This is a genomic window from Affinundibacterium nitidum (genome assembly GCF_014284155.1).
GTDB classification, from domain to species: Bacteria; Pseudomonadota; Gammaproteobacteria; order Burkholderiales; family Burkholderiaceae_D; genus Undibacterium; species Undibacterium nitidum.
Genome location: NZ_JACOFZ010000001.1, coordinates 1,396,303 through 1,511,645 on the forward strand (window position 1 = coordinate 1,396,303; position 115,343 = coordinate 1,511,645).

Consider the following 115,343-nt stretch of genomic DNA (forward strand, 5'->3'; position numbering starts at 1 on the left):
TACTGCTTTTTGTCGCCGCGCAGCATCACAGTGTAGGTCGCCATCACGTCAGGACGATCGGGGAAGTAAGTAATTTTGCGGAAGCCTTCTGCTTCGCACTGGGTGAAGAAATTACCATTCGACACGTACAAACCCGACATCGTCGTGTTCTTATCAGCAGCGATACTCGTTTCAATCTCGAGCGTGATGTCGTCCGGCACATTGCTGATGACTAAACGTTCTTTGGTCAGCGTATAGGCTGATTTCTTCAAGTTAACACCGTTGATTCGCAATTGATGCAACTTGAGATCTTCGCCAAATAAGACCAAATCTTTTTCACTACTATCGTGGTTGCGACGCATCTTGATGCGTGTTGCCACATGGGTGCGTTTGGGGTCGAGATCAAATCCCATTTCAACCGTGTCCACCCAAAATCCTGGGGCAACATAATCTTTACGATAAATAGTAGTGCTTACATCTTGATTGGTATTTCGCATGCGGTTCACTTCAGAAAAGAAATCTACGTTCTAAGCCCTATTGGCCCAAACCAAGCTCTCGAACATTGGGTAGACGGGAAAAGCGCTATTTTACCAAGTGCGGCAAGGGATTAGACTGAATTCCTCGCACAAGCTACAGCACTAAAACTACATTAGCATTTTAACATGCGCTTTAACGCACAAAACATGTTCGTCCTTAAGTGGTATCTTGCTTGGGAGAGCGTTACAAACTTTCACAGACTTTTCGTGATCTTTGTGACATGATACAGTCGCTCTTTGAAGTATTTCGCTCAAGTTTGTTAGCAACACCGGAGAAACACCATGAAACCCTTAATCAACGTCGGTCTGATGTCTGGCTTAGTTCTGGCAATGAGTCTGCTGACTGGGTGCGCAAGCACTTACTCAAGCCATGTCACTACAGTCAATCAGTTACCCACTAATTTTGCTGAAAAAACTTATCAAATTGATCTCGCCAAAGAACAAGCGGAAACACCTGAATTTATTCATGCTGCCGAAGATGTAAGAGTGCGCCTAGCTGAGCTGGGTTTCAATGAAGTCAAACAAGACGCCGCTCCGTCACTCAAAATTGCACTCGGCCTCAATACTCGTCCTAGCGACACAGAAATCATCTCTCCATATGGCAGCATGCGTTTTGTCATGACCCCTTATGGCACGATCATTCCAGTAAGCGGATTCATGACAACACGTTTGTATTCGCCCTACCTGCGTATGCCCTATCGTCGCTTTTATTCGCGTTGGTATGATCCATTCTATTCGCCGTTTTATTTTGGTCGGCATGTAGATCCATTTTATTCACCTTATGCAGTACGCCAGTACTACACACATGAACTCAACTTAGCGATTGTTGAAGCGAGCAGCAATAAACCCATCTATCAGGTGAGCGCACGGGCGGAGAAGTCGGACCCAGAAATCGACCAACAAATTCCTTTTTTAGTTGAGAGTGCATTGCGCAATTTCCCAGCAAAGACCGGAAAAGAATGGGTGGTATTGAAACTAGAAAAATAGCCTTGATGCCAAACGAATGCATCTAAAGAAAACGGCTCCTGTATCACTACAGCAGCCGTTTTTCTTTATGTAAATATGTAAAGGTGAAAGACTAGCTTGCTAATTCACGAAGTGCAAAAGTCATTGCACGATCAACCAACGAGTTTGCGACCACCGTCGTCACATCTCCATTGCGGCAACGACGCACCAACTCTTCTCCAGAAATCGAGAATGCGCCAGCACCTTGGCGATTAGTGAAAATAAAACTCGTACGTTTAGGGCTGATCCAAGCCAATTTATACCGTGAAACTTGGTCTAATTCATCTGTGAAGTCTAACCACATGCCGATATCTAGCTCATCGACGTGCTTACTGGCTTCATCATCGAGATGGGCTTGTTTATCGTGCACAAAGCGATCTAAACGACGATTACTCGCACGTTGTGCAATATTCACAGCGATTTCTAATTGACGGCGTGGCGATAATTCCAGCGGCGCCCTCGCCATCGCAGCATGACGTTCCGCTAGCTTAGAAAAGAATAAAACGCGTTCAGGTTCATCCCAACGAATCGCATTCAACCATGCATTTAACAAGGTCAGCATGGCTGGCAGTTTCGCAATTAATTCTTTACGCTCATCGGCGCTGTTTTTCGGCTTCAAACTCCAGATCAAATCATCCATAGTCTTCAGCGCATTTTCTAAGGCGTGTGGTTTCTCATCTTTCACACTATGTGCGATGGTCAGGATTCGTATCCATTGCTCTTGCAAGAAACTTTCTAAGAAACCTGCGACCTCACCTGTTTCGACACGAATTGCCACATCATGCTCGGCAAATTCACGAGAAATCCGCATTTTTTCTTCGGTCAGCGCGGTTTGCACGGGCTGGCTAATCGCTTCCTGTGCACGTTGCTCTTCCTCTTTCAGGAAATTTTCAAGGTCAGTCACCACATTCGAAAACAAATCGATTTGTTGATCAAATTCGGATTGCACCCGCTCGATCACATCACCAATTTTCTCCAATAACGGATCTCTTTCAGCGTCCAATACTAGACCCGAACTGCCGAGAATATCCATCAAAGTTCGCGCAGGATGCGAGTCGCGCAAGAAAAAATCGATATCACTTAAAGCCACACGCAAAATTGGTATTTGCAATTGTGCGATTAAGCGTTTGATGTCGTCTCGCAAAGTTTGATCAGCCAGAATGTAATCAAAGATACGTGCCAACAATTCGATCGAATTTCTCTCAATTACGCTTAAACGTAAAGCAGATGCGGTTTTCAACAATTTACGTAAATTCGACTTATACGGAAATTCCTCAAGTTCTTCCTTCGAGAAATTTTTCTGCATCTCGACCAAGTCTTCGAAGAATTGGCGATCAACCGTTTCTTTATCGAGTTCATCTAATTGATTTTGTGCTTCAATCGTGCTGTCTAAAGCTGCGCGCTCTTCGTTCAAATCCATCATCGAAACTGGCGCATCTTCCAAGGAAATCGGCGCCAACTCGACATCACCAGAAAATACCTTTTTCAACTTCGCTTGCATTAAAGGATTTTGCGCGATCGGCGTCGCCGCTGGCAAAAAGGAATGCAAACCATGTGTACCTTCCATGGCATCGTCACCATCTGGACGTATCCCTTTCGACATCAGCTCTTGATTAATCTCTTCTAAAATCGGTGTCAGTTGGATGAAGATCTGTGGCTGTAGCAAACGCAAAACGACAAGATGAGAATCAGGGTTGGGATCAAGCTCTTGCCAAGCCTTGTACACAGAATTGATGAACAGTTCTGGTCGGAATGGGTTCTGTGACACGTCGATAGGCATGCGGTTTAAGATCCGCCCAATCAAGGTGTTTAACATCACCAAAGGCTCTGCACTCGTCACTTCCAGTGTTTGACTAGCATGGCGAAGCAGGATTTTTTCTTCCATCTGCTCATAGGTTTGCGCCGTATTATCTAAGTACAGATCTTCTTTTTTGGCACGCTTACGAGTATTAAAAATACTCACTTCTTTACTTAGAACTGCCGTGATATGCCCCGCAACCAATCGATAAAACGCGGTGTTATTGCGCTTCAACAGCAAATGCGCGTCAAGACTCGTTTTTGCGTCCTCGGGGCGTACAGCCTGATCAGATAGGCGAAATAGCTCATCCGCCAAACGATTCGCGAATGCCTCTAATTGCGACGAAGCTAAATTCGCCGCCAAAGGAACTAAGTTCTGTAATAACAATAAACGCGAAGCATTCGACGAAGCAGCCTTACGTCCGGCATCACTAGTGGCATGCCCGGAAGACTTCTTCGCGGTGATAGTCTCAGGAGATGGGTGTGGGATTGTATCCATGTTTTGTGCCAATGTGATGCGTTACGGTGTGTAATAAGCTTCGGTCGCAAAGGTAATCACAACGATCAAAGCAACCGCTGAAATTAACACCAACAACAACCGACCGAACCGAGGGCTATCATCTCGTGGCTTGGTGGGCACCGCATCATCAATCTTGTTCTCCGCCATATGAAACTTTCTCGTATCCTCAGGATATCTCGTTGTGTTTAGGTAAATTATTCTCGACACACTCTCACGGGCTCTTCGCGAAAGACGCTCTAGTAACGAATAAAAAACTTAGTATAAGTGCTTTTCGCAGAGATAGGCAGCAATCCTAGCCCAGCGGCACAACAATTGCCCGTAGATTGCTCGATTAGCCAACAAAAATTATCTAAAAGTTATCCAAGCATTGCAATTTTTCTGTGCTAAAACAAGGAAAGAGACAACACCACTTCGAAAAAAAATGGGAATTGTCTTCGGTACTCGTTTTACTTTCTCCCCAACAGATACATACCAGCGATCACTAAGCCTGCCCCCATCATTTGCCAACTACTGACTTGTTCTTGCAAGAAAATGGTCCCCAGCGCCAGGGTCGATACCGGACCGATCATCCCAGCCTGAGAAGCCACGGCAGCACCAACGCGTTTGACTGCAAACATCGTCAAAAAGACCGGAAACACAGTACAGAATATCGCGTTAATTACAGACAAACCCAGTACTGGCAAGGGTTGTTGAAAGGTCTCGATTGGGCGCAAAATAAGAAATTGCCCTATGCAGGCCACGCTTGAAATACACATGGCGTAAGACACTAAACGCAATGAACCCAAACGAGCCACCATTTCGCCCGATTGAATCAAGTAAGTCGCATAAGCAATCGCCGAGCCTAATACCAGCCCCGCGCCCAATACCACTTGTTTGCCGTTGAAACTGAGGTCATGCATAAATACCAGCACAATGCCAAGATAAGCGACAAGCAGAGAAATCCATTGCGCCTTGCGAATGGGGCGTTTGAACCACACGGCGTGAATAAACAACACAAAGGATGGCGTCAAGAACAGAATCAAACGTTCCAACCCAGCAGAAATGTATTGCAGCCCGAGGAAATCAAGAAAACTCGATAAGTAATAACCCACCAATCCTAGGAACAAAATCCGCCAGCGGTCACTAGAAGATAGCGCTAGATTTTTACGAGACTGCCACCAAGCAATTGCCGCAAAAATAGGCAAGGAAAACATCATCCGAAACGCAATCAAGGTCACCGCATCAACGGGGTAGCGATAGATGAGTTTGGCGACAATCGCTTTCGTCGAAAACAAGATCGCCCCCGCGATTGCTAGTCCGAGACCGATCCAATGATGGCGATGAGGTGACTGCTCTGATACAGTAGAGTCCACGTGTACTTCCGATGCTAAGTGGTGAAGAGATGAGGGCTGAAGCGACCCCACTTTATAGCATTTTTCGCACATCCTCGCAGAAATTGGTCTGAAGTTCAGACCAAATCTTGTGATCGGCACTGAAAAAATCTATGCTCAGGTTTCCGCTCATTCAATCTTAACTTCTTATGACATCAGCACCCGCATTTCAGATTCGTCACGCTCAGTTAGAAGATGCGCCGGGCATTCGACAACTCTATCAAGCAGTCGCGCGCATTGAAGGCGGAATCGCCCGTGTAGAAAATGAAATTAATGAAGAATATGTTCAACATAACCTCAGCTCGGGCTTGAGCAAGGGTGTCTGCCTGGTTGCTGTGCAAGGCCAGGACATCATCGCTGAAGTGCACGCTTACCCACCTTTTCCACGAGTATTCGCCCATGTGTTATCGGACCTCACCATCGCGGTGCACCCAGATTTTCAAGGGGTCGGTGTTGGTCGTGCGATCTTCACCCAACTTTTGACAACCGTACGTGAGCAACAGCCGCATATCTTCCGTGTCGAGCTCATCGCCCGCGAGTCAAACCAGAAAGCAATTCGCTTCTATCAGAGTCTCGGGTTTGAAATTGAAGGCGCAATGAAAGGAAGAATTCGACGCCCCGACGGCAATTTCGAGGCAGATATTCCTATGGCATGGCTACGCACATAAACACATTCACAGCACTTCCAAGAATGGCGCAGAAGGCATAAAAATCGAACCTTATTTCTTAACTGGTGCGGGCGCAAACAAAGTGCGAAACGCTCTCAAGGCGGCAGGATGATAAATTGTTGCATGCGTCTCGGAGGGATATTTTTCATATGTCCACTTTAAGCCTTCAGGTTTGGCTTGTTCGAGCACATCGGCGAAATGCTGAATTACCTTCTCCATGCCTTTTTGGCCGCTGCTCGCGAAATATAAATTCTTTACGAGCTTAGGATTGGCTTTCAATTTAGCGGCAAAGTCCGCCGTCAGTTTCTCATCATTCCACCACAAACTAGGGTCAAGTGCGATATAGGTTTGAAATGCATCGGGCGATTGAACTAGCGTTTCTAAGGTGAACAAACCCGCCAGAGATTCACCAATTAATACGCGTTCCGGGGTAGTACGATAGCGTTGTTCAATTTGGGGGAGCATTTCATTGACGAGGAATTGCCGAAATTGTGCTGCCCCCCCTGCGTTTGGCAAATCACGCTTGTCGAGCGCATTATCACTTGGGCTTGTCAGATCACGACGACGAACGGTGTTTTCAATGCCGACCAAAATAAAGGGACGCATGGTTCCGTTAGCAATCGAAATCTGTATCAAACCCGAGATATGCAAGAAATCCTCTGCCATCCCACCGTCTAACATCACCATGAGCGGAAAAGAGGACGACTTATCAATGGTATAGACTTCGGGAAGATACACATTAATTCGCCGCGTCTCCCCCAGATTTTTTGACGCCAGCTCTATGCTCTCTCCCATCACCAACGGTTTCACCAGCAATTGTGCTCGCGCCTCTCCCAAGAAGCAGAGCACCATGCAGAGTGGCAGAAAAAAACGTATTAAGACCATATTAATTTCATCCTAAATGGGAGCCAAACGACCTAGCGTTTTTTCATAATGGAGCCCAACACACCGCGAATTATTTCACGACCAACTTGAGAACCAATTGTACGAACCGCTGATTTGACTAGCGTCTCTGCGACATTATCTCGACGGCGAATACCCGATCCACCAAATAAATTGCCAAACATGCCGCCCAGAGCATCGCCGATACCGCCACCAGATTGTGCAGGTTGTTGTTGCTGATTTTGCTGCGGATTTTGTGTCTGATTTTGCGAAGCAGGTTGACGCGAATTTGCGCTTGGCTGAGAGCTATTTCCCCAAGCTTGACCATCGTCAGCTGGCACAGGATGTGAACTCGCTGACGATGCAACGCGCCCTTTGAGTTTTTCGTAGGCCGATTCACGATCAACGGCTTTTTCGTAGACACCTGCCACGATCGAGGCCTTCATGATCTCAGCACGTTCTTGAGCATCAATGGCACCAATCTGCGAAGTCGGCGGCACGATGAACGCCCGCTGCACGATGTTGGGACGACCTTTTTCGTCAAGGAAGGAAATCAAAGCTTCGCCAACACCCAATTCACCGATCACTGCAGCGGTGTCTAACTCAGGATTAGGGCGGAAAGTTTCTGCCGCTGCTTGCACCGCTTTTTGGTCACGCGGCGTATAAGCACGCAGCGCATGTTGCACGCGATTGCCGAGTTGTCCCAAAACCGTATCTGGAATATCCAATGGGTTTTGTGTCACGAAATACACGCCCACACCTTTGGAGCGAATCAAGCGTACAACCTGCTCAATTTTTTGCAACAAAACCTTCGGCGCCTCATCAAACAGCAAGTGGGCTTCGTCAAAGAAGAACACCATCTTTGGTTGTTCAACGTCGCCCACTTCAGGTAGGTTTTCATACAACTCAGATAGCATCCACAACAAAAAGGTCGAATACAAGCGTGGCGATTGCAATAAATGGTCGGCTGCCAAAATATTGACGAAACCACGGCCATCGGTATCGGTTTGCATCATGTCATCGAGGTTAAGCATAGGTTCGCCAAAGAATTCATCAGCGCCCTGCTCTGCAACGGCAAGCAACGCACGCTGAATCGCGCCAATGCTGGCTGCAGAAATATTGCCGTACTCGGTTTGAAACTCAGAAGCGTTGTCGCCCAAATGTTGCAACATGGCACGTAAATCTTTGATATCGAGCAGCAACAGTCCATTATCGTCAGCGATCTTAAATGCCAATTGCAAGACGCCTTCTTGGGTTTCATTCAAGTTCAACATGCGGCCCAATAACACGGGGCCCAAATCGGAAATGGTGGCACGTACTGGATGCCCCTGCTTGCCGAACACGTCCCAGAAAGTGACCGGGCAGGCACGCCACTTCACTTGATCAATGCCGAGCTGCTCACAACGTTGTTGTAATTTGCTCGTCATTTGCCCCGCTTTTGCCATACCTGAAAGATCACCTTTAACGTCAGCCATGAACACGGGCACGCCAATATCGGAGAAAGATTGGGCCAAGACTTGTAAAGTCACCGACTTACCAGTGCCCGTCGCTCCCGTAATGCAGCCGTGTCGATTTGCCCAATCGGACAAAAGGTGCCAATCCAAAATTTGTTGGTTGCCTTGTTTATTGTTGAGGCTCTTTGCAACTAATAGCGGTTTTGACATCGTGCGCACCCAAAAAGAAAGAAGAATTAGTCGAAGATTCATCGTCATAGACGCAAACAAAGTTCACAAAACCAACGTTATTCAGCGTCATTTGCTGACCTTAAGCACCTTTTCCACTTGATTCAGGGAGAAGTTGGGGCGGTTTTGGACTGTTGCTCTATGGTAGAATAGCGGTCTTCATTATAAAACTAATCCTTTGCAAAGTTTCCATCGCGACATGAAATAGTGGTCAGCGGCAGCAGAAAAATCCGCAAGGATGCCTATTTGAGAGAGAAAGATCATGGCAGGACATAGTAAATGGGCCAATATCAAACACAAAAAAGCAGCCACTGATGCAAAACGCGGCAAAATCTGGACACGCTTGATCAAAGAGATCACGGTCGCAGCGCGCATGGGCGGTGAAGACATTGCCTCCAATCCACGTTTGCGCTTAGCCGTGGATAAAGCGGCTGACGCGAATATGCCAAAAGAAAACGTCACCCGCGCTATTCAACGTGGTGCTGGCACATTAGAAGGCGCGAACTATGAAGAAGTTCGCTATGAAGGTTATGGTATCGGTGGCGCCGCCATTATTGTTGACTGTATGACAGACAACCGCGTGCGCACTGTGGCGGAAGTTCGCCATGCTTTCAATAAGCACGGCGGGAATATGGGAACAGAAGGTTCCGTGGCATTTTTGTTCACCCACTGTGGTCAAATGTTTTTCGCACCGGGCACCAATGAAGATGCGTTGATGGAAGTAGCGTTGGAAGCGGGTGCAGATGACGTCATCACAGACGATGAAGGCGGCATTGAAGTGACTTGCCCACCGCATGATTTGTCAGCGATTAAAGATGCGTTAGAAAAAGCGGGCTTCAAACCAGAAGTTGCGGAAGTGGTGATGAAACCACAAACTGAAACCGAGTTCACTGGTGAAGACGCGATCAAGATGCAAAAGATTATTGATGCATTAGAAAATTTGGATGATGTGCAAGAGGTTTTCACTAACGCCATCATTTTAGAATGAGCATAAATCCAATTCTACGGCGCATCGCTTCGCCGCGCGTCCTCGCAATACTCTAGTATTGCTGCGGGGCGCGGCTCTCGCTGCATTCGTATAATCGAATTTCTGCATCATTCTAGATTTCGTGGTGCGATAAGATTCAAATTTGTAGCAAATATCAGTTCAACTCATATATTCAGAGTAAAAAATGAAAATTCTCGTGGTCGGCTCCGGTGGTCGTGAACATGCATTGGCATGGAAATTAGCGCAATCAGAACGTGTACAAATGGTGTTTGTAGCACCAGGTAATGGCGGCACGGAATTGGATAAGAATCTGAAGAATATCAATATTACCGATCCGCATGCCCTGGCTGATTTCGCGGCACAGGAAAGCATCGGTATTACCGTGGTCGGCCCTGAAGTGCCTTTGGCGGCCGGTATTGTGAATATTTTCCGTGATCGTGGCTTGAAGATCTTTGGACCAACGAAAGAAGCGGCGCAACTCGAAAGCTCAAAAGATTTCGCTAAAGCTTTCATGCATCGCCACCATATTCCGACAGCGGAATATCAAACTTTTTCTGATCTCCAAGCCGCGCACGATTACCTCAATCAAAAAGGCGCGCCTATCGTGATTAAGGCCGATGGTCTGGCTGCTGGAAAAGGCGTGGTGGTCGCGATGACGGCAGAGGAAGCCCATGCTGCGGTTGACATGATGTTGTCTGACAATAAGCTTGGCGATGCTGGTGCGCGCGTAGTTATCGAAGAGTTTTTGGCAGGTGAAGAAGCGAGTTTCATCGTCATGGTCGATGGTAAAAATGTCTTGCCTCTCGCAACAAGCCAAGATCACAAACGTTTGCTCGACAATGATCAAGGCCCCAATACGGGTGGTATGGGTGCTTACTCCCCAGCACCTATCGTGACACCACAATTGCATGCGCGTGTGATGCGCGAAATCATTCAACCTACGGTACAAGGCATGGCGAAAGATGGTATCGTCTTCACTGGTTTCTTGTATGCTGGTTTGATGATTGACGACCAAGGCAATCCAAAGACACTGGAATTTAATTGCCGTATGGGCGACCCAGAAACGCAACCGATTATGTCGCGTTTGAAAACAGATTTAGTCACGGTGATGGAACATGCCGTCAATGGCACGCTTGACACTATCGAACTCGAATGGGATAGACGCACAGCAATGGGCGTTGTGATGGCAGCGGCTGGTTATCCAGATGCTCCAGAAAAAGGGGCTGAAATTAGTGGCATCCCTGCGGAAAGTGCTGATTGCATTACCTTCCATGCGGGTACCGCTTTAAATGGTGGCAAATTGAACGTCACCGGTGGTCGCGTATTGTGCGTCGTTGGCTTGGGCGATTCCGTCAAAACAGCGCAGAAACACGCTTATGACGTCGTTGAAAAAATCCAATTCAAAGGCGCGCAATACCGCAAAGATATCGGCTGGCGCGCACTGAACAGAAAACACTAGTTTTACCGAACTCCTCAAACGCCAATTTATTTTTAGTATTCACATCTATGACTGACGCCGCATCTGTAAAAGACTATCTGCTAGGCCTACAAGCTTCTATCGTTGCGGCGATGGAAGAAGTGGATGGCTGCAGCTTTATTACCGATAGCTGGGATCGTCCCGAAGGTGGTGGTGGTATCTCGCGTGTGATCGAAGAAGGCAATGTATTCGAACGTGGTGGTGTGAATTTCTCGCACGTGATGGGTAATAATTTACCGCCTTCCGCTGCAGCAAGTCGCCCAGAATTGGCCGGCCGTCGTTGGGAAGCCATGGGTGTTTCGTTGGTACTGCATCCACGTAATCCGTATGCGCCAACAGTACACATGAACGTCCGTTTCTTCACAACGTATGCGGAAGGCCAAGAGCCAGTATGGTGGTTTGGCGGCGGCATGGATTTAACGCCATATTATGGTTTCGAAGAAGACGCCAAACACTTCCACCAAACCTGCAAAGATGCGCTGGTAGGCTTTGGTACAGACTTGCATCCGCGTTTCAAAAAATGGTGTGATGAGTATTTCTATTTAAAGCATCGCAAAGAAGCGCGCGGTGTTGGAGGCATTTTCTTCGACGATTTCAACGAGCAACCATTTGATCAAAGTTTTTCCATGACGAAAAGCGTCGGCGATGCCTTCGTCAAAGCTTATCGCCCTATCTTAGAGCGTCGTAAAGACCATGCGTATAGCGAACGTGAACGTGATTTCCAAGCCTATCGTCGCGGTCGTTATGTCGAGTTTAATTTGGTATTTGATCGTGGCACGCACTTCGGTTTGCAGTCTGGTGGCCGTACCGAATCAATCTTGATGTCGATGCCCCCTATCGTCAAATGGCGCTATAACTGGACGCCAGAAGCGGATAGCGCCGAAGCGCGTTTATGGACAGACTTTTTAGTACACAAGGAATGGGTATAGAAACCGCCAAGCCACAAAAAGTACAACACGCTGTACTGGTGTTTGGCGGTAGTTTTGATCCTGTGCATCAAGGCCATATGGCCATGGTGCAGCACATGGTAGAACGCTTGCAGATAGACGAAGTACGTTTAATCCCCGCGGGCCAACCATGGCAAAAAGCGCGCTTGAAAGCCAGCGCAGAACAAAGAACAAGGATGTTGCAGTTAGCTTTTGAAGACACATTAACTGTGCCTTTCTGCATCGACCAACAAGAAATCGAACGTGCCGCTGCACAAGTGCCAAGCTACACAATCGAGACCTTGAAAAATTTGCGATCTCAATTGGGTAATGCGGTCGCTCTCAATTTGCTCATTGGTGCTGACCAATTTCACAATTTCGCAACGTGGAAAGACTGGCAGCAGATTTTTAACTTAGCAAACATCGTGGTGGCGGCAAGACCAGGCTACAACTTGCAACCCGACGAATTACCCAGCGAATTTGCCGCGCTTTGGCAGCAAGCAAATGGCACTATTGAAGACCTCAAGCAATGCTCTTTTGGCAAAACCTGGCTAGAAACTGATCTGGCTTGGGATATTTCTGCAACACGAATTCGCGACGAATTGCAGCAACAAGGGCAAACCAGGGAAACCACCTCGCTTATTCCACGCAAGGTGTTAGACTACCTTCAAAGCGAGCGGATTTACAATTAGCGTCAACCTCATAGCAACCAGAAAACGAATTAACGTAAGATAGTCTTCAAACTCACGATGAAGCTAGCACCAAGAATTCAAAATTTAGATAGATAGGGCATTATGGATATCAAAAAACTGCAAACTTTAGTCTTCGACGCATTGGAAGACGTGAAAGGTCAAGACATTCAAGTCTTTGACACGACCGAAATCACTAGCTTGTTTGACCGCGTTTGCGTGGTCTCTGGTACCTCCAATCGTCAAACCAAAGCGCTGGCCGCTTCGGTGCGCGATAAGGTCAAAGAAAACGGCGGCGAGATCGTCGGCATGGAAGGTGAAGGCACCGGTGAATGGGTACTGGTCGACTTGGGCGACATGGTCGTTCACATCATGCAACCAGCGATTCGCGCTTACTACCGTTTGGAAGAACTATGGGGCGGCAAAGAAGTCAAAATGGGCGCGGCTAAACGCACTTCCAAAATGACAGCAGGCCCGATGGATGAAGAAAAACCAAAACGCTCCCGCTCCAAAGCAGCACCAGTCGAAGTCACGCCAGATATGATGGCGATTCAAACGACCTTGGAAGACGAGAAAAAACCAGCACGCAAACCACGCGTCAGCAAAGTCGCGGCAGAATTAGCTGGCGAAAAACCAGCCCGTAAAACTGCAGCTAAGCCACGTGCGACAGCAGCAACACCGAAGATCCCTTCCGGTGGTCGCGTCAAAGTAGCGGCAACCAAGACAGCAACGGCTTCTGCCAAAGAAGCTGCAGTGAAGAAGGCGACTACACGTCGCAAGACAGCGGAATAGGCTGGTCGGTTGTGGATTTGTGAAAGAGGAAGCCTGTTGGCTTCCTTTTTTTATGGGTGTTTGATTTGATAAGAGTTTCGACTTGATTCGCGCCCAAGGTTCACTAGCATTCGCTGGCCGGGTGTGGCCCGGCGGCCACTCACTTTCTTTGCTTCGCCAAAGAAAGTAAGCAAAGAAAGGAAGTGGCTGTCGGCCCCCCCCCGACCTACAGACAGACGTGCCACTCCCAGCCAACAAAATATGAGATTCCCACCTAGACAAGAAATAACAAACACTGCAAGCACAAACCACCACAAAGTATAATCACACCCAACACAGTAACCTCCCCCACCATCATGCAACTCATCATCGCCGCCGTTGGCCACAAAATGCCGTCTTGGATTGAAACTGGTTTTCAGGAATATGCCAAGCGCATGCCGCCTGAGATTCGGATTCATTTGAAGGAAATCAAGCCGATTGAACGTTCGGGAAGTAAAACCGCTGAAACCGTGATGGCGCTCGAGAAAGAAAAGATTGAAGCAGTAATTCCTAAGAATGCTCGGATTATCGCTTTAGACGAACGTGGCAAAGACCTAACATCGGTCGGTTTAGCAAAGCAGCTAACCGATTGGCAACAAGATGGGCGGGATGTCGTGTTTGTGATTGGTGGTGCCGACGGATTAGATGCAGAATTCAAGGCAAAAGCCGATGGCTTGATCCGTATTTCGAGTTTAACTTTGCCACATGGCATGGTGCGTGTATTATTAGCAGAACAACTTTATCGCGCTTGGTCAATTACCCAGAATCATCCTTACCACCGGGTCTAATTGTAGCCTTCTTATAGCCCTCGCCACGCTCGATTTCTTTTCTGTGTCTTCGAACGTGGGGTGATGCCATGCAGCTGTTCCGTTCTGTCTTTTTATCCGCTTGTCTCGGACTCGCCTTATTGTCTTTTTCCACGTCACCTGCCCGCGCGCAAGAAGCGCAGGTCGACGAAAAGCATGATCTCAGCATGCGCGCCATGATACGCCTCGTGCATGAGAAGCCCGCGCAATTTAACAAACTTTGGGCAGAACGACGTCGTCTCCAAGAACGTACTCTCTCTCCCAAGCTTGCTCCCAATCTGCGTGATGACGAACGCAAAGCAGGGTTGCAGAATGTGCAATGGCAATGGGCTGCAGGCTTAATCAACTACCCTTACTTTCATCAACGCGAGACTGGCGGAGTGGTTGCCGCCAATTGGAAGCCCAAGCGGGATGCGATTAAGTCCATCCAGTTCAATGATGAAGCAGATATAGAACAAAGCAATTTCCAGCTCTTAATTCAAGCATGGCTGCACGACGAAGCGGGCAGATTAGTCAAACAAGATCCAGAACTGCAGCGTGGCGACAACCGCTGGTTGCGCGCCAACTTTAGTGCACTCGACAAGGCCATTACCAGCAACAAAGCGAAGGCCCATTTCAAGAGCAGGTTGTTGGCAGAACATATCGATGACAATGGCCCTAAGAATGTCTTGCCGCAGATTTTGAGTGCAGAGAAAAATGGAGTGTCATCGGAACAGATCGCGAAGTTCCGCGCCGCCTACGAACAAGAGACGCAAGCGCCAAAAGACCACGTCGCCTACACATACCAAACTGTTGATGGCGTAGATCTGCAGTTGCACGTCTTCCCCGCCAAAGCTGACACCAAAGATGCCCCAGTGTTCATTTGGTTTCATGGAGGCTCATGGAGTACGGGGCATTGGAGTTATTGTCCTGTGGTCTGTCGCACCCTGCAAAACCGTGGATTTGTCGTGGTACAAGTGGAATACCGCACCTCACAACGTTTTGACGGCACGCCACTGAATGCCCTCGCCGATGCCGAGCACGCCATCGACTGGACGATCGCCCACAGCCAAGAGCTTGGGATCAATCCAAAAAAGCTGATGGTCGGCGGCTTCTCGAGTGGCGGGGCGCTAGCCTCGCAAATGGCCGTACTCAATCATACGAAAGTAAGCGCTGCGGCCTACATGTCTGGTGGTTTTAATCCGTCTAGAGATACGTGGTACAACAGCGTGGTGGGCCCACTGCGCGATACCAAACAACTATCCCCACTTCTGATGGTCAACCGCAGCAGTCCGCCACAAATCCTATTTCATGCCAAAGATGATGAAATGTGCGCTTATCAAGATGCGCAAAGCCTTGCTTCCAAATTGACGGCACTTGAGATACCGAATCGTTTAGTCAGTTTCGAACAAGGTGGGCATTTCTTTGTTTTTAAAAACCCGGCAGACCGCCAACGTATTTCCAGCGAACTTTTGAGTTTTGTTGAACAGCTCAAATGGTAACAGCCGTCCGTCGTTTTCCTTTGCCACATGGCATGGTGCGTGTATTATTAGGGGAACAACTCTATCGCGCTTGGTCGATCACGCAAAACCACCCTTATCATAGGGTTTAAGGAACGTGTCCCGCCAAGCTCAGCATCAGGATTTTGGCCATGGGCTACCAACAGAAAATTTATCTTGCTTCGAAGAGCCCACGCCGGCGTGAACTCTTGCGTCAAGTCGGTATCGACTTTGAAGTCTTGCTCTTGCGTGATTCAGCACCGCGCGGCCCCGATGTAACCGAAATCGTGTTGCCGGGCGAACTGCCTGATGTCTATGTGGCGCGTGTCACCCAAGAAAAAGCCGTCGCCGCTTGGAACGCCATGTTGGCACGGCATCTACCGCCTCGACCGGTGTTGGCGGCGGATACGACCGTTGTCATCAACCAGAAAATTCTTGGCAAACCCGCCGACCGCGACGCTGCCATCGCCATGCTGAGCCAATTGGCTGGCAGCACACATCAAGTATTGACCAGCATCGCAGTCAAATATCAGCATCAATTACTTCAATGTACTCAACGCTCAGAAGTGACGTTCGCGCCCCTGAGCGACGCACAGATCACTGCCTATTGCGATACTGCCGAGCCCTACGATAAAGCAGGCGGCTACGGCATCCAAGGCATGGCAGCGCGATTTATCGAACATATCAGCGGCAGTTATTCAGGCATCATGGGGCTTCCCTTGTTTGAGACCTGCGAATTACTGCAAAGCTTCAAGAATTCTTAAATACTCGAATCGACCATCATGAGCGACAATCTCTTAATCAATATCACGCCGCAAGAAACGCGCGTCGCCCTAATTTTTCAGGGCGCCGTGCAAGAATTGCACATCGAACGTACGCTATCGCGCGGCTTAGTCGGCAATATTTATCTCGGCAAGGTGGTGCGCGTGCTGCCTGGCATGCAATCAGCCTTCATCGATATCGGCTTAGAACGCGCTGCGTTTTTGCATGTCGCTGATATTTGGGATGCTCGCCCACAAGGGCACGAAGGCAATCCCAATAACGTGCCACTAACACCGATCGAAAAGCTTTTGTACGACGGACAATCGGTCACGGTACAAGTGGTGAAAGACCCAATCGGCACCAAAGGTGCGCGCCTGTCGACACAAATTTCAATCGCTGGGCGCATGCTGGTGTACTTGCCACAAGATTCGCACATAGGCATTTCGCAACGTATCGAAAACGAAGAAGAGCGCGAAGCTTTACGCACGAAAGTGCAAGGCATGATGCTGGAAGGTGAAAAAGGCGGCTTCATCGTCCGCACCATGGCCGAAGACGCTTCGGAAGAAGACCTACGTACCGATATTGAATATTTACGCCGCACATGGTCAACGATTACCAAACTCGCCAAAACCAAACCACCCTGCAGCCTTTTGCACCAAGATTTAAATCTGGCACAGCGTGTCTTACGTGATTTCGTCAACGAAGAAACCGATACCATCCAAATCGATTCGCGCGAAAATTACAACATGCTGCAGGACTTTGCACGCACTTACACTCCGTCGGTGCTGCCGAAACTACAGCACTACACGGGCGAGCGTCCACTGTTTGATTTGTACGGCGTAGAAGAAGAAATCGAACGTGCACTCGGCCGTCGCGTCAATCTCAAATCGGGCGGTTACCTCATCATCGATCAAACTGAAGCGATGACCACCATCGACGTCAACACCGGCAGCTTTGTCGCTGGTCGCAATTTTGATGACACGATTTTCAAAACCAATTTGGAAGCGGCAATTGCGATTGCCCGCCAACTGCGTTTACGTAATTTAGGCGGCATCATTATTCTTGACTTGATTGACATGGAAAGTCAGGAGCACAAAGATGCTGTGCTCGCCGAACTCAACAAAGCGCTATCACGCGATCGCACCAAGCTCTCTGTTTCGACCTTCTCTGCCTTGGGTTTAGTTGAGGTCACCCGCAAACGCACACGCGAATCGCTCGCCCACGTACTATGCGAACCCTGCCCTGCATGCAGCGGCAAAGGCCAAGTCAAAACCGCTCGCACTGTCTGCTACGAAATTTTGCGCGAACTCTTACGCGAAGCGAAGCAATTCAACCCACGCGAATTCCGCATCATGGCTTCACAAGTCGTGGTGGATATGTTTTTGGAAGAAGAGTCACAACACTTGGCGATGTTGGGTGACTTCATTGGAAAGCCGATTTCACTGCAAGTGGAAAATGTGTTTCATCAGGAGCAGTACGATATTATTTTGATGTGATTCACTAGACTTGTGAAACGAGTGAATCATATATCGCAGGCGCACACAAATGACTAACCAAGATTGGAAGAAGTTTCTACAAACCTCACGTGAAGTTTTGGGGAAAGGTTCATGTCACCCTTATTCGAGCGAATCTTGGTGTGCATTTACAACATTTAGCAGCCTGATCCATGGCGTACATTACTTTACTCTAGGGCTACCTGATATTGAGGACTGTCTTGAAAGCCGCACTATAGACGGTGGAGTGTGGGCGCAATCAATTGAGTATGATGACCTAGCACACATCATCATTCCAGAAACGTTCTATTGGGAGCGGACGGTGCAGGGATTTGAAAGCGGATATAAGACGCAGAACATCAAACTCCTCTCTGAAGAACTACTCAGACAAGGAATCGAACATCGTTTGACCGATCTCGTTCTCGAAATCAAAGTCTATTGAACCGCATTCCTCGATGAATCACAAACGATACGAAATATGGCTGCTGACTCATCCAAGAGGTGGCCTAAATCCTCGGATATGGAGAGAAAATAGAGAATCTTGTGATGCTCAGACCCCCTTTCAGCATGCGATTGGAATCCGCTATAAGCGACAAGGTGCTTTTCTATACCCGCAAACCAGGATCGAATTTCTCACATTTGGTAGAGGTGGTGTACCGAAAAAGACATCAGAACTTTTCACAGATATTTTCCATAAAGGCAGACACTCAAGAAATCTTACTCGATACCGCCATGGAACTAGTCAAATGCTAGGAGGAGCAACAGGATATGCGATATTTTGCTCTCGAAAGCTGAAGAAGCGATCAGTAAGCAAGGTTGGTGCTGTTTATTCCGGTTCAATTTGGGTACACAAAAAGTATGATTTTTGAGTCAAGAAATGAAACGATCAAATTCAGAAAGTCATTGATGAAAGCAAAATAAGTTGAACGCATCGTTCATAAAAAACTTGAAAAGCTAAAGCTTGTTTTTACCCGCAACTTTTCTGATTGGAGTGTTCCCTATTTTGAAATATTCTCGCCTTGTACTGAAGTAGGGTATCTTCGGATCGCGTTTACCTTCAAAGAGACAATTTTATATAGCAAAATTTCGACGAGTCATATCACTGATTTTGAACTTAGGCGTTCAAGTAAGAGGCGTAAGTACAGCAATTTAGAGAGTAAGAAGTCTGTGGCAAAAACCACGGCAAAACGGGTTAGAAAAATCGTTAATGGCTTAATTTATATGTCCCAAAATTTTGATGAAAATGAGAACTGCCTGAGTAGTGGAAGCGGACCTATTGAACACTCGTACTCGAGAAATCCTCAGAAAACAGAAGAGATGTCACGTATTCATGGCGTTCCTATCACTACGAAAGAGTGGAATTGGTTTTGCAAGCTGTAGGTGCGAATAGCAAAGCGTAATCGTACGAATAGAGATTACAAAGCCGCTTCGACGCCACAAGAAATTAGGGCGGAGAATAATTCCAACTCCTCGACCTAAGACTTCAAATACATTACGATTCAAAATTTCCTTTCGGACGATTACGCAGCGCCAATCGCACCTAGGCGGACGCCATAAACATAACAATGAAATGGTATCACTTCCCAATTGCACCGCCACCGCGAACGAATGGCAAAGCTTCAAACCCTCACGACTAAAGCCACTACAAGAATTTCTAAACGCCCGCACCAGCAGCAATGCTTCGGCAGTACTGCGTAGCGACGACGTTTGGGCGACGCGTTTACAGAATTATTTGGCGTCAGAGCATGTATGGAGCTTCTTTGCGATGGTCGATGGTAAAACCTGTGGTTTCTTTTAATGCAAAGTTCTGAATAACAAGGACGCTATTGTTGTACGATGGTGACTATACGGGAGCAACAAGACTGCCTCAAAGACACCCCAAAAAATTGAATCTAGCGGTAAATGATCAACTAACATACGAACGTCGCTTTTGTGAGGATCGTTTTTTACCTTAATTCTAAAGTAATCGGAACCATATCTGACTCGTGTAAATCACAGGCTCCCCCTTTCATTTGTCAGTGGCACCAAGTTCTCCCGCAACACGAGCTGCTCAATCAACCACAATAGCGTTAAAATGACCCGATATTAACGATGCCAATGTCACTTGTATAATGCCCTCTGCAGCCGCAGTTACCATTAGCAAAAGAGATCAGCAATTTACCAAAGCCGACCACCATGATTTTTAACTGGTTCAAGAAAAAACAAGACAACCCAGCTGCAGATACGCAAGCAACGCATCCGGACCGTGTGGAAGATCTGATTAAACAAGGCAATGTTTGTTTAGATCAAAACCAGTTGGAAGCAGCGGCCGCCAGGTACCAAGAGGCGCTCGCATTAGTGCCAGAACATCGGAATGCTCTACTCAATTTGGGTTTTGCTTTACAGAGTTTACAACGTCTGGATGAGGCACAAGCAGTCTTGGACAAACGGGCAAAGTTGGCGCCGCCATCGGCTGATGCGCATTACATGCTAGCGGGCATCGCACTGATGAAGCAGGCCCCGCAGCAAGCCGCACTCGAATGTGAGTCCGCGCTGAAGGTCAATCCAGCATTTGAAGCAGCCGTTCTCATGTTGGTTGATCTGCTGGCACGACAAGGTAAATTTGCTGAGGCACAATCGCATCTAACAGATTTTTGTTCACATATTAGCACTTCGCCGCAGGCGTATTTTCTACTTGCTCAATTACTCATCCAGCAAAAACAATTAGCTTCTGCCCTACAGGCTCTAAAGACCGTGCAGCAATTGCAGCCTGATTTTCCAGAACTGCGATTGAGAATGGCTCATATCTACGAGCAGCTCGGCCAAGCGGAACAAGCTCTGAAACTCTACCAAGAAATGCTTACGTTAAGCGATGGCAATCAGGAAGTTGCTCTTGGAAAAATTGCGCAATTTCATCTCGACGCAAAACATCTGGTTGAAGCCCGAACTTATTTTCAGCGCCTCGTTCAACATAATCCTCGCGCCATAGAGGCACTCAACAATCTTGGTACGATAGAACGAAGTTTAGGTGCGAATATGAGTGCACAGCGCTACTTCGAGCAAGCTTTGCAAATCAATCCAAGTAATCCAAGTATTTTGTGCAATTTAGCTTTATGCATACATGACCTAGGCCGCAGTAATGAAGCGATCGAACAACTAAAACGAGCCGTTGCGTTAGAGCCAACTCAAAGCGCGCTTCATTTTAATCTCGCGAATATTTATTCCGACGATCGCCAGTTTCACCTCGCCAATCAACATTACATTACGGCGCTGGAACTTTCGCCAAATTATGCTGAAGCGCATTCCAATTATGGCTTTTGCCTTCGTCAACAAGGAAAGTCGAACGAAGCAATTGCCCACTATAAACAGGCTTTTGATTTGCGTCCAGACCTTGTGGTTGCGCTCAGCAATGCGATCTTCGTATTGAGCTACCACCACGACTTCACCCCAGCCGACTATATCGAGCATGCACGTGCTTACGACAAAGCCATCTGCCAAAATATTACGCCATTTAAAGAATGGTCATGTGCACCACAAGGCAAACTACGCCTAGGATTTGTATCAGGAGACCTGAGAAATCATCCGGTCTGCTATTTCCTAGAAAACATTATGAAGTCTCTTGATAACACGCAGTTTGAACTGGTGGCTTACTCCACCGTTCCAGTGTGTGACGAGGGCACTGAGCGATTAAAGAAAATTTTTCATCTATGGCGCACTATCAGCGACTTGAATGACGACCAGGCCGCACAGCAAATTCATCAAGATGGCGTACATATCTTGTTCGATCTAGCGGGATACACTGCACATAATCGCTTACCGCTCTTCGCTCGTAAGCCTGCGCCGGTCCAAGTTACGTGGCTTGGATATTTTGCATCAACTGGCATGTCGAGCATGGACTATTTGATTGCCGACCCGCACACGCTGCCACCAGACCAAGAGCAGTATTTTTCGGAAAAAATCTGGCGCTTACCAGAAACTCGTCTGTGTTTTTCAGCGCCCCAATCGGACGTTGCAGTCGATGCCCTCCCGGCTTTGAGAAACGGCTTTATTCGTTTCGCCAGCTTTAACCAACTCGTGAAAATGAATGATCACGTTGTTGATCTGTGGTGCGAGGTTTTGCGCGCGGTTCCCAATAGCCGCTTATTGCTCAAATCAGCACCATTCGCGGAACAAGAAGTGCAGGCGGAAACGCTAATCCATTTCACAAGCCGCGGCATCCCCCCAGAGCGTATCGAGTTTGAAGGCCCTTCGTCGCGCGATGACTATTTCCGCGCCTACAATCAAGTCGATATTTGCCTCGATCCGTTCCCTTACACGGGTGGCACTACGACGATGGAAAGCCTATGGATGGGCGTCCCTGTCATCACTTTGTCTGGCGAGCACTTTTTAGCGCGACAAGGCCAGGGTCTTTTAATCAATAGTGGTCTCGCATCTTGGGTGGCGAAAGACAAGTCTGAGTACATCGCTCTGGCGAAATTCCATAGCGAGCACTTGGAAGAACTCGCTGAATTACGCGCGCAGCTCCGTCAGCAAGTACTGAATTCACCCGTTTGTGATTCACCACGCTTTGCTAAATTTTTCAGCGAAGCCTTACAAAGTATGTGGCAGACTCATCTACAAAAGCACAAGCTATAGTTCTCATTCGATACGACTAAATTCGGCTTCGCGCCTTCAAACGGCGAAGCGAAAGCCTCGGGTTTTATCTAAAAGACCCACAATTTCTTTATTTTCACATGTAAAAGACATGTAAAAAAATAGATGTACGGTGTCAAGTTTCGTTTTGATTGGCGCCGTTCGAAACATCGAACAAACTCCCGTCAAGCTGAGCTAGTACCGTGACTTCACCGATTCAAGAACCAAGCCACACCACAACAAAGAAGTCCCAACAATGCCTGTAAAAATTTTCTGGCATGCTCCTTGCTGTTCCCAATCTTATAAAAAGATTCAGCCTTTTTGTACTTCGCCAACGCGTAAAGGGCTAGTCAAGTTCATATGAATTCAGGGGAGCTAGTACCATGCCACTTCGTGGATTTAGACAGGTCAAACGATGTACCGTAAAGAATGCGAGTCGGATGTTCATAAGCGCCCTTTCACACATCAGCGCTTCGATAACGGCAATGCCATCACCAATGCGAGCTCGCACCCTCGCTAGCATCAACACATTTTTGACGCTGTTTTTCTGTACCGCAGTGCCCGCTTACGCCGAGATTTATCGTTGCACAAGCCATGAAGGTAAAATGATTTCAGCCGATCGCGTGCCTGCAGAGTGCCGCGGTAAATTAATCCGCGTTTTTTCTGACTCAGGAAGCTTTAAGTCCGAAATCATGCCTCCATTGAGTGCTGCTGAAAAACAAAAGAAAGCACAGGAAGTGGAATCACAACAGCAACAAAAAATGGTCGCTGAGGAGTTTCTGCGCGAAGAGCGTTTCCTGACTGCCCATTTCCGTAGTGAATCAGATATCACACAAGCGCAAAAAAAGGCACTTGAACTCGTTGAAGCCAAAAAGAAGATGGTTTTGGAGCAGCTCGATCTCCTCGCCAATATTGTCTATGAATTGAGAATAGAGATTAGTAATGCAAAGCAGCTGGACAAAAATTCGAAATCATTTCAACAGCTATATCAATCAAGGCTCGACGAGTTGACGCGTTCTATCAAAAAAAGCCAAGATCAATTAGCGACTTACGAAACTGAAATCGATAGAATTAACCGTGAATACGACCAAACGCTACAACGTTATCGGGTTGTGGTTGTGAGCAGACGTCGCTAGTGCTATCGTGTATTAAGTCAAGCACATGCACTCATCATAATTCCCGTTAATGACATCACTCACTATCCGCGCTATCACCGCCCATGACTGGAAAGTCTATAAAGCATTGCGCCTGCAATCACTACAAGATACGCCAGACGCCTTCGGCAGTACCTATGCTGAGGAGCTTGTGCGTAGTGACGAGGTATGGGCGACGCGTATTCAGAATGCTTTAGCGTCGCAGAGAGCACAGATATTCTTTGCGCTTGTCGACGATCAAGCATGTGGTTTGGTCTGGTGCAAGCTATTAGATGATGCAGAGGCGACTGTCGCCTTGTATCAAATGTGGGTAGCACCGCAAGCACGTCGGTGTGGTGCTGGGTCCGCTTTGATTGAAGCGACGATCGATTGGGCGTTGAGTAAGGCTGCGCGGCGTTTGCTACTGGAAGTGACCAGTACCGAAACCGCCGCGATACGGCTATATCAAGAACACGGTTTTATCGCAACTGGCGAACTAATCCCCTTGCGTGAGAATAGCGATTTGCTGATGCAGCCTATGGTGCGCCTCATTGCGCCCTGACCAAATCGCACTGACAAATAATTGCGCTAAGTAGCGACGAAGTAACGTCTGGCCTGTTCCACCGATTGCGAATCATCCATCACATCGCCTGGCCGATTACCATAGCCGATCAAACTACCCTGCCATTCCATTTGCATATACCCTGCGGTGTGACGTAGGCTTTCCACTAAGCCGTGCGCGTAGCTTTGGTCTTGATCTGCGGTCACGGTGATATTCCAAAACCGACGGCCCTGCATCTGTTCGCGAAATTGCAAGCCTGGTACACGCATCCAACCTGACCAGTGATCGAGATAGTGTTTGGCTAATGTCGGTAAGCTATACCAATACAACGGCGTGACGAAGACCAAATCGGTCGCACTTAGGGTGAGTTCGAGTAAATCTTTGGCTGCGCCTTCGGGTGCTGCATAACTGCCATCGCCTTCGTGTCTGATGTCTGTAAATGCGGGCATTGCATAATCCTGCAGACGTATCCAGCTTTGCTTGGTGTCTTTGGGTAAATAAGAAGCGGCGTGTCGGGCGAGTTGTTCGCTATTGCCATTGGCGCGTGTGCTGGCCAATAGAAAAACAAAATGGCGTGGATTTGAGTTGTCGCTTCGCATGATATTTTGAATTATGTAATGAAGATTAGTTTGTCTGAACAAGCTCTGAATAAACAGCAGTCTAGAGAGTGCCCGCTCGGCTGACAAATGATGATTTTTGCGGTTCAGATTAGTTCTGCTAAACTGAAGTCATGCGTAAAACTCCCCATCTTCGTTCCGCTCCCTTTGCTGCCTTGCGCGCCTTTGAGGCCGCCGCACGTCTCGGTAGTTTTAAACATGCGGCACTGGAGCTATCCGTCACGCCAGCCGCGATTAGCCACCAGATCAGTTCATTGGAAGATTATTTGGGCGTTCCACTATTCATACGCTCTAATCGTTTAGTGCAATTAAGCGACGCGGGACGTGACTTATCGCAGCAAGTATCTGCTGCTTTCACACAACTACAAGACGCCTTGGTGAAAGCCAGTAGCTCAACCTTGGACCACAATGTATTAGTCGTCAGCGCCGCACCTTCGATTGCAGCGAAATGGCTAGTGCCACGTTTGAGTCGCTTTCATGCGCGGCATCCCGATATCGATTTGCGTTTATCGTCTGAAAACCAAACTCATGACTTGATTAAAGACGCGAGCATCGATGTGGTACTGCGCTATGGCAAAGGCGGCTACAACACGGATAACGGTTTGCATGTTGAAAAACTATGGGAAGAAACTTACTTATTTCCAGTTTATGGGCTTAAGACGTTTGCTGCCAAGCGAACGCCATTACAAAAACCGAGCGACTTACTTTCGCATACACTGCTGCGCCTACCACTGCCGCCAGATCGACAAACAGCGGAAGTCGGTGAACGCTGGCAAGCTTGGTTGCAGCAGTTAGCACTTGACGAAGCAATCAGTCAGGCCGATCAAAAAGCACTACAAGAACACGCGAGCAAAGGGCCGTTTTATAGCCATGAACATCTCGCCATCGATACCGCAAAGTCTGGGCATGGAATATGTCTGGCGCTCGATGTCTTGGTGATTGAAGATCTCTTTGCCCATCATCTGATTCGCCCGATTAGTTTGAGTAGTCGCGACCCATTTTCGCATTGGATGATCTATCGACAGCAAGATGCGCAAAGTCACAAGCTCATGGCCTTCGCCAATTGGATACGTGATGAAGCGGCTAGCTCCTCAAAAGCCTTAGCAAACTGTCGTAGCGCATGATGTCTATGCTCAAACACTTCTTGAAGCCCGAACTGATACTTAGCGCATATCAGGAGACATGGCCGCAAGCCTTCGACTCAGCCAAGCAAGAACTACAGAACTTGTTCATCACTCCTGATTTTCAAATTGAGCATATAGGTAGCACTGCCATCCAGGGGCTGAGTGCCAAGCCCGTGATTGACATCTTGCTCGGTGCATCAAGCTTAAGCGATATCGAAACGAACATTACCGCGCTTGAAAATAGCGCTTATACCTATGTCGCCAAATATGAAGTCGACATACCGCAGCGCCGCTACTTCGTGAAGGCCGCGCAGACAGAATTGTCGGGTACTCCCTTTCGACTGCATGTACACGGTGTGGTGATTGGCTCTCAGCTATGGCGAGAGCATCTATTTTTTAGAGATCAACTGCGCACGCAAGCGGCTATACGCGAGGAATACCAAGCCTTGAAACTGCGTTTAGCGACTGAATTTGCCCATGACAAAGCGGCTTATACCGAAGCGAAAGCGCCCTTTATCCTCAGAATTTTGGGGCAAATGCCAGCATCCAACTAGATTTATCATCGAAAAAACTAGCCAGATTGACCATTTTCTCAATAAACCAATTTACTACTTGATTCCATATTTCGATAAATATAGAATTATCGAAATTTGAAAATTAAAGGGAACACTTGCCCATGGAAACCAAATCCGCCATCACTGCCCTCGCCGCCCTTGCGCAGGAATCCCGTCTGGCAATTTTTCGCTTACTGGTTGCCGTCGGGCCTGAAGGCTTAGCCGCGAGCAAAATTGCGGAGCAACTGGAAGTGCCTTCATCGTCTCTATCTTTCCATCTCAAAGAGTTATCGCATGCTGGTTTGATCGTAGCTCAACAAGATGGTCGCTTCATTATTTACTCCGCCAACTTTGAGGCTATGAACGAGCTCATCGCTTTTTTGACGGAAAGCTGCTGCGCTGGCGAACCATGTGCGCCGACACTCAGTAAATCACTCAACAAGTCGCTCAACTGCAAACCTAAAGCTGCCAAGTCTGCCGCATAAACCGTTCTCTCATTTCACTTTTTCATCATTTTATGTCTACTCACATCACCTTATTTAAACGCTTAGTGGCCGAGTTTCTCGGTACGGCGTTCTTGCTCGCAGTCGTCGTCGGTTCCGGCATCATGGCGCAGAATCTCTCTGCCGGTAACACAGCAGTCGCGTTGCTTGCGAATACGATTGCAACTGGTGCGGGTTTAGTTGCTTTGATTTTGATGTTCGGACCCATCTCGGGCGCGCACTTCAATCCTGCTGTCACCTTCATGGATTTTTGGCAGAAGAGTCTGCCTGCAAAATGGGTCTTGCCATATGTGTTAGCACAAATTCTCGGTGCATTTGCTGGCGTTGCTGCCGCTCATGCGATGTTTGATCTACCGACGTTTTTCGCCTCTACCCATGTCCGCACTGGTGCATCTCAGTGGTGGAGTGAATTTGTGGCGACCTTTGGTTTGATCGCCGTCATCATCAGTACCTCGCGCTCACGCCCAGCGACTACACCTTTCGCGGTGGCAGCTTATATCACAGCGGCCTATTGGTTTACTTCTTCAACATCTTTCGCCAACCCTGCTGTGACATTAGCGCGCGCGGCGAGCGATACGTTTGCTGGAATTCGTCCCACGGATACAGCGGGTTTCATCGCCGCACAACTGTTGGCTGCGGGCTCAGCAACTTGGCTCTTTAACTGGCTCTACCCACAATCGAATGTACAACAAGAGGCTTAATTCATCATGAACGTTCTATTTCTCTGCACAGGCAATTCTTGCCGTTCTATCTTAGGCGAAGCCACGTTTAATCACTTAGCTCCTGCCGGTTGGCGCGCGATGAGTGCCGGTAGCAAACCTACTGGTCAAGTCCATCCACGTTCGCTTGCACTGTTAGCACGCGAAGGTATTTCGACAGAAGGCTATTTCAGCAAATCTTGGGATAATTTACCGGCAACACCCGATATTGTGATCACCGTTTGCGCCAGCGCTGCAGGCGAGACTTGCCCTGCCTATCTTGGCCCTGTCTTGCGCACACATTGGGGAGTGGAAGACCCAGCGCATGCCACCGGTACTGATGAAGAAATCGACGCCGCGTTTATGCAGGCGTATCGCATTCTCCGTGCGCGAATCGAAGCCTTCTTGGCGCTTGATCTCGCAACATTGCAACAAGATCGTATTGCCCTAAAACAGGAAATGGATAGCATCTCTGATGTTATGGCATAAAAACAAAGACGACGTAAACCTGAGCTAGCGCAATGACGAAGCACTAGAACATGCTTTAATCGCCAGTGGTGGTGTGATCGAATCGCTGCATCAACTAACGGTTTATGGCCAATCAAGGAGCCGCTTGTGATTTTTTTAGACTCATTGCCAGCGTTCGTATTCTTTACCGGCAAAGGCGGCGTCGGCAAGACCTCCTTGGCCTGCGCAACGGCGATACGACTTGCGGATCAACAAAAGCGAGTTTTATTGGTGAGTACTGACCCTGCTTCCAACGTCGGGCAGGTTTTTGGCATCCACATTGGCAATCACATTACTGCGGTAACCGCAGTTCCTCATTTGTCCGCCCTCGAAATTGATCCGCAAGCAGCAGCACAACAATATCGCGACCGCATTGTCGAACCTGCTCGCGGCGTTCTCGACGATACGGTTGTCAATGCCATGGAAGAGCAGCTTTCTGGTGCTTGCACCACAGAGATTGCAGCCTTTGATGAATTCACTGCTTTGCTGACTGACACCACAATCACTTCGCAATTCGACCATATTATTTTTGATACCGCACCCACCGGTCACACCATACGCATGTTGCAACTACCTGGCGCATGGTCGAGCTTTCTCGACGAAGGCAAAGGCGACGCTTCTTGCCTTGGCCCATTGGCCGGTCTAGGAAAACAGAAAGAACAGTATCATGCTGCCGTCGCTGCCTTGGCCGATCCACTCAAGACACGAATGATCTTAGTCGCCCGTGCGCAAACGACAGCGCTACGCGAAGCCGCCCGCACCCATGAAGAATTAAGCGCGATTGGCTTTCGGTCGCAATACTTAGTCATCAACGGTGTGATGCCGGCTGCGGAGACCATGCACGATGAATTGGCCCTCGCCCTGTATCATCGTGAGCAATTGGCATTACAGAAAATGTCTGCTGTCCTTAGCACGCTGCCTAAGGATCAACTTCAGCTCTTGGGTTTTGATTTGGTTGGACTACCGGCACTGCGTGCTTTACTTGGTGCAGTACAAATGCCCGAGGACGGCCAGCAAGAAAACAAAAGTAACACCCATGCGGGCAACGCTCATATCACTGACTTCGTCGACCATTTACCGCAGGCACCCGAGCTTGAAAGCTTAATCAATGAAATCGAACGTGACGGACATGGGCTAGTCATGACGATGGGCAAAGGCGGCGTCGGCAAAACCACGATCGCCGCAGCGGTTGCAGTCGAACTGGCACGTCGCGGCCACCCTGTCCATCTCACTACCTCAGACCCCGCGGCACATGTACTGGCGGCAATCGATGGCGAAATTGAAAATTTAAGTGTTAGCAGAATCGATCCACAAGCAGCAACAGAAGCCTATCGTTCGCAGGTGATGGCTAGCAAAGGCAAACATCTAGATACAGAGGCAAGAGCACTGTTAGAAGAAGACTTACGCTCTCCTTGCACCGAAGAAATCGCTGTGTTCCAAGCCTTCTCACGTGTCATTCGTGAAGCTGGAAAAAAATTTGTGGTAATGGATACGGCACCAACCGGCCACACTTTATTGTTACTCGACGCAACAGGTGCCTACCATCGTGAAATCGCTCGTCAAATGGAGAGCACGGGGATGCGCTTCAATACCCCGATGATGCAACTACAAGATCCGCTACAAACTAAAGTGTTGATTGTGACACTAGCCGAAACCACTCCGGTCTTAGAAGCGGCTGGTCTGCAAGACGATTTACGACGCGCAGGCATCGAGCCTTGGGCGTGGGTGATCAACAATTGCTTAGCTTACGCACATCCCCATTCACAACTTTTACAACAGCGCGCCCACCATGAAGTCGTCCAGATTCAATTGGTCGCAGAAAAATATGCGCAGCGTTGGGCAGTGGTTGGCCTGCAAAAAGCCGAACCCATTGGTCAAGAGCATCTACAAATGTTGATGAAACTACCGATCTCGACGAATTGAACATGATTCATTCCACTTGCGGACTCAATGCTTTCAGCGTCTAATAACAGATGAGTCAACTGAAAACGGGGTCGCGAAATGTTCTCCACAGTAAGAGCATCAATGTCGCACAGCATAAGCATAGTGCTATTGACGGCAATAGCATTGTTCCAGTCCTTTTCTGCCTGCGCTGTTGAGCCACCGGCAAGCTGCGTAGAGATTCAGAATCTTGGTGGTAGCAACGGCGAATATAGAATCACCAACAACTGCACCACTGATGTGAGTGTTGCTTACTGTTCAATCACAAAGAAAATTTGGGGAAAACAGTGCGGTCAAACTGAAAGTAAGTTTAACCAGTATTACACGCACATGATGACATTAAAGCCAGGTGAGAAATCAAGTCGATCTGGCAATGGCGAAATGCGCTTTGCAGCTTGTCCTGGGTACATTAATTCTTGGGACAGTATCAAAGGCAAGTTTCAAAGTAATACGGATGGAAGCTTCGTGTGTTGGCCGGAAACAAGTTTACCCAAAGACAAAGTAGCCGAAAAAACTGAAAGCACTAAAACACAAATGGCAATATCGAGCGCAGCATCAAAAGATATCGGCGATGCTTGCGCACATGCCCGAGAGCCTTTGATTGAGGCCGGCATTACACCACCCCTTTGTAATTGCAAGGCGGCCGGTTCGGAAGGCTTAGCGGCAAAAATATATCGCTGTGAAATCCAATATGCGATTCCAGAAACCTCAGGTGACATGATCAACAGCTTGAAAAGCTGGGTACGGAAACAGATACCTAGCTGCGATGCCACCAAAGAAAAAGATTGTGCGAAATCTCGCAGCGTCAGTATTGGTGGCATTCGCGGCTGATTGTCACCGCTATATTAATTTGAAGGGCGCGTCGGTTTAACAGGCTCTTGAGGTTGGGTTGATGGATAGCTTGCCTGGCACTGCGCAATCTTCTCGTTGTATCCGTTGACGCATGCGGTATGAAGCTTCGCTCTATCCTCCGCATTACCACCAATGCCTAAAAAACCACTATCTGGTGCAGGGATGCGCGCCTCACAGGCGAAATAAGCTTGTCGTGTTGCATTCACGCATGGCGTATATTTGGCAAATAGTGCCATTCGATCTTGATAGACCTCCATCGCTTTAGCATATTCACGCATCGACTGCTCATAACGCAACTGCTGGTCACGTTTTCGTTCCAACTCGGCTACATCAGAGGACAAAGCCTTGACGGCGACATCTCCCACCAAATCGACTAGCCAGCTTGAAAATTCATTCGTTTTCAGTAATTCAAAAAAAGCCTCGTGCTTCAATACCCCAAGATCTAAACGATTGCGACGAGAGAGGTCTTTCAATACTTCCTTCAATTGCGCAATATCACCGTTCTTGACGTAGTAACGCGCTAAAAGCTCATAAGCACCTATGTGATTAGGATCCGCATCTAACGCATCGCGAATGAATTGCAATTGTCTAGTTCCATCTGCCTGTTTCGCCTGTTGAAACAGTGTATTTGCAATTGAGTCAAGCTGGGGACTAATACTCTTCAGTAATGCGCCCGACTTATCCAAAATGGCTTGGTCTGATATCTTTTCAAGAACTTCACGTAAAATCTTAGCGCCTGCCACTGGCTGACCGAGTCGCCCGACGTAAAGCTGCGCCGCATTAAAGCCGTATTCACCATTTTGGAATCCAGCCTCCCAAGCGAGCTTCCAAGCGCTCGCTGCTTTTCCGTTCAAACCTTCGTTTTGCGCGTTCTCTGCATCACGGGCAGCGACTAAGGATGTTCTTCCCCAAGCGATGGCCTGCTGCAGTTTCTTGACCGATGATTGCGCTTCTTCTGGCGCAAATCTCACCGCTTCAAACGCCGCATCGTCAGCCTGATCGAAATTGCCCATTCGGAACAATATCAATCCCATGTAATAGTGCGCTTTATAATTGACTGGCGCGGCCACCACCGCTTTACGAGCAAAACTCAGCGCCGTAATCAACTCATTCTTTTCGATCTCAGCGATTGCATTGCTGATCAACACATCAGCCGATTGTACGCTTACAGGCTCCACGGCGGCCTTGGCGTTAGCATTAACTTTTGACTTGGTACTTACACCCTTCGTTTGGCGCTCTTGTGCAGCGCCATTATGAATCTGCGACATGGTCAAACTGAACACCGTAAAACACAGCACTGCGCGCAATTGCTTCGACTCGAATCGTGATGGCAATAAATTTTTCATTAGAATGCTGCTCGCTTGTAGTTTTGGATGAATTGATCGACTGAGGCGACAATCTCTGGATGTACCTGCCCCGCTACGTCACTACGTGACAACATTCGGCCAAGCCGAAAATGTACACCAAGATTGAAAGGATCAAGCATAGAACCGCGCCCACGCGTGCTAGGAACGACATTGATCTGCAAATGCAATGCACCTCTTGCCGTAAAATCAGCAATGCGCGTTTGCTCATCGGCATATATGCGTTCTAGCTTCGTCATCTGACGTTGGTAATCTAACTTTTCTTGCTCCATCGCCTCACGTCGTTTTTGCAAGACCTCCTGCCACATACGTCGATCTGCTTCGAGACTAGCCACTTCTTGATTCTTTTTGCTAGCGAACTCAGCCATCCGAATATCGTCTATGGTTTTCTCGATTTGTTTTAATTCAGCTTGTAACTTATCTAGTTTGCGCTGCAAATTCTTTTGCATTGCCGAACGCTCTGAGCCTATAGACGTCTCCCATAGCCACACACCAAATTCGATTTGTTCACGACCATCGCGCATGATGGTGTCGGTGACGACGGCGTCTTTATTATTCTTTGCAAGTGCTGCCGTTAGTTGATCAATTGGCCGTTGTAACTCAGCGTCTTTGTTCGCAATTTGCTCCGGCGTCGGTGCAATAATTTTCTGGCCTGAATGGGGAAAGGTCTCGCCTTTTGACAATATATCGCGCTTGGTTCGATTGCATCCACTACAGAACAAACCATTTCGATAATCTTCCATTTCCGCTGCTTTGAACGCTTCAAGCTCTTGTCGTTTACGCTGCTGTTCAGCAATCTCGGCGCGCAACTTCGCCAACTGTTCGATTAAAGCATTGGTGTTGGCGCACAGTCCTGCGAGCGCGGAAACCGACCTTTCCGCCATAGCGCGAGATTCGGATGCCGCCATTGCTGCAGCATTACTCACACTCGGGGCATTGGGTTTCCCATCTTTAGTTTTCGGCTTTGCAAAAGGGCTGAGTAAGTCATCGCCAGCTTTTGCCATTCCCCATGCCCCACTCAGAAAAACAGCCACAGGAGCAAGAAAAATATGTCGGCGCCGATGCGATACCAGGTTGACATTCGCTGGTTCAACAAGTGCCGCAGAAGGACTTGGGACGGGGGTACAACAACGACAAGTCGGCACTTTCATCTTCCCTAACTCCTTGATTGATTTAGCCTTATCGATCTTAGCATGGTGATATAACGCGAGCAATCTTGCCAAGCAATCTACGAGGAATGAAGCAACACAATACTATCAGGACCAATGCAATTGAATTCTAATTGCCGTGAGGATAATGAAAAAGCTAGCTTATCGAAAAACAAATTAGTGAGAAACTTCGGGCACAACGAACTCCTTTACACAAAGCTGCCAGTTCGCTCTATCCAAACAAGGTTTAATTGCAGCGTCCCATGCATTTTCTGTTTTCAATGCACAAGCTTGTTCGATAGCGTTCAAACAAGCTTGCTGCGCGGCTTTGAAACGTTGATCTAACCAGCGGTTACGGGCAAACAACTCCCGCCATTTCTCCACTTCAAGTTGCGAGTAAACACGCGGCAAATTTGAAGTTATGCCACGCTGCCAATGGCGGCCTAAATCTGTCGATTCAAAATACAGAAACTGTTGGTAGTCAAGCGGATTAGTTAATTCTAATTGCAAACGTTGACCATCGGAATTGATGCGCCCACGATGATAGCCAAAATTGTTAATTGCGATGCGGTGTTCCGCCACTTCATTCGGGTCATGCAAGCTATTCAGGGCGCCAGGAAATAAATTTTGCGAGAAGGTTTTTCCGCCATCTACACTTATCAACAATTGTTCTCCGCCGAGTTTTCCTTCGGCGTCCTTAAAGCGATATACGGTATTTTCCGCGAAATAAAAAATCGCATTGTCGCTCATCACAACATTGCGGCAATCCGGTCTATCATCATGAAAACCTATCACCTGCTTAGGTCCAATCACGGTATGATCGCCTTCAATGATCGTGAAACCATAGGCATATGCAAAGTGATCGGAAATACGACCATAATGTGTCTCCTCATATGCGCCGAGCGAAAGACGTTCCAAGCGACCACGATGACCTTCAAAGCGCATCGTCAGATTAGATTTAAGAGTGCAATCGACGCGGTCACTGGCAGAAACGGAAGTGCCAACACACATACACACTATAAGTGTACAGACGCCCAATAAAAAATTGAAATTTACAAACATTGTCTTTGTTTAACTTTAGTCTCTTGAGTTAATGATCTCAATTTAATTTTTCCTCTAGATTTCGGGATAGCTTAACAAGTTCGGTTTGCGCTTTTTGTACGCGTACATTCAGATGCTGTGTCATACCAGCCGTCGGCAAAGCACGTATTTTGTCAAAAGCTGCCACATACCAATTCGTCCACACCTCCAAAATGTGTTTTTCTTTGGCAGCGTCTGCGCCCCCCTTGACTGCTTTCTCACTCAAGGCGAATTCGGTTTGTAATCTGTCCTTAGCATTGACTAGCAGCTCGTCGATGATGTGGCCGACCGTTGCTTCATCCGCCGTACTCAAACTGAGCGCAGCGGCTAGTGCACTGATACCAACATTGCGCAACTCAGACTTAGATACTTTGTCTATGCGATCGAGATCAGTGTGATAAAAAGCGTCGGTGAAATGCCACATCAGAAGACCAGGGATTTTGGCATTGAGGAAAGGCGTATGATCGCTGCCACCTTCGTAGGGGTTGGCATTGACTTGCCAACCACTCTCCAACGCCTGTTGACGACAGCGGCCCAACAAGAAGTCGGTAAAGTAGTTAGGCATCATGTCGGACTCTTTTAACACTGAGCCACCCCACTCCGTGTGTTTCTCATTGCCCCGTGTCCATATCGCCGAAGGATCTGGCATTTTTTCAATTAAGAAGCTGCCACCGGTTTTGCTCACATCTTCACCGACCATATCGAGGCTCAATCCCCATTGTATGCCTGCGGCACGTTTGGGGTTTTCAGCGATGTAACGCGCGGTGGAGTTAATTTCATCTCCCCACATAAAAGTGATCGTGCGCTCTGGTGCGATTGCTTTTTGTTGTATCAATTGCGCTGTGACACGTGCCATTTCCGCCAAGGTGCCGACCCCTGTCGCATTGTCATTGGCACCTGGTTCTTGAACGTGTGCGCTGAAGACAAAGCGTTGATCTGCAAGACTACGACCGCGTGCGTTCGCAATCAAAGTCAGTTCTTCAGATTCGTATAATTTGGTCTCCACTTTCACTGCTAATTTCACACTCGATTTGGCCAAAGCTTGTTTCAATTTTTCTTTGGCTTGATAGGATAAAACGACGGCCCAGATTTGGCGTTTGGCATCGAGGTAAGGGAGCGTTTGAAACTGTATCGAGTTGATGTATTTCTGTGGCTGGGTGTAGGCTGGCATCGCATAGGAGATGACGCCAATAGCACCGCGTTTCACCGCATTGCCAAACACTGCAGCAGCGGCGTTTTCAACAAAAACAATCTTGCCTTGTACTTCTTTTGCGTCTAATTCGGCAGCACTGCCTTTACCAGCGAAGACAACTTCTGCTTCAACGCCCGCCGCTGGCGTGCTCGCAGAATTGACTGCAAGCATATTGCGATTGCTAGCAAACTCAAGCAAAGTTGTTTGGTCGCCAACAATACTTAAGCGTCCATCGACTGGCTCCCAAGTGGGGCGCTTCATCTTTTTGGTTTCAATACGATAGGTTAAAGGGCCATCACTCTCGCCATTCACTTCTTTTTGGTAACCCGCATCTTGCAGAATTTTTTCTACGTGATGAATACTGGCGTTAAACCCCGTGTTACCTGCGATACGCCAATATTTCTCGACAAAAGCGACCGTGTTATAGGCATTATCGGCATTGAACTCTTGCCGGAGTTGGCGGTAACTCGGCTCAAAATGAGCTTGAGCTGGACTTAAGGCTACAGTAGTCGCTATTGCTTGGCTTGCTGTTGGCGTAGCAGTTTGTGCCAATGAAGACGTCGTAGTACTTGCAATAACGAGCATCGCTAGCAAAGCATGACGCGCTTTCTTGAAATTATCTGCCTTCAAGAAAGGCCCACTATGGTGTAGTTTGAACATGCTGTCTTCCCCAAAAATCGACGCCAAAAGCGTTGGATGTTCGGGGAAGAGTTTAGTTCAATTTCAGGGGTGTCGTCTTAAAATTGTGCTGGCTAAACTGGGAACGCAGACAGCTCACTAAGACGGCGAGGCCAGCGTCAGTTTTGAGTCTTCCATGATAATGCTGTGTGTTGGGCTGCGGATTTGCCTCCAAGAAGCCATGGTAAGCCCAACACAAGGCGCTTATCTATTTGCCGACGCGATCTCCCGCGAAACCGATCACTGTCGCGTTCGCCCAATTGGCGCAAACGGGTGCATTGTTCTTGCTCTTGACGCCCGTCGTTTTCCAACTCAGTAAGGAGATTCCACGAATATCGAGCTCTGGTTTGACCACCGCAGGCGCCTCTATGAGACCACTATCGAACAAGAGTTTGCCATCACCGAACACTTGGAATTGCAAACCACCATTTTGACGGCAGGCATCATCAATACCAACATCAGCACGGAAAGTTTGCCAATTGCCATGCAGACGATAATGCACTTCGCTTGCATTGACGACGCCTAGACCCTTGCGGAACTTCAAACCATTCATTTGCATCATGCCTTGCTCGTTGCTAGCATGTTTTGCCTTTACCCTGTCCTTCAGCGCTGCACTGGCGTTTGATTTCCCTAGTAACTCAGCTTGATCTGAGAGCGACACTTGCTGCTGTGCGCGATCTGGGTTCTGTTGTTCGAGCAAGGCAAACTCCGAGATCGTAATCGGTGGCACAGAAACCGGCGTGAACGCGTTATAAGCGCGCGGCGCGTTCGCTGCATCATTGCTGGTCAACACCATAGGATCTTGCGCATTGCCGTCCTCAGCTTGATCGTGTGAACTTAGCACGCGCAATCGGAACAGACGCCCTGCTTTAGCTGCAAACTCCACCCGTTGTTTCGCTTCTTGTTTCTTCAGTTGCCCCACATAAATTGGCTTACCCCATTCGCCATTGCTATCGGCCATATAGACTTCAAAGTCTTTGACTTGCCCGGCATCCCAATGTTTATCGTTGCGCGGCGCAATTTCAAAACCTTTAATCAAGCGGCGTTCACCTAATGCCAAGGTAAATTCATGTGGGCCTGTTTTCTGAGATTGATCACGCAAGGTGCGGAACCAAGTCCCTGGCTTACCATCGAATGCGTTTTCGAGCGGATGCCCAGGCTCCTCCGCAGGGCGATTCAAGACAATCAAAGAATCTGCTGCTACCACATCGCCGGTGGCGGGTGCAGCGGGATAATCAGCCGTGCTGGCTAAGCTTAATTCACGAGGAATGAAAAGATCTAAGGCAACTGGCAATCGTACGTCTATCTTCGCTGTCTTCACATACACTACGCCATACTGATGCGCCGCATCGAAATACCATGCTGATACCGCTTGTTCAAACTCCGCGCGGCTAGCGACTTCTTTTAAATCTTGTGCTTGGAGTTGCACGTTTTTTGGTTTGACGCGCGTATGAATTTGAAATTGCTGGACACGCTGCGCTTCCATTCCTTGATAGCTGCCACGCACGCCATCTAATTTAATGTGAATATCGCCTGCTTGGTCTTCAGGCGCGAAGACTTGAATCTGCTGGGTACTCTTTTCACCTTGTTGATATTGACGACTTTCACCATCATCTTCGTACAAAGTGTAGCTGCTATTGCCATGCGGATAAATGTCCCAGGTTAATACATCCTTGGGTACTTGACCATCGTAGAGCGCGCTAGGATACATAGGTAAAATTGCTCCTGCACGTACCATCACCGGTAATTTTTCTAGCGTAACTTGATAGTCGATCAGCTTGCCGTCGGCACCCGCGTTGACGACACGTCCATCCCAATAGTCTATCCATTGCCCTTGAGGTAAATACACAGCCTTGCGCCAGCCTTTGCTCGCCGCTTGGCTGCGATACACCGGTGCGATCAACAAATCTTTCCCGAGGAAGAATTGGTATTTGTAATTCTCATCATTGGCATGCGAGTCATGCGGATGATCCCACATCAAACCACGTACAATTGGCGCGCCACTTTGCTCGGTATCTTGTGCCAAGGTGTACATATAGGGCATCAAACGCATCTTCAGTTTGAGGTAATCACGATTGATACTGCGATAGGGCTCATCAAACCACCAAGGATGTTTGCGTACGTTTTGCGACCAACCCGACATACCCATCAATACTGGCGTAAATGCCTTCCATTGCAAATCGCGCGTATAAGTCTCTGGGCTACCGCCAAAAATACCATCGACGTCACCCGTTGCATACGCTTGCCCCGACAAACCTGAGCCAATCAAGGTCGGGATATGCCAACGAATATAGTCCCAACTACCGCTTTGATCGCCGGTCCATGTCACCGCATAGCGTTGCATACCTGCCCAGCCCATGACGGTCCACAAAAAAGGACGGGAGTTGGAGTTTTCTAAAATACCCTGCGCTGCAGCTTGATTGGCATCGAGTGCAAATTGATAGCCAGCGCCCGTCCAGGCCACATCAAGTTTTTGAGCTCGCGTGCCCGCCGTGCCGACTTCCCACTTAATTTTATCGACGCCGTTTTCAGTCCACAAACCTGTGCGGAAACCATATTTTTTCAAGCCGCTCACCACGCCTTGCAAATCGGTGTAACCACAGCCATAGCCATCATTTGGCAAAATCCAACCACCGGGCATATCGTGCTCACGATACTTAGCGGCTACTGATTGTATAACGTCTGGCGTTTTACCAGTTGGACCATCGCTCCAGCCTTTGGGGAAAGTGCCGGGCTTTTTGATATTGTCGCCATCGTTATAACAATCGGCATCCCCATATTCGTATGCCCAACGCGGCAACATGCGAGCGCGACCGGTAAGCGCGGTGTAGCCGTTTAACACTTCTTTGATACTGTCACCGACAAAATAATAAGCATCAAAACGTTTTTCGTTATGAGTGCTAGTGATGAATTCGTTGGAACGAAAATCGTAATTACCATTGCTCCAGGTATTGCGTAGAACGCCGTAACCCTTGCTACTCATATAGAACGGCGCGGGACTTGGCCTATCATTTTCTTCCCAACCACCGGAATAAGAAACTTCCAGCGATTTGCCCTTGAAAGCATACGCACCGTTTTGCTGACCACCACCGAAGAAGGCTTCATCTGCACTACTCGACAAAGTTTGGAAGCTCGCTTTTTCGCCAATTTCTAATGGCTGCATTTCTTGCCACAAGAGGCTGCGATTATCGGCTTTATACAGGGCTAAACGGAAGGGTTTGCGATACACACGCAAAGCCATTGCGGAAGTTTGTATGAGTTGGTAATCCGACTGTTCACTGATCTTGAAATCAACTCGACCGAAATCCTGTGGGAGAACGATAGGGGCAGCTTTATCACCTGCCCCAACTAACTTGCCATCAAGGCCGACCCAAACGCGAAACATATCTGGACGCAGAATACTAATTTGCACGAGATGCCCGCGGTCAGTTTGAATTTGTAACTGTTGTTGGCCACCAATGTTTTCGATCTTCTTGACGTTACCAATACTGCTCGCAATGGCACTGTTTGGAACGAGGGCGGCGCTAGTCATAACGGCAGACAGGAATATCGACAAGGCTGTGCGCTGAAAGCGAGGGGATAATGATTTGGATGTTGGTTGCAACATAAAACACCTTTATTTGATTGGATCAAGCATGTCAGCATGCTACGCATAAAGAGAAAAGCGCAACAGCGAGATTTTTTCGAGGCTCATCAAAAAAATTTAGAGGGCGATCGCTTTTAAACTTTTTTCTTGACGACCCTGCAAACGCATTAAGCAATTCTGTAAGGCATGCTCACTGTGCTCGGGCTGCCGCGCACCCAAAACCACAATCTTGTGCGCGAGATCAGCACAACGAAGCGCTTGACTCACGCAATGTTGAGAATTCCCTACAAAGATGAGTTCATCGAATTTCGTTGGTGCCAAGCTGCTAGCAGGCACATGATGTGCGTGCAAGGCAAATGCCACGACTGAGGCTTCGAAACGATAACGCTGTCCCTTCAGTTGCACCACATCTTGTGCAAGATGGGATTGGGTAATGCGATCGCACAAGGCAGCACTACTGCTCCAAGTTTGTTCCTGTGTCTGTGTGTTTTGGCAGGACTGACTCAACTGCACAATCAGGAACGATCGATCAATCTTGGTACTTAATTGCAAGGCACCGGTGAGACCACAACGCGCAGTGAACAAGATAAAGTCACGCCGAATTAAAGGAAGCTCAGTACCATGGTGAAAAATTCGACTTAGTGGCAACATGACCGTCAATCAATACAATCAAAAAGGGAACGAAGGAATTAATGGTATTAAGCTCAATGCGAATTAGCTTCATTAATCAACCACTGATGAAAAGCTTGGAAGGCTGCGTTCTCTTTCATATCGGCGGCGTAAATTAGGTAGTAGTCCAAACGCAATGGCGTTTGCACATCGAAAGGTCGAACTAAGCGACCTGCAGCGATGTCGTACTCCACCAACAACGCTTGCCCTAATGCCACGCCTTGTCCATCAATGGCCGCCTGCAAGGCCATTAAAGCCAGCGTAAATAGAGGACCCTTACGCACTTCCTTATCGGTCACGCCTAAAGTAGAAAACCAAGATTGCCAACTCGGGTAATCAGGGTCATTCATGGCGCTCACTTCATGCAATAGCGTTTGCTTACTCAAGTCAGCGGGTATGCTTAATGTCTTGGCAATCGCTGGACTACAGACGGGGAAAACCTCGGTCACGATGAAGGGCTCGATACGAAAATCGGCGAATTGGGTGCGACGAAAATCAATCGAAATATCGCAATCTCGATAACTGCGATCGACTTCAGAAACGATTTCTACGCGAACTTGTGGATGACGATTTAAGAATCGGTATAGACGTGGCACCAACCATTTAGAACCAAACGATGGCGGCACACCGACGCGTAATAAGACATTGTTATCGTTAAGCAGCGCATCTGTCGCTTGCTGGAAAGTTTTAAAACCCTCACGTATGCGTGGCAAGTAACGCTCGCCGGCTTCAGTCAATTTCAAGACGTTATTACTACGCTGGAAAAGATCTAAGCCAAGGAAATCTTCGAGCAATTTGATTTGATGGCTAACCGCCGCATTGGTCACATGTAACTCTTCTGCCGCGCGCGTGAAATTCAGTCGACGGGCGGCGACTTCAAAAACTTTCAAAGCGTTTAACGGTGGCAGACGTTTAGACATGGGACCCTCATTGAAAAACGATACCATATCAGAACTTCATTTAAAAAAACTTAATGAGATCTTGAAATATTATAGGTGTCCAGAATGACTGTTTTTTGCGGCAATCGGTGCTACTATTTTGCTCATTTATTGCCTAAATAAAACAAATTCGTTTTTTGCCATCGCCTTCGAGAAATGATGCCGCCAAGGAAATAACCCACTAAATCAGCTTTATGGTGGGGATTTTGCTGAGATTTGCCGCTGGATTTTGTCGGAAATTGGAAAAAATGGATAGTTCAACATCGAGGAAAATTTTGATCGTCAAATATTTCTTAATGACATCTCAAATATTCCTCGCTTGCGATCACTGATCTGCCCCGTTAAGCTGCGTGACATCTGCTTGGCGAGATATGCGTTCTGCTTTTGTTTTTTAAGCAATGAAGGAGGCATATCATGCTGATAGCGAAGACAGCCGCAAGTCTTGTTTTATTACAGCCAATGCTTTGCAACTACCGTCTTTGCTATTAGGCCAAGTACACCCATTTTCATTTAGGTCTCATTTGACATGACTCATATCATTACTATTGATACTGGAACTACCAACACGCGCGTTACCTTGTGGCATGACGGCGCTGTGCTTGCTCATCAAGCATGCGAAGTCGGTGTCCGCGATACCGCGATCACTGGTAACCGTGAAAAGCTACAAAACGGTGTGCGCGAAACCATCGCCAAAACTCTGGCCGCCGCCAGTATCGATAGCGAACAAATCGATCTCGTGATTGGCTCCGGCATGATCAGTTCGAACGTCGGGCTATTTGAATTACCTCATGTTCTCGCCCCAGCTGGTTTGCAACAACTCGCCCGCGGCATGGTATCGGTCACGATTCCTGAAGTCTTCCCTAAACCTATCTGGTTTGTTCCTGGTGTACGCAATGTAGTCGACAACATCGGCCTACACAATTGCGAAGCCATGGATATGATGCGCGGCGAAGAAGTCGAAGTCATGAGTGTGGTGGACCAACTCGCCATTACAGGTCCAGCCATGATGGTGATGCCGGGCTCTCACTCTAAATTCGTGTGCATCGATGATAAAAATCGTATCACGGGTTGTGTGACGACATTGGCAGGCGAATTGATGTATGTGATAACCCACAATACCATCCTCGCTCAATCACTCGACTCGCAATTTGCCACTTCCATTAATGAAGAAATGCTATTGGCAGGCGCGCAGTCGGCACAGACCATAGGACTCGGTCGTACTTGTTTTAATGTACGCACGCTCGATCAATTCACGATTTATGAACGCAATGATCGCGCCAATTTCTTGCTCGGCGCAATATTGGGTGCTGACTTATTGACCCTCAAGAACAGTACTGCCATCAAAATGCTGCCCGGCACTCCAGTCGTTATCTGTGGCAAACCGATCATGAAAGAGGCCTTAGCGATCTTGATTAAGAATGATGATTACTTCTCAGGAACAATCACGGTCGTTTCTGATGAAACTCAAGCACATCTCGCAGGCCTAGGTGCGATTTTGGTAGCCAAAGCACGCGGTCTAATTAAATAGATTTTTTAAGATGGTATCGAGTAAATTTCCGCATAGTTTTTTTAAAACATGCAGCGTATGCTCGTAGCAAAATATCAAAATTACGCAAGTTTAATTTTAGTGTAGATAGGTAAAACGATGAGCAAAGAAATCACACGTTTTGGGAATATTCCTACAGGCGCGGGCGGTCAACGCTTGCCATTTTCACCCGCAGTACGTGCGGGAGATTTTGTCTTTTGCTCCGGGCAAGTCGCCATGAAGGAAAACGGTGAAATCGAAACGGGTGGAATCGAATCGCAAACCCGCCGCACCATGGAAAATGTGAAGAAAGTTTTAGCATTGGCTGGTTGCGATTTGTCCGATGTCGTCAAAGTCAGCGTTTGGCTCGACGATACACGTGATTTCTGGACTTTCAATCGTATTTACAATGAATACTTTGGTGACAATCCACCCGCTCGCTCTTGTGTGCAATCGGCGATGATGGTCGACTGCAAAGTGGAAATCGAAGTGACTGCCTACAAACCACTCTAAGTTTTTCACGCACCAATCTGATCAAAGAAATTCACCGTTAAAAATAAGAAGCGAGATCTGTATGAGCGCAGTTGACCAAGAAGCTAGTTATCGTTCACTCTACACCTACGCTTGGGATATTGAGGACCAAGGCGTCGGTTCTTTTGTTGACGAAGTATTGGCGATGGGTATTCGCGATGTCACGATCGCTACCGCATATCATGCAGGTAAATTTATTCGCCCGCATGCGAAACAAGGGCCACGTGTAATCTTCCCTGAAGATGGCGTAACTTACTTCGAGCCAGACTTAACACGCTATGGTGAAATCCAAGCCAAAGCACATAGCCAAGCAAACACCAAAGCGGTGGTCGGCGATCTAATCAAAGATGGACGTGTGCGCGTTCACGCATGGACCGTATTGCTACACAATAGCCGTATCGGCGCTGCCTATCCCCACTTCACCGCCAAGAACGCTTTTGGCGATAGTTATGTGTACAGCCTGTGCCCGATGCAGCCAGCAGTATTCGATTATGCGGTTAATCTGTGCACGGATTTGAGTTCACAATATGCATTCAATAGTTTGGTACTCGAGACTCCAGGATGGTTGCCCTATGGCCATGGCTATCATCACGAATTCGCTCAAGTCGCCAGCAATGCGTGGCTCGATAATTTACTCGGCACTTGCTTCTGCGACGCTTGCCAACAAGCTGCGCGACGCAAAGGTATCGATGTCATCGCATTGCAAGATCGAGTACGCGTAAGCGTCGATAACTATTTACAGCTTTCTGCTTCAGCACAAGCAGATCAAGCTGCAACGTGGATGCAAAACGACCTACTCAGCGATTCTGATTGGTTAGCTTACGTCGAGATGCGCCAAGATCGTGTCACCGAACTGGTATCATCGATTCGCGCAGCGATACCGGCAGCGATGAAGTTGGCAGTCATCCCAACGGTACAACGTCCGACAGCAGCCTGTTGGACTGAAGGCAGCGATCTCAAAGCATTATCCGAAGTCGCCGACTACTTGGAAATTCCCTTCTATGAAGCGAGCGCTAATCGTGCTATCGCTGATGCATGGGAAAGCTTACGTCAAGTCACTCATCCTGAAAAAATTCGCGCCATCTTACGACCAGGTCTGCCAGACCTCAATCAAGGCAATGAAATCGCGACTGCGATTGACGGTATCAATGCACTGGGTATTCGAGATTTCGCCTTCTATAACTATGGTCTCTTGCCACAACATAGGCTCGATCATTTGGCGCAAGTCTTACAAAGCAAGAAAGAATAAGGAGCATCGCAATGGCAAGAAACATATTGATCACAGGCGCTTGCGGTGGCATTGGCCGCGCACTTTGCCAAGCCTTTGTTGATGCGGGTGATTTTATCTTCGCCCAAGACCGAGAAGCTAAGCAACTTCAGAGCTTAGTCGCAGAGCTTGGCAGTCATCGTAGCTGCGCAGTCACCGCCGACCTCACGAATTCACAAGCACTACGCGCCGCTTTATTCGAACAGACGAAAGAGCACGGAGATATCCACGTCTTGGTCGCCAACGCAGGCGCTGCCGAGGCATTGACCTTGCAAACGACGACCGAAGAAAGCTGGAAAAAAGATATGGACCTCAATCTAAATGGCACCTTCCATTCAGTTGAGGCAGTGAGAACAGCAATGCAAACCGCGGGTAAAGGCAATATCGTCATTATCGGCAGCGTGAACGGCATGACTTCGTTTGGTCACCCTGCTTATAGCGTCGCCAAAGCTGGTTTAATCAGTTACACCAAAGCCCTCGCGATGGAGTTCGGTAAATTCGGCATACGCGCGAATATGGTGTGCCCCGGCACAGTCAAAACCCAAGCGTGGCAAGCCCGCGTCGATAAAAATCCGCAAGTGTTTGAAGATTTGAAAAAGTGGTACCCCTTACGCGATTTCGCGACACCGCAAGACATCGCCGATGCGGTGATGTTTTTAGCCTCGGACGCAGCGCGCGTGATTACGGGAGTAGTGTTGCCAGTTGATGGTGGCTTGATGGCGGGGAATCAGGTGTTTGCTCGTGAGTTGACGCAAGAGGAGATTTAGGAAGAGCTTTGCTCTTGCCAGCTGTTGGGGGGGGAGCTCGTTGCTTGAATGAGGTTCGTTGTTTCGTCGAGATGTAAATTGAGACGTATTGATTTTTTTGGTTAGAAGTGATTTCGCGGTTTGTAGGTCGGGGGTGGCCCGACAGCCACTTCCTTTCTTTGCTTCGCCAAAGAAAGGAAGCAAAGAAAGGCGACCGCACTAAATCGCCCTTCGGGTGCCCAATGATGCACAACAAAAAATGGGAAAGTGTTGAAACTCGCCTTCGGCTCAAACAGCAACACTTTCTTTTTCCATTTTCTGTTGCGCACCATTGGCGATTTAGAAGCGGAACGGCAAAAACCGCGACTCAACCTGCTGATACACAAGCTACTCTTAAAGCTTTTGCCTGGTTGTAGTGAATCCGTACCTTCTCGACCGATGAGTATGTGTGTTTTGACTTTCCCGCGCCTGGCACTGCCATATGTGTCGGGCAGAAAATGAATTGAGGAAGCTTTCCCATTTTTTGTCCTGCACAAATGGGAACCCGAAGGGAGATTGATGGTGTTTCGCAAAGCATGCTTTGCGCCATCAATCTCTAAGCTGCCCACAAGCAGCGCAGTGGACGGGACGGTTGCGTCGCCTTTCTTTGCTTACTTTCTTTGGCGAAGCAAAGAAAGTGAGTGGCAGCCGGGCCACACCCGGCCAGCGAACGATGAGAATCAACACCAGTCAGAAAGTTTTATAAAAAAAGAGACACTCTTCAAAAAAAGAGCCCATTAAAACCCCAAGAACCGGAAGCAAAAAAATGACCCAAGCTAGCTCCCTTCAACAAAATCAAAACCAAGGCCAAAACGTCATCGTCGCGATGCTCTTCATCGCTCTCCTCTTCTTCATTCTCGGTTTCGTCACCTGGCTCAACGGCTCCTTGATCCCCTTTCTCAAAATCGTTTGTGAGCTGACAGATTTCCAAGCACTTTGGGTGACCTTCGCTTTCTATATCGCTTACACCGTGATGGCACTGCCATCGGCTGCGGTACTCAGTCGTATCGGTTACAAGAACGGCATGACAGCAAGCCTTGGGGTGATGGCGATCGGTGCATTAATGTTTATTCCGGCTGCTAAGACCAGTCAATATTCACTTTTCTTAATCGCTTTATTCACACTGGCAAGTGGGATGACTTTGATGCAAACGGCGATTAATCCTTATATCGTTTGCATAGGGTCGCGCGATAGTGCAGCGATGCGCATTAGCATAATGGGCTTGTTCAACAAAGGTGCCGGTATCATCGTACCAATGGTATTCACGGCGCTCATTCTGTCCGGCATTACGCAAACATCGGGTGCCGCCTTAGCTGAGATGGATGTGGCGGCACGCACTGCTTTTCGTGCTGATCTGGCAAGTCGATTGGTAACGCCCTATATCGTGATGGCAGTGGGTTTGATTCTTTTCATGTTCATCATTCATTTTTCCTCACTGACCGAACCTGAGCTTGATGACGAACAATCAAATGCTGCGACGGTAAGTACGACTCGTTTTGGCGTTCTACAATTTCCACAGTTAGTGCTTGGCGCGATTACCTTGTTTGCCTATGTTGGCGTTGAAGTCATCGCGGGTGACACCATCGGTCTGTATGGCCATCACCTTGGTGTGCAAAATTATGCGGCACTCACTTCTTACACCATGGGCTTCATGGTGCTCGGTTATTTACTCGGCGCCTTCACGATTCCCCGTTTTCTCTCGCAAAGAAATGCACTCGCTTTGTGCGCAGTGAGTGGCATTCTATTTGCATTCGGCGTAATGTATGCGTCCAACACTGAGCAAAACATGTCACAGATTTTGTTGGCATGGGCTGGTGTTCCTAGCGTACCGAATACCGTTTTATTTCTCGCCATGTTAGGTTTCTCGAATGCCCTGGTTTGGCCTGCAGTCTGGCCACTCGCCCTAGAAGGCTTGGGAAGATATACTGCGGCAGGCTCTGCTGTGCTAATCATGGGCATTTCTGGCGGCGCGATCTTGCCCTTAGCCTATGGTCATTTCTCAGATAGTGCTGGCGCACAACAAGCCTATTGGGTGATGTTGCCATGTTATGCCTTGATCTTGTTCTACGCGCTCAAAGGCCACACCATCCGTCAATGGACATCGACTTCGAAATAATCTTATGCTTAAGCTCGACTCTCTAGATCAACAATTACTGCTGCCCGGCACTAAGGGCTTGGCCTTGCGCCACGCTTTACCACAACACGCGATCGCCGCTCAGCAGTGGAACATGCTCAACGGCGACACCAGTTTTCCAGTCGCCGTATTGAAAGACAGTGCGCTACAACACAACCTACATTGGATGAAGCATTTTTGCGAGAGCATGAATGTGGTGTTAGCGCCCCATGGCAAGACCACGATGTGTCCGCAGCTATTCGATATGCAGCTCGAAAATGGCGCATGGGGGATGACACTGGCGACGGTGAATCAAACTTTGATTGCTCATCGTTTCGGCGTGCGCCGTGTGCTTCTCGCCAATCAATTGGTCAGCGCCAGCGATACGCAAGCGATATTAGCCTTGATGCACGATGATCCTGAATTTGAGTTTTTTGCGCTCACAGATTCTCTAGACGGCGTCAAACGTCTCGCCACGCAAGTGCGCGACGCGGGGCTAACTCGTCCGATGAATCTACTGGTAGAACTTGGTTTCCCTGGCGGTCGCACAGGTTGCCGTACGCAAGCAGAGGCAATTGCAGTTGCGCGTGCAATTCATGCCAGCCCGTACTTACGCCTTGCCGGCATAGAAGGCTATGAGGGTCTATTAGTGAGCAAACATCGCGAACAAGACTTGGTAGCCGTGCGTGAGTATATTGCTAGCCTCATTCACCTATGCAAGATCGCCGATACTGAACAGCTTTTTGAGTCAGAACACATACTTCTCTCCGCCGGCGGGTCCGCCTATTTCGATCTGGTCGGTCGCGGCTTTGAACAAGAATTGAAACTATCTCGCCCGGTCACTGCTATCTTGCGCAGCGGTTGTTATGTCACGCATGATCATGGTTTCTATCACGCCTTAGTCAACGAGATGCAAACACGTGAAAGCCATGTCAAAGCAGAAAACTTGAAACCCGCGCTTGAAGTTTGGAGCATGGTGCAATCGCGTCCCGAGCCAGACTTAGCCATCCTCACCATGGGTAAGCGTGATGCTTCGTATGACATTGATTTGCCTTTCCCCGTATGGCAACATCGTCCAGGCAGCAAGCATGCACCACAAACGTTGCCAGCAGGCTGCAAGATCGAAAAAATGAACGACCAACACGCCTATCTCCGCTTACCTGCGGGGTGCGAGTTAAGCCAGACATTACGTGTGGGGGATATTGTTGGATGCGGCATTTCTCACCCGTGTACGACCTTTGACAAATGGCCTTTGATCTTGGTGGTCGATGATGATTACCAAGTTAAATCGGCAGTCAATACCTTCTTTTAAATCAGCTTCACTGTCCACTAAATACGAAAACCGCCAGAGTCATGATGAGCAACGTCACCTACGATATCGTTATACGCAATGCAGAAATCCTTGACGGTAGCGGCACCGCAGCCTTTCGCGGTGATATTGGTATCAGTGAACAAAAGATCGTCGCAATAGCCCCCGCCTTGAGTCTACGCGGATACGAAATTCTCGATGCAACCGGTCTCGCTGTCGCACCGGGTTTTATAGATGTACATACCCACGACGATAGAGAAGTGCTCGATGCGCCGACAATGTTACCGAAATTGACACAAGGGGTGACGAGTGTAATCACCGGCAACTGCGGCATTAGTCTGTCACCATGGGCAGCTGATCGCACGCCACCAGCGCCACTGAGCCTAATTGGCACGCAACGTGATTATCGCTATAGCAGTGTGCAAGATTATGTGAAAGCGATTAAACAAGTACAACCGGCAGTCAATGTCGGCGTCTTGATCGGTCACTCCACTTTACGCGTCAACGCTGTCAGCGATCTTAACCGCGGTGCCAATGCAGAAGAACTCTCGCACATGCAAGACTTGCTCGCTGAAGGCATGCATGCAGGTGCCTTGGGTTTTAGTTCTGGCTTGTTCTACCAAACTAGTAAAGCGGCTGATAATACCGAAGTGATTGAACTGGCTAAGGTAAGCGCGGCCGCTGGTGGCGTCTATACCTCGCATATTCGCGATGAATACAATGGCGTGATCGAGGCTTTAGCCGAAGCTTTCGACGCCGGTGCCGAAGCAAAGTTACCTGTTATTTTATCGCACCACAAATGTGCCGGCCCCGCAAATTGGGGACGCACTAGCGAGACCCTCGCTTACATTACTGAACGCAAGCGCAGCCAAGCGATTGGGTTAGATGCCTACCCTTACACCGCCGGTTCGACCGTGCTCGACCCCGACTATGTTGATGGCGTAATCCGCATCATGATTAGTTTTTCAGAGCCGCATCCAGAAATGCAAGGGCGTGATTTGGCCGATATTGCGATGGAATGGGGTGTCGATCAAAAAGAAGCGGCGCGCCGTTTGCATCCTGCGGGTGCCGTGTATTTCCAAATGCGCGAAGACGATGTCGAACGCGTGTTAAGTTATCCGCATACGATGATAGGTTCCGATGGCTTGCCACACGACAGTCACCCGCATCCACGTCTGTGGGGTGCCTTTCCACGGGTGCTAGGCCACTATAGCCGCGACAAAAAACTCTTCACCTTAGCCGAAGCCATACGCCGTATGACCACACTCTCTGCTGACCATTTCGGTTTAAAACATCGTGGCCGCATCGCCACAGGCTGTTGGGCGGACCTCGTTATCTTCGATCCAGCCACCATCAGCGACCAAGCCACGTTTGCCTCACCCAAACAAGCAGCAACTGGCATACATTGGGTTTTGGTCAATGGTGCTATTGCGCTTGAACATGGAAAAGCGAGCCCTCAACGACATGGTCAGTTTTTGGATAGGCAGAGTGAGAAGTTTTCGTGTTAAGAAAGACAATAAATATTGATATCAAAACAATTAATTCTCGCAATACCTTATCCTTTTACCTACAAGGTTAAAACAAGTAAAATTTCTGTCTTTTTCAAGACAATGCCGTACGTCAATTTCTTGACACATGGCAATAAGCTGCTTATAAAGTTACATGTTTGGTAAAACTTTTTAAGCGTTCGCTTTCGCTTCCATCACACGCTCTCCAAACCTGAATTGCCTCGCTAAATTCTTACCCTTTGAACTACTCAAGGAGTCATGTATGCGCAGTTTGCAGTCACGTCTTAATCTCCTCGTTCGCGTTGCCATTGCGCTTTTGCTCATTATTGGAATAGTCGGTATTTTTAACACTTACCGACAGACCAAAACCGGAGAAGGCATGGTCTCGGATTCTAAAGTTCTACGTGCGCAAATGCAGGCCGATATGCTACACGATACGATTCGTGCCGATGTCCTTAATGCGATGCGTTTAGCATCAGACAAAGAGGCTAGCGACGCCGATAGGCAGGCTGTAGTGACCGATCTTAAAGAACATAGTAAGACCTTCAAAGAACAACTGAACTTTGTTGAAAAACAAGGAGCAGCAGAAGTAAAAACTATCCTATCCACGCTACAGTCAGACTTAAATAGTTACCTCCGTGCTGCGGACTCGGTAGTTCAAAATGTGATGAAACAATCACCAGAAATGACTAATTCGTGGAAACAATTCGAACATGATTTCGAGACTCTTGAGAAGAGTTTAGAAAAGCTTGGGGATGCAATTGAAACCGAGGTTGCAGGTAACGCCGAGCAAAGCGCGAAACAAGGTCGTAACGCGATGATCATCAACATTACCATCTTGGTACTAGGTGCAATTGGCTTAATGAGTCTGGCCCGTAAACTCACACACGATATTCTTGGAGAGCTTGGTGGAGAACCAGAAACCGCTGCGAATGCGGTACGCGCTGTTACTGCGGGTGATTTATCTGCCAAAATCGTACTGAAGGATGGCGACGACAATAGCCTGTTGGCTTCGATGTCAGCATTAGTTGCGAGACTCAAAACCGTTATCGATAGCATTCACCAACTCGCCCAAGATCAACAGCAAGGACGATTACATTCACGTATTTCAACGCAAAATTTGCCTGGTGAATTTGCGACGCTCGCCAACGAAATCAATGCGTTAGTTGAGGCACAAAACAAAGACGTCAATGTGCTAACTGATTTAATTGGTCAATATGGTCAAAACAATTTCGAAGCCCGCTTGCCACAACAACCTGGTGATAAAGCCATTCGTAATCAGCAAATGGATACTGTACGTGATCGCCTGCAAGCCAACCTGCTCGAGGCAGACGCCAATGCTCGTATCAAGATGGCCTTGGACTCCGTGGCGGTACCCGTACGTATCGCTGACAACGACGGCACCATCACCTATCTCAACACAGCCTTAAAAGACACCTTAGTCAAATACGAGTCTGCCTTCCGCGCGCAGATCCCCTCCTTCGACGCCAGCAAGGTCTTGGGCGGAAACATCGGTGTGTTCTACGACGACCCAAATGCTGCACTACAACGCCTGCGCGGTTTGACGAGTACAGTGAAGTCACGTTTAACCTTAGGTGGGCGGGACTACGACGTCATCAGCAGTCCTATCACTTCCTCCACAGGTGAAAAGATCGGCACGGTTGGCCAATGGCTCGACATCACTGAGCAACTGGCCATAGAAAAAGAGATCTCGCTTGTGGTGGATGCAGCTGCCAATGGTGACTTTACAAAAGCAATTAGCGAAGCAAATAAACAGGGCTTCTACTTGCAACTGGCGACTGGCATGAACCATTTAATGAAGACTAGCGCCCAAGGTCTAAATGATGTGATCCGAGTTCTCGGTGCATTGGCACAAGGTGACTTAACGCAAAAAATTACAGCTGACTATAGCGGCTCGTTTGCGCAAATCAAAGATGACACAAACGCGACGAGTATCAAACTTGCGGAAATCATCAATGACGTACGTACCGCAGCTGATGAACTCAGTAACGCTGCTGAACAAGTCAGTGCCACTGCCCAAAGCTTATCGCAATCCTCGTCTGAGCAAGCTTCTGGCGTAGAACAAACCAGTTCATCTGTGGTGCAAATGTCTGCCTCCGTTAAGCAGAACACGGAAAACGCCAAGATCACAGATGGTATCGCCAATCGTTCAGCGAGCGAAGCCAAAGAAACCAGCAAGGCGGTTCTGCAAACCATACAGGCCATGCGTGACATCGCCGGCAAGATTGGTATCATCGATGACATCGCCTATCAAACAAATATGCTGGCTTTAAATGCAGCGATCGAAGCAGCCCGCGCTGGCGAACACGGCAAAGGCTTCGCTGTCGTCGCTGCCGAAGTCCGTAAGTTGGCAGAACGCAGCCAGGTCGCTGCGCAAGAAATTGGCGAGTTAGCTGCTGGTAGCGTCTCGATATCTGAGAAAGCCGGTAAATTATTGACTGACATGGTGCCGTCGATCGGCAAGACTTCCGATTTGGTGCAAGAGATTACAGCAGCGTCCGAAGAGCAATCTGCGGGGCTCAATCAAATCAGTATGGCGATGGAACAACTGAACTCAGTGACGCAGCAGAATGCGTCAGCATCTGAAGAACTTGCCGCGACTTCTGATGTAATGTCTGGACAAGCAGAGCAACTACAGACACTGATGCAGTTCTTTAATCTGCCTGCCACACGCTAGAATCTATAGTAAAGTCAATGAAAAAGGGAGCCGATGGCTCCCTTTTTTATCGTCCTCAATCACTTAATCATTAACTTTTACACGCCAACCAAGCTTCAACTTTTGGTCGTACTGCTCGCTCAACATCGAGCCCCTTAGGAAATGTACCTAAGGCTCCTTGACGGGCCACAATACCAACGTAAGATTTCGCACGATCCCAATACGGATAAGCACCATAAGCACCTGGGCTAGAGATACGGGTCGCAGCAACGCAATTAAAACTGGCGTTTTGACATTCATGCCAATAACCGAGTCCGTAATGCCAGGTCTCACCTAGCACGGCTGCTGGGGAATAAACTAATTTGGCGCTCGCGGTGCGGTCAACTAAGTACTGTTGCATCATATCTGCGGAAAGTAATTTACCAGCCTTGAGTGCAGAGAGAAAATCTAGATATTCACTACCAGTCCAATGCATACCACCTGCCAAGCGTGGATTCGATAACGAAGGCAGATCGTAGCTGGCCGTTTTAAACAATCCGGTTTGTTGCTGAAATTCGCTAAACAAATCCTGCCAAGATGCGAGACCTCGCGCCTTCACAGCCATTAGACCAGCGACTTGCAAATGCGTACTAGCATAATAAAATTCAGACCCAGGCTGCATCTGATTATTGGCATTACCGCTAGCGATACTCTGTGTGCAGTTCTCAAAGTTGGCCAAGCCAAGATTGATACAGACAGGTTCTTCCGTAAGACCCGAAGTAAAGCTGAGCAAATGTGCTAGTGTCATCGAACGTAGTGGCGAATTTGCTGGCACAGCCCAATTGGGTATCCAATCTTGGGGCTTATCATCGAGTTTGAGATAACCACGCTCTACTTGACGCAGAATAATCATGGCACTCACCATTTTGGAGGTTGATGCTGATTCGTACGGGGTAGCCATGGTCGAGCTGCCACGGTTATACACATAACGGCGTCCATCATCGCGCTCGACTGCGAACGAAAAATTGGTGTCCGTCGTCAGCTGCGCGAGCTGGGTATTCATATCGGTTTCAATTTGCGTCACGTTGCAACTGGTCGATGGATTCGCGGGAGTCGGCGTCGTGCTCGAAGTTGCCGACGCACCACCACCGCAAGCACTGCAAGCCATCGTTGTCGCTAGCAAGCCTAAACGTGCCAAATGCTCTACTTTGATCTGTTTCACTTGCATAAAGTTTCCCTTTCTCTTCCCTAAATTAATCGACACATCAAGCGCTAGCTTTCGCAAATAGCGTTTGCAATATACAACCGCTTTGTTTTGCAGAAAAAAGATAGACTCAAAGCTGGACGAGATCACCTGTTCTTACAAACTATTACAGGCAATTACAGTTATTAAGCTTCATTCGCCAAACGTATAACCGCCCCAAAGTAGACTAACGGCCAGGCTCAGTGGCATACGCCCTCTTTCTGCTGTATGCTAGTTGCACACCCGCTTAACAAAAACCTAGCTCAGCGAACTTTCAAGAGAATTTGCGCTCTAAGTCAAGCTCAATCGAATAGCGCAAAAAAAATCACAATTAGTGAATTCAACACATAAGGGATATGTATGAAACACACTTCTTTACCCGTCACAATTCAACGCCGTCTCCGTATTTCTACTCTCATCGTATCGCTCGCCTGTGCCTCATTCGCACCACAGTTCGCTCAAGCGGCTGAACGCGTGGATCTTGTGCAAGCCGTTCAAATCAAAAAGCAAGTTGATCAACTGGCCGATGCGTTCTACGATGCGCGCGCTAAATTCGAACCGATGATGATGGCAACTGCCAATGGTGATAGCCGTTTTGACGATCAGATTGGATTAAGCATTGCTCCGAAAAATCGTGCTCGCCAATTTGCCCTGTATCACCAGATGCAAGACAAATTAAAGAAAATTCCTCGCGACAAACTAGGGGACAAAGAACAATTGAATTACGATTTACTGGCATTCGAACTCGATAGTGCCTTAAATTTTGAGCATTTTCCGGAGTATCTGCTGCCATTAAACCAAATGGATAATGTGCCCAGTACGGTGGCGAACTACGCCAGTGGCACTGGTTCACAGCCACTGCATACAGTCAAACAATATAACGCCTATTTGAACCGTTTGAAGCAATTGACGCCATGGATAGATCAAGCCATTGCGAATATGCGCGAAGGCATCAAGCAAGGTGTTGTGCATCCGAAAACCATTACTGTCGCGATGCTCCCGCAGTTTAAACAATTACATAGTGCGAAAGTGGAAGAGAGTATTTTCTATTCACCAATCACTCGCATGCCCACTGAGTTTTCGCGGGCAGACCAACAAAAACTAAAACTTGCTTATCAAACTACGATTAGCAAGCATCTGAATCCAGCGGTACAACGCTTGATACATTTCTTAGAAACTGACTACTTGAAAGCTGGCCGTGACAGTACAGGCTTGAACGCCTTACCGAATGGTGCAAATTGGTACCAAGCGCGTATCAAAGACCACACCACAACCAACTTAAAACCTGAAGAAATTCATGCGCTGGGTTTGAAAGAAGTCGCTCGCATTCAACAACAGTGGGATGTGATCGGCCCGCAACTAGCTTACTCAGGTCCATCAAAGCAATTGCCTATTTGGGTCGCCGCACAAGATAAATTCAAACCGTTTACGAGCGACCAAGAGGTCTTGGCGGCATACCGTAAGATTGATGAAGCCGTACGTGCGAAATTGCCCTCTTTGTTTAGCCTACTACCGAAAGCGGAATTATCCTTGCAACTCGAACCTGAGTTAAGCAAGGCCACTGCGTCCGATCACTACACACCCGCCGCTGATGATGGCTCCCATCCTGGCGTATTCTGGGCAGTCGTCAATGATCCGAAGAAATATAGCCGTACCGGCATGGTGACTTTGTTCTTACACGAAGGTCAACCTGGGCATCATCTACATGCTGCCTTATTGAAAGAAATGGATTTGCCAAATTTCCGCAAATTCAATACCGAGAACTTCAATAGCGCTGCCTACACTGAGGGTTGGGCTTTGTACTCCGAAACTTTGGGTCGCGAAATGGGTTTCTACGAAGACCCTGCATACCTGTTTGGCCACCTCAACGATGAGTTACTGCGCGCTGTCCGTTTAGTGGTCGACACTGGCATGCATGCGAAGGGATGGACGCGCGAACAAGCTATCCAATACATGATGGATAACTTGGGATATAGCGAAGCCCGTGCGAAAAACCAAGTGGAGCGTTACATGGTCATTCCAGGTCAGGCACTTGCCTACAAAATAGGCGCCATGAAGATTTTGGAACTGCGTACAAAAGCACAACAACAACTTGGCGACAAGTTCAGTCTCGCCAAATTCCATACAGTGGTTGTAGGTGATGGCACTTTGCCGATGCCAATTTTAGAAGCGCAAGTCAATCGTTGGATCAACGCCAACAAATAGCGATGTAAGGAAGTAAAACTCAAGCAGGTTGCAGAACACACTGCGACCTGCTCACCACTTCGAAGTGAGGCTCTAAGCCAGAAAAGACGCCTCAACCCGCCGAAATCTGTGCCCAAGCCTCAACATAGGCAGCGGCATTGAGATTAATCGCATCAATCGTATCACCTGCGCGGTACAGATTCGATCCTAAACCAAAGCCACTCGCACCGGCTTTGACATAGGCGTCCATCGCGTCCGCTGTCACCCCCCCCACTGGCACACAAAGTACATCAGCTGGCAATACGGAACGCCACGCCTTCAACACACTAGGTGGCACACTTTCGGAAGGGAAGCATTTGATCGCATCGGCACCGGCCTCAATCGCAGCGAACGCCTCGGTTAAGGTGGCGACACCAGGTGCGCAGCACATTCCTAGACGTTTGGCAGCATCGATGATCTTACTGTCGCTATGCGGCATCACAATCAAACGTCCGCCAGCAGAATGAACTTGCTCGACTTGGTTTGTGGTCATCACTGTTCCCGCTCCGAGGCAACAATCGGCTGGCAATGCCTCAACCAATAAGCGTATGCTTTCGATCGCATTCGGCGAATTCAACGGTACTTCAATACAACGAAATCCTTGTGCATACAAAGCGCGCCCATATGCAAGCACTTCATGGTTTTGAATGCCGCGCAAAATTGCGATCAAAGGCAATGAGCTTAACGATTGTTTTAGGCTAATCATAATTTTCTTTTCTTCTCTGCGATGATTCTTTCTTTGACAGTAACCGCTAAGCAGAAAAAGATTGAATCAACTTAAACACAAAAGCGCTCCTACCAACATAACATGGTAAGAGCGCTTGGACAAGCAGCAGACTCAATGCATACTGCTTGGACTTCCATTAAAACTTATAGTTGTACTCTAAGGTCAAGCGAGCGGAACGTGGTCCAATACGGCTACCGCCCTGCAAGTAGGTAGGACTAATATTGCCACTACCGCTATTCGAACCGCTGTTCTCTGAATTAATAGTACGACTATCAAAGACGTTGAACACATCAAACTTCAAGTTCAAGCCTTTAACCGCTGCTGGCTGATACGATACATTCAAGTCCAGTTGCGTTGTCCATGGCAAACGACCTTGGCTACCGCGAGGTGAAAAAGCACCACCTTTCGCATCACAGAAGAAGAAATAGTTACCCTCATAGTGCCCGACGTCTTGGCCCGCGTACTCAGGTAATTGACCGAAGCAATTACGTGGACGACCCGAAGCGACTTGTAAGTTGGCCCCCACCATCACCTCAGGCAACACTTGATAAAACCCATAGGCTTTGATCACATGACGACGGTCGCCAGACAAATCACCATTTGAACCAATCATCAATTCACGGTAATCAGAACCTGCGCTCAGAGCCACGTCACCACCTGCTACACCAGAATCCGTTTGACCTTCAGTATTACCATGGCTATGAGACCAGGTGTAATTGATCTTACCGTACCAGCCATCACGGAATGGATGCTCCAAGAAGAAGTTCAAGGCAGTGTAAATACGCTTAGCCTTTGGTAAACCAATATCGGCCGCAGTCAGATGCGCTTTAACCAAGGGGCTACCACTGCCGGAACCATGCGGATCAAACCACACTGTATTCGCTTCACCAGTATTGATTACCATACACCATGATGGGTACAAACTATTGTCGGTGCCTCCTGTGTCTTCTTCTAAATTTGGATAGCCATTGCGCTTACCCCAAGCATAGATGGGACGTGGATCACAAGTATCGTCATATGTAGTTCGCAACGTTCGATAAGTTCCCATCAGACCGAAGTTCAAATTGGAGCTCAAAGCCTTTTCAAAACCAATCGACATTTCGTCTTGGTAGAAAGGTTTAATATTTTCCGCCGCCACAGAACGCGCGTCTGGTGAAGTATTGATATTGACGATCACATCACTAATTGGATGCAAGCCTTGTGGCACACCTGTCACTGGATCGACTCCTGTATAGGTGTAATAACGTGTCGTCGTTTTCAACTCTGAACCCATATTACCGACTAAGTTCGTAGGCACCGGCATGAAGTAGCGGCCAGCATTGCCGAACACTTTGAAACTACCATCACGATTAACATCCCAAGTCGCCCCCAAACGTGGTGCGATTTGACGTGTTTGAGAAATCACTAACTCATGCTTGTTGTTATAGTTGTGAAATTGCTCGTTACGCAAACCTAAATCCAACAAGATATTGTCAGTCACTTGATAGCGATCTTGAATGTATTGTGCAGACTGCGTTGTTGATGGAGCGCCGGACTTAAAGTAAGTGCCCTCTGAAACGTAGAAGCCCTGCGTACCGTATCCGCCACCCTGCGCTAAAGTCTCGTTCGCACCACTTGGCTTCCATGTCGTCGGATTATTGTGGTACAGATAGCTCCAACTACGACCGCCTGGACGAGTCGCTCCGACTAAAGAAGAAGCTTTGTTGTAGTCGATACCACCGCGCAAAGAATGGGAACCGACTTTGTATTCCAAATCGAGACGCAGCGTTTGCTGATTGTCGCCACTATCTGGCCGTACTTGATCGCCAAAAGGTTGTGGATTACTACTTGGATAGCTCACGCCTGGTACCCGAGAAGTTACCGAACTACCGACTGAACTCATCGCTGGGTTATAACCGAATGGAATTACTTTCGGTGTGGTATGAGACTTACCATACAAAGCCGTGACGGTCAGATCATCGGTCAGATAGCCGGTGTATTTGAAAATATCATCGGTACTGCCTGGGCTGCTGCCACCACTGCCGCCGCGAGAATTACCCGCATTCCAAATCGTGGATCCATTTCGCTTATTGTTGTCATGCTTGAAGGTCTCGTAACTAAACCCATAACTTGATGAAGTGCTGCGTGATTCATCGAGGATATGTGTGTACTCGAAGTGATGATCGTCCGTTAAGTTGTAATCTAACTTCAACAAGCCACGTGTAGTGCGAGCCTGATTGACTGACCAACCGCTGGCATTAAATGCAGTATCAGAACTCGCCGCTACTCCTTCACTATCACTACGTGTTTGCTCAAATGCAGCGAACATAAACAATTTGTTCTTAATGATGGGACCGCCTACATATAAACCGGCTGTCTTGCTCGTTGATTGATTGTCTCGTGCATAGAATTGCAGCTTGCCATCGGTCTTAGGATTATCTCCCGTGTTGGGGAAGTAAGTATTTAACTGGCGTGCAGCCAAACTTGCTGGGGCAATCGAAACCTTTCCGCCTGCTTCCCAATTATTCGTACCACTCTTGGTCGTAATATTGACTACACCACCCGTGGAACGACCAAACTCAGAACTGTAACCACCAGACAAAATCTGCGCATTGGAAATCGCACCGAATGGAAGTTCTGAAGCACCCACTTGGGTCAGAATATTCGTCACCGGAAAGCCATTGATGTAGTAAGCATTCTCGGAAACGCTCGCACCACCGAAACTAGAGACATTGCCGTAATAACCTGAAACATTACGTACCGTTCCTGGTGCCAAAGCGATCACTGCTTGTACGTTTTGGGAAATCGGTAACTTCGCCAGTTCACGCGCAGTCAGCACTACACCGTTATTCGTATTCGAGACGTCAATTTTATTGACCTTCGCAGCCACGGTGACCGTTTGCACATTCGCTTCGGTGGTGAAGGAAGCTTCAATACCCTGACCTATTAGCGCCTCTACCTCTAAACTTTTTTCCAGCGCACCATCGCGCATCAATTTCACTTGATATCGACCCGGTGGCATCGACGTCGCTTGATACTTACCCTTCGCATCCGGTGTAACAACACGGCTTACACCCGTCGCACTATTTTCTAAAACAATAGTGATACCCTTATTGCTTGGCACTTGCCCGAAGATAGTACCGGTTGCATTCGATTGCGCGAATGCGCTGGAGCCGACACCTACACTTAATACGGCCGTGCCGAAGGCGATGGCGATCGCACGCGCAATCACTTTATGTTTCATTGTCGTTGTTTTGTTTGGCATGATATTCGTCAAAATAGAGATGGCTTACACATTCAGCGCATCGTCAGGCAAATGCCGCGACCGCCGTTCTTTTTTTCAATCCACTTGCCCACCGCGAGTGAGATTTAGACCTGTTTCGATTTCGTCATCATGATTCTTATGAAATCGTGATTCGCTGGATCGAAAACGAGTTGGTAGAAAAAAGTCTAGTGATGCCTAAGGGAACACGCCAACGACATAAATTTAACTCTTCCTTCAAATTTCCTAAATGAAGCCCAATTTCGTTCAAGCAACTATGAACAAGCGCCCATCACCACAGAGTGAAAATCCAGAAGAAGCATTAGCCAAAGCAAGATCAGCTTGCACTGGATCAATACACTCTCATTAAGTTCTGCTTGAGGAATAACAAAAGTCCGCAAATATTTCTCAGGGCGGGTATCCTTAAAAAACAACATTTCGATGAAGCGAGCATATTTTTTACAATGTTTTCGATCTGAGTTTCACCAAGCTAAGACACAAAATCTAAGACATCGAACAATGTTAGCAACAAGGATCAAATAAAACTTAATGACTCCTTCAATCGAAATAACTGTGGTTTCATTAAAGCTGTTTTATTCTTCGGAGACCGACACTTAGGTCTATCCTAATCAATCTCTCAATCGCAAAGTCAAACCATGCTAAACCGACGTCAATTTCTGGCACTCACAGCGATCTCCCCCTTGGCACTGCATGCGCAAGCTAACGAAAAGCACGCATCCTTCCAGTTTGACGACAAAGAAAATCGCTTTCTCTTGAATCAACAGCCGTTCCAGATTCGCAGCGGCGAAATGCATCCCGCTCGTATCCCGAAGCCATATTGGCGGCATCGCATACAAATGGCGAAAGCCATGGGCATGAATACGATTGCTATCTATGTCATGTGGAATTACCACGAACACCAAGAAGGACAATTCGATTTCAGTTCAGAGAATCGCGACCTCGTCCATTTCATGCGCCTATGCCAAGAAGAGCAACTCTATGTGATCTTGCGTCCTGGCCCCTATATTTGTGGTGAGTGGGATCTCGGCGGCATCCCCTCGTATCTGTTGGCGGATGCCAATGTGGTATTGCGCGCCAACAGTAGTAAAGCGCCACGCTATATGCAAGCCGCTGCTCGCTACATTCAACAATTAGCGAAATTAGTAAAGCCCCTGATGTTAGACAATGGCGGTCCGATATTAATGATACAAATCGAAAATGAATTCGGCTCGTATAGCAACGACCTTGTCTATCTCGAAGAGCTAAGACAACTTTGGAAAGCACAAGGCATCGATGGTCCTTTCTATACTGAAGATGGTTACGATCAACTCATGCAAAATAGAACCGTGATCCAAAACGGCGCTATTGGTTTAAGTGGCGGCGAATCGTCCGACATTGTCAAAGCCCGCAAGGATTATCCTCAAGTACCAGTAATGAGTGGAGAACTATATCCAGGTTGGCTCACCCATTGGGGTGACCCTATCATGCAAGGTAAAGAGGTGGATGTTAGCAAGTCCATACAAGAGCTCATGGCAGCTGGCCAGTCGTTCAATATCTATGTGATTCATGGCGGTACCAATTTTGGCTTCACCGCAGGTGCCAACACAGAAAAAGGGGAATATCAGCCCGATATCACCAGCTACGATTACGCTGCGCCGATCAATGAACAGGGCCTGCCGACCGCCGCCTACCATCGCTATCGGGCAATCATCAGCAATGCGTTGGGTGCTCCACTACCGCCAATTCCTGCACCGATTAAGACGCTCAAGCAGCATTTGCATCGACCATTACTGCCACACTTTTTGACGTCAATTTGGGATCATCTCCCGCCAGCAAGAAGTTATCGTGATGTGCAATCTATGGAAAGTCTTGGCCAACAGGCGGGCCTCGTTTTATATCAAACAAGGCTTGATGCGCCGCTTGGCACATTGCATATCGATGAGTTGCATGACTACGCCACACTACATATCGATCACCGCTACCTCGGTGCGATCAGTCGCACTAAGTTGCCGGCAGGCGCCTTTGCTGAACTTAATATGCATGCACATCGTCAGCCGATCGCAATTACAGAGACGCGTCAAGCTGAACTGGCCATCTTAGTTGAAGGCATGGGACGCATCAATTATGGTCGCGTCCCTGTCGATCGCAAAGGCATACTTTCACCTGTATTGCTCAAAAAATCAGACGGTACTCTACGCCAACTCGAACAGTGGAAAATCACCACGCTCCCACTTGATTTGGCGTATCTACAATCACTGCGGGCAAGGCCCAATCGCGGACATCGAGGTAATTTCTTTGAGCTCAATATCAACTTTAAAGAAATCGGTGACTGTTACATAGATATGCAGCACTGGACCAAAGGTTTTGTCTGGGTCAATGGCCATCATCTTGGTCGTTATTGGAAGTTAGGACCACAAACACGCTTATATTGTCCGGCAATTTTCTTGCAACGTGGGCATAATCAAATCCTCATATTTGATCACCATCAAATCGACACATCACCCATCGCCTTGAAACTCAGCTTAGAAAACTAGCGACGAGAATTGCGCCGCTCCATTCAGTCTTTATTTTCAGCACTAAACACCATCATGAAGACAGTAAACACGAAAATCGCATCTCAATTGGTTTTACAATAGGTGAATACTAATTCCGCAAATTTCGCCCGCAAGCTTGCATACCAAGATGAATACAACACGTCGCCAATTCCTTAAGCGCCTAGCGCAAACCAGCAGTGCAAGTGCAGGCCTCAGCCTATTACCAGACAGTATAGCGAAGGCATTGAGTATCCCTGCCAACATACAAACGGGCACGATTCAAGACGTCAAACATGTTGTTATCTTCATGCAAGAGAACCGCTCTTTTGACCACTATTTTGGAACCTTAAAAGGGGTTCGCGGTTTTGGCGATCCGCGTCCTAGCCTACTTCGCAATGGTAAACCAGTCTGGTATCAACCTATGGATAATGGCAAGTACCAGCTACCATTCCCACTCAAAGGCTATGGTGATGCCAGCGAAGATCGCGCGCAATGCCAACCTGAAGACTTACCTCACAGCTGGAAATACAGTCAAAAGATGTGGGCGCATTACGATGTCTGGGTCAAAGAAAAGACGAGCATGAGTATGGGCTATCTCACACGCACAGATCTGCCGTTTTATTATGCGCTAGCCGATGCCTTCACGGTAGGCGACGCTTATCATGCTTCCGTGTTCGGCCCGACTGATCCCAACCGTCTTTTCCTGTTTAGCGGTACAAATGGTGTTTCGGTTGGTAAAGATGGGCGCCATGCCTTATCGAATGTCGACGATGGAAATGAAACGGGCTCCATGTTGAGAGACAAGAAGAATTGGAAATCGCCTTATACCTGGACTACCTATGCCGAACGTTTAAGCGCCAAACAAGTTAGCTGGAAGGTGTATCAGGAATACGATAATTTCGGTGACAATGCGCTCGCTTACTTCCCGCAATTTCGTAACCTTAATCGCCAAGATCCGATTCAAGAAGAACGCTACCAGCGCGCACGCGCTTATGCTGGCGAAACCAATGAACTTGATGAAAAAGGCTTACCCCGCAATACTAATCCGAATGATGCCCAAGCCTTGGTCGATCGTTTCTCTGAAGATGTACGCAGCGGACAACTACCAGCAGTGTCATGGATCGTCGCACCCACCAAGTTCTGTGAACATCCTGAAAAAAATCCCGCAGGCTATGGTGAATCTTTGACCTCACGATTACTCGATGTTCTGACTGAAAATCCTGAAGTCTGGGCGAAGACCGTTCTCATCTTATGTTACGACGAAGAAGGTGGTTTCTTCGATCATGTATTACCGCCTGTCGCTCCGGCCACGCGGCACGACGGCTATAGTTCGGTGAGTACCGCAGGGGAAATTAGTAAGGGAGAGGCCTTCGGTTTAGGCGCTCGTCTCCCCTTTATCATTGCCTCGCCATGGACGCGCGGTGGCTTTGTCTGTTCCGAGGTTTTCGACCACACTTCGATTATCCGCTTCCTCGAAAAGCGTTTTGGTGTAATGGAGCCCAACATCTCAAATTGGCGGCGCGCCATTTGCGGTGACCTCAGTTCAATGTTTGATTTTTCACAAGCGGAAACCAAGCGTCCACAAAATTTATTCGACACACCGCACCAGCAATACATTCAAAGTGCACAGCTCTCATGCGAGGGTAAGAAAAGTAACGAAACGCCACGCGTAGAGCAACTCGTGCGCCAGGAGACCGATGCTTACAGCAACACTAAGCACGCTCGTCCGCTGCCTTATCAATACGATGTCAATGCCAAACTCAGTGATGATAATGAAGGCTTCCAAATCAACTTCAACAATCGAGGGAAAGCGGGTGCTGCGTTCACCGTGTTTGCACAAGGCCACAACGCAGGTCCTTGGTACTACACATTGGGCAGTGGCCATCAATTTACTGAGAACTGGGCACTAATTGATTTTGGTAGCGACAAATACGCCTTGCGAGTTCATGGGCCAAATGGTTTTCTGCGTGTCTTTCAAGGTCGCGGTAACACACGACTCGAACTAAAAACGACTCTCAACTTGACCAAGAATTCGCTCAGCATTCAGCTAAGAAACACCAGCGAACGTACTTATACTATAGGACTTCGCGACAACTTTTATGGCAGCGGAGATCGTCAGCTCGTGCTCGAATCAAAGTCGCAAACCCAGATAGAGTGGGAATGCGAAACAAGCGGGCATTGGTATGACTTTACGGTAACAATCGCTGAGGAAAAAGATTTTCTGTGGCGCTATGCGGGTCATATCGAAACTGGAAAGAATAGTACGAGCGATCCTGCAAATGGTCTACCGCAAAAACGCTAAACATCGTGTTTAGATTTTTTCAAAACTAATCCAAAAATTGGTGCCATGCGTGGGCGAGGTATCGAAGCTTATCTCGCCTTCCATCAACTCGACCATCGATTTGCAGATTTTCAAACCCAGTCCACTACCCTGCTTTTGGCGCGTATCTGAATTATCAGCTTGGGCAAAACTATCAAACATCACCGCTTGAAATTCCTCAGGAATGCCGGGGCCACGATCAATCACATGAACCTGCCAACGAGGCCCACTCGATGCTAAACGTAATATGACTTTCTCACCAGCAGGTGAAAATTTAGCGGCGTTTGACATCAAGTTGCTCAGGACTTGTTGCAAACGATCGGGGTCGCCCCAAATCATCGCTTGCTCAACACCACATTCAAGATCAAAGCCTACTTGAAAATTTTGTGCATATGCGGCATTGGCCTCAATGACTTGAGGTAGTAGGCTCACTTGGTCAACAGCATGCATGTCGAATTTCATTTTTCCGGCATTCAGCTTTTCCATATCGAGAATATCGTTGACCAAATTCGACAGCCGTTTGCTATTGCGATGAGCAACCGCGATCATCTGCAAGGCCTTTTCCGGCAAGGCGCCCAATACGCCATTCTCCAGCAAAGCAAGTGAACCTCGAATTGACGTTAATGGTGTACGTAGCTCATGACTGACAATCGCAATAAACTCCGCTTGCAGACGGCTAATACGATTACGCTCAGAAAGATCTAATACAAAGGCAACCCAATCGCGCTCATTCTCTTCCACGCGTGCAATCCCTACCAACACTGGAATCACGCGACCATCTGCACAAATCAATTCCTTTTCGTAGGCAGGCAACACTGCGTTGAGATTCAAGTTATTGAGAGCCTGTTGATCAGCATCGTGGAAAGATAAGGGTGTCAAATCTTGCCAACGCTTTTCCCCTGCGAGCAGGGTTGTTTCGGCGTAACCTGTAAGCTGCACAAACGCGTCGTTTGCGCCTAAAAGGCGACCATCCTCACGCCCCTGAATAATCCCGATTAAACAAGAATTGATTACTTTCTTTAAGTGGGCTTCGCTGGTCTCGAGTGCATTCAATAGCGTTTGATACTCGGTGATATCACGTATCGTTCCTTCGAAGCTCTCAATACCGCTTTCAGCGTGCTGTACGTACACACCATCACCGACTACGAAATGTACTTCATCGTTAGGACGTACAATCCTGAACGCCATATGAAAGTCTTGATGCTCTCGCATAGCTGTTTGCAACGCTTCAAGCACTTTTCTCTTATCGTCGACATGGATGGCAGCAATAATGGTTTCGACGCTCGGCGTAGTGTCGCTGTGCTCGATTGAAAAGAACCAGCGTGCTGAATCAGAACAATTCACGGTTTGTGATTGGATATCGATACTCCAACTTCCCATTGCCGCTAGTCGCTGCGCCTCATTCAAACGATCTCGCTGCGTTTGCAGTATTTTTCGATTCTCATTACTCTCGAACAGATACATCGCACTGAACAGGGTAATCAAGATCACACTACAGCCCGCGATCACCATTAGCGCAATAGTCTTCACCTTCTCGCTATGTAGGTGATCAATATTCGGAACCGCCAAGGCATGCAACACCTCCAGCGGTTTTTCCGAAAGCTTGACACCTCCCATAACATAAGCGACTGATGATTGATCTAGTTGCACCAAGCCCTGACTATGAGTCAGAGGTCGAATTTCCAGCAATGCGAATTCATCCCTTCCATACAGGGACTTTCGTTTTTCAGAAGGTAATGTGAACACGGCACTCGCTTGTAGTGCTTTCATTTCTTGTTGCTTATCTTGCGCCAAAATAATGACGCCGTTTTCATCGATCAAAAACACGCCAGCCAAATCTATATCTTCTGCCAAGCGGGAGATATCAATCTTTGCAGTGACTACACCAATGATGGACTCGCCATCATAAATTGGAGCAGAAAAATACAAACCAGGAGTTCTTGAAGTTTTCCCTAGAGCGAATTGATAACCAGCATTACCGCTAATCGCGGCTTTGTAGTAAGTGCGCTCACGATAGTTATTGCCAATCAGCGATTCACCAAGCTGTTGCTCGCTCGACGCCAAACAATCGCCATAACGATCAAGTACGTAGGCCAAATCGAACCCTAGATGGTCCCTCGCGTCAGTCAGGGTTTGGTTAATCGCCACCCATCGGTCATCTTGATTTTGCCGTCGAATGCGCTGCTTCCGCTCTATCGCTGACTCGCTTGAGCCCTTTTCTGCTCCGACCGACTTTAACGCTTGTGCCAGCTGTTTATTTTGCGCCAGTACGAACGGCACGCCCTGCATAGTTTTGATGCTGCGTTGCAGATCTGCAGCAACGCCTTGTGCGATGACGTTGCTACGTTTCTGTTCTTGATCAATCAGTTGATATGTACGCTGTTGAAAACTGAAATTTTCATACTGCCAAATCAAGAAGACCCATACCAAGCTCAATAGCACAGCCGACCACAATATCCGCTTGCGATAGGAACTGATGTTAGATTGGAATTGGCTTGCTTGCATACTCTGAGCGAGTTTGGGAAAGAGTCAAAAAAACAATGCTACTGGGAGTTGGTTTCCACCGTGCAATACAGTGTACGACATTTGCCTGATGAATTTGTCGTTTTTTTGAGCGGCGCCTTCCGTTTTTGCGCCTGAGTATCTGAGATAAATTTATTGACCGTCGAGCAACAATTCAGCAGCGATATCGTTGCTATCCTTGAGCATTTGCAGAACGATATTGGAGCGAATATCCAATACGCCTGTCGTTTTGTATAAGCGTTCCAAAACAAATGACGAATAATGCTTAAGATTGCGCGCTCGGACGCGCAGCAAATAATTCGCATCACCAGTAATGATGTAAGTACCCACAACCTCTGGCCAGCTAAGTATCGCGGCAGTAAAATTTTCATGCCAGTGCTCGACATCGCGCCGCATGGTCACCTGTACAAAGGCGTCAACTTCTAAGCCAATGACGTTCGGATCCAGCACAGCTCGATAGTGACTAATGACACCACTCTCTTCCAGCATACGCACTCGGCGCAGGCAGGATGAGGCGGACAAGAAAACTTTTTCAGCCAAATCTTGGTTACTGATACGACCATCAGCTTGGAGTAAGGCTAAGATTTTCAAATCGGTGGGATCTAATTGCATACAAAATTTTCCGTCATTTTTTTCACCATTCTAACGAATTTATTCTACTTTGATTCGAATCTTTACTTTAATTTGCAAGAACACATCAAGAAAAAGCGCATAAAATATCTCATCATTACTTTTTAATAATTGCACTATTTCGACACTACTAAGGCGCGATTAATTGCTCGTTTTCAGCTCGTTTTCATTTACGCGCTAAAACGCTTACAAATGTGGCGTGTTCGGCGTATTGCTCTGGGCGCGTAATTTAACTCTTGATCGACCACTCCACCTACTTGATGAAGACCATGACAACATTGACACGGCAAGACTGCATCGCACTTGATCAACACGATAAGCTCGCTCCGCTTCGCGAACAATTCTCTCTACCAGACGGCATGATCTACCTCGACGGTAACTCTTTGGGTGCGCAGCCCAAAGCAGCACAACAGCGCGCGCAAGATGTTATTCAGCAAGAATGGGGAACCGATCTCATCAAAAGTTGGAACAAAGCGGGCTGGTTTGATTTGCCATCGCGCTTAGGCAATTTGCTGGCGCCTTTGATCGGCGCAAAAGAAAATGAAGTGGTGGTGACCGATTCGACTTCAATCAATCTCTTTAAAGCAATTGCTGCGGCTCTCGACATACAGGTGAACAATCCTGAACATACAAAACGCCGCACTATCGTCACCGAGCGTAGCAATTTTCCGACCGACATTTACATGGCGGAAGGGCTAACACGATGGTTGGATCGTGGTTACCGATTACACCTTGTTGACTCACCTGAAGAACTTAGCACTGCCATCAATCAGGAAACCGCCTTAGTCATGCTCACCCATGTGAACTATCGTTCAGGTTACCTACACGACATGCAAGCAATTACTGCTCATGCACATGCGCAAGGTGCACTATGTATTTGGGATTTAGCGCACTCCGCAGGTGCCGTAGAAGTCGACCTCAACGCGGCGCACGCTGACTTCGCGGTTGGTTGCTGCTACAAGTATTTGAATGGTGGACCAGGCGCACCCGCATTCATCTGGGTACCACAACGACATCAAGCACATTTCAATCATCCCCTCAGTGGCTGGTGGGGTCACGCGACACCTTTTTCAATGGCACCTTCATTCGAAGCAACCAAGGGCATTCGTCGGGCGTTATGCGGCACACAGCCTATCGTTTCGCTGGCCATGATTGAATGTGGTCTCGCCATTTTTGCGCAAACATCTATGGCCGACATTCGCCTTAAATCTTTGGCCTTAACTGATTTATTTATCGCCCTGGCCGAAGGTCGCTGTGGTCATCATCCACTCAAACTTGTCACGCCACGCAATCAACAGCAGCGTGGTAGCCAAGCAAGCTTCACACATCCACATGGTTACGCTGTCGTGCAAGCACTGATCGAGCGCGGTGTCGTTGGAGATTATCGTGAACCCGAAATCATGCGCTTTGGATTTACACCTCTATACACGCGCTTCGTAGACGTTTGGGATGCCGTTGAGATTCTCAGAGATATCCTTGATCAACAGTCCTACCAAGTCGACTTGCAGCGCAATGCAGTAACTTGAGCCATTCAATCTCATTCAATCTCAAAAGATCACAACATGAATAACGAGTCCAACAAGCAAAACGGCGAAATCGACGGCAGCGAGAAAAAACGCCCAATGTCATGGCATGGCGCCAAAATGGATTTCAGTAAGGACATGAGCTACGGCGACTACCTTGGCCTGCAACAAATTCTCAGTGCGCAGCATCCTCTGTCGCCGAATCACAATGAAATGCTGTTTATCATTCAGCACCAAACCACCGAACTATGGATCAAACTGATGTTGCACGAACTGCACGCAGTACGCCAACAAATTCGACTCGGTGATTTGCCGCCGGCTTTCAAAATGCTCTCACGTGTTGCTCGCATCATGGACCAACTGGTGCACGCATGGGATGTACTCGCCACCATGACACCAAGCGAATACACTGCAATCCGTCCTTACCTAGGAAACTCTTCCGGTTTTCAATCGCATCAATACCGTGAATTGGAATATTTACTTGGCAATAAGAACGCCAATCTACTCAGCGTTCACGAGAGTAAAACAGAGATTCACGAAACATTGAATGCAGCACTGCACTCACCCTCGATTTATGATGAAGCTATTATGTATATGGCACGCAATGGATTCGATATAGACCAGGAGCGCCTACAACTCGATTGGACCAAAACCGTTTGTTCTAACGAATCCGTTAAACGTGCATGGCAGAAAGTGTACCAAGCCCCGGAACAGCATTGGGCTTATTACGAATTGGCAGAAAAACTAGTTGATATGGAAACATCATTCCGCATTTGGCGCTTCCGTCACGTCACCACGGTTGAGCGTATTATTGGCTTCAAAACGGGCACTGGCGGCACCGCTGGTGTTAGCTATTTACGTAAAATGTTGGACGTTGTGCTATTCCCCGAACTTTTTTCGATACGCACCGAACTATAAACCTGCTTTCACCATCCCAACGGCACGATGTTGACCAACATGGTGCCGTTTCTTTTTGCATTGCAATAATTCCATCATTTTTACTGCTCAAGGGAAATCAATCTGAACGCTTTGCCGCATCTCTTTGCCCAATGTACGACTTCTAATCTCCCCTTACACTTCCCAAATCTATCTCGATACAGCGAGAGATCAAGCGAACGAATATAGCCAATACAACCATAGTTTGTTGTAAAAATGACGCAACAATATTTCCTAAAAAATTTATTTTTTTCATTGATCCTGAGCGAATGAAAACATTTCACTAAATCAACTAAATTGCGCGTCTGCAACATCGTTCAGGTGAGATGCTGAAATGTAAATTACTCACTAATTTACAAAGGGAAAAACAAGGAATCGTAGAATAATATTTCGAGAAATGCGCCTTTCAGCGTATAAAAAAGCAGGTGCATGCAAACGCAATATTTGTATAAAAAATAATTACCAATATATCGTGGATGAATGTTAACTGGTATGCATCTGGCACTAAGATTTCACTGTTGTTTTTCAAACTTTTGCAACATTTGCTAGCTTGACACTGTCTAGCCTCAAATGTTTTCATTCGAGGTGAATGTTTTTTCAGGGCAAATTAGATAACACTTTTTTACGCTGTACCCACCTTTGGAAAATTCAATTGAGACTTCGATTCTTTTCCAAAAGTCCAAAGCAGTGAACAAACAGTCGATATCGAAGTTCTGTTTCCCAAAAGGAAATGCATTTCCGGATATGTTTTTAAGAAAATACAAGAAATTTTTTAAAAGCTAATTTTGTTGTTCAATCACTGGAGGAAGTCAACATGGTAGAAAAAATCTTATCCCGATCAGTGCGCCTGATGTTTGCAAGCGGCGTCGTGATGGGTATGGGCGCAATCGCACAACCTGCGTTCGCACAAGATGCAGCACCACAACGTATCGAAATCACAGGTTCTTCTATTAAACGTGTACAAGTTGAAGGCGCATTGCCAGTTCAAACTTTGTCAAAAGCACAAATCGAACAATCTGGCGCTACAACTGCTGCTGATTTGATCGCTACTTTGCCATCTATGCAAGGTTTCGTTACATCTTCCACATCTATTAACGGTGGTGGCGGTGGTACACAAACAGCTTCCATCCACGGCATCGGCGACAACTATACTTTGGTATTGTTGAACGGCCGTCGCGTTGCTCCATTTACGACAGGTTCTACAGTTAACTTGGCAAGTATTCCTTTGTCAGCTGTTGAACGCGTTGAAATTTTGACTGACGGTGCATCTGCATTGTACGGTTCAGATGCGATCGCAGGTGTTGTTAACTTCGTATTGAAGAAAAATCAAAAAGACTTCAACGTTGAGTTCACATACAGCACACCACAAGAATCTTCCAAAGGCAAAACCACAAACTTCGCTTTGTCTAAAGGCTTTGGTGATTTGAATTCTGATGGCTACAACGTTTTGTTGGCATACAGCCACGACGAACAAGCTGAATTGAATGCATCTGATCGTGAATTCGCAGCTAAAGGCGGCGTAACACCATTTAAAGAAGCAGGCAAAAACTACACAATGTACATGTTGAGTAGTAACTCCATCCCAGGCAACGTGAACTTGACTGGCGGCACGGTTTCTAACTTCAACCCATACCTCGCGGTAAACGGTAACTGCCCAGCAAACAACACGTTCCAAGTTGGTCGTCGTTGCTTGTTTAACTACGGCGCAACTGTTCAAATGTTGCCAGAACTGAAGCGTGATAGCTTCTTGACGAACGTGAATGTCAATATCAATGACGACACACGTTTCTTCGCTGAAGGTATGTTCACTAAGTTCACAAGCACAGCGCGTTTTGCACCTCCAGCACAACCTTTGGGTATTGACCTGAACAGTGCATTGTGGAAAAACACAATCGCTCCAGCGTACGCAAAACTGTACGGTGACCCAACAAAAATCACTCGCGCAACAATGACTTTGCGTTTAGTTGATGCTGGTGGTCGTACTGACGGCTGGGCAACTGAATCCAAACATTTGGCAACAGGCTTTGAAGGCTCAATGTTCGGTTGGGATTACAACACTTCTTACATCTTCTCTGAAAACAAAGCGATCGATAATGCAGTAGCTGGTTACACATCTGGCGAAAAATTAGATGCTTTGATCAAGTCAGGTGCATGGAACCCATTCTTACCACCAACTGCAGCAACAAAAGCTGCATTGGCTCCAGCGGTTCTGAAGCAAGTTTTGGACACATCGACATCACAAATCAACGTATTGAACTTCCGTGCATCTAAAGAGTTGTTCAAGATGGCTGGTGGTAGCTCAAGCCTCGGTTTGGGTCTTGATGCAATGAGACAGACATATGTTGACGATCCGAGCCCAATCGCTCAGGGTCCAAACAAACAACAACCAAACTGGACTGACACTAACGTTGGTGGTGGTACAGGTGCGTTGCCAGTAGATAGCTCACGTAAGAGCTGGGGTGCGTTTGGTGAATTGTACATGCCATTGGCAAAGAACTTCGAAACAACATTCGCAGCACGTTATGACAGCTATGACGCTGTGAAAAACGCGAAGAACTTCGATGACCAAGGTAATTTGTTAGCACCAGCTGTTCAAGGTACAAAACAAAGCTCTGCAACTTACAAGTTGTCTGGCGCGTTCCGTCCAACTGACAGCATGTTGTTGCGTGCATCTTATGGTACTGGCTTCAAAGCTCCATCCATGGGCGCGATCACACAACCAATCTCCAACGGTGGTTCTTCTAACTTCTTCCCATGCCCAATCACTTCTGGCCCATTGTTGCCATTGTGTAACGGCACTGCTGAATACAACCTCTTGTCTGGTGGTAACTCCAGCACTGGTTCAACAGCATTGAAACCAGAAAAATCCACACAATGGACTATGGGTTTCCGTATCGAACCAGTATCTAATATCTCTGTTGGCTTCGATTTCTGGAATGTTCAATTGAAAGATCAGATCAAGACTTTGTCTCAATCTGAAGTGTTCTTGAACCCAGTGAAATATGCTGCGTTGTTCTCTGCATACTACGATCCAATCCAAAAGCAAGACGTTTTGGCAGCAACATTGACACCATTTAACTTGGCAAATGCGAAGTTCCAAGGTATCGACTGGGATCACTCTTTCCGTATGGATACATCCATGGGTAAAGTCACTCTCAACTGGACAGGTACTTACATGTTGAAAGCTGACCTTGATTCAGGTATCAAAGGTGATGCTGTTGAGAAGAGCGTTGGTAAGTTCAACAAGTACAATGACGTAACTTTCAAAATCATTTCCCGCTTGGCTGCAATCTGGAAAGCATCTGATCGTTATACACATACAGCGACACTCGGATATCACCACAATTACAAAGACTCTGTAATTACAGCGGATGATGGCGCAGTACGCGCGGTGAATGCTGATGGTACGCCTGGAGATTACGTTGGCGTAGAACGCACAGTTAAACGTTATGTGACAGTTGATTGGCAGTCCAAAATCAACTTCAGCAAAACTCTGACGTTGACTGCTGGTATCAAGAACTTGTTCAACCAAGATCCACCATTCTCTCAACGTATTGAAGGTGGTGGTAACCAATTGGGTTACGACGGTCGCTACACAGATCCATTGGGTCGTCAGTTCTACGTTGTAGGCAACATGAAGTTCTAATTTTTGAAGTTTAAAAATTGAACATCTAAGTTGTAGAACTTAAGTTGTAAAAGAAAGACCTCAAGGAAACTTGAGGTCTTTTTTTATCTCAAGTATATGAAAACACGAGCATAAAATCGATAAACTTAGGAACTAGTGCAAGACACGACTGTCATATTGGAGATGCTAGAAAACTATGCTGCCCCCCCCAAATGTAGAGGCAAGCTTTAACGTGAACTAGACTCGCACACATATCGGTTAAGCATCTGTGACAGGTGCAATTTGATGTGGCAAATAGATCAACAAACAAATCGACAATTCCTATAAGTGAAAGAGGACACTATGCGACCAGCATTTTTAAGAAGTACCCTCAGCCTGATGATCTCAGGTCTTTTTATGGCGAGCAGCGCTGTGCCTGCGATGTCAATTGCTGCAGAAAAAGAAATACAGGCCAAGAAGGTCGCAGCCAATCATAAGTCAGTAAAAAAAATGGAGTCGGGCATCGAATTGCAATGGATTGACAGCAAGGTTCGCCCGCAAGACGACTTCTTCCGCTATACCGCAGGCAAGTGGTTAGATACTGCGCAAATTCCGGCAGACAAAGGCCGCACAGGCTCATTTGACGCCTTAGCGGAATTAGCGCTCAATCAAAGCCGAGATATTATTCAAGAACTGGCGCAGCGCAAAGATTTAAAAGCAGGTAGCAATCAACAAAAAATCGCCGATATGTACAGTAGCTTCATGGACGAAGCTAAAATCGAAGCTGCCGATATTCAACCTTTACAAGCTGACTTTGCACTATTCGATAAAATTAGAGACAAATCGCAATTACCTTTAGCAATGGCACATATGGCGCGTATTGGCGTCGGCATGCCCATTGGCGCTGGCGTCACGCAAGATGCGAAAGATTCTTCCAAATACGCTGTGTCAGTCGGCCAAGGTGGCTTGAGTTTGCCTGACCGCGAATACTATCTCAAACTCGATGACGCTAAATTCAAAGCGGTACGTGAAGCCTACTTGGTCCATCTGGAAAAAATGTTGGGCATGGGTGGAATAGAAAACCCAGCTCAAGGTGCGGCTGCCATCTTGGCCTTAGAAACAGAGATCGCGAAGATCCAATGGAGCAATGTCGAAAACCGTAATCCGGTGAAGACGTACAACAAAGTCGAGGTCGCAAAGCTTGGCGAATTACTTGGCAACTTTGACTGGAACGCGTATTTCGCCGCCAATGGTACAGGTGGAAAAGTAGACTACGTTATCGTGCGCCAACCAAGCTATCTAACTGGCTTCGCTAAATTGATTGATGACACTCCAGTTAATGTCTGGCAAACCTATTTCAAATGGCGTTTGTTGAATGCGTATGCACCGCTACTGAGCAAGCGCTTTGTTGACCAAGATTTCAACTTCTCAAGTATCACTTTACGTGGCATTCCTGAGAACCAACCACGTTGGAAACGTGGTGTCGCACGTGTCGAAGAAAGTTTGTCTGAAGCATTGGGCCAACTGTTCGTGGAAAAACACTTTCCAGCATCGAGTAAGGCCCGTATGCAAGAATTGGTCAACAATCTCTTGCTCGCCTATAAACAAAGCATAGAAACGCTGCCATGGATGGGTGCGGAAACTAAGAAAGAGGCTTTAGCAAAATTAGCTAAGTTCACACCGAAAATTGGCTACCCAGATAAATGGCGCGACTACAGCAAGTTGGAAATCACACGCGACAATTTGGTCGCTAACGTACGTGCGACTCGTGCCTTCAATTATCAAAGAATGCTCGACCGTTTAGGTAAGCCGGTGGATCGTGCTGAATGGGGTATGAGCCCGCAAACAGTGAATGCCTACTACAACCCACGTCAGAACGAAATCGTCTTCCCTGCAGCCATCTTACGCCCACCATTCTTTAATCCTGATGCGGATGATGCGGTCAATTACGGTGGTATCGGTGCAGTAATTGGTCACGAAATCGGTCATGGTTTTGACGACTCCGGCAGCCAATCCGACGGCGATGGCAATTTGCGCGACTGGTGGACAGCAGAAGATAAAGCCAACTTCAAGAAACTCACTGATGCTTTGGTTGAACAATACAATGCGTACAGCCCACTCGAAGGTTATAAGGTTAATGGGAAATTGACTTTAGGCGAAAACATTGGAGACAACTCCGGTTTGGCCATTGCATTCAAAGCCTATCAGATCTCTTTGAACGGCAAGAAGGCACCTGTAATCGATGGTTTTACGGGCAATCAACGAGTATTTTTGGGCTGGGCGCAAGTTTGGCGTGGCAAAGCACGTGACAACGAAACGATCCGCTTGATCGCGACCGACCCACACTCACCTGCCATGTTCCGTGCGAATGGCCCATTAACCAACTTACCTGCATTTTATGAAGCATTCAAAGTACAGCCTGGCGACAAGATGTACGTAGAGCCAGGTAAACGTATCAGTATTTGGTAATCGATGTACCGATAAAAAAAGGCGCAGAAGTTCAAACTTCTGCGCCTTTTTTATTCTCTAATTTTTTAGGTACTAGCGACGACGCCAAATTTGCCAGCGTTCTTTTCCTTCAAAGACCGCTAAAGAATCGCTCACTTCAGCATCCTCGATTCGTTCAAACTGCACATCCATCAATGCTTCGAGCTGTGTTTTCCTAATGCGGAATGGCGGTCCTTTAGGACGATCACCGGCATCCTCATCGATAAAGAAAAAACCAAAAACCACACCACCTGGCTTTAACAACTCCGCCCAACGCTGCACTACAGCAGCTCTTCGTTCAGGAGGAAGTGCGCAAAAGAAAGCGCGTTCGTAAATACATTCAAGTCTTGATGCTGGACGATATTCGAAGAAGTCCGCTTGCAAGATCGCCGCTGCGTGTCTGGGAAAAAGTGCTTGCGCTGTGGCGACAGCCGCCGGAGAAAAATCAATTGCTGTCACTTGCCAACCTGAATTCATCAAGAAATCGAGTTCATAAGCATGGCCACAACCAGGGATTAAACAGACAGGACCGTTGCCATCCGTTTGTTCCGACGTAGCTTCTGCATAACGCTGCAAATTCTGCGGCACGGCACCACGGTTCCAAGGTGTAAAGCCTTTATCAAAACGTTCGTCCCAGAACGCTGAATCAAGTGGATTTCTAGTGGCAAAGTCCATCACGCTCACTTCAATAGATCAATGCCAAGGAAACTTCAGATAAATGAGGCAGCCAATCACGCCGATCGCAATACCAAGCACTATCGTCAGCATTCCCTTTAACAAACGATTAGTCGCCTTTTGCTCAGCCAATAGCGTGGCCAATAAATGTTCTTGATGGCTACCTTCCGCTGCTCGAGTCAGCGCTTGATGCGCAAGGCGCGGTAACTGGGGGAAAATTTGACTGTAACGCGGTGCTTCAGCACGTAGTTTATCCATCAACCCACGCCAACCAACTTGCTCGCTCATCCAACGTTCAAGATAGGGTTTGGCAGTCTTCCACAAATCAAGTTCGGGGTCCAACTGACGGCCCAAGCCTTCGATATTCAACAAGGTTTTTTGCAGCAAGACTAATTGCGGTTGAACCTCAACATTAAAGCGACGTGAAGTTTGGAACAAACGTAAAAGGACCTGACCAAATGAAATATCTTTCAAGGGACGATCGAAAATGGGTTCACAACATGCACGTACAGCCGCTTCTAGTTCGTCGACGCGCGTTTCTTTTGGTGCCCAACCTGATTCAATATGAGCCTCAGCGACACGCTTATAATCGCGACGAAAGAAAGCAAGGAAGTTCTGTGACAGATAATCTTTATCGTAGTCATTAAGCGTGCCTACGATGCCGAAATCGAGTGCAATGTAGCGGCCTAGCGTCGCTGGATCGGTCGACACCAAGATGTTCCCCGGATGCATATCGGCATGAAAGAAACCATCGCGAAAGATTTGCGTAAAGAAAATCGTCACGCCATCACGCGATAGCTTGCCCAGATCAACGCCAGCCTCTTTAAGTTTTTCGGTTTGTGAAATTGGGATGCCACGCATGCGTTCCATCACAATCACAGAAGGTGAACAATAATCCCAATACATTTCAGGGACGATCAGCAAATCGGAATCAGCAAAATTACGGCGCAACTGGCTACCGTTTGCCGCTTCACGCATTAAATCGAGTTCATCATGCAAATATTTATCGAATTCACCGACAACTTCTTTGGCTTTAAGACGTTTTCCATCCGCCCATAGAAACTCTAACCAACCAGCGGCGATTTTCATCAAGGCCACATCGCGATCAATTGTTTCTTTCATTCCTGGGCGGAGAACCTTGACCGCCGCTTCACGACCATCTTTGAGCGTAGCAAAGTGAACCTGTGCTATCGAAGCCGAAGCGACAGGAATGCGCTCAAAACTAGCGAACAATTGATCCGGATGTGCACCCAGTGATTTGGTAATTTGAGCGACTGCCAAATCAGGATCAAACGACGGCACGCGGTCTTGCAATAAAGCGAGCTCATCCGCTACGTCGGGTGGCATCAGATCACGACGTGTCGATAATACCTGGCCAAACTTGACAAAAATAGGTCCTAACTCTTCGAGCGCGCGACGCAAGCGCTCGCCGCGAGGTGCGGAAAGATCGCGCCAGAACAACACCGTTTGAATAAACTTCGCTGTGCGCGGCACACGCAAACCCGACATCGCAATTTCGTCTATGCCATATTGCAAGACGATACGAACAATTTTAAACAAACGTAGGGAATTTAAAATCATTTCTGCACTTTCGCTTTTTCCAGACGTTCAATTCTTTTCATCAGACGTTCCACATCATCACGAGTTTTAACAACCTGAGTTGCAAATGCTTCCACCGCTTGTGGACGCACTAACATTGGGTTCTCTTCTAAGAAGTACTCAGCAAAATTCTCCTTGAGGCTTTGGTGAGTACGTTGTAAATGTTCGCGCACTGCATTGCCGCTGCTGACCATACGGCTAGCGGTGATATCTCCAAAGAGTTTGGCCAAATCTTCTTCTGCCTCCCAACGCAAATCTTGGCTCAAGCCCGAAATTACATTGGCCAAGTCCGCATCGCCGTCGATTTTGACATAGGAGACAGCCTTCTTGGGGTCTTGTGCAATTAACGGCAAATCCGCTGGCTTGATACGCAGACTAACGTTTGCTGGAGTAGTGTTCGTATCGGCGGCTTGCAACAAACCATCCGCCCCAATATTGGCACGTAATTGAACAAGCTCAAGATCAACACAAACAAGCTTGTTTGCATGCAGTTGAAGGCGTTCACGTGCCCATGGCTCTTTCGCCAATAAATGGTTCACGAACAAAACGAAGGATGTAGAAATCATGGTACTCAAATAAAAAAACCGCGCATGATGTATGCGCGGTTCTTAGTTTAACAGCAAACCCGGTTTTCGCCTTAGTTCCGATCAAATCAAGCTTGTTTCATCGCAAAATTTGATGGTGCAACAAACCGATTCAAACACTTAATTGAGTTGTTGAATACCAGCCAACACCCATCCAGACTGACCATTGATTGGCTTTGCCAAGTTCCATACTTCGGCGAATGGTTCGGCATTTGCCGCCCCGCCTTCTTTGATCGTGCCTGTGAATTTCACACTTGCTAAGTAGTCGTAGGCTTGAGTCTCAACGCCCAGTAACTCAGCTTCCAAGGTGACCACATCGGTTTCGTTCTTAGTGGTACCACGATCTTGCAATTCCAACTTCATTTCAGCAAACATTTCTGGTGAGGTAAATTCGCGAATATCGTTGATATCACTGCGATCCCACGCAGCCTGCAAACGAATATAGTTAGATTTAGCATGGCGCAAGAAACCCGCCACGTCGAAATCCGCAGGGATCTGCCATGTCGCCTGATTTGCTGGCGCTTCGTTCAAATTCGCAGTACTTACCGAGGCCGGTGTAAAAGCTTGAGGTGCATTATCGAAACGCTGACCAGATCCCAAATCGCTTGGCATCCCTGCATAAGCTGGTTGTGGCGTTTGTTGATTAAACATCGATGGCGCGCCAGCATCTTTCTTTCTTGTGAACAAACGGTATAAGAAGAAAATGGCAAATCCAATTAGCGCGAACGTCACGATAGAACCCAATGCGCTCGCCAAAGCACCGCCCATACCCAGTGATGAGAACAAGCCAGCCAATAACGCACCACCAATCAAGCCACCAATAATACCTTTCCAAGGCAAACCTGGTTTCTTCGGTGGGATCGGAGCTGCTGCATTTGGCGCACCTGGTTTTGCCGCAGCTGCGGGGTTAACCGGTGCACCCGGTGTTGCCGCCGGCGCCTTTTGCGTGACATTATTCGATTGACGGCCAAATGAACCACGTTTGCCCATACGTTGGGCATCTGCGTCCGCAATAACCATAGTCATTGCACCAAACAATAAAGCGATACTCAACAAAATGTGTTTCATGTAAATCTCCTGTAAAACCAAATTTACGACAAAATCGAATGGTTTAGATTTCCTCTAAACCTTAAACCTTAATGCCCGTATGTAAAGCTGCTACACCAGCGGTCAAATTAAAATACTCAACTCGTTCTAGACCTGCTTCTTGCATCATTCCCTTCAGTGTTTCTTGATCAGGGTGCATACGAATCGATTCGGCCAAATAACGATAGCTATCTGAATCGTTTGCGATCTTCTGACCTAACCATGGCAAAACCTTAAAAGAATACAAATCGTAAGGCTTCTGCAATGCCTCTGGTACTTTGGAAAACTCCAACACCAGCAATTTGCCGCCTGGCTTCAAGACCCTTTGCATCTCTTTGAGTGCTTGATCTTTGTGCGTCATATTACGTAATCCAAACGCCACACTCACGCGGTCAAAATAATTATCAGGAAACGGCAATTTCTCTGCGTCACACAATAAGGTTGGGGTAATCAAGCCCTTATTCAAGAGCCGATCACGTCCCACACGTAACATAGACTCATTGATATCGGTATGCCACACTTCACCGCTCTTACCCGCTTGTTTGACAAATTCTTTCGCGAGATCGCCAGTGCCACCCGCGATATCAAGTACCTTAAAGCCTGGTCGTATCCCGGCTTGAGCAATAGTGAAAACCTTCCAAACTCGATGCAAGCCAGCTGACATCAAATCATTCATAACATCATATTTCGCTGCTACGGAATGGAAAACCTCAGCCACTTTATGGACTTTTTCTTCCTCTGCGACAGTGGCATAACCAAAGTGAGTAGTGTGAGTACTGCTATTAGCTTGTTCGCTCATGCGATTCCCTTGCTTTCTTGCTAAGCACATGATGGTGCTCAGCATCCAAAACGGCAATTTCTTAATTCAGGCGGGATTATAGAGCGGAATCGCAATTTCGCGCCCGCTCAAAGGTGATTTTCCGCAAAATTTCTGCGGTAATTTTTTGAATTTGTTAACGTAGATATTACCTGCTCCCGCAGGATGACTTGCCTATGACTGGTGGTTCAGCATCGCGCCCGCTTTCACCCGCATACCCAGCTGCATGCAAACGCGCTAAGTAGTCGCCCCATAGTAGGTCTTGATTTTGCCCCAGCCAATACAGATAGGGCCAAGTGAAAATGCCGGTTTCATGGGTATCTGTGAATAACAGTTTAATCGCGTAATGACCAACCGGTTCAATCCCTGTAACACTGACCAGCCTTTTGCCAACTTGCAAAACTTCTTGGCCCTCGCCGTGTCCGCGCACTTCAGCAGATGGCGAATACACGCGCATCAATTCAAATGGAATCGTAAAATTTGCACCGTCATCGAAACCAATCTCTAAGCAGCGTGATACCGTTCGCGCGTTAATCGAGCTTGCTTGGACAGTTTTGGTAATTGGTGGAGGTAGTTGGCTCATCACATTATCAGAAAATATCAGATCGCAAACATACTCTGAATCTGCGCACGCAATGTGGGCAGCAAAGCACGTTTTGCGTCTATGTCTAGTGAAGATCTGTCAGCGTTCGCCCAGATCGGGTTAGGGAAATGCGCATCATCAAGATAACGCGGGATCACGTGCCAATGCAGGTGTGGCACCATGTTCCCCAAACTCGCAAGATTGATTTTATGCGGCTGCATCACATCACGTACTGCCTGCTCCACTTTGCACACCGCTTGCATCAAGCTGGAACGATCGCTGATCGGGAGATCAGTCATTTCCTTGGCATGGGCATTCCAAATCACCCGACAAAAACCTGGGTAATTCGCATCATCAATTAGCACCACACGAAGTTGTGTGGTGTTGACGATGACCTCACCGCCATCGACGGTGCAGAGTTCACATACTTGCGTCATCATTACACCAAGACCCGTTCAATACCACCGTTGTTCGCTTTCGCCACATACTCAGGCATCCAATTTTCACCAAGAATATGACGCGCCATTTCAACCACAATGTAGTCAGCTTGCGTTGAGGTATCGTCGTTATAGCGCGAAAGTCCTTGCAAGCAGGATGGGCAGGAAGTCAGGATCTTAACGTCTCCAGTGAAGCCATCTTGACGCAATTTATCTGCGCCCTTATTCATTTCTTCTTCTTTACGGAAACGCACCTGAGTCGAGATATCAGGGCGACCGACTGCAAATGTACCTGACTCACCACAGCAACGATCATTCTTTTCGATTTTCACATTGTCGGATGTCGTAATCAAACTATTGATGGTCTTACCTGACTCTTGCAATTTCATCGGATTATGACAAGGCTCGTGATACATATAACGAGTCCCTGTTACGCCCTCGAGTTTGACATTTTTCTCCATCAAGAATTCGTGGATATCAATGATGCGACAGCCCGGGAAAATTTTGTCGAACTCGTAGGTCGCCAACTGGTCATAGCAAGTACCACATGAAACCACGACGGTTTTGATATCGAGATAATTGAGTGTATTAGCCATGCGATGGAACAAGACTCGATTATCGGTCATCATCTTCTCAGCTTTGTCGAACTGCCCTGCTCCACGTTGCGGGTAACCGCAGCATAGATAACCCGGTGGCAGCACCGTTTGTACGCCGACATTCCACAACATCGCTTGTGTCGCTAAACCGACTTGCGAGAACAAACGCTCCGAACCACAGCCCGGGAAGTAGAACACCGCTTCCGTATCAGCCGTTGTCGTTTGCGGATTGCGAATGATAGGAATAACTTTATCGTCTTCGATATCCAACAAGGCACGTGCGGTTTTCTTCGGCAGATTGCCTGGCATTTTCTTATTAATAAAGTGAATCACTTGCTCTTTGATCGGCGCTTTTCCGACAGTGGCAGGTGGTGCTTTGGTCTGCGACTTCGCAAACTTTTTCAGCAAATCATTGCCCAAGCGTTGTGCTTTATAGCCCCAACCCATCATCACCTGACGCGTGGCATTGATGGTCGCGGGGTCGGTCGCATTCAAGAAGAACATTGCAGCGCTTGTGCCTGGGTTAAATTTCTTCTGTCCCATCTTACGCAAGAGATTGCGCATGTTCATCGATACATCGCCAAAATCGATATCGACCGGGCAAGGGTTCACACACTTATGACAGACCGTGCAATGGTCAGCAACGTCAGAGAATTCATCCCAATGTTTGATCGAGATGCCACGACGGGTCTGCTCTTCGTACAAGAAGGCTTCCACCAACAAGGACGTCGCTAGAATTTTATTGCGTGGTGAGTACAACAAATTCGCACGTGGCACGTGCGTCGAGCAAACAGGTTTGCATTTGCCACAGCGCAGACAGTCTTTAACGCTATTGGCAATCGCACCGATATCGCTTTGTTGCATGATCAAGGATTCATGCCCCATCAAACCAAAGGATGGCGTATATGCATTGCGCAAATCCGCAGCAAATTCAGGCAAATTCAAGAGTTTGCCCTTATTGAAACGACCTTCAGGATCAATGCGCAATTTGTAGGAGCGGAAGTCTTTGATTTCGTCTTCGGTCAAAAACTCCAACTTGGTAATGCCGATGCCATGTTCGCCGGAAATCACGCCATTGAGCGAACGCGCCAAGACCATGATGCGTGCAACAGCGTGATGCGCCACTTGCAGCATTTCGTAGTCGTCAGAGTTAACTGGCAAATTCGTATGGACATTGCCGTCACCCGCATGCATATGCAAAGCAACGAACACGCGACTGCGCAATACGCGTTTATGAATTGCCGTGCACTCTTCCAAAATTAACTTGAAAGCAGCACCGTTGAAGATCTGACGTAGCAAAGCACGTACTTCGGTTTTCCAAGAAATACGAATGGTGCGGTCTTGTACGACATTAAACAAAGTCGCATTCGCTTGCGTTTGCAAACGCTGCTCGAAAACGAAATCAAGTTTATCGAGACCCAAGCGCACCAGCTCTGCCCGAGCCTCACTGAGTGGTTGATCAAGATGCTCAAGAATATAAGTCCAACGAGCAGTGACTTCATTCAATAACTGTGTTGCTTGCGCTACCCGATCTTCCAACAACTCTGCCGCTGGGATATCATCGCCGTCCGCATCTTCACTCTTACCAAGAGGTAAATTGCCTCGCACCACAAAATCTTGCAATGCCTTAGCGCAGGCCAGCTTGTTTTGAATCGACAATTCGATGTTGATACGCTCGATACCGTCGGTGTATTCACCCATGCGATCAAGCGGGATCACCACATCTTCATTAATCTTAAAGGCATTGGTGTGCTTCGAAATCGCCGCTGTTTTAGCGCGATCTAACCAGAATTTTTTACGTGCTTCAGGGCTGACCGCGACGAAACCTTCACCGACACGCGTATTCGCAATGCGGATCACTTCTGAAGCCGCTTGCGCTACTGCATTTTCATCGTCACCAACGATATCACCAAACAGGGCCATCTTCGGAATTACGCCACGTTTTGATTTCGTCGTGTAACCAACGGCCTTCAAATAACGTTCATCCAAATGTTCAAGGCCAGCCAGAATCGCACCGCCTTTTTTGGTTTCACCATCAAGGTAATCTTTAATTTCAACAATGCTTGGAATCGCATCACGCGCTTGACCGAAAAATTCGAGACAGACGGTGCGGGTGAATTTCGGCATGCGGTGCAAGATCCAACGTGCCGATGTGATCAAGCCGTCGCAGCCTTCTTTTTGTACGCCAGGCAGACCTGCTAAAAACTTGTCAGTAACGTCCTTACCCAGACCTTCTTTGCGGAAGGTGCGGCCAGGAATTTGCAAGAGTTCGGTCTTGAATGGTCTCTTCTCGCCGGGATGTGTCCACTCTAATTGAAATTTAGCCAGCTCGACGTCGTGAATTTTGCCGAGATTGTGTTCGAGGCGCGTCACTTCCAACCAATCACCGTTCGGATCAACCATGCGCCATGAAGCCAAATTGTCGAGGGCTGTGCCCCACAATACTGCTTTCTTACCACCGGCATTCATCGCGACATTGCCGCCTATACAGGAGGCTTCTGCTGAAGTTGGGTCCACCGCAAACACAAAACCGGCTTTATCGGCCGCATCAGAAACACGTTTCGTCACAACACCTGCGCCGGAATAGATCACAGCATAATCACGATCAACGCCCGGCAAGCGGGTCATTTCCACCGCGCCGAGATGTTCCAATTTTTCTGTATTAATTACCGCTGACATTGGCGTCAATGGGATCGCACCGCCGGTGTAACCCGTGCCACCGCCGCGTGGAATAATAGTGAGACCGAGTGCGATACAGGTTTTCACCAAACCCGCCATTTCATCTTCGGTATCCGGGGTCAAGACGACGAACGGATATTCCACACGCCAGTCAGTGGCATCGGTGACGTGGGATACACGACTCAAGCCATCAAACTTGATATTGTCTTTAGCCGTATATTTGGCCAGCATCTTGCTCGCTTTTTTACGCAGGTCCCAGGTATTGCGGAACTCTTGAGAAAAATCTGCAACCGCTTTACGCGCCGCAGCGACCAAGGTTTCTACCGAATTACTACGATCGGCATCTTCCGCTGTCAGATTATCTGTTGCGACCCGGCGCTTTTCAACCTCATGCAAACGATGGTTCAAAGCATCGATCAAGGCTTGACGACGTTTGGGATTTTCCAGCATATCGTCTTGCAAATAGGGGTTACGCCTTACCACCCAGATATCGCCGAGCACCTCATACAACATACGTGCGGAACGACCTGTCTGGCGTTTACCACGTAGATTGTCAAGTAGAGCCCAAGCCTCCTCGCCCAACAAACGAATTACAATTTCGCGGTCGGAAAAAGAGGTGTAGTTATAAGGGATCTCACGCAAACGGGTAGCGGCAGCACCTTGCGCTACCTCGGCATCAGGGTGAGGAAATGTGCCTGTGATTTGAACTGGAGCATTCATCTGAAAAAGCGTTGGACGGATCTTAAAGACTCATTCTAGCGTATTGCGCTGCACCACGCAGAAACATCCTTTACTTTTCTGGGGATATCTTTTGATTTTTGAGTAAAACGCCTGAGGAAATTCAGGCATTTTTCACAAGGGTTGAATATTTAGTATGGAAACTGTTGTTTTTACCGGATTTTAAACAGTTACTTTTTCTTTCCAATTGGCATCAAAAATTACAACAAGGTGGACTCTTCAGCGCTAGAGCCCTTGCTCCTTGCTTAGGAAGCGTCGTTGATATCGTCAAGCTTTGCTTGTTCAAAGCAGTTTAACAATTCTTCGAAGTCGCGCTGCAGACCTACAGAAATTCCAACGTGACGCAATCCATGTTCAGCAAATGCCCGTGCTTTTTCATGTTGCTTCTTTAGCACGAGATAACGCGCTGTTGCCAAGGCGAGCCTTCCTTCGTCGCTAGCAAAACCTTCAAAACCCATGGCTTGGACGTTAAACTTCTCAACGCTGATTTCCGCGAAAATACTCGGCTCCGCACAAATGGCATGCACTAAAGGACGCATATGCTCCACATACACCGATGCAGACGCCTGCAGAGCAGTAATCATGCTCTCTTCTGTTGCTTCAAAATCCCACCATTGGTCTTTGGCAGTCGATGAAATACGGCGCCGGAATTCGCACAGTTGCACTTTTAACTTCTTAGGATCAACGGGCTTACCCAAAGTATCTGGGGCAAATTTGGGCTGAATTCCCACATGCAGAGCAAAGGCATTACCAGCCCTTGAGGTCTCTAGCGTCAAAACGAATAACCAATCTGTATGATTTTTACGAAAACTGCGCCCAGATCCCGTGAAGCCATCAGCCCTCAGCACAGGAGCGAGATGCTGACGGATCAAACCACTCAAATTGGGACCACTTTCTTCTACGTCGGTTTGTGCGTCGTCAGTTGTTACTATCTTTGCATCATTCATTATGATCGCATTCGCTTCCAAAGAGTCAGTTTTGGCGACGAAAAGATCTTTAATTTTCTTCCACAAAATAATGTCCTTTATACAATTACCACCGGCCATTCTTGCACTTTATATCGAACAAGATTTTTTCTAGCGATTTGAGCTGATGGCCAGGTCAAAGAGGACGCGCATTATAACGGCTGCAGTCTGATCTGAGTGTCTCGACAAAATAGTTTTTGAGATCTACAACACCGATCTCGACAGCTAAAAACAAATATGGTGAAAACTCAGAAAAACAGAGGAAATTTATCAAAGCATCGACTATGCTGATGAGATCGATAAGGCGAGCATCGTCAATTTTGACTAATGATGATGCGCTACCTCTAAAAAAAACCTTACCGTCTTTAATCGGAGCGAGTATGTGGATAAACACAAAAGCGAAACAGCTTTTATTCCATTGTGGTCCCCTATTCGCTTTTTTCTTTGCGAGCGTGAGCTGTAACACAGCGGTCGCAGCCACTTGCAGCCGCAACATTCACATTGCGATTAACCCACAAGGCCCTGCGCTTACCGTCAACGCAAAAAAACAAGTCAGTGGCATCCTCAGTGATTTTTTCTCCACGGTCGAAAAGTCTACTCAATGTCATTTTATATGGGACTTTGTGCCCCGCGCACGTGCAATTCACTATCTCAAAAATGGACTGACCGACATCGTCTTTGCTATCCAAACAGATGAACGCAATCAGTATGCTGAATTCATTCCCCTCATCGAATTCTATCCCAGCGTTATCGTGTTAAAGGATGCGCTGAAGAATGAAGAACCTGAGGCCATTTTAGAGCAAGACAATCTGCAGTTCGGCCTGGTTCGCGGCTACGATTTTGGCCCTATGTATAGCGAATTCACGCAAAAACTGCGCAACGCAAAACGGGCTGAAGAGTTTATTGAAGTTGAAGACATTGCAAAAAAAATGCAATCAGGCCAAATTCAGGCCACCATCATGTCCGCCACAGTTTTTGTCCAAGCGGCAGAAGATATCCTTCTCGACAACAAAATACAGGCGATACCACTGAAACAGTTTCCCAAAGCGAAGGTCGGTATCTATTTGGCACATCAATCTCTAAAAGAGAGCGATAAGAAAATACTACGCGAGGCGATCGCCAGTAAGAGCCAAAATGAATTATTTTTCCGTCTATTTAAGGCGAACTATCCTGCCTGGGCGATGAAAGCGATGACGCCCAGTTTAGGAAACTAATCTTAAGAAAATAAGCTATTGCCCTCAACCCAACCAACTGGCAATCCGATGCCAAAATCCGTTCGGCACCGCTAATAACATGCTGGTCATACATAAATAACGCAAAAATTTTCCTATGGCCATATAGGCCAAGCACTGCCAAAAAGGCAGTTTTAACCACCCCGCCAATGCACATAAGGGGTCACCAATTGCAGGCAACCAAGCCAGCAGCATGGTCTTTGCTCCGTACTTGCTTAACCACCCAAACCAACGACTCTCACGCTCTCGGTGAAATGCTTTCTCAGCACCATAGCCCATACCATAGTTGATCACCCCACCTAAAGTATTACCAATGCTAGCAACCACAATCGTGATCCAAAACATATCTGGATTGGCTTTCACCATAGCAAAAACCACCGGTTCTGAGCCTAAAGGGACTAAAGTCGCGGAAATTAGACTGACCAAGAATACCGCAGGCAAACCGACGTTTGAGACGGCAAGCAAGTTCAACAACCAAGCAACTGCGGCTTCTATCATAGGAATTGGGGTAAGTAGGCGAGGGATACATTATAATGCCCACAGAGGACTTTAGAATTTTGCATCATTTCTGCGCTCTACCCCGCCCGACAATGATGTTTGCTTGGACACCAGCTGAAAACAGCGAACGTCGTACGCATGATCTTTATTTATCCATGGAGATGAAAACGCAACGCCTGCGTTTGGCCTAGGCCACTGTCCGATTTTTGAAGATGCCATAAAAGTATTGTGAAGAATTGAGAAGATTTCCCATGTCCACTGATTACCTGAAAAAAATATTAACCGCACGCGTTTATGACGTTGCCTTCGAAACTCCATTAGAGTTTGCTCCGAACTTGTCCAAGCGTATGGACAATCAAATTCATTTCAAACGTGAAGACATGCAAAGCGTGTTTAGCTTCAAGTTACGCGGGGCATACAATAAGATCGCTCACCTCAATGCAGCACAGTTAAAACGCGGTGTGATTTGTGCCTCAGCAGGAAATCATGCGCAAGGCGTGGCGCTCAGTGCTAAACGTGTCGGTTGCAAAGCCGTCATCGTGATGCCAACGACCACCCCACCGGTCAAAATCGACGCTGTGCGTAGCCATGGTGGAGACGCGGTCGAAATCGTGCTGCACGGAGAATCGTACACAGATGCTTATGGCCATGCTTTGGAATTGGAAAAGAAACGCAAGCTCACCTTTGTTCATCCTTTCGATGACCCTGATGTCATCGCCGGACAAGGCACAGTCGGTATGGAGATTTTGCGCCAGCACGCTGGCCCTATCCATGCAATCTTTGTCGCAATTGGTGGTGGTGGCTTGATCGCGGGCGTTTCCGCTTACGTCAAAGCAGTTCGTCCTGACATCAAGATTATCGGTGTGCAAACCACGGACTCTGACGCCATGGCGCGCAGCTTGAAAGCCGGCAAACGCGTTACGCTCAATGATGTGGGTTTGTTTTCTGATGGCACCGCAGTGAAATTAGTCGGTGAAGAGACTTTCCGTCTTGCGAAAATGTATGTCGACGAGGTCATCACCGTCGATACTGATGCCGTTTGTGCTGCAATCAAAGACGTTTTCCAAGATACACGCAGTATTCTCGAACCCGCTGGTGCACTTGCCGTCGCTGGCTGCAAGGCCTATATCGAACGGGAAAAAAATAATAAACGTGCGCTAAAGAATGAGACGATGGTAACCATCGCCTGCGGTGCTAACATGAATTTTGATCGCCTGCGTTTTGTCGCCGAGCGTGCCGAAGTCGGTGAAGCGCGTGAAGCCGTGTTTGCCGTGACCATCCCTGAAGTGCAAGGGAGTTTCAAACGTTTCTGTGAGCTCGTGGGCCCACGCAATGTGACCGAGTTCAACTACCGTATCAGCGATAAAAAATCGGCGCATATTTTTGTCGGCATTCAAGTTTCCAATCGCGAAGAATCGGGCAAAATCGCCAAGAGTTTTGTCAAACACGGCTTCCCTACTTTAGATTTAACTGACGATGAGTTAGCGAAACTGCATATCCGTCATTTGGTCGGTGGCAAAAGTGAATTGGCTGAAAACGAGTTACTGTATCGGTTCGAATTTCCAGAGCGTCCAGGCGCTTTAATGCGCTTCTTAAACAGCATGGCACCAAACTGGAATATCAGCTTATTCCACTATCGCAATCACGGCGCTGACTATGGGCGTACCTTAGTTGGCTTACAAGTACCGAAGAAAGAAATGAAAGCCTTCAAAGAATTTTTGAATGGCCTAGGCTATCGTTACTGGGATGAGAGCAATAACCCAGTTTATAAATTATTTTTGTAATTCCTCAGCAGTGCATGGCATAGAGCTTACCCAGCGCTATGTCAGCCTGCGAGGGCTGTAAGACACTATCGAACAAGTCCAAACATCATGAGTAATTCAAGCAATTCCAGTAATCCGACTAATACCGCTGAACAATCGCAGCTTGGCAAAAATTCCGCCTATCAGACCTCGTATGACCCGAGCCTATTGTTTCCTATTCCTCGCGCTGAAAAACGAGCTGAAATTGGCTTGAAGATCGTCGATGGCAAGGCGGTCAACTTACCTTTTTTTGGAATGGACATTTGGAATGCCTATGAAGTTTCTTGGTTAAATTTACGTGGCAAACCGCAAGTAGCAATCTTAACTGTCATGGCACCAGCCGACTCGCCGAACATTATTGAGTCGAAGTCCTTCAAACTTTACTTGAACTCCTTTAACCAAACCAAGCTCGCCGGCACCGATGCCTTGCTGAGCTTACTGCAAACCGACATCTCGAACGGATTTGGCGCGCCTGTACAAATTAGCATTACTACCCCAGAAAATTTTGGTAAATTCAGTTTCAATGAACTTGATGGTCTACAGTTAGATAGACTCGACATCGAAGTCGACCAATATTCGCCGAACCCTAGCCTTTTAAAAGCCGATCACGAGCAATCTGCGATCGAAGAGACTTTGGTATCGCATCTACTCAAGTCAAACTGCCTAGTTACCGGCCAACCTGATTGGGCTAGCGTACAGATCCATTATGTCGGCGCACCAATTGATCAAGAATCTCTACTGCGCTATTTGATTGGCTTCCGCGATCACAATGAATTTCATGAACAATGTGTAGAACGCATTTTCACTGACCTTATGACACATTGCAAACCACAAAAACTGTCGGTTTACGCGAGGTACACACGTCGCGGTGGCCTCGATATCAATCCGTGGCGTAGCAATTTCTCCACAGGAAAGATGCCTTCGAATCAACGTAACGCACGTCAATAGTTATTTTTCAAACGTCAGTATTATTACAAGCCTACTCTCACACAGGACAAAAACAGGAAATACTTAGCGTTTCGACAGCTTGCATGTAAGCCTTTAATTTGTAATCATTCCTGAAAGCTTATTTGCATTTATTTTGCGTTCATCTTGATTTATCCATTCAAGATTGACCCTGAACGATTTTTCAAAAGACGATTTTGTGAATTACACCAGTAAGCCATCCCATAGTTTCAACGAAGTGATTTATCCCGCCAATTGGCTATCACTGTTAGAACAGTACGCTCAAGATGCAAGCTACGTCTTGATCGATGGTGTCATTGTGTATGCCAGCAAACTCGGCATTGAGCTTCTGCGCGCCAAAAACTTAAACGAAATTACGGGTATGCGTTGGGCGAGCTTCCTGCAGTTCAGTCACCCAAATCAACTCAAAACACATTTACAAGCTGGGGCTAGCGTCTTGCCTCAAGCGATTGCCGAGTTTTGCCAATTAAAAACTAGAGATTCGCATCTGCTCGATGTTGAAGTGCGACTTCATAGCTTCCCGGTGCAACGGAATACGGCCTATGTACTGCGGGTTCGTCATTTGCAAACCCAACCGATTGCCAAATCTTTGCACGTTAGAGCGCCACGCGAGTTTGCCACGGCAAACAGTTTGAGCCACGAAGCCTTGCATCACGAAAAAGAAATTTTGGAGATGATTGCCTTAGACAATCCGCTCACGCAAATTTTGCAAGACGTATGTGATCGAATGGAACGCCTGCTCGACAATGCTTCCGTTTGCGCGATCATGCTCTACGACGATGAACGCCAAAAACTGAAACTTGCTGCTGCTCCCTCTATGGAGGCAGAATTTCTAAACGAAATCGATCAAATTGAAATCGGTCTCAATCAGTGGAGCTGTGGACCGGCCATTCAAAGTGGCAAAATCAAGATCGTAGATAACATCAGTAAAAGTGATTTGTGGAGCAAGCACAAACACACACCTGTTCGTTACGGCTATCAATCTTGCTGGTCTGTGCCGATTAAAACTGCCTTCAATACTTTGCTTGGCACCGTCGATATTTATCATCGCGCGTTACGGGTACCTAGCGTCGATGAACAAACCTTGATTATGGATGCCATGCATGTCATCGCCTTAGCGATCGACAAGAAGAACATGGAACATAGCCTGGCGACCAGTGAGGACCGCTATCGTTCTGTGGTGAATAATCTGACCGAAGGCATTATGGTGATTGCACCAGGCGGCCAAATTCTCACTTGTAATCCAAGCGCACAGCGCATTTTAAAAATTAGTTCAGTTGAGGCAGCAGGTCGGCGTCATCGCTATTTCAGTCGTATTTTTCGCGAGGATGGTAGCGAAATAAAGATTGGTGATGATCCAGCGTCCGTTGTCTTTCGCACGGGTGAAGCCATCTCGAATTTATCCATTGGTTTGCAATTACATGATCAATCGGTGGTGTGGTTATTGGTGAATGTACAGCCAATTCATTCGCAGCATCATCAAAACAAAAATGAAGCGGTATTAATTTCTTTCACAGACACCACTGAGATTCGTGAGACTGAACGTCAGTTGCAGTACATTGCGACCCACGATGCATTAACTGGCTTACCTAACCGTCACCAACTGCAGCAAAGACTGAGCTACGCTCTATCGCATTCCTACAATCAAAAGGTCGCCGTGATTTTCTTGGACCTTGACCGCTTTAAGAATGTCAACGATACCGCGGGTCATGCAGCAGGTGATGGTCTGTTGTGTGATGTTGCTAAACGTTTGAGTTCCTGCATACGTGCCACCGATATGTTGGCACGTCTTGGTGGCGACGAATTCGTTATCGTAGTCGAAGAGTTCACCACCGCCCAGCATCTTAAAGAATTAGCGGAGCGCATTTTAACTAAGATGCGTGAGCCATTCGTCATCGATGAAAATCAGTACCATCTCGGCACCTCTATCGGCATTAGCGTATTTCCGCATGATGGCGAAGATGGCCCGACTCTCTTACGCTGCGCCGATTCCGCCATGTATTTAGCGAAAGAGTTAGGCCGCAATAACTATCAATTCTTCACTTCTGAATTGATGATTCGTGCCCAGCATCGCTATGCCTTGGAACGCAATTTACGCCGTGCATTAGTCGAAGATGAATTCTTACTTTACTACCAAGCCAAGATAAATTTAGAGACGCAAAAAATCGTCGGTGCCGAAGCTTTAATTCGTTGGCAGATGGAAGATATGGCTATCGTGGCACCCAATGAATTTATTCCATTCGCTGAAGAAATTGGCTTGATCGTACCGATTGGCCGCTGGGTCTTAGCACAAGCGGCACGCCATGCACAACAATGGCGGAATGAGTATGGCTTCGATTTTAAGATCAGCGTCAATATCTCGCCGAAACAATTTCAAGACCCGAACTTACCAAGCTTCATCAAGGAAGTTCTCGATGACACCGGCTTAGATGCACAGGCTTTGCAATTAGAGATCACCGAAGGTTTACTGATGGTGGAAGCAGATCACTTAAGCAGCGTGTTTAATGCCATCAAAGACTTGGGCGTAAGCATCTCTCTCGATGACTTCGGTACGGGTTTTTCATCTCTTTCGTATCTGCAACGTTTCCCTATCGATAATCTGAAGATCGATCGCTCTTTCATTCGCGAAATCCCAGAAAATCAAGATTCTGTCGTTCTGACAAAGGCGATCATCGCGATGTCGAGTGCCTTAGGCATGACAGTGACAGCCGAAGGTGTAGAAAATCTCGAACAAATGGACTTCTTGCGCGATGCAGGCTGCCAGGAAATGCAAGGTTTCTACTTTAGCAAACCCATCTCGGTTGAAGCCTTTAGCGCCCTTCTCCAAAAAAACTTGCAAGCCTGACATAGAAATAGCAGGGAAATTCGCGCGCCTGCCAAAAGAAGCCTATAATCGCAGGCTACGAGACCGTGGTCAATTGAACCGTTTAATGAAACGCTCGCTTGATCCGATCAGATTAGGCGACTTCGGTTGCCAACTGTTTTAATGTCAACGAGCACAAGACTCACATTAATTTAGTAACATGACCAATATTGCGAAAATCCTGCCACTGGAAAACGTGCTGCTGAACCTAGATGTTTCCAGCAAAAAGCGCGCCTTTGAGCAAGCTGGCTTGCTGTTTGAAAATAACTGCAGTATCGCCCGCTCGACTGTTTCCGAAAACTTGTTCGCACGCGAACGTCTCGGCTCAACCGGTTTAGGCCATGGCGTTGCTGTGCCACATGGTCGAATCAAGGGTCTCAAAAATCCGATCGCTGCTTTTGTGCGCTTGGCAGAAGCGATTCCTTTCGAATCACCCGATGGTATGCCGGTCGATCTCTTAATCTTCTTGCTGATGCCAGATAATGTGACCCAACAACATCTAGAAATTTTGTCGGAAATCGCAGAAATGCTTTCCGACGATGATTTCCGCGAAGCGCTGCGCGCTGAGACCGATGCAAGCTTGGTGTATAAACATATCATCACTTGGGAAACTAAGCTTCAGGCGAATCTCTAAAGGTGATCGCCATTTGCTGCAACGAAGAGTAGCTCGCTGCGATTTGATTGCCACTCTTTGAATTCATTTTAGAATTGTCGAGTAAGCCCTATGCCACTGATCACCGAACTGACGATACAGAGAATCTTCGACGACAACCGCGACACGCTACAACTAGGATGGTTTTCTGGCTTTTCTGGTGGCGAAAAGCAAATCACCGATGACGCGACTGCGTCCTCAGATCAGGTCGGTCACTTAAACTTGATTCACCCTGGGCGGATCCAAGTCTTAGGGCATCAAGAACTCAACTACTTTCAAAAACTATCGCCTGGCTCCCGTGCGAACTTAATCAAAGAACTTGTGGCAGGCAATCCCCCAGCGTTGATCGTGGCACAAGGATTAGAATCACCACAGGTATTCTTGGATACCTGTGACGACAACAATATTCCCCTCTTCTCTACTCCTTTGCCAGCCGCGCAAGTCATCGATTATTTGCGCGTATATTTGTCGAAAAAGCTTGCTCCACAAGTGACCATGCACGGTGTCTTTATGGACGTTTTAGGCGTTGGCGTGTTAATTACGGGTGAATCTGGTTTGGGTAAGAGTGAATTGGGGCTAGAACTCATCTCACGTAGCCATGGCTTAGTCGCCGATGATGCAGTCGAATTTTCTCGCATTGCGCCGAATATGATTGAAGGTCGTTGCCCCGAGATTTTGCAAAATTTACTCGAAGTGCGCGGCCTAGGTCTACTCGATATCAAGGCAATTTTCGGTGAGACCTCTGTGCGGCGAAAAATGCGCCTGAAGTTAATTGTGCATCTCGTTAAACGCAGTACACTTGAAGAAAACTACGAACGCTTACCGATCGATTCGCAAACCCAAGACGTACTTGGTTTGCAAATCAAAAAAGTGGTCATTCCAGTTGCTGCAGGTCGCAATATTGCGGTTCTACTGGAGGCTGCAGTTCGCAACACCATTTTGCAATTGCGCGGCATCAACACATTAGAAGAATTCATGGAACGTCAACGTCGCGCCATGGATGACACAATGGTGTAAGAATTATGCGTATCCTGTTAATCAGTGGCATTTCCGGCTCAGGCAAATCGGTTGCGTTAAACGTTATTGAAGATGCTGGCTTTTACTGCGTCGATAACTTACCGCCCAGTTTATTGGTCGACCTCGTCAATACCCTTGAATGGGAAGGCGTAAAAAGCGCGGCTATGGCAATCGATTCGCGTAGCGCACATTTACTCAAGATCGTACCTGAAGCGATTGAACGTTTGCGTCAACTCGGGCATGAAGTCAAAGTCTTATTTCTCACAGCGAGTTCGGAAACCTTGATCGCTCGATTCTCGGAAACGCGTCGCAGCCATCCGCTATCTCATCTACTACAGCAGCAACAATTATCAAGTGCACCATTAAGCCTGGTGGAGTGCATCCAAAAAGAACGTGAACTACTCGAGCCCCTGCAATTTTTAGGACATGTAATTGACACTTCATTTCTCAGCGCCAACAGCTTGCGCCAATGGATTAAAGATGAAATCGGCGTGGAGCAGGCACCTCTCATTTTGATGTTCGAATCTTTCGCGTTCAAAGTGGGTGTGCCACTCGACGTGGATTTCGTATTTGATGTTCGAATCTTGCCGAATCCGCACTATGATCATGCACTGCGCCCCTTAACTGGTAAAGATCAGCCTGTAATCAATTTCCTTGACCAGCAAGAAATGGCGCAAGATCTGTATCGTGATATTCAAAGCTTAATCGAAAAATGGCTGCCAGAATTCAAACGCGATAATCGTAGTTATTTGACAGTGGGTATAGGCTGCACCGGTGGGCAACATCGTTCAGTGTATATGGTGGAAAAACTGGCGAAATACTTCCAACAAAATGAACGGGTTCTGATTCGTCATCGTCAAACAAATTGCGGTTAATTGTGGGATCAATTAGTCGCTGAATCAACAGAATACGTTTGCAAAAAAGGCTTCAATTCAGTCTGAACTGAAGCCTTTTTCTATTTTGCATGACGAAACGTTTATTGCGCAACGACCTCACGCATCTTCTTCGACACGAAAATCAGACTTGCTGACATGATGGCGAGTGCAACAACGATCGCGATTCCAAAGGAAGACGCTGCTACCAACTCTCCCTTCAACACTTGATTCATCATTTGCGTCTGCGCCATCACAGGCACCCAGGTCAACCATGCAGGTTCTTTGCCAGGATTAACAATGAAGAACATCGGCATAAAAGAAACGACGAGACTCAATAATTGATTGCGTACTTGTGCTTCTTTAAAAGTTTTGCAGGTTAAAGAAACCGCTACCTGTAAAGCAGACAAAGCACCAGCTAAAGGAATTAAAACTAGCAGAAAAGCTGCGGCATCTTTCACACCAAATTGAAACTCTGCCTTCAAGGCCTCATTGCCGATAACCGCTTGTGCGGGGAAGAAACTACTCACTGTCAGCAATACAATCAAAATACTGACCGACATCACCGCAGTTGTTTTGCCGATCGCTAACTGCCAACCAGAAACCGGGTTCATCATCAATGGTTCCAAGGAGCCCCGCTCACGTTCACCTGCAGTACTATCAATCGCTGCAAACATGCCGCCCATCACAATTGCCATTACCAGCACCATCGGCAACATCGCTGTAATCGTAACTTTACGCTCATCAGTACGTTGCAATTGGCGTTCTTTGATACCAATACTTTGTAACACATCCGGTGAAATACCGCGCATCAAGAGATCAAGACTCGTTTTTTCCTGTACAAAATTATTCAGTAATCGACGCAAAGGAATCAAGCCCATCTCTGCTTGACGATTCGAAGTATCGTAAGCCACTTCCAAATCAACATGCTTGGTTTCCGCCAAATCTTCATCAAAATTTGCGGGTACAATCAACACTGGCTTACTCAATTCTTTCTTGCGCGATTTCTCTTCATAGTCGGCAGGCGCTTCCTTAATTTTATAGCCTTGACGCTCTAAAAAGTTTTGCAAGCTTGGTGCGTCTTTCATATTTACAGCGTATACCGTACGATCAATCGCTTGCGATTCAACTTGCGACATCACTGTGGAGAAGATAAATAACAGCAGAGGTACAGACAGCAATGAACTAAAGATCACCATCATCAAAGTACGACGATCACGCATCGCATCAGAAATTTCTTTCCAATAAATCGCTAATATTTCTTTCATCAGAGACTCCCTTGTACTGATGGGTTAATTTCTTTGCTTTGCAAGAAAGCGAGCTTCACAAAAGCATCTTCAAAGTCTGATTCCTGTGCTTCTTCCATCAACTCAGCCACCGTACCTTTAGTGACTGTTTGACCTTTTGCCACGATCACAACGGTGTCGCACAGACGCTCTACCTCTTGCATAATGTGAGTGGAAAACACAATACATTTACCCCCACCCTCTGGGGTGCGCAGCCAGCGTAAAAATTCACGCAAGGCGCGAGTGGCGACAACATCCAATCCGTTTGTTGGTTCATCTAAGATAATATTCTTCGGATCGTGAATCAAAGCCCGCGCTAGAGCGATTTTCATACGCTCACCTTGGCTAAACCCTTCGGTACGGCGATCCAACAAACTGCCAATATCAAGCCAATGTGCTAATTGATCTGTGCGCTTTTCGATGACAGCTCTATCCATGCCGTGCAACTTGCCGTAGTAGTGAATATTTTCACGCGAGGTGAGACGAGGATACAGACCACGGGCGTCGGAAAGAATACCAAGGCGACTTTGCGAAGCTGTTTGACCTTCCTTGACTTGTACGTCATCAATTTGAATCTTGCCGCTATCAGCTTTTAGCAACGATGCGACCATACGCAAGCTCGTAGTTTTACCAGCACCGTTGGCGCCCAATAAACCAAGAATTGCGCCGTCTTGTGCAGTAAAGCTGACGCCGTTGACTGCCTTAACACGCTCGGCCGTCTTCTTTCCGATACCAAACTTAGGCTTACCTAGTTTGACAAATTCTTTATGTAAATCTTCAACGATAATCATTGTTGTTCTCCGTTTCGATTTGATTTCACACTGCTCGCCGCTTTCGGTGCGACCCAGACTAAGGGACGTGGAATCTGCACTACGCAGCTAGCATCAACTTTGGCAGCTTCTTGATCATCTTTTGCAGCGACAAAATTATTCACCACTTCACGCACACAACCTTGCCCAATCAATCCATGCCCTGCATTTTTGATAAATAAATGACGCGCTTTCTCGCCCAAGGCTTTTGCAACTTGATCACCATTTCGAGTAGGCGTAACTGGATCAATACCGCCGCTCAATAACAAGACAGGGCTATTTGATTTAGGTATCGTAAAGAATTCCGCAGGCACATCGCCACGGGGCCATGCTGAACAAATCTTGCCGTAGTTATTCGCCATCACAGAACTAAGCTCATCATTCACATTTGCCGCTGGCGGTTTTACATAGGCTTCTGAGCACCATACGGAGTAATGCATCCCCATACTCATCGCCGTTGGAGAAGGCAAATTAAAACCACCACCTAAGTTTGCTAAAGGACCAAACTTGCCTTGATCAGCTTGCGCAATCGCATACGGCAATACGGACGTAACGGTAGGCGAATAGAGACCGCGGAATACCATGCCGATGATGTCCTCTCGACTGATTGGCATACTCACTTCAGTTCCCAAACGGGGATGCGTAAACGTCGCTTGTCGCGTACCGCCGCTCAACAAGTGTTTCCATCGATTTTCAAGATCCGGGTAAGCAGTATTGCAACGAGTATCAGCTTTGCAATCAGCGAAGATGCCGTCAAGTGCAGCTTTGGCATCTGTACCAAGCAAGTTCAAATCCGGCGGTACTACACCATCAATCACCAAGCGACGCACAGACTTCGGAAATTGACGCAAGTATTCAAGACCAACTCGAGTTCCATAGGAGACGCCTACCAAATTGATCGCACTATAATTTTGTGCGGCACGGACTGCCTCCAAATCTTGAACAGCAATGCTAGTCGTATAGAAACGTAAATCACCATGCGGTAATTTTTGCAAGTCGTCTTTGCACTCAAGCACGCGTTTTACGACGGCCGCTTGATCCATGGGTGTTTCATCATTTTCCAGCTTTGGGCATTTAAGCGGCGCGCTCTTTCCAGTTCCGCGCTGATCAACAAATACCAAATCGCGACGACGATTCAATTTGCCAAGCATAGATTCACCAAAAGCCGAAACGCCGATCGCACTCTGACCAGGCCCGCCTGCTAGCAAGAACACGGCGTCTGGTAATTTATTTCTATCCTGTGAAGGCAAGACAACATAATGTACATCGATTTTTTTGCCATCGGGCTGGCTAGGATCGAGAGGTCGACTGACTTGGCCACATTGGACTTCTTGTGGAAAGTTTGGGATACGGCAAGCTTTAGTACTAGCCTGTGCCCACAATGGCACAGCTAAAGTCAGCAAACATACCGCTTTCTTCATATTTGGATGTTTCAACATAAACTCCTTCAAACGATGATGTGGAGGGACAGGTTTGAATTGTAAAGAGTGTTTTTTAGAAAAGGGAAGTCAAGTGACGAAATACGACGCCATGCGACAAAACACGAAAATTGCGGGATGAGCTAGTCCACAAAAAGGTAGCGAGTTTCAGCGAGTCTCAACTAGGAAATGCGAGTTAAATGGCGAACGCTCATTGAAAGGAATTTGGTACAAATGTTCCATGAGCCATCGCAACTCTACAAATCTAGCCCCGTCGCTAATTGTATCAACAGGCTTTTGATCGGCGCTGGTAGAGCTGCCTGCTGACTTCCGTGTATGTCTAACCAGCTAGCTCCACTCTCCTGAACCGAATCTCGTGTGTTCTCAATACGCACGTAGATCACCTTGAATTCGAGGCGAAAATGGGTGAACACATGAGTCATCGCTGGCAGCGCGCTTATTTCCTTGATCTCACCATACCGCGCTGCGAAATCTTTGGCCGCCGCAAAGGTCTTCGATTCATCAAGTACGGCCACATCACTGCTGAGCTGCATTCCTTGATATTCAGGTAGAGAAAGCAATCCACCCCAAATACCAGAATCGGGTCTCTTCTCCAACAACACAAGGTCACCGTGACGCACGAGGAACATCAATGCATGCTTTTCTTTGATCTTGGTTTTTGGTTTTTTGTAGGGGAGTTCAGCTGTACGGTGATCACGAAACGCTACGCACTTAGTTTGCAAAGGACAGCGCTGACAGGCAGGACTGCTACGCGTGCACAGAGTGGCACCCAAATCCATTAATCCTTGGGTGTACGATTCAATATCTTGCTCAGGCAAAAGCGCCTGCGCTCGCAGCCACAATTGATCTTCTACTGCCTTCGCTCCGGGATACCCTTCCACCCCAAACACCCGTGCAAAAACGCGTTTGACGTTGCCATCCAAAATCGCAGCTTGCGTGCCATACGAAAAAGCAGCGACGGCGGCTGCGGTCGACCTGCCAATACCTGGCAACTCCTGCAAAAGCTTCGGATCAGACGGGAATGTCCCTCGATACTGCTCCACTACCTGCTTGGCACATCGATGAAGATTACGGGCACGCGTGTAATAACCTAGACCACTCCATAATGCCATCACTTCTTCATTACTCGCTTCCGCCAAATCGAATACCGATGGACAACGATCCAAAAAACGTTGGTAATAAGGGATAACCGCCGTGACCTGCGTTTGTTGTAGCATGATTTCAGACAACCACACACGATAGGCATCGCGAGTTTGCTGCCAAGGCAAACTATGGCGCCCGAACTTTTTTTGCCAAGCAATCACTGCAGCTGAAAAACTGGGATCACGTAATTCTGCTGGTGCAGCGGCTGCCTCTTCTCTGCGGATCACACGTTTCATACGTTTACCGTCTTATGCTTTAGCAAGCTTTCAATCCTATTCCGCAACAAGTACATCGAGCTCATAGACTCACACCCACATACTGCAGTATCAAGCCTTTTGGGCCCACTGCCCAACCATGAGTACCATCCGCAAACCCAAGCGCGTTAAGTGGCGTCTCGCCAAGCACTGTCCAAGTCTTGCCAAAATCTTTGCTTACCCCAGAGCCTGCCAAGCCGCCGACCACAAAAGATGAACTGCCGGGCACCTTACTTACGACAGACATGAAACCCTGCGGCAACGCGGGCGTCGCTTGCCAAGTCTTACCGCCATCACGACTGCTCATGGCATTCAGCCCAGCCCCCTTGGCTTGCTGGTAATCACCACCAACAGCAAAGCCTCGCCCATTTTTCGCAACGCTCACTGAAAATAAGCCTTTGGGTGGGGCGGCGGCTGGCACCTCGGTCGTACTTACTTCCCAAGTCTTACCGCCATCGCGGGAGTGAAAGATACGGCTCTTGGCAGCACCACCTGTAACGAACCAAACCTCTTGCGTACCGAGTACTGAGATACAAGTACCGCTCGCCGCAAAAGCGCCTTCGTTTGGCATCGCCGCCAATTGCTGTGCATCCTTCACCGGATTTATCCACGTGCGGCCACCATCATTGGTGACCAAAACTTGGAAGCTACCATTGACCGGATCACCAAAAACAATCCCATGATTCTTATCCCAAAAATCCATGGCGTCCCAGAAGCCTGTCTCCTCGCCATTGACTTTCAATAGCTCCCAGCTTGTGCCGCCATCGACCGTCTTATATAAGGTCGATGCTTTACCAGGACCAGCGCTCATCGCGATCGCTGTCTTTGCATCAAAACCTTGAATATCACGAAAATCTAGCTTCTCCGCGCCAGTAATATTCATCGCTGTCCAGCGCTGTCCGTCAACGGTACGTAATACGGTCCCTTTCGCGCCACTGGCCCATGCAACATCTTTACTCACCACAGACAAGCCACGCAATTCCACCGTGACTCCAGCATCGACCTTGTTCCAAGCCGAACCCGACTGCGCCAAAGCCAAGGCTGGCAGTAGGCATATCAAGGCCGCTGCATTACGTGTCGCAGAAAAAAAGCTTAGACCTCGAATCGGACTTTTGGACATATTGAAACCCCAAAAAAATACGCCCCGAATCGAGGCGTTTTCAGATTTATTAAATAGAGCTAAGAGCTCAACGACGATCAAGCATCAAGCTGACAGCGAATCAGCCGCCAGTGCTTTTTCGATATTTTGACGCAGACTTTCCAAGGTTTTCTTTTGTGCTTCCACTTCAGTATGCATGGCTTCGAAACTAGCGATTTTTTCTTCCAAACTATCAGTGGCCACATGAATACGTTGTATCGACTGCATGCGATTTTTGAGTTGATTTTTGTGTTCACGGATCTGTGCTTCGATCGGCGCCATCACCACTTTTTGCCACGCTTCGACATCACGATTAGCTTGTGAAAAACTCTGCTTAACACGTGCTGAAATCGAGTCAAAGAATTTCTGCATCAAGACTTTTTGGGAAGTGGTCATCAACGTGATGGTATTAAACTGACGCTGGAATACAGCCTCAATTGCGCTCACTTCTTGCAGATATTTTTCGAGTGAAAATGGCATAGGCGAAGTTAAAGCTAATCCATGTTCAGTTGAAAATTTGCGATACATAATCGCCATCATTTCCGAAATCTCGTCGGTTTTACGATTCGATGCAGTCAAGTTGACTTTGACTTGATCGAAGAAATTCTTGATCGCATCCTTCAAACCCAAAGAGAACTTACTGCTTTCCATCGCCTCGCGTGCGGTGTTAATTTCTTCTTTCAAGAGATCCATACCCAGCGTCGTATAGACCTCAGTCGACAAGCGAGTGAATACCGAGCGCGTCCCTTGCATCTTCATCAAGCTTGCGTCGAACTCTTGTTTTTCCATCGTCACACGTTTCATCATGTGTTCGATGACGTTCTGATTCTTTCCTCGCAAACTTTGCAGTTCATGAAGTTGTTCGCTGACGCCACGTCCACGTGCCGTGATGACCGCCATCTGCCCTTCAGCGATTTCTTGAATATCACTTGCTAACTGTGCGCGAATAATATTTTTCTTCGAAGGAATCAATTCCTTCGATAAAGCGTGTTCAAGTTTAGGCAAGCGGCTCTTGGCAAGCAATGGAGCGTCTTTATTGATCTTAGCGACTAGGCCCTTCTGCGCCGAAATCGGGAAGACCTGATTTTTTTCTAGCGATAAAGTATGTGAAACAGTCTCAATTTGGTGCTGAATTTGCGCTTCAACTTCTTCCACTGTACGCAACTCATCCCACATACTATCGATCTTATTCAGAACGACCATGCGCCCCGGACCACTTCCGATGTGATTGCGCCAAACATCGATATCACTCTTGGTCACACCAGTGTCCGCTGCCAAGATAAACAGCACTGCGTGCGCATTTGGAATCAGGTTCAAGGTTAATTCAGGTTCAGTACCAATCGCATTCAAACCAGGTGTATCGACGATGATCAGACCCTGCTTCAGCAATGGATGAGGAAAGTTCACAATCGCATGACGCCATTGAGAAATTTCAACCATACCATCTTCGTCTACTTCGAGAGCCGCATCTGGATCGCTTTCATCATACAGGCCATAGGACTTCGCGACTTCTTTAGTGACCTTCTTGGTCAAACTGACTTGTTTGAACGCTTCCAACATGCCATCGCCTGATTTTGGATCGAGTGGCAACACCGTCCACACATGGTTGTGGCTCTTGTATTCTGTGGTACTTAAGGTTTCACTACGAGTTTCGATTGGCAGCAAGCGAATGCAAGGTGGAAAAGTTTCGTCATACATCAATTCGGTCGGACACATGGTCGTACGACCCGCCGACGACGGCAAAATACGTTGTCCGTAATCTGCAAAGAAAATCGCATTGATCAGTTCTGATTTGCCGCGCGAGAACTCGGCGACAAACGCGATCGTCAACTTATCGTCGACCAAACGCTCTTTCAAACGAGCGATGCGTTGATCCAAAATACCATCGGCAAAATCTGAATTGGCGATCCAGGTGCGATATTGTTCAATGGCTTGTCCTACGTCTTTGCGCCATCCACTATATTCCTGGAAGTTCTGCACCAAATTACTCATAATGTCCTCAATATTCTTTTCTTCTAATCTACGCCAGCCATAGGCAAGTTCTTGCCAAGACTCAACAATACGACATTCTGGCTTATTTTTGACAATTTACACAATAAAAGCTGCTACGTTGACCTTGCATGATGTGTCTTATTGTTCCTTGACAAACCCGGCAAGGCTCCCCCGCTCTATCGTAGACAAAATAAGACTGCTGAAAATAGCCGGTTTTACCATCAGCACCAACAAAATCCTTTAGGGTACTTCCCCCTTTAGTGATCGCTTCCGCCAAAATTTGTCGAATTGCCAACTCCAGTGCTTGGTAACGTTTCAAGCCGATGCGATTCGCTGGCGTCTTCGGATTTATTTTTGCTCGAAATAAACTTTCCGAGGCATAAATATTACCAACACCCACAACGATGTCGCCCGAAAGTAGAACTTGCTTGATAGGTGCAGTGCGGCTTCGACTTTGCTTAAAGAGCAATTCCGCAGAAAAACCAGATTCCAAGGGTTCCACACCAAGCTTGCGCAGGAGTAGATGTTCTTCAATAGCGCCATCCTCGTTGCTATGCCAAAGCAATGCGCCGAACCGTCTAGGATCAGTTAAACGCAACATCTGTTTGCCAAAAGCGAGGTCAACATGATCGTGCTTTTGTGCAGGAGTTTTTGTAGGCATCACGCGTAAATTACCGGTCATCCCAAGGTGAACTAGTAACACACCGTGATCAAAGTGGAGCAACAGATACTTACCCCGACGACTGGTCTTCAGAATACGTTTGCCACTCAAAATTTGCTCTAAATTTGCGGGAAAAGGCCAACGCAAGCCTTCGCGTCTTAAGACCACTGAGGTAACTTCCTGACCTTCAACGTGGGGAGCTACCCCAAGGCGGGTCACTTCAACTTCAGGCAATTCAGGCATCAACAACTTCCTTCATTTCGTCTAATAAGTGTTGGCACAGGTCGGCAATCTGGGGCAGATATATGCTTAGCCTGCAAATGGCTCCGCTTAATCCAATTTGCGCGTAAAATCGAGTTACAGGCGGGTTACATTTTCGTCAAGCAAAGGAAAACTTTTGAAATATTTTCAGCTCAATCGACAAGCAAATCGTCAAACTCAACTTCAAAACTTCTGGCAGTCCATGGAGCAAACACAGCGGCGTCGCAAATTGTGTATTGTACCCATTCCAAGCAAGGAAGATGTCCACGCTCCGATTACCGGTCATAAATTCGCCTTCAGCGCACTGACCAGCACTGTTTTTTCGATTCTCTTTGGGATGGCAAGCAGCCTAGCTTCAGGGACTGCACAAGCACAAGAACCTTCACCGCCAGTCAATGTCAAACCTCTCAAAAACAAGAGCGCCACCAATCAATCAAGCCAAGAGACGATTCCTGAGCATGCGTTAAGTAAGGAATTATTGTTTAAACTATTAAGCTCTGACATTGCGATACAACGCGGCGAATGGGGAAGTGCTTTCGTTACTCTTCTGGGTGTTGCGCAAGAGACTCGAGATCCGCGAATCGCTAAGAAAGCCGCTGAAGTTGCTATGGGCGCGCAGCAAATTAATGAAGCATTAGCGGCAGTAAAACTCTGGCGCGATATCAGTCCAGATTCATTTGAAGCGAGCCAATACTACCTCAGTCTAATGGTGGTGAAAGCTGACTTTAATGAAATAGAGAAGCACTTTAATCTTCAACTAAAAACCGCAAGCAAGTCGGAGATTCCGCCCCTACTACATCAAGCACAGCGGCTACTCGCACGCATGCAAGACAAGAAAACAGCCTTTGGTACTTTAGAAAAAATTGTAAATGGCACTAGTAGCTCTGTCGACACTCATATTGTGCTAAGTCGCGGTGCTTTTGCTAGCGGCGATGCTGAGCGCAGCGCCGCAGAGGCAAAAATTGCTTTAGCTTTACAACCAAGCTCCGAGCTCGCGATTTTGAGCTTGGCGCAGGCCTTGGACAAAGAGCAAAGTTTTCAAGCAGTTGTTGATTTTCTCAAAAAAAATCCCGAATCACGTGAAGTGCGTTTAGCCTTGGCCACCATGCTGGTCGAAGGTCGGCAACTAGATGCAGCAAGACAAGAATTTGAATTGATACTCAAAGACTTTGAAACCAATCAGCTCCCGACTTCACGCATCATTTTCACCTTGGGCTCAATCGAATTAGAACTCAACCATAGTGACAAGGCAGAGGTGTATTTGCAACGTTATCTCAAGGAAGCTGACGAAGATCAGGACAAAAATTCAGCCTACATCAATCTCGCCCAAGTTGAACTTCAAAGAAAAAATACGAAGGCAGCTGATGCTTGGCTAGCCAAGGTTGAAAATGGTGATGACAAAAACACAGTCTGGTTTAATATTCAAATGCGTCGAGCACTATTAATGGCGAGCGACCAGAGATATACAGAGGCACGTCAATTCCTACAAAGTGTTAAGGCCAATTCGGAAGCCGAAGAAGTTTTACTGCTGCAAACAGAAACGCAAGTAATGAAAGCAGCTGGTCAACAACTCGAAGCGTTCATCGTCTTACAAGCAGCTTTAAGCGATTTCCCACAAAGCCCCGACCTACTCTATGACTTCGCTATGCTTGCGGAGAATTTAAAACGTTATCCTGAAATGGAATTAGCCCTTAAACAGCTGATTGCTGTCTCGCCCGAGAACCCTTTCGCCTACAATGCGCTAGGATATTCGTATGCAGATCGCAACACCCAACTCGATGAGGCGAATACACTGCTCAAGCGCGCTGTCGAATTAAATCCAAATGACCCCTATATTCTCGATAGCTTAGCGTGGCTGCGCTTTAGACAGAAAGACTATCAGCAAGCTGAAGAGATTTTACGGCGCTGCTTGCAAATGCGACGCGACCCAGAAATAGAGATACATTTGGCAGAAGTATTGTGGGCGCAGGAAAAACGTGAAGAAGCTAAATTACTATTGATCGACGCACGCAAAAAAGACCCTAGCAACGAACTACTGAAATCAACATTAGATCGCCTAGAAATCAAGCTCCCTTGAAGCTAGACTCAGCGGTTCAAACGAATTGGCAACGAACCGCTGCGACTCGTCGTTCTTGAATCTATCAATGAAACACAAACACATGAAGACTATTTCACACATCATTTCTTCAATTTTGCTTGGCATTTCAATGACGGCAGTCTTGAGTTCATGCAGCACTACGAAGCCATTAACATCAGAACAAATGGCTCGTACCCGCAACTATCAAGAATCAGTGGTGATGACAGGCAAAATCAACATTCAATATCAGCAAAACGAGAAAACAGAAACCTTAACTGGCAATTTTGAATGGCAACAGAACAGTAATGAAATGAGCATCACCTTGAGTTCACCATTGGGGCAAACCATCGCCATCATACGAGAGAACCCGCAAGGTGCAAGCCTAGAACAAAGCAAACAAGAAACACGTTACGCTGGCAACGTAGAACAACTCTTGACTGAGTCTCTTGGCTGGTCGCTCCCCATCACCGGCCTTCGTGATTGGCTGCAGGGTTTTGATCGCAACCAGCAAGGACAACGCTTTGCGGTACCGACGCGTGACAATCACCGCAGCATGACACAAGGCTGGCAGCTCGATTTTACGAGTTGGCAGGAAGATGGTGAACAAATTCACCCCAAACTAATCAATCTTTATCGACGCACGGAAGAAGTCGGCGATTTAAAGATCCGCTTGGCCATTCTTGAATGGAACTAAGTATGCAAGGAAATCAGACTCGGCCTACGCAACTTCTAGCTTGTCCTGCTCCGGCCAAACTCAATCTTTTTTTACACATTGTCGGTCGCCGTACCGATGGCTATCATTTGCTCCAAAGTGTTTTTCAATTAATTGATCGCTGCGACTATCTAGATTTTTCTGTCAGAGACGATGGCGTTATCCAACGACTCAATGAAGTTCAAGGCGTACCAGCCGAGCAAGATTTAGTGATTCGCGCCGCAAAGCTATTACAAACATACTCCAGCTCGCAGCTAGGCGCGGACATCAAACTTACAAAGCAACTGCCCATGGGAGGTGGCTTAGGCGGTGGGTCGTCGGACGCAGCGACCACTTTGCTTGCGCTTAATCACTTATGGAATTGCCAACTTAGCCGTCAAGAATTGATGGCATTAGGACTGAAATTAGGTGCTGATGTGCCCTTTTTTCTGTGTGGAACCAATGCTTTCGTCGAGGGTATAGGGGAGCTGATTCAAACGATTACAACCAAAGAACAGTGGTTCGTCATAATTGAACCGGGAGTTCACGTCCCGACCCCGTCAATATTTTCAGCCAAGGAGTTGACAAGGGATACGAAAGTCGTCAGAATAACGGACTTTCCTGATGCGACTAACGCAACATGGAAAAACGATTTGCAAGCAGTTGCTTGTACTTTGCACGGCGAAATCAAAGACGCTATCGATTGGCTAAGTCAATTTGAGTTGAGCGCAGGTTTAGCGAGTGCCAAGATGACGGGTTCTGGTTCTTGTGTCTTCTGTTCATTTGATGACGAAGACAGCGCAAAAAAAATATGTGCGCAAGTGCCGAAACAATGGAAATCTTGGGTGGCAAAGTCTTTGCAACAGCATCCCATGAATACATGGTTGCAAAACTAAAATTTGGTTGATTGCTGAATTCAAGATAAAATAGCGGCTTCGCTGATTTATCAAACGAAGCGGCAATTGATAAACGGTTGTGTAGGGGAATCGCCAAGCTGGTTAAGGCACCGGATTTTGATTCCGGCATGCAAAGGTTCGAATCCTTTTTCCCCTGCCAGTTAATTCCAAGCCGCCGCATACAAAATGATGCGGCGGCTTTTCGGTTTTTACGGCAGCATTTTCAGTAATCATTACAACAAGAATTCAAATCTTGATTCTGATTAAGCGCTCTTGAAGTGGATTTTTTATTCCCTTAGGTGATCTCATGGCACACGCGCTCGATAACATGATGGTCTTTACTGGTAATGCCAATCCTGCTTTAGCTGCAGGCGTTGCGAAGCAACTCGGCATTCGTCTCGGTAAAGCTGACGTTTCAAAGTTTTCCGACGGCGAAGTAATGGTCGAAATCAATGAAAACGTGCGTGGCAAAGATGTCTTCGTTTTGCAATCGACTTGTGCGCCAACGAACGACAACTTAATGGAAATTATGCTGATGGTAGACGCTTTAAAGCGCGCATCAGCTGGTCGTATCACCGCTGCAATTCCTTACTTTGGTTATGCTCGTCAAGACCGCCGTCCGCGTTCTGCTCGTGTGGCGATTTCTGCCAAAGTGGTCGCGAATATGCTGGAAGAAGCAGGTGTTGGCCGTGTTTTGATTATGGATCTGCATGCAGATCAAATTCAGGGCTTCTTTGATATCCCTGTTGATAATATTTATGCGTCACCAATTTTGTTGGGCGACTTGGTCAGTAAGAACTACGATGATCTATTAGTTGTGTCTCCTGACGTTGGTGGTGTAGTTCGTGCACGTGCTTTGGCAAAGCGTTTGGGCTGTGATTTGGCGATTATTGATAAACGCCGTCCAAAAGCGAATGTATCGGAAGTCATGAACATTATCGGTGAAGTTGAAGGCCGTAACTGCGTCATCATGGATGACATGGTCGATACAGCAGGCACTTTGACGAAAGCTGCTGAAGTATTGAAAGAACGTGGCGCGAAGAAGGTATTGGCGTATTGTACGCATCCAGTGTTGTCTGGCCCAGCGATTGATCGTATCAATAGCTCGCCACTCGATGAATTGGTCGTGACAGATACGATTCCTTTGTCTCCTGCAGCGCAAGCTTGCAGCAAGATTCGTCAATTGTCTTGCGATAGTTTGTTGGCAGAGACTTTCCGCCGTATTACAAAAGGCGAATCAGTTATTTCTTTGTTCTCTGAATAAAAATAAAAAGTACAAAATCAGAGTTCGAAATAAAGTTAAGTTTTCTGGCGCAGATGCAAATGCATTTGCGCTTTTTTCACTCTCCTGGTCGCGGGAGAGTCAACGCAAAATGAACGCATCTCAAAACGCGATTCAAATTGCTTATTTTGGAGTATTAAAATGAAAGTAGTTGCATTTGCACGTAATGTACAGGGCACCGGAGCGAGCCGCCGCCTGCGTCATGCTGGTCAAACACCAGGTATCATCTACGGTGGTAACCAACCAGCTGTGAACATCGCATTGGATCACAATGCATTGTTCCATGCATTGAAAAAAGAAGTTTTCCACTCTTCCATTCTCGACATGGACGTTGATGGTAAAGTTGAAAAAGTTTTGTTGCGCGACTTCCAAATGCACGCGTACAAACAATTGGTATTGCACGCTGACTTCCAACGCGTTGATCCAAGCAAGAAAATCCACGTTAAAGTGCCTTTGCACTTCGTAAACGCTGATGTTTCCCCAGCAGTTAAATTGGCATCCGCTGTTATCAGCCACGTTGCTGTTGAATTGGACGTAGAATGCTTGCCAGCAGATCTGCCAGAATTCATCGAAGTTGACTTGTCCAAACTGGAAGCTGGTCAATCTATCCACGTATCTGCTTTGAAATTGCCAAAAGGCGTTTCTGCTGTTGTACATGGTGATGATGCAACTGTTGCTATCGCTGTTAAACCAGCTGGCGCAACTTCTGCTGACGCTGAAGCAAAATAATTTAAGTTCCTCGAACTTTTTTAAGCATCACAAGAACCGCAAGAGCATGAGCTCTTGCGGTTTTTTTATGTCATTTTCTTATCAATATAAAGACTGTAGCCGCAAGCCCACAACAAACCGTGCTCATTGGTAAATTTAGCCAAACCTTCCCGGCGTCAGTACCTCGATCTGCGCTATGCTCTATGGTGGAACCACTTCAGTAGCAATCATTTATTCGATCCAAAACATTGGCATCAGATCAATCAAGGAATACACCGTGTTTTCAATGAAAAAAATCAGCGTCATCGTCCTCACCGCACTTCAACTGAGTTTTACCTCTCAACTTGGCTTAGCCCAAGGTACAGGGGCGCAAATTCAGTACGACACTAGTTATGACATTCTAACCCCAACCCATGCCAAACATGGTGTCGTCTCGAGTGAGCATGGACTTGCCAGCCAAATTGGACTTGATGTATTAAAAAAAGGGGGCAATGCCATCGATGCTGCTGTTGCCGTTGGATTTGCACTAGCTGTTGTGCTGCCTAATGCCGGTAACATCGGTGGTGGTGGCTTTATGTTAATTCATGATGCCAAAAGTGGAAAAGACATCGCACTCGACTTTCGCGAACTCGCGCCAGCATTAGCCAAGCGCGATATGTTTCTCGATACGAATGGCAAAGTGATTGCAGGTGGATCAACTTCATCCCATCTTGCGGTCGGAGTGCCTGGCACCGTCGCTGGTCTAGATTTAGCGCTTCGCAAATACGGTACGATGAAGCTCAAGGATGTAATCGAACCTTCAATCAAAATTGCTGAACAAGGTTTTGTCGTCAGCCCTCACCTCGAAACCTTGTTGAATGCAAGCCAAAATCAACTCGGCAAGTGGCCATCAAGTCGAGCCATCTTTTTCAAAGGAGATCGACCACTTCGCGCAGGTGAATTGCTAGTGCAAAAAGATCTTGCACGCTCCCTGCGACTGATTGCACAACAAGGTCCTAGTGTCTTTTATGAAGGTGAAATCGCGAAGAAGATCGTAGCGGAAATGAAGCAGCATGGTGGTTTAATCACTGACGACGATATGAGAAATTATAAAGCGATAGAGCGCGAGCCCGTTCGTGGGAGCTATCGTGGTTACGATGTTATCTCTATGCCACCGCCTAGCTCCGGTGGTGTACACATCATTCAAATGTTGAATATGCTGGAGCACTTCCCATTAGGTGCACAAGGTTTGAATAGCGCTCAGACTGTGCATCAGATGGCTGAAGTGATGAAACTTGCCTATGCAGATCGCGCAGAGTATTTAGGTGATCCTGATTTCGTCCAAGTACCAATAAAGGGATTAACTTCGCGCGCTTACGCTGACGAGCTTGTCAAGAAAATCGACCTGACTAAAGCCACGCCCTCTTCGACGATTAAACCGGGTAAACCAATTCCCTATGAGAGTGATCAAACCACCCATTATTCGGTCGCCGACGAACACGGGAATTTAGTCGCCACCACCTACACACTGAATTTGCTCTTTGGTAGCGGCATCGTTGCTACTGGTACAGGCATTACCCTCAACAATGAGATGGATGATTTCTCGATCAAACCTGGTGTGCCGAATGCCTTTGGATTGCTTGGCGGGGAAGCAAACTCTGTTGCGGGAAAAAAACGCCCGCTAAGCTCTATGACGCCGACCATTGTGTTAAAAGATGGCAAACCTTTCTTGATTACGGGCAGCCCTGGTGGCAGTCGCATTATCACCACGACTTTACAAATTATTCTCAATACAATTGACCATAAACTGAATGCAGCTGAAGCATCCGTTGCGCCTCGCATGCATCATCAATGGGAGCCGGATGTCATTCGTTTAGAGCGAGGTTTTAGTGCAGACACTATAGAAATCTTAGGACAGAAAGGCCATAAAACTTCCGTTGGACGTAACATGGGACGCACACAAACGATCAAATTTAATGGCAGCGATATCGAAGTCTACGCTGATCCACGAAACCCTGACGGACGCGCACTCGGCTACTAATTACCTCTTCATCGCTTCGTGAGCGCCAGTAAAAATTGCTGGCGCAACACGAATCCTTAATCCAAATCAAAAAAGTCTGTTCCCAAACGTCTAGAATCGACGTTCAAACAGAATGATTGGGGGACAAGGTGGCGATAGAACTTTATAACGACGGCAAACATATTTGCCTCATGTTTAATGATTTAGTGGCTGATGACGTAGAGGAAGCCGTACAAGCCAACCAATTTTTGATTGTCTCTAATGGTGAAGGCACACTGATCGACCCTTCAGGCAACATCACATACAACCCCCTAACGTTGGCAATGACAAAGTATCTTCAGAAAAAAGATCTAAAATACTTATTCGCCTCGCACCAAGACCCAGACATCATCGGCGCACTCGACAAGTGGTTGTTTAGTACCCAATGCAAGCTCTATGTCTCAAGCTTGTGGTCACGTTTTGTTCCTCATTTTTGCAATCTGAATCGCGCAGATGGTCGCATCGTCGGCATCCCCGATGAGGGAATGCCCGTTCAACTCGGCGCATCCACACTGTATGCAATTCCCGCCCATTTTTTGCATGCTGAGGGCAATTTCCAATTTTATGATCGCACCTCTAAGATTCTATTTACAGGTGACATGGGAGCCTCCTTAGTGGAGGCAAAAACGATCGCCCAACCTATTTCTAGCAAAGAAGAATTTTACGATCAACTACACACCATGAGCGGCTTTCATAA

At 47.4% G+C, this 115,343-nt stretch carries 89 protein-coding genes, 1 tRNA gene and 1 pseudogene (2 of these 91 only partly in view); 54 read left to right on the forward strand and 37 right to left on the reverse strand.

Annotation, left to right across the window (positions count from 1 at the left end; all coding sequences use genetic code 11):
- Positions 1-476, reverse strand: the 5' end (the start) of a protein-coding gene (gene pepN, locus H8K36_RS06070) for an aminopeptidase N (RefSeq protein ID WP_186914605.1). The gene continues 2,212 nt to the left of window position 1, outside the view; the window shows 476 of its 2,688 coding nt (coding positions 1-476); its start codon is at positions 474-476; the stop codon falls past the left edge of the window.
- 321 nt (positions 477-797) lie between these two features.
- On the opposite strand from pepN, the gene H8K36_RS06075 reads away from it, so the two are divergent.
- Positions 798-1,502: a DUF4136 domain-containing protein gene (locus tag H8K36_RS06075; protein ID WP_186914604.1), complete on the forward strand. Its 705-nt coding sequence runs from the start codon at positions 798-800 to the stop codon at positions 1,500-1,502.
- 91 nt (positions 1,503-1,593) lie between these two features.
- Here H8K36_RS06075 and H8K36_RS06080 read toward each other — a convergent pair whose 3' ends face one another.
- From H8K36_RS06080 to H8K36_RS06090, 3 genes are all read right to left on the reverse strand, one after another.
- On the reverse strand, positions 1,594-3,816 hold the full coding sequence (locus H8K36_RS06080; RefSeq protein ID WP_186914603.1) for a DUF1631 family protein: 2,223 nt from the start codon (positions 3,814-3,816) through the stop codon (positions 1,594-1,596).
- 21 nt (positions 3,817-3,837) lie between these two features.
- Positions 3,838-3,984: a hypothetical protein gene (locus H8K36_RS06085; RefSeq protein ID WP_186915811.1), complete on the reverse strand. Its 147-nt coding sequence runs from the start codon at positions 3,982-3,984 to the stop codon at positions 3,838-3,840.
- A gap of 299 nt (positions 3,985-4,283) precedes the next feature.
- A complete protein-coding gene (locus H8K36_RS06090) occupies positions 4,284-5,189 on the reverse strand; it encodes a DMT family transporter (RefSeq protein WP_329604202.1) in 906 nt (301 codons plus the stop codon).
- 167 nt (positions 5,190-5,356) lie between these two features.
- Here H8K36_RS06090 and H8K36_RS06095 point away from each other — a divergent pair, with 167 nt between their 5' ends.
- Positions 5,357-5,875 (forward strand): GNAT family N-acetyltransferase, encoded by a 519-nt coding sequence (locus tag H8K36_RS06095; RefSeq protein WP_186914602.1) that lies wholly within the window; start codon positions 5,357-5,359, stop codon positions 5,873-5,875.
- Positions 5,876-5,926: 51 nt separating this feature from the next.
- On the opposite strand, the gene H8K36_RS06100 is transcribed toward H8K36_RS06095, so the two are convergent.
- Positions 5,927-6,760 (reverse strand): alpha/beta hydrolase, encoded by an 834-nt coding sequence (locus H8K36_RS06100; RefSeq protein WP_222611119.1) that lies wholly within the window; start codon positions 6,758-6,760, stop codon positions 5,927-5,929.
- Between the two features lie 32 nt (positions 6,761-6,792).
- Entirely contained in the window at positions 6,793-8,421 is a 1,629-nt protein-coding gene (locus H8K36_RS06105; protein WP_186914601.1) for a helicase HerA-like C-terminal domain-containing protein, read from the reverse strand.
- A 280-nt stretch (positions 8,422-8,701) separates the two neighbouring features.
- Here H8K36_RS06105 and H8K36_RS06110 point away from each other — a divergent pair, with 280 nt between their 5' ends.
- From H8K36_RS06110 to H8K36_RS06180, 15 genes and pseudogenes are all read left to right on the forward strand, one after another.
- On the forward strand, positions 8,702-9,427 hold the full coding sequence (locus H8K36_RS06110; protein ID WP_186914600.1) for a YebC/PmpR family DNA-binding transcriptional regulator: 726 nt from the start codon (positions 8,702-8,704) through the stop codon (positions 9,425-9,427).
- 184 nt (positions 9,428-9,611) lie between these two features.
- Positions 9,612-10,886 (forward strand): phosphoribosylamine--glycine ligase, encoded by a 1,275-nt coding sequence (gene purD / locus H8K36_RS06115; protein ID WP_186914599.1) that lies wholly within the window; start codon positions 9,612-9,614, stop codon positions 10,884-10,886.
- Positions 10,887-10,933: 47 nt separating this feature from the next.
- Positions 10,934-11,833 carry an oxygen-dependent coproporphyrinogen oxidase gene (gene hemF, locus H8K36_RS06120; RefSeq protein WP_186914598.1) on the forward strand — a complete coding sequence of 300 codons (900 nt, stop codon included), beginning with the start codon at positions 10,934-10,936 and terminating at the stop codon, positions 11,831-11,833.
- The gene (gene nadD / locus H8K36_RS06125) at positions 11,824-12,522 is read left to right on the forward strand and encodes a nicotinate-nucleotide adenylyltransferase (RefSeq protein ID WP_186915701.1); all 699 of its coding nucleotides are present in this window, start codon (positions 11,824-11,826) and stop codon (positions 12,520-12,522) included. Before hemF ends, nadD begins: the two co-directional genes overlap by 10 nt.
- Positions 12,523-12,624: 102 nt before the next feature.
- On the forward strand, positions 12,625-13,311 hold the full coding sequence (rsfS, locus tag H8K36_RS06130) for a ribosome silencing factor (RefSeq protein ID WP_186914597.1): 687 nt from the start codon (positions 12,625-12,627) through the stop codon (positions 13,309-13,311).
- Positions 13,312-13,646: 335 nt separating this feature from the next.
- Positions 13,647-14,117 (forward strand): 23S rRNA (pseudouridine(1915)-N(3))-methyltransferase RlmH, encoded by a 471-nt coding sequence (gene rlmH / locus H8K36_RS06135; protein ID WP_186914596.1) that lies wholly within the window; start codon positions 13,647-13,649, stop codon positions 14,115-14,117.
- A gap of 68 nt (positions 14,118-14,185) precedes the next feature.
- A complete protein-coding gene (locus H8K36_RS06140) occupies positions 14,186-15,616 on the forward strand; it encodes an alpha/beta hydrolase (protein ID WP_186914595.1) in 1,431 nt (476 codons plus the stop codon).
- 17 nt (positions 15,617-15,633) lie between these two features.
- Positions 15,634-15,726: pseudogene (locus H8K36_RS06145) on the forward strand (23S rRNA (pseudouridine(1915)-N(3))-methyltransferase RlmH); the annotation flags it as partial.
- Between the two features lie 39 nt (positions 15,727-15,765).
- A complete protein-coding gene (locus tag H8K36_RS06150; RefSeq protein WP_186914594.1) occupies positions 15,766-16,377 on the forward strand; it encodes a Maf family protein in 612 nt (203 codons plus the stop codon).
- Between the two features lie 18 nt (positions 16,378-16,395).
- Positions 16,396-17,871, forward strand: coding sequence for a ribonuclease G (gene rng, locus H8K36_RS06155; RefSeq protein ID WP_186914593.1), 1,476 nt, complete (start codon positions 16,396-16,398; stop codon positions 17,869-17,871).
- Between the two features lie 49 nt (positions 17,872-17,920).
- Entirely contained in the window at positions 17,921-18,310 is a 390-nt protein-coding gene (locus H8K36_RS06160) for a hypothetical protein (RefSeq protein ID WP_186914592.1), read from the forward strand.
- 1,128 nt (positions 18,311-19,438) lie between these two features.
- Positions 19,439-19,666, forward strand: coding sequence for a hypothetical protein (locus H8K36_RS06165; protein ID WP_186914591.1), 228 nt, complete (start codon positions 19,439-19,441; stop codon positions 19,664-19,666).
- Between the two features lie 377 nt (positions 19,667-20,043).
- Complete coding sequence (locus tag H8K36_RS06170; RefSeq protein WP_186914590.1) at positions 20,044-22,482, forward strand: tetratricopeptide repeat protein; 2,439 nt, start codon at positions 20,044-20,046, stop codon at positions 22,480-22,482.
- A 602-nt stretch (positions 22,483-23,084) separates the two neighbouring features.
- Entirely contained in the window at positions 23,085-23,615 is a 531-nt protein-coding gene (locus H8K36_RS06175) for a hypothetical protein (protein WP_186920440.1), read from the forward strand.
- 49 nt (positions 23,616-23,664) lie between these two features.
- On the forward strand, positions 23,665-24,174 hold the full coding sequence (locus H8K36_RS06180) for a GNAT family N-acetyltransferase (protein ID WP_186914588.1): 510 nt from the start codon (positions 23,665-23,667) through the stop codon (positions 24,172-24,174).
- Positions 24,175-24,200: 26 nt separating this feature from the next.
- On the opposite strand, the gene H8K36_RS06185 is transcribed toward H8K36_RS06180, so the two are convergent.
- Positions 24,201-24,773 (reverse strand): flavodoxin family protein, encoded by a 573-nt coding sequence (locus H8K36_RS06185; RefSeq protein WP_186914587.1) that lies wholly within the window; start codon positions 24,771-24,773, stop codon positions 24,201-24,203.
- Between the two features lie 131 nt (positions 24,774-24,904).
- Between H8K36_RS06185 and H8K36_RS06190 the strand changes: the two genes are divergently transcribed.
- The 7 genes from H8K36_RS06190 (at position 24,905) to H8K36_RS06220 (ending at position 30,949) form a co-directional block, all read left to right on the forward strand.
- A complete protein-coding gene (locus H8K36_RS06190) occupies positions 24,905-25,915 on the forward strand; it encodes a LysR substrate-binding domain-containing protein (protein ID WP_186914586.1) in 1,011 nt (336 codons plus the stop codon).
- Positions 25,912-26,469, forward strand: coding sequence for a GrpB family protein (locus H8K36_RS06195; RefSeq protein ID WP_186914585.1), 558 nt, complete (start codon positions 25,912-25,914; stop codon positions 26,467-26,469). The genes H8K36_RS06190 and H8K36_RS06195 overlap by 4 nt, the downstream gene beginning before the upstream one ends.
- Before the next feature lie 122 nt (positions 26,470-26,591).
- On the forward strand, positions 26,592-26,954 hold the full coding sequence (locus H8K36_RS06200) for an ArsR/SmtB family transcription factor (RefSeq protein ID WP_186914584.1): 363 nt from the start codon (positions 26,592-26,594) through the stop codon (positions 26,952-26,954).
- 32 nt (positions 26,955-26,986) lie between these two features.
- On the forward strand, positions 26,987-27,673 hold the full coding sequence (locus H8K36_RS06205; RefSeq protein WP_186914583.1) for an aquaporin: 687 nt from the start codon (positions 26,987-26,989) through the stop codon (positions 27,671-27,673).
- Between the two features lie 6 nt (positions 27,674-27,679).
- Positions 27,680-28,159, forward strand: a complete 480-nt coding sequence (locus tag H8K36_RS06210; protein WP_186914582.1) for an arsenate reductase ArsC — start codon at positions 27,680-27,682, stop codon at positions 28,157-28,159.
- Positions 28,160-28,285: 126 nt separating this feature from the next.
- On the forward strand, positions 28,286-30,100 hold the full coding sequence (arsA, locus tag H8K36_RS06215) for an arsenical pump-driving ATPase (protein ID WP_186914581.1): 1,815 nt from the start codon (positions 28,286-28,288) through the stop codon (positions 30,098-30,100).
- A 102-nt stretch (positions 30,101-30,202) separates the two neighbouring features.
- Entirely contained in the window at positions 30,203-30,949 is a 747-nt protein-coding gene (locus tag H8K36_RS06220; RefSeq protein WP_186914580.1) for a hypothetical protein, read from the forward strand.
- A gap of 14 nt (positions 30,950-30,963) precedes the next feature.
- Here the strand turns inward: H8K36_RS06220 and H8K36_RS06225 are convergent, their stop codons facing one another.
- The 7 genes from H8K36_RS06225 to gcvA form a co-directional block, all read right to left on the reverse strand.
- Complete coding sequence (locus tag H8K36_RS06225) at positions 30,964-32,316, reverse strand: tetratricopeptide repeat protein (protein WP_186914579.1); 1,353 nt, start codon at positions 32,314-32,316, stop codon at positions 30,964-30,966.
- Complete coding sequence (locus H8K36_RS06230) at positions 32,316-33,485, reverse strand: hypothetical protein (protein WP_186914578.1); 1,170 nt, start codon at positions 33,483-33,485, stop codon at positions 32,316-32,318. Before H8K36_RS06230 ends, H8K36_RS06225 begins: the two co-directional genes overlap by 1 nt.
- Before the next feature lie 174 nt (positions 33,486-33,659).
- Positions 33,660-34,427, reverse strand: a complete 768-nt coding sequence (locus H8K36_RS06235) for a hypothetical protein (RefSeq protein ID WP_186914577.1) — start codon at positions 34,425-34,427, stop codon at positions 33,660-33,662.
- Between the two features lie 154 nt (positions 34,428-34,581).
- Positions 34,582-36,414 (reverse strand): M28 family peptidase, encoded by a 1,833-nt coding sequence (locus tag H8K36_RS06240; protein ID WP_222611120.1) that lies wholly within the window; start codon positions 36,412-36,414, stop codon positions 34,582-34,584.
- 226 nt (positions 36,415-36,640) lie between these two features.
- Positions 36,641-40,039: a TIM-barrel domain-containing protein gene (locus H8K36_RS06245; RefSeq protein ID WP_230404302.1), complete on the reverse strand. Its 3,399-nt coding sequence runs from the start codon at positions 40,037-40,039 to the stop codon at positions 36,641-36,643.
- A gap of 96 nt (positions 40,040-40,135) precedes the next feature.
- Entirely contained in the window at positions 40,136-40,669 is a 534-nt protein-coding gene (locus H8K36_RS06250) for a hypothetical protein (RefSeq protein ID WP_186914576.1), read from the reverse strand.
- A gap of 53 nt (positions 40,670-40,722) precedes the next feature.
- Complete coding sequence (gcvA, locus tag H8K36_RS06255) at positions 40,723-41,607, reverse strand: transcriptional regulator GcvA (RefSeq protein ID WP_186914575.1); 885 nt, start codon at positions 41,605-41,607, stop codon at positions 40,723-40,725.
- A 544-nt stretch (positions 41,608-42,151) separates the two neighbouring features.
- On the opposite strand from gcvA, the gene H8K36_RS06260 reads away from it, so the two are divergent.
- From H8K36_RS06260 to H8K36_RS06295, 8 genes are all read left to right on the forward strand, one after another.
- The gene (locus tag H8K36_RS06260) at positions 42,152-43,153 is read left to right on the forward strand and encodes a 2-dehydro-3-deoxygalactonokinase (RefSeq protein ID WP_186914574.1); all 1,002 of its coding nucleotides are present in this window, start codon (positions 42,152-42,154) and stop codon (positions 43,151-43,153) included.
- Positions 43,154-43,270: 117 nt separating this feature from the next.
- Complete coding sequence (locus H8K36_RS06265) at positions 43,271-43,663, forward strand: RidA family protein (protein ID WP_186914573.1); 393 nt, start codon at positions 43,271-43,273, stop codon at positions 43,661-43,663.
- A 61-nt stretch (positions 43,664-43,724) separates the two neighbouring features.
- Positions 43,725-44,930, forward strand: coding sequence for a hypothetical protein (locus H8K36_RS06270; RefSeq protein WP_186914572.1), 1,206 nt, complete (start codon positions 43,725-43,727; stop codon positions 44,928-44,930).
- An 11-nt stretch (positions 44,931-44,941) separates the two neighbouring features.
- Positions 44,942-45,715: an SDR family oxidoreductase gene (locus H8K36_RS06275; protein WP_186914571.1), complete on the forward strand. Its 774-nt coding sequence runs from the start codon at positions 44,942-44,944 to the stop codon at positions 45,713-45,715.
- A gap of 784 nt (positions 45,716-46,499) precedes the next feature.
- Complete coding sequence (locus H8K36_RS06280) at positions 46,500-47,849, forward strand: sugar MFS transporter (protein WP_222611121.1); 1,350 nt, start codon at positions 46,500-46,502, stop codon at positions 47,847-47,849.
- 4 nt (positions 47,850-47,853) lie between these two features.
- Positions 47,854-49,158: an amino acid deaminase gene (locus H8K36_RS06285; protein ID WP_186914570.1), complete on the forward strand. Its 1,305-nt coding sequence runs from the start codon at positions 47,854-47,856 to the stop codon at positions 49,156-49,158.
- A 41-nt stretch (positions 49,159-49,199) separates the two neighbouring features.
- The gene (locus H8K36_RS06290; RefSeq protein WP_186914569.1) at positions 49,200-50,663 is read left to right on the forward strand and encodes an N-acyl-D-amino-acid deacylase family protein; all 1,464 of its coding nucleotides are present in this window, start codon (positions 49,200-49,202) and stop codon (positions 50,661-50,663) included.
- Positions 50,664-50,925: 262 nt separating this feature from the next.
- Positions 50,926-53,361, forward strand: coding sequence for a methyl-accepting chemotaxis protein (locus tag H8K36_RS06295; RefSeq protein WP_186914568.1), 2,436 nt, complete (start codon positions 50,926-50,928; stop codon positions 53,359-53,361).
- A 70-nt stretch (positions 53,362-53,431) separates the two neighbouring features.
- On the opposite strand, the gene H8K36_RS06300 is transcribed toward H8K36_RS06295, so the two are convergent.
- Complete coding sequence (locus H8K36_RS06300) at positions 53,432-54,547, reverse strand: serine hydrolase domain-containing protein (RefSeq protein WP_186914567.1); 1,116 nt, start codon at positions 54,545-54,547, stop codon at positions 53,432-53,434.
- 375 nt (positions 54,548-54,922) lie between these two features.
- Between H8K36_RS06300 and H8K36_RS06305 the strand changes: the two genes are divergently transcribed.
- Complete coding sequence (locus tag H8K36_RS06305; protein ID WP_186914566.1) at positions 54,923-56,767, forward strand: DUF885 domain-containing protein; 1,845 nt, start codon at positions 54,923-54,925, stop codon at positions 56,765-56,767.
- 91 nt (positions 56,768-56,858) lie between these two features.
- Here H8K36_RS06305 and H8K36_RS06310 read toward each other — a convergent pair whose 3' ends face one another.
- Both H8K36_RS06310 and H8K36_RS06315 read right to left on the reverse strand, forming a co-directional pair.
- A complete protein-coding gene (locus tag H8K36_RS06310) occupies positions 56,859-57,491 on the reverse strand; it encodes a 2-dehydro-3-deoxy-6-phosphogalactonate aldolase (RefSeq protein ID WP_186914565.1) in 633 nt (210 codons plus the stop codon).
- 157 nt (positions 57,492-57,648) lie between these two features.
- Complete coding sequence (locus H8K36_RS06315; protein ID WP_230404303.1) at positions 57,649-60,756, reverse strand: TonB-dependent receptor; 3,108 nt, start codon at positions 60,754-60,756, stop codon at positions 57,649-57,651.
- A 653-nt stretch (positions 60,757-61,409) separates the two neighbouring features.
- Here H8K36_RS06315 and H8K36_RS06320 point away from each other — a divergent pair.
- Both H8K36_RS06320 and H8K36_RS06325 read left to right on the forward strand, forming a co-directional pair.
- On the forward strand, positions 61,410-63,287 hold the full coding sequence (locus tag H8K36_RS06320; protein ID WP_186914564.1) for a beta-galactosidase: 1,878 nt from the start codon (positions 61,410-61,412) through the stop codon (positions 63,285-63,287).
- A 148-nt stretch (positions 63,288-63,435) separates the two neighbouring features.
- Positions 63,436-65,589 carry a phosphocholine-specific phospholipase C gene (locus tag H8K36_RS06325; RefSeq protein ID WP_186914563.1) on the forward strand — a complete coding sequence of 718 codons (2,154 nt, stop codon included), beginning with the start codon at positions 63,436-63,438 and terminating at the stop codon, positions 65,587-65,589.
- A 9-nt stretch (positions 65,590-65,598) separates the two neighbouring features.
- On the opposite strand, the gene H8K36_RS06330 is transcribed toward H8K36_RS06325, so the two are convergent.
- The 3 genes from H8K36_RS06330 to H8K36_RS19710 all read right to left on the reverse strand — a co-directional run bounded on the left by H8K36_RS06330 (position 65,599) and on the right by H8K36_RS19710 (position 69,074).
- Positions 65,599-68,112: an ATP-binding protein gene (locus H8K36_RS06330; protein WP_186914562.1), complete on the reverse strand. Its 2,514-nt coding sequence runs from the start codon at positions 68,110-68,112 to the stop codon at positions 65,599-65,601.
- 150 nt (positions 68,113-68,262) lie between these two features.
- The gene (locus H8K36_RS06335) at positions 68,263-68,742 is read right to left on the reverse strand and encodes an Lrp/AsnC family transcriptional regulator (RefSeq protein WP_186914561.1); all 480 of its coding nucleotides are present in this window, start codon (positions 68,740-68,742) and stop codon (positions 68,263-68,265) included.
- A gap of 188 nt (positions 68,743-68,930) precedes the next feature.
- On the reverse strand, positions 68,931-69,074 hold the full coding sequence (locus tag H8K36_RS19710; protein WP_408058386.1) for an IS66 family transposase zinc-finger binding domain-containing protein: 144 nt from the start codon (positions 69,072-69,074) through the stop codon (positions 68,931-68,933).
- Here H8K36_RS19710 and kynU point away from each other — a divergent pair.
- From kynU to H8K36_RS06360, 4 genes are all read left to right on the forward strand, one after another.
- Positions 69,030-70,286: a kynureninase gene (kynU, locus tag H8K36_RS06345; RefSeq protein ID WP_186914559.1), complete on the forward strand. Its 1,257-nt coding sequence runs from the start codon at positions 69,030-69,032 to the stop codon at positions 70,284-70,286. The genes H8K36_RS19710 and kynU overlap by 45 nt on opposite strands.
- Before the next feature lie 36 nt (positions 70,287-70,322).
- The gene (gene kynA, locus H8K36_RS06350) at positions 70,323-71,201 is read left to right on the forward strand and encodes a tryptophan 2,3-dioxygenase (protein WP_186914558.1); all 879 of its coding nucleotides are present in this window, start codon (positions 70,323-70,325) and stop codon (positions 71,199-71,201) included.
- An 832-nt stretch (positions 71,202-72,033) separates the two neighbouring features.
- Positions 72,034-74,865: a TonB-dependent receptor domain-containing protein gene (locus H8K36_RS06355; RefSeq protein ID WP_186914557.1), complete on the forward strand. Its 2,832-nt coding sequence runs from the start codon at positions 72,034-72,036 to the stop codon at positions 74,863-74,865.
- Positions 74,866-75,186: 321 nt separating this feature from the next.
- Complete coding sequence (locus H8K36_RS06360; protein WP_186914556.1) at positions 75,187-77,292, forward strand: M13 family metallopeptidase; 2,106 nt, start codon at positions 75,187-75,189, stop codon at positions 77,290-77,292.
- A 72-nt stretch (positions 77,293-77,364) separates the two neighbouring features.
- Here the strand turns inward: H8K36_RS06360 and H8K36_RS06365 are convergent, their stop codons facing one another.
- The 9 genes from H8K36_RS06365 to H8K36_RS06405 all read right to left on the reverse strand — a co-directional run bounded on the left by H8K36_RS06365 (position 77,365) and on the right by H8K36_RS06405 (position 88,117).
- The gene (locus tag H8K36_RS06365) at positions 77,365-77,985 is read right to left on the reverse strand and encodes a methyltransferase domain-containing protein (protein ID WP_186914555.1); all 621 of its coding nucleotides are present in this window, start codon (positions 77,983-77,985) and stop codon (positions 77,365-77,367) included.
- Positions 77,986-78,003: 18 nt separating this feature from the next.
- Positions 78,004-79,566 (reverse strand): ubiquinone biosynthesis regulatory protein kinase UbiB, encoded by a 1,563-nt coding sequence (gene ubiB, locus H8K36_RS06370; protein ID WP_186914554.1) that lies wholly within the window; start codon positions 79,564-79,566, stop codon positions 78,004-78,006.
- Positions 79,563-80,150 (reverse strand): ubiquinone biosynthesis accessory factor UbiJ, encoded by a 588-nt coding sequence (locus H8K36_RS06375; protein WP_186914553.1) that lies wholly within the window; start codon positions 80,148-80,150, stop codon positions 79,563-79,565. Before H8K36_RS06375 ends, ubiB begins: the two co-directional genes overlap by 4 nt.
- A gap of 138 nt (positions 80,151-80,288) precedes the next feature.
- Positions 80,289-81,236 (reverse strand): Tim44 domain-containing protein, encoded by a 948-nt coding sequence (locus H8K36_RS06380; protein ID WP_186914552.1) that lies wholly within the window; start codon positions 81,234-81,236, stop codon positions 80,289-80,291.
- A 61-nt stretch (positions 81,237-81,297) separates the two neighbouring features.
- Entirely contained in the window at positions 81,298-82,053 is a 756-nt protein-coding gene (gene ubiE / locus H8K36_RS06385; protein ID WP_186914551.1) for a bifunctional demethylmenaquinone methyltransferase/2-methoxy-6-polyprenyl-1,4-benzoquinol methylase UbiE, read from the reverse strand.
- Positions 82,054-82,219: 166 nt separating this feature from the next.
- A complete protein-coding gene (locus tag H8K36_RS06390; RefSeq protein WP_186914550.1) occupies positions 82,220-82,654 on the reverse strand; it encodes a gamma-butyrobetaine hydroxylase family protein in 435 nt (144 codons plus the stop codon).
- Positions 82,655-82,671: 17 nt separating this feature from the next.
- Positions 82,672-83,094 (reverse strand): HIT family protein, encoded by a 423-nt coding sequence (locus H8K36_RS06395; protein WP_370587119.1) that lies wholly within the window; start codon positions 83,092-83,094, stop codon positions 82,672-82,674.
- The gene (locus tag H8K36_RS06400) at positions 83,094-87,086 is read right to left on the reverse strand and encodes a DUF3683 domain-containing protein (protein ID WP_186914549.1); all 3,993 of its coding nucleotides are present in this window, start codon (positions 87,084-87,086) and stop codon (positions 83,094-83,096) included. The genes H8K36_RS06395 and H8K36_RS06400 overlap by 1 nt, the downstream gene beginning before the upstream one ends.
- 263 nt (positions 87,087-87,349) lie before the next feature.
- Positions 87,350-88,117 carry a DUF4304 domain-containing protein gene (locus H8K36_RS06405; protein WP_186920441.1) on the reverse strand — a complete coding sequence of 256 codons (768 nt, stop codon included), beginning with the start codon at positions 88,115-88,117 and terminating at the stop codon, positions 87,350-87,352.
- 332 nt (positions 88,118-88,449) lie between these two features.
- Between H8K36_RS06405 and H8K36_RS06410 the strand changes: the two genes are divergently transcribed.
- A complete protein-coding gene (locus H8K36_RS06410; RefSeq protein ID WP_186914547.1) occupies positions 88,450-89,283 on the forward strand; it encodes a transporter substrate-binding domain-containing protein in 834 nt (277 codons plus the stop codon).
- Positions 89,284-89,307: 24 nt separating this feature from the next.
- On the opposite strand, the gene H8K36_RS06415 is transcribed toward H8K36_RS06410, so the two are convergent.
- On the reverse strand, positions 89,308-89,799 hold the full coding sequence (locus H8K36_RS06415; RefSeq protein ID WP_186914546.1) for a YqaA family protein: 492 nt from the start codon (positions 89,797-89,799) through the stop codon (positions 89,308-89,310).
- Positions 89,800-90,050: 251 nt separating this feature from the next.
- On the opposite strand from H8K36_RS06415, the gene ilvA reads away from it, so the two are divergent.
- The 6 genes from ilvA (at position 90,051) to rapZ (ending at position 97,974) form a co-directional block, all read left to right on the forward strand.
- Entirely contained in the window at positions 90,051-91,583 is a 1,533-nt protein-coding gene (gene ilvA, locus H8K36_RS06420; RefSeq protein WP_186914545.1) for a threonine ammonia-lyase, biosynthetic, read from the forward strand.
- Between the two features lie 87 nt (positions 91,584-91,670).
- Positions 91,671-92,549 (forward strand): NADPH-dependent 7-cyano-7-deazaguanine reductase QueF, encoded by an 879-nt coding sequence (gene queF / locus H8K36_RS06425; protein ID WP_186914544.1) that lies wholly within the window; start codon positions 91,671-91,673, stop codon positions 92,547-92,549.
- Positions 92,550-92,745: 196 nt separating this feature from the next.
- On the forward strand, positions 92,746-95,412 hold the full coding sequence (locus tag H8K36_RS06430; protein WP_186914543.1) for a bifunctional diguanylate cyclase/phosphodiesterase: 2,667 nt from the start codon (positions 92,746-92,748) through the stop codon (positions 95,410-95,412).
- Between the two features lie 178 nt (positions 95,413-95,590).
- The gene (locus H8K36_RS06435) at positions 95,591-96,064 is read left to right on the forward strand and encodes a PTS sugar transporter subunit IIA (protein WP_186914542.1); all 474 of its coding nucleotides are present in this window, start codon (positions 95,591-95,593) and stop codon (positions 96,062-96,064) included.
- 90 nt (positions 96,065-96,154) lie between these two features.
- The gene (gene hprK / locus H8K36_RS06440) at positions 96,155-97,099 is read left to right on the forward strand and encodes an HPr(Ser) kinase/phosphatase (RefSeq protein ID WP_186914541.1); all 945 of its coding nucleotides are present in this window, start codon (positions 96,155-96,157) and stop codon (positions 97,097-97,099) included.
- A gap of 5 nt (positions 97,100-97,104) precedes the next feature.
- Positions 97,105-97,974, forward strand: a complete 870-nt coding sequence (rapZ, locus tag H8K36_RS06445) for an RNase adapter RapZ (RefSeq protein WP_186914540.1) — start codon at positions 97,105-97,107, stop codon at positions 97,972-97,974.
- 101 nt (positions 97,975-98,075) lie between these two features.
- Here rapZ and H8K36_RS06450 read toward each other — a convergent pair whose 3' ends face one another.
- The 7 genes from H8K36_RS06450 to mutM all read right to left on the reverse strand — a co-directional run bounded on the left by H8K36_RS06450 (position 98,076) and on the right by mutM (position 106,936).
- Positions 98,076-99,239 carry an ABC transporter permease gene (locus H8K36_RS06450; protein ID WP_186914539.1) on the reverse strand — a complete coding sequence of 388 codons (1,164 nt, stop codon included), beginning with the start codon at positions 99,237-99,239 and terminating at the stop codon, positions 98,076-98,078.
- Positions 99,239-100,048 carry an ABC transporter ATP-binding protein gene (locus tag H8K36_RS06455; RefSeq protein ID WP_186914538.1) on the reverse strand — a complete coding sequence of 270 codons (810 nt, stop codon included), beginning with the start codon at positions 100,046-100,048 and terminating at the stop codon, positions 99,239-99,241. The genes H8K36_RS06450 and H8K36_RS06455 overlap by 1 nt, the downstream gene beginning before the upstream one ends.
- Entirely contained in the window at positions 100,045-101,505 is a 1,461-nt protein-coding gene (locus H8K36_RS06460) for an alpha/beta hydrolase (RefSeq protein ID WP_186914537.1), read from the reverse strand. The genes H8K36_RS06455 and H8K36_RS06460 overlap by 4 nt, the downstream gene beginning before the upstream one ends.
- Positions 101,506-101,741: 236 nt before the next feature.
- Positions 101,742-102,884, reverse strand: a complete 1,143-nt coding sequence (mutY, locus tag H8K36_RS06465) for an A/G-specific adenine glycosylase (RefSeq protein ID WP_186914536.1) — start codon at positions 102,882-102,884, stop codon at positions 101,742-101,744.
- Positions 102,885-102,945: 61 nt separating this feature from the next.
- On the reverse strand, positions 102,946-104,022 hold the full coding sequence (locus H8K36_RS06470; RefSeq protein ID WP_186914535.1) for a WD40/YVTN/BNR-like repeat-containing protein: 1,077 nt from the start codon (positions 104,020-104,022) through the stop codon (positions 102,946-102,948).
- Between the two features lie 84 nt (positions 104,023-104,106).
- Positions 104,107-106,032 (reverse strand): dynamin family protein, encoded by a 1,926-nt coding sequence (locus H8K36_RS06475; RefSeq protein WP_186914534.1) that lies wholly within the window; start codon positions 106,030-106,032, stop codon positions 104,107-104,109.
- 82 nt (positions 106,033-106,114) lie between these two features.
- Complete coding sequence (gene mutM, locus H8K36_RS06480) at positions 106,115-106,936, reverse strand: bifunctional DNA-formamidopyrimidine glycosylase/DNA-(apurinic or apyrimidinic site) lyase (protein WP_186914533.1); 822 nt, start codon at positions 106,934-106,936, stop codon at positions 106,115-106,117.
- A 154-nt stretch (positions 106,937-107,090) separates the two neighbouring features.
- On the opposite strand from mutM, the gene H8K36_RS06485 reads away from it, so the two are divergent.
- The 8 genes from H8K36_RS06485 to H8K36_RS06520 all read left to right on the forward strand — a co-directional run.
- Positions 107,091-109,031, forward strand: coding sequence for a tetratricopeptide repeat protein (locus H8K36_RS06485; RefSeq protein WP_186914532.1), 1,941 nt, complete (start codon positions 107,091-107,093; stop codon positions 109,029-109,031).
- A gap of 82 nt (positions 109,032-109,113) precedes the next feature.
- Positions 109,114-109,725 (forward strand): lipoprotein insertase outer membrane protein LolB, encoded by a 612-nt coding sequence (lolB, locus tag H8K36_RS06490; protein ID WP_186914531.1) that lies wholly within the window; start codon positions 109,114-109,116, stop codon positions 109,723-109,725.
- A 2-nt stretch (positions 109,726-109,727) separates the two neighbouring features.
- Positions 109,728-110,618 (forward strand): 4-(cytidine 5'-diphospho)-2-C-methyl-D-erythritol kinase, encoded by an 891-nt coding sequence (gene ispE / locus H8K36_RS06495; protein WP_186914530.1) that lies wholly within the window; start codon positions 109,728-109,730, stop codon positions 110,616-110,618.
- An 83-nt stretch (positions 110,619-110,701) separates the two neighbouring features.
- Positions 110,702-110,778: transfer RNA gene (locus tag H8K36_RS06500), tRNA-Gln, on the forward strand.
- Between the two features lie 147 nt (positions 110,779-110,925).
- Positions 110,926-111,882 (forward strand): ribose-phosphate pyrophosphokinase, encoded by a 957-nt coding sequence (locus tag H8K36_RS06505; protein ID WP_186914529.1) that lies wholly within the window; start codon positions 110,926-110,928, stop codon positions 111,880-111,882.
- Positions 111,883-112,041: 159 nt separating this feature from the next.
- On the forward strand, positions 112,042-112,629 hold the full coding sequence (locus H8K36_RS06510; protein WP_186914528.1) for a 50S ribosomal protein L25/general stress protein Ctc: 588 nt from the start codon (positions 112,042-112,044) through the stop codon (positions 112,627-112,629).
- Positions 112,630-112,894: 265 nt separating this feature from the next.
- Positions 112,895-114,628, forward strand: coding sequence for a gamma-glutamyltransferase (gene ggt, locus H8K36_RS06515; protein WP_186915695.1), 1,734 nt, complete (start codon positions 112,895-112,897; stop codon positions 114,626-114,628).
- A gap of 128 nt (positions 114,629-114,756) precedes the next feature.
- Positions 114,757-115,343, forward strand: the 5' portion of a protein-coding gene (locus H8K36_RS06520) for an oxygen-binding di-iron domain-containing protein (protein ID WP_329604203.1). 193 nt of this gene lie beyond the right edge of the window; 587 of the gene's 780 nt are visible here — the first part of the coding sequence; it begins with the start codon at positions 114,757-114,759; its stop codon lies beyond the right edge, outside the window.

Excerpts from the sequence above, each read along its gene's own strand:
- H8K36_RS06325 (WP_186914563.1), top strand. The coding sequence starts at position 63,436 with ATGAATACAACACGTCGCCAATTCCTTAAGCGCCTAGCGCAAACCAGC.
- H8K36_RS06410 (WP_186914547.1), top strand. The coding sequence starts at position 88,450 with ATGTGGATAAACACAAAAGCGAAACAGCTTTTATTCCATTGTGGTCCC.
- rng (WP_186914593.1), top strand. The coding sequence starts at position 16,396 with ATGAGCGACAATCTCTTAATCAATATCACGCCGCAAGAAACGCGCGTC.
- H8K36_RS06390 (WP_186914550.1), bottom strand. The coding sequence starts at position 82,654 with ATGAGCCAACTACCTCCACCAATTACCAAAACTGTCCAAGCAAGCTCG.
- H8K36_RS06075 (WP_186914604.1), top strand. The coding sequence starts at position 798 with ATGAAACCCTTAATCAACGTCGGTCTGATGTCTGGCTTAGTTCTGGCA.
- H8K36_RS06260 (WP_186914574.1), top strand. The coding sequence starts at position 42,152 with ATGACTCATATCATTACTATTGATACTGGAACTACCAACACGCGCGTT.
- H8K36_RS06095 (WP_186914602.1), top strand. The coding sequence starts at position 5,357 with ATGACATCAGCACCCGCATTTCAGATTCGTCACGCTCAGTTAGAAGAT.
- lolB (WP_186914531.1), top strand. The coding sequence starts at position 109,114 with ATGAAGACTATTTCACACATCATTTCTTCAATTTTGCTTGGCATTTCA.
- H8K36_RS06110 (WP_186914600.1), top strand. The coding sequence starts at position 8,702 with ATGGCAGGACATAGTAAATGGGCCAATATCAAACACAAAAAAGCAGCC.
- nadD (WP_186915701.1), top strand. The coding sequence starts at position 11,824 with ATGGGTATAGAAACCGCCAAGCCACAAAAAGTACAACACGCTGTACTG.
- H8K36_RS06365 (WP_186914555.1), bottom strand. The coding sequence starts at position 77,985 with ATGGACTTTGCCACTAGAAATCCACTTGATTCAGCGTTCTGGGACGAA.
- H8K36_RS06240 (WP_222611120.1), bottom strand. The coding sequence starts at position 36,414 with ATGTTCAAACTACACCATAGTGGGCCTTTCTTGAAGGCAGATAATTTC.
- H8K36_RS06160 (WP_186914592.1), top strand. The coding sequence starts at position 17,921 with ATGACTAACCAAGATTGGAAGAAGTTTCTACAAACCTCACGTGAAGTT.
- H8K36_RS06330 (WP_186914562.1), bottom strand. The coding sequence starts at position 68,112 with ATGCAAGCAAGCCAATTCCAATCTAACATCAGTTCCTATCGCAAGCGG.
- H8K36_RS06380 (WP_186914552.1), bottom strand. The coding sequence starts at position 81,236 with ATGAAACACATTTTGTTGAGTATCGCTTTATTGTTTGGTGCAATGACT.
- H8K36_RS06475 (WP_186914534.1), bottom strand. The coding sequence starts at position 106,032 with ATGAGTAATTTGGTGCAGAACTTCCAGGAATATAGTGGATGGCGCAAA.
- H8K36_RS06195 (WP_186914585.1), top strand. The coding sequence starts at position 25,912 with ATGATGTCTATGCTCAAACACTTCTTGAAGCCCGAACTGATACTTAGC.
- H8K36_RS06220 (WP_186914580.1), top strand. The coding sequence starts at position 30,203 with ATGTCGCACAGCATAAGCATAGTGCTATTGACGGCAATAGCATTGTTC.
- gcvA (WP_186914575.1), bottom strand. The coding sequence starts at position 41,607 with ATGTCTAAACGTCTGCCACCGTTAAACGCTTTGAAAGTTTTTGAAGTC.
- ispE (WP_186914530.1), top strand. The coding sequence starts at position 109,728 with ATGCAAGGAAATCAGACTCGGCCTACGCAACTTCTAGCTTGTCCTGCT.
- H8K36_RS06105 (WP_186914601.1), bottom strand. The coding sequence starts at position 8,421 with ATGTCAAAACCGCTATTAGTTGCAAAGAGCCTCAACAATAAACAAGGC.
- H8K36_RS06450 (WP_186914539.1), bottom strand. The coding sequence starts at position 99,239 with ATGAAAGAAATATTAGCGATTTATTGGAAAGAAATTTCTGATGCGATG.
- H8K36_RS06290 (WP_186914569.1), top strand. The coding sequence starts at position 49,200 with ATGATGAGCAACGTCACCTACGATATCGTTATACGCAATGCAGAAATC.
- H8K36_RS06315 (WP_230404303.1), bottom strand. The coding sequence starts at position 60,756 with ATGCCAAACAAAACAACGACAATGAAACATAAAGTGATTGCGCGTGCG.
- H8K36_RS06150 (WP_186914594.1), top strand. The coding sequence starts at position 15,766 with ATGGGCTACCAACAGAAAATTTATCTTGCTTCGAAGAGCCCACGCCGG.
- H8K36_RS06245 (WP_230404302.1), bottom strand. The coding sequence starts at position 40,039 with ATGTTGCAACCAACATCCAAATCATTATCCCCTCGCTTTCAGCGCACA.
- H8K36_RS06175 (WP_186920440.1), top strand. The coding sequence starts at position 23,085 with ATGATTTCAGCCGATCGCGTGCCTGCAGAGTGCCGCGGTAAATTAATC.
- H8K36_RS06400 (WP_186914549.1), bottom strand. The coding sequence starts at position 87,086 with ATGAATGCTCCAGTTCAAATCACAGGCACATTTCCTCACCCTGATGCC.
- hemF (WP_186914598.1), top strand. The coding sequence starts at position 10,934 with ATGACTGACGCCGCATCTGTAAAAGACTATCTGCTAGGCCTACAAGCT.
- kynA (WP_186914558.1), top strand. The coding sequence starts at position 70,323 with ATGAATAACGAGTCCAACAAGCAAAACGGCGAAATCGACGGCAGCGAG.
- rlmH (WP_186914596.1), top strand. The coding sequence starts at position 13,647 with ATGCAACTCATCATCGCCGCCGTTGGCCACAAAATGCCGTCTTGGATT.
- rsfS (WP_186914597.1), top strand. The coding sequence starts at position 12,625 with ATGGATATCAAAAAACTGCAAACTTTAGTCTTCGACGCATTGGAAGAC.
- mutY (WP_186914536.1), bottom strand. The coding sequence starts at position 102,884 with ATGAAACGTGTGATCCGCAGAGAAGAGGCAGCCGCTGCACCAGCAGAA.
- H8K36_RS06250 (WP_186914576.1), bottom strand. The coding sequence starts at position 40,669 with ATGTTGCCACTAAGTCGAATTTTTCACCATGGTACTGAGCTTCCTTTA.
- H8K36_RS06300 (WP_186914567.1), bottom strand. The coding sequence starts at position 54,547 with ATGCAAGTGAAACAGATCAAAGTAGAGCATTTGGCACGTTTAGGCTTG.
- H8K36_RS06205 (WP_186914583.1), top strand. The coding sequence starts at position 26,987 with ATGTCTACTCACATCACCTTATTTAAACGCTTAGTGGCCGAGTTTCTC.
- queF (WP_186914544.1), top strand. The coding sequence starts at position 91,671 with ATGAGTAATTCAAGCAATTCCAGTAATCCGACTAATACCGCTGAACAA.
- H8K36_RS06180 (WP_186914588.1), top strand. The coding sequence starts at position 23,665 with ATGACATCACTCACTATCCGCGCTATCACCGCCCATGACTGGAAAGTC.
- H8K36_RS06415 (WP_186914546.1), bottom strand. The coding sequence starts at position 89,799 with ATGATAGAAGCCGCAGTTGCTTGGTTGTTGAACTTGCTTGCCGTCTCA.
- purD (WP_186914599.1), top strand. The coding sequence starts at position 9,612 with ATGAAAATTCTCGTGGTCGGCTCCGGTGGTCGTGAACATGCATTGGCA.
- H8K36_RS06265 (WP_186914573.1), top strand. The coding sequence starts at position 43,271 with ATGAGCAAAGAAATCACACGTTTTGGGAATATTCCTACAGGCGCGGGC.
- H8K36_RS06395 (WP_370587119.1), bottom strand. The coding sequence starts at position 83,094 with ATGATGACGCAAGTATGTGAACTCTGCACCGTCGATGGCGGTGAGGTC.
- H8K36_RS06470 (WP_186914535.1), bottom strand. The coding sequence starts at position 104,022 with ATGTCCAAAAGTCCGATTCGAGGTCTAAGCTTTTTTTCTGCGACACGT.
- H8K36_RS06375 (WP_186914553.1), bottom strand. The coding sequence starts at position 80,150 with ATGATTTCTACATCCTTCGTTTTGTTCGTGAACCATTTATTGGCGAAA.
- H8K36_RS06225 (WP_186914579.1), bottom strand. The coding sequence starts at position 32,316 with ATGAAAAATTTATTGCCATCACGATTCGAGTCGAAGCAATTGCGCGCA.
- H8K36_RS06165 (WP_186914591.1), top strand. The coding sequence starts at position 19,439 with ATGGTATCACTTCCCAATTGCACCGCCACCGCGAACGAATGGCAAAGC.
- H8K36_RS06210 (WP_186914582.1), top strand. The coding sequence starts at position 27,680 with ATGAACGTTCTATTTCTCTGCACAGGCAATTCTTGCCGTTCTATCTTA.
- H8K36_RS06235 (WP_186914577.1), bottom strand. The coding sequence starts at position 34,427 with ATGCGCTTTGAAGGTCATCGTGGTCGCTTGGAACGTCTTTCGCTCGGC.
- ubiE (WP_186914551.1), bottom strand. The coding sequence starts at position 82,053 with ATGAGCGAACAAGCTAATAGCAGTACTCACACTACTCACTTTGGTTAT.
- H8K36_RS06505 (WP_186914529.1), top strand. The coding sequence starts at position 110,926 with ATGGCACACGCGCTCGATAACATGATGGTCTTTACTGGTAATGCCAAT.
- H8K36_RS06310 (WP_186914565.1), bottom strand. The coding sequence starts at position 57,491 with ATGATTAGCCTAAAACAATCGTTAAGCTCATTGCCTTTGATCGCAATT.
- H8K36_RS06085 (WP_186915811.1), bottom strand. The coding sequence starts at position 3,984 with ATGGCGGAGAACAAGATTGATGATGCGGTGCCCACCAAGCCACGAGAT.
- H8K36_RS06460 (WP_186914537.1), bottom strand. The coding sequence starts at position 101,505 with ATGTTGAAACATCCAAATATGAAGAAAGCGGTATGTTTGCTGACTTTA.
- ggt (WP_186915695.1), top strand. The coding sequence starts at position 112,895 with ATGAAAAAAATCAGCGTCATCGTCCTCACCGCACTTCAACTGAGTTTT.
- H8K36_RS06360 (WP_186914556.1), top strand. The coding sequence starts at position 75,187 with ATGCGACCAGCATTTTTAAGAAGTACCCTCAGCCTGATGATCTCAGGT.
- H8K36_RS06295 (WP_186914568.1), top strand. The coding sequence starts at position 50,926 with ATGCGCAGTTTGCAGTCACGTCTTAATCTCCTCGTTCGCGTTGCCATT.
- H8K36_RS06080 (WP_186914603.1), bottom strand. The coding sequence starts at position 3,816 with ATGGATACAATCCCACACCCATCTCCTGAGACTATCACCGCGAAGAAG.
- H8K36_RS06435 (WP_186914542.1), top strand. The coding sequence starts at position 95,591 with ATGACCAATATTGCGAAAATCCTGCCACTGGAAAACGTGCTGCTGAAC.
- ilvA (WP_186914545.1), top strand. The coding sequence starts at position 90,051 with ATGTCCACTGATTACCTGAAAAAAATATTAACCGCACGCGTTTATGAC.
- H8K36_RS06305 (WP_186914566.1), top strand. The coding sequence starts at position 54,923 with ATGAAACACACTTCTTTACCCGTCACAATTCAACGCCGTCTCCGTATT.
- H8K36_RS06275 (WP_186914571.1), top strand. The coding sequence starts at position 44,942 with ATGGCAAGAAACATATTGATCACAGGCGCTTGCGGTGGCATTGGCCGC.
- H8K36_RS06230 (WP_186914578.1), bottom strand. The coding sequence starts at position 33,485 with ATGAAAGTGCCGACTTGTCGTTGTTGTACCCCCGTCCCAAGTCCTTCT.
- H8K36_RS06170 (WP_186914590.1), top strand. The coding sequence starts at position 20,044 with ATGATTTTTAACTGGTTCAAGAAAAAACAAGACAACCCAGCTGCAGAT.
- H8K36_RS06320 (WP_186914564.1), top strand. The coding sequence starts at position 61,410 with ATGCTAAACCGACGTCAATTTCTGGCACTCACAGCGATCTCCCCCTTG.
- H8K36_RS06280 (WP_222611121.1), top strand. The coding sequence starts at position 46,500 with ATGACCCAAGCTAGCTCCCTTCAACAAAATCAAAACCAAGGCCAAAAC.
- mutM (WP_186914533.1), bottom strand. The coding sequence starts at position 106,936 with ATGCCTGAATTGCCTGAAGTTGAAGTGACCCGCCTTGGGGTAGCTCCC.
- H8K36_RS06185 (WP_186914587.1), bottom strand. The coding sequence starts at position 24,773 with ATGCGAAGCGACAACTCAAATCCACGCCATTTTGTTTTTCTATTGGCC.
- H8K36_RS06510 (WP_186914528.1), top strand. The coding sequence starts at position 112,042 with ATGAAAGTAGTTGCATTTGCACGTAATGTACAGGGCACCGGAGCGAGC.
- H8K36_RS06355 (WP_186914557.1), top strand. The coding sequence starts at position 72,034 with ATGGTAGAAAAAATCTTATCCCGATCAGTGCGCCTGATGTTTGCAAGC.
- H8K36_RS06200 (WP_186914584.1), top strand. The coding sequence starts at position 26,592 with ATGGAAACCAAATCCGCCATCACTGCCCTCGCCGCCCTTGCGCAGGAA.
- H8K36_RS06190 (WP_186914586.1), top strand. The coding sequence starts at position 24,905 with ATGCGTAAAACTCCCCATCTTCGTTCCGCTCCCTTTGCTGCCTTGCGC.
- kynU (WP_186914559.1), top strand. The coding sequence starts at position 69,030 with ATGACAACATTGACACGGCAAGACTGCATCGCACTTGATCAACACGAT.
- H8K36_RS06455 (WP_186914538.1), bottom strand. The coding sequence starts at position 100,048 with ATGATTATCGTTGAAGATTTACATAAAGAATTTGTCAAACTAGGTAAG.
- H8K36_RS06270 (WP_186914572.1), top strand. The coding sequence starts at position 43,725 with ATGAGCGCAGTTGACCAAGAAGCTAGTTATCGTTCACTCTACACCTAC.
- hprK (WP_186914541.1), top strand. The coding sequence starts at position 96,155 with ATGCCACTGATCACCGAACTGACGATACAGAGAATCTTCGACGACAAC.
- H8K36_RS06335 (WP_186914561.1), bottom strand. The coding sequence starts at position 68,742 with ATGCAATTAGATCCCACCGATTTGAAAATCTTAGCCTTACTCCAAGCT.
- H8K36_RS06140 (WP_186914595.1), top strand. The coding sequence starts at position 14,186 with ATGCAGCTGTTCCGTTCTGTCTTTTTATCCGCTTGTCTCGGACTCGCC.
- rapZ (WP_186914540.1), top strand. The coding sequence starts at position 97,105 with ATGCGTATCCTGTTAATCAGTGGCATTTCCGGCTCAGGCAAATCGGTT.
- H8K36_RS06285 (WP_186914570.1), top strand. The coding sequence starts at position 47,854 with ATGCTTAAGCTCGACTCTCTAGATCAACAATTACTGCTGCCCGGCACT.
- ubiB (WP_186914554.1), bottom strand. The coding sequence starts at position 79,566 with ATGATTTTAAATTCCCTACGTTTGTTTAAAATTGTTCGTATCGTCTTG.
- H8K36_RS06100 (WP_222611119.1), bottom strand. The coding sequence starts at position 6,760 with ATGGTCTTAATACGTTTTTTTCTGCCACTCTGCATGGTGCTCTGCTTC.